The 114574-nt window shown below is 60.2% G+C and carries 102 protein-coding genes and 6 pseudogenes (2 of these 108 running past the window's edge); 63 read left to right on the top strand and 45 right to left on the bottom strand.

Features of this window, described 5'->3' with window-relative positions; all coding sequences use genetic code 11:
- The 3 genes from TZ03_RS08615 to TZ03_RS08605 all read left to right on the top strand — a co-directional run.
- Positions 1 to 520, top strand: the 3' end of a protein-coding gene (locus tag TZ03_RS08615) for an AMP-binding protein (protein WP_051097035.1). Its footprint begins 1028 nt before the window's first position; only the last 520 of its 1548 coding nucleotides appear in the window; the start codon falls outside the window, past its left edge; its stop codon occupies positions 518 to 520.
- A gap of 20 nt (positions 521 to 540) precedes the next feature.
- Positions 541 to 1704 carry an acyl-CoA dehydrogenase family protein gene (locus TZ03_RS08610; RefSeq protein ID WP_051097034.1) on the top strand — a complete coding sequence of 388 codons (1164 nt, stop codon included), beginning with the start codon at positions 541 to 543 and terminating at the stop codon, positions 1702 to 1704.
- 66 nt (positions 1705 to 1770) lie between these two features.
- A complete protein-coding gene (locus tag TZ03_RS08605; RefSeq protein ID WP_051097033.1) occupies positions 1771 to 3075 on the top strand; it encodes an MFS transporter in 1305 nt (434 codons plus the stop codon).
- Here the strand turns inward: TZ03_RS08605 and TZ03_RS08600 are convergent.
- Entirely contained in the window at positions 3063 to 4004 is a 942-nt protein-coding gene (locus TZ03_RS08600; protein ID WP_051097031.1) for a LysR family transcriptional regulator, read from the bottom strand. The two genes, TZ03_RS08605 and TZ03_RS08600, sit on opposite strands and share 13 nt — an antisense overlap.
- Positions 4005 to 4183: 179 nt before the next feature.
- Here TZ03_RS08600 and TZ03_RS08595 point away from each other — a divergent pair, with 179 nt between their 5' ends.
- From TZ03_RS08595 to TZ03_RS08585, 3 genes are read left to right on the top strand one after another with little or no spacing between them, the layout of a single operon-like run.
- Positions 4184 to 4564, top strand: coding sequence for a YidH family protein (locus tag TZ03_RS08595; RefSeq protein ID WP_051097028.1), 381 nt, complete (start codon positions 4184 to 4186; stop codon positions 4562 to 4564).
- The gene (locus TZ03_RS08590) at positions 4561 to 4872 is read left to right on the top strand and encodes a DUF202 domain-containing protein (protein WP_236692793.1); all 312 of its coding nucleotides are present in this window, start codon (positions 4561 to 4563) and stop codon (positions 4870 to 4872) included. The genes TZ03_RS08595 and TZ03_RS08590 overlap by 4 nt, the downstream gene beginning before the upstream one ends.
- 36 nt (positions 4873 to 4908) lie before the next feature.
- A complete protein-coding gene (locus TZ03_RS08585) occupies positions 4909 to 6045 on the top strand; it encodes a CaiB/BaiF CoA transferase family protein (protein ID WP_051097025.1) in 1137 nt (378 codons plus the stop codon).
- A 247-nt stretch (positions 6046 to 6292) separates the two neighbouring features.
- Here TZ03_RS08585 and TZ03_RS08580 read toward each other — a convergent pair whose 3' ends face one another.
- The 4 genes from TZ03_RS08580 to TZ03_RS08565 form a co-directional block, all read right to left on the bottom strand.
- Positions 6293 to 6754, bottom strand: a complete 462-nt coding sequence (locus TZ03_RS08580) for a type II toxin-antitoxin system YhaV family toxin (RefSeq protein ID WP_051097024.1) — start codon at positions 6752 to 6754, stop codon at positions 6293 to 6295.
- Complete coding sequence (locus tag TZ03_RS08575; RefSeq protein ID WP_051097023.1) at positions 6754 to 7071, bottom strand: type II toxin-antitoxin system PrlF family antitoxin; 318 nt, start codon at positions 7069 to 7071, stop codon at positions 6754 to 6756. Before TZ03_RS08575 ends, TZ03_RS08580 begins: the two co-directional genes overlap by 1 nt.
- Positions 7072 to 7322: 251 nt before the next feature.
- Positions 7323 to 8657 carry an MFS transporter gene (locus tag TZ03_RS08570; protein WP_051097022.1) on the bottom strand — a complete coding sequence of 445 codons (1335 nt, stop codon included), beginning with the start codon at positions 8655 to 8657 and terminating at the stop codon, positions 7323 to 7325.
- 91 nt (positions 8658 to 8748) lie between these two features.
- Positions 8749 to 9570, bottom strand: coding sequence for a FadR/GntR family transcriptional regulator (locus tag TZ03_RS08565; RefSeq protein ID WP_053388416.1), 822 nt, complete (start codon positions 9568 to 9570; stop codon positions 8749 to 8751).
- A gap of 108 nt (positions 9571 to 9678) precedes the next feature.
- Here TZ03_RS08565 and TZ03_RS08560 point away from each other — a divergent pair, with 108 nt between their 5' ends.
- The 10 genes from TZ03_RS08560 to TZ03_RS08515 all read left to right on the top strand — a co-directional run bounded on the left by TZ03_RS08560 (position 9679) and on the right by TZ03_RS08515 (position 20244).
- The gene (locus TZ03_RS08560; RefSeq protein WP_051097021.1) at positions 9679 to 10557 is read left to right on the top strand and encodes a DMT family transporter; all 879 of its coding nucleotides are present in this window, start codon (positions 9679 to 9681) and stop codon (positions 10555 to 10557) included.
- Positions 10558 to 10667: 110 nt separating this feature from the next.
- Positions 10668 to 11900: an ABC transporter substrate-binding protein gene (locus tag TZ03_RS08555; protein ID WP_051097020.1), complete on the top strand. Its 1233-nt coding sequence runs from the start codon at positions 10668 to 10670 to the stop codon at positions 11898 to 11900.
- 53 nt (positions 11901 to 11953) lie between these two features.
- Positions 11954 to 12835, top strand: a complete 882-nt coding sequence (locus tag TZ03_RS08550) for a branched-chain amino acid ABC transporter permease (RefSeq protein WP_051097019.1) — start codon at positions 11954 to 11956, stop codon at positions 12833 to 12835.
- Between the two features lie 2 nt (positions 12836 to 12837).
- Positions 12838 to 13836: a branched-chain amino acid ABC transporter permease gene (locus TZ03_RS08545; RefSeq protein WP_051097018.1), complete on the top strand. Its 999-nt coding sequence runs from the start codon at positions 12838 to 12840 to the stop codon at positions 13834 to 13836.
- Positions 13833 to 14639, top strand: a complete 807-nt coding sequence (locus TZ03_RS08540) for an ABC transporter ATP-binding protein (RefSeq protein WP_051097017.1) — start codon at positions 13833 to 13835, stop codon at positions 14637 to 14639. Before TZ03_RS08545 ends, TZ03_RS08540 begins: the two co-directional genes overlap by 4 nt.
- The gene (locus TZ03_RS08535; RefSeq protein WP_051097016.1) at positions 14632 to 15378 is read left to right on the top strand and encodes an ABC transporter ATP-binding protein; all 747 of its coding nucleotides are present in this window, start codon (positions 14632 to 14634) and stop codon (positions 15376 to 15378) included. The genes TZ03_RS08540 and TZ03_RS08535 overlap by 8 nt, the downstream gene beginning before the upstream one ends.
- 192 nt (positions 15379 to 15570) lie before the next feature.
- Positions 15571 to 16557, top strand: coding sequence for an enoyl-CoA hydratase/isomerase family protein (locus tag TZ03_RS08530; protein ID WP_236692791.1), 987 nt, complete (start codon positions 15571 to 15573; stop codon positions 16555 to 16557).
- A 9-nt stretch (positions 16558 to 16566) separates the two neighbouring features.
- The gene (locus TZ03_RS08525) at positions 16567 to 17361 is read left to right on the top strand and encodes an SDR family NAD(P)-dependent oxidoreductase (RefSeq protein WP_051097013.1); all 795 of its coding nucleotides are present in this window, start codon (positions 16567 to 16569) and stop codon (positions 17359 to 17361) included.
- 37 nt (positions 17362 to 17398) lie between these two features.
- Positions 17399 to 18538, top strand: coding sequence for an acyl-CoA dehydrogenase family protein (locus TZ03_RS08520; RefSeq protein ID WP_051097011.1), 1140 nt, complete (start codon positions 17399 to 17401; stop codon positions 18536 to 18538).
- Between the two features lie 83 nt (positions 18539 to 18621).
- Positions 18622 to 20244, top strand: a complete 1623-nt coding sequence (locus tag TZ03_RS08515) for an FAD-dependent oxidoreductase (protein ID WP_051097009.1) — start codon at positions 18622 to 18624, stop codon at positions 20242 to 20244.
- Positions 20245 to 20306: 62 nt separating this feature from the next.
- On the opposite strand, the gene TZ03_RS08510 is transcribed toward TZ03_RS08515, so the two are convergent.
- The gene (locus TZ03_RS08510) at positions 20307 to 21080 is read right to left on the bottom strand and encodes a FadR/GntR family transcriptional regulator (protein ID WP_051097008.1); all 774 of its coding nucleotides are present in this window, start codon (positions 21078 to 21080) and stop codon (positions 20307 to 20309) included.
- Positions 21081 to 21344: 264 nt separating this feature from the next.
- Here TZ03_RS08510 and TZ03_RS08505 point away from each other — a divergent pair, with 264 nt between their 5' ends.
- From TZ03_RS08505 to TZ03_RS08445, 13 genes are all read left to right on the top strand, one after another.
- A complete protein-coding gene (locus tag TZ03_RS08505; RefSeq protein WP_051097006.1) occupies positions 21345 to 22526 on the top strand; it encodes a CaiB/BaiF CoA transferase family protein in 1182 nt (393 codons plus the stop codon).
- Positions 22523 to 23629 carry a zinc-binding dehydrogenase gene (locus tag TZ03_RS08500; protein ID WP_051097005.1) on the top strand — a complete coding sequence of 369 codons (1107 nt, stop codon included), beginning with the start codon at positions 22523 to 22525 and terminating at the stop codon, positions 23627 to 23629. The genes TZ03_RS08505 and TZ03_RS08500 overlap by 4 nt, the downstream gene beginning before the upstream one ends.
- A complete protein-coding gene (locus TZ03_RS08495) occupies positions 23556 to 25109 on the top strand; it encodes a cytochrome P450 (RefSeq protein WP_152645400.1) in 1554 nt (517 codons plus the stop codon). Before TZ03_RS08500 ends, TZ03_RS08495 begins: the two co-directional genes overlap by 74 nt.
- Positions 25110 to 25138: 29 nt before the next feature.
- Entirely contained in the window at positions 25139 to 26392 is a 1254-nt protein-coding gene (locus tag TZ03_RS08490) for an NAD(P)/FAD-dependent oxidoreductase (protein WP_051097003.1), read from the top strand.
- Positions 26393 to 26431: 39 nt separating this feature from the next.
- The gene (locus TZ03_RS08485) at positions 26432 to 27931 is read left to right on the top strand and encodes an aldehyde dehydrogenase family protein (RefSeq protein WP_051097001.1); all 1500 of its coding nucleotides are present in this window, start codon (positions 26432 to 26434) and stop codon (positions 27929 to 27931) included.
- Positions 27932 to 27933: 2 nt separating this feature from the next.
- The gene (locus TZ03_RS08480) at positions 27934 to 29730 is read left to right on the top strand and encodes a GMC family oxidoreductase (RefSeq protein WP_201775713.1); all 1797 of its coding nucleotides are present in this window, start codon (positions 27934 to 27936) and stop codon (positions 29728 to 29730) included.
- 121 nt (positions 29731 to 29851) lie between these two features.
- Positions 29852 to 31024 carry a CaiB/BaiF CoA transferase family protein gene (locus tag TZ03_RS08475; RefSeq protein ID WP_051096999.1) on the top strand — a complete coding sequence of 391 codons (1173 nt, stop codon included), beginning with the start codon at positions 29852 to 29854 and terminating at the stop codon, positions 31022 to 31024.
- Positions 31025 to 31034: 10 nt separating this feature from the next.
- Positions 31035 to 32660: a class I adenylate-forming enzyme family protein gene (locus TZ03_RS08470; protein WP_051096997.1), complete on the top strand. Its 1626-nt coding sequence runs from the start codon at positions 31035 to 31037 to the stop codon at positions 32658 to 32660.
- Between the two features lie 187 nt (positions 32661 to 32847).
- The gene (locus TZ03_RS08465; RefSeq protein ID WP_051096996.1) at positions 32848 to 33954 is read left to right on the top strand and encodes a cupin domain-containing protein; all 1107 of its coding nucleotides are present in this window, start codon (positions 32848 to 32850) and stop codon (positions 33952 to 33954) included.
- Positions 33951 to 34835 carry a fumarylacetoacetate hydrolase family protein gene (locus TZ03_RS08460; protein ID WP_051096994.1) on the top strand — a complete coding sequence of 295 codons (885 nt, stop codon included), beginning with the start codon at positions 33951 to 33953 and terminating at the stop codon, positions 34833 to 34835. Before TZ03_RS08465 ends, TZ03_RS08460 begins: the two co-directional genes overlap by 4 nt.
- Before the next feature lie 48 nt (positions 34836 to 34883).
- The gene (locus tag TZ03_RS08455; RefSeq protein WP_051096992.1) at positions 34884 to 35486 is read left to right on the top strand and encodes a TetR/AcrR family transcriptional regulator; all 603 of its coding nucleotides are present in this window, start codon (positions 34884 to 34886) and stop codon (positions 35484 to 35486) included.
- A gap of 69 nt (positions 35487 to 35555) precedes the next feature.
- On the top strand, positions 35556 to 36953 hold the full coding sequence (locus TZ03_RS08450; protein ID WP_053388414.1) for an OprD family porin: 1398 nt from the start codon (positions 35556 to 35558) through the stop codon (positions 36951 to 36953).
- Positions 36954 to 37023: 70 nt separating this feature from the next.
- Complete coding sequence (locus TZ03_RS08445; protein WP_051096990.1) at positions 37024 to 38238, top strand: multidrug effflux MFS transporter; 1215 nt, start codon at positions 37024 to 37026, stop codon at positions 38236 to 38238.
- Positions 38239 to 38603: 365 nt separating this feature from the next.
- On the opposite strand, the gene TZ03_RS08440 is transcribed toward TZ03_RS08445, so the two are convergent.
- Complete coding sequence (locus TZ03_RS08440; protein ID WP_051096988.1) at positions 38604 to 41156, bottom strand: EAL domain-containing protein; 2553 nt, start codon at positions 41154 to 41156, stop codon at positions 38604 to 38606.
- Between the two features lie 441 nt (positions 41157 to 41597).
- Between TZ03_RS08440 and TZ03_RS08435 the strand changes: the two genes are divergently transcribed.
- The gene (locus TZ03_RS08435) at positions 41598 to 41864 is read left to right on the top strand and encodes a hypothetical protein (protein WP_051096986.1); all 267 of its coding nucleotides are present in this window, start codon (positions 41598 to 41600) and stop codon (positions 41862 to 41864) included.
- Between the two features lie 144 nt (positions 41865 to 42008).
- Positions 42009 to 42726 (top strand): annotated as a pseudogene (locus TZ03_RS08430) (alcohol dehydrogenase catalytic domain-containing protein); the annotation flags it as partial.
- A 65-nt stretch (positions 42727 to 42791) separates the two neighbouring features.
- Here the strand turns inward: TZ03_RS08430 and TZ03_RS08425 are convergent.
- A pseudogene (locus tag TZ03_RS08425) lies at positions 42792 to 43641 on the bottom strand (SDR family oxidoreductase).
- A gap of 197 nt (positions 43642 to 43838) precedes the next feature.
- Here TZ03_RS08425 and TZ03_RS08420 point away from each other — a divergent pair.
- Positions 43839 to 44363 carry a hypothetical protein gene (locus TZ03_RS08420; protein ID WP_051097111.1) on the top strand — a complete coding sequence of 175 codons (525 nt, stop codon included), beginning with the start codon at positions 43839 to 43841 and terminating at the stop codon, positions 44361 to 44363.
- A gap of 61 nt (positions 44364 to 44424) precedes the next feature.
- On the opposite strand, the gene TZ03_RS08415 is transcribed toward TZ03_RS08420, so the two are convergent.
- Positions 44425 to 44964: a type 1 glutamine amidotransferase domain-containing protein gene (locus tag TZ03_RS08415; RefSeq protein ID WP_051096984.1), complete on the bottom strand. Its 540-nt coding sequence runs from the start codon at positions 44962 to 44964 to the stop codon at positions 44425 to 44427.
- A 175-nt stretch (positions 44965 to 45139) separates the two neighbouring features.
- Between TZ03_RS08415 and TZ03_RS08410 the strand changes: the two genes are divergently transcribed.
- The 5 genes from TZ03_RS08410 to TZ03_RS08395 all read left to right on the top strand — a co-directional run bounded on the left by TZ03_RS08410 (position 45140) and on the right by TZ03_RS08395 (position 46824).
- Positions 45140 to 45433, top strand: coding sequence for a DUF6555 family protein (locus TZ03_RS08410; protein ID WP_051096983.1), 294 nt, complete (start codon positions 45140 to 45142; stop codon positions 45431 to 45433).
- Between the two features lie 37 nt (positions 45434 to 45470).
- On the top strand, positions 45471 to 45629 hold the full coding sequence (locus tag TZ03_RS31225; RefSeq protein WP_177328449.1) for a hypothetical protein: 159 nt from the start codon (positions 45471 to 45473) through the stop codon (positions 45627 to 45629).
- 16 nt (positions 45630 to 45645) lie between these two features.
- A complete protein-coding gene (locus TZ03_RS08405) occupies positions 45646 to 45870 on the top strand; it encodes a DUF2188 domain-containing protein (RefSeq protein ID WP_051096980.1) in 225 nt (74 codons plus the stop codon).
- Positions 45867 to 46307 (top strand): DNA methylase, encoded by a 441-nt coding sequence (locus tag TZ03_RS08400; protein ID WP_051096978.1) that lies wholly within the window; start codon positions 45867 to 45869, stop codon positions 46305 to 46307. Before TZ03_RS08405 ends, TZ03_RS08400 begins: the two co-directional genes overlap by 4 nt.
- A gap of 82 nt (positions 46308 to 46389) precedes the next feature.
- Positions 46390 to 46824: a response regulator gene (locus TZ03_RS08395; protein ID WP_051096976.1), complete on the top strand. Its 435-nt coding sequence runs from the start codon at positions 46390 to 46392 to the stop codon at positions 46822 to 46824.
- Here TZ03_RS08395 and TZ03_RS08390 read toward each other — a convergent pair.
- A complete protein-coding gene (locus TZ03_RS08390) occupies positions 46821 to 47237 on the bottom strand; it encodes a low affinity iron permease family protein (RefSeq protein ID WP_051096974.1) in 417 nt (138 codons plus the stop codon). The genes TZ03_RS08395 and TZ03_RS08390 overlap by 4 nt on opposite strands.
- A 167-nt stretch (positions 47238 to 47404) precedes the next feature.
- On the opposite strand from TZ03_RS08390, the gene TZ03_RS08385 reads away from it, so the two are divergent.
- A complete protein-coding gene (locus TZ03_RS08385) occupies positions 47405 to 48751 on the top strand; it encodes a cation:proton antiporter (protein ID WP_051096972.1) in 1347 nt (448 codons plus the stop codon).
- A 64-nt stretch (positions 48752 to 48815) separates the two neighbouring features.
- Here the strand turns inward: TZ03_RS08385 and TZ03_RS08380 are convergent, their stop codons facing one another.
- Positions 48816 to 49025 (bottom strand): general stress protein, encoded by a 210-nt coding sequence (locus tag TZ03_RS08380; protein ID WP_051096970.1) that lies wholly within the window; start codon positions 49023 to 49025, stop codon positions 48816 to 48818.
- A 308-nt stretch (positions 49026 to 49333) separates the two neighbouring features.
- Between TZ03_RS08380 and TZ03_RS08375 the strand changes: the two genes are divergently transcribed.
- Both TZ03_RS08375 and TZ03_RS08370 read left to right on the top strand, forming a co-directional pair.
- On the top strand, positions 49334 to 50416 hold the full coding sequence (locus TZ03_RS08375; protein ID WP_082056580.1) for a M28 family peptidase: 1083 nt from the start codon (positions 49334 to 49336) through the stop codon (positions 50414 to 50416).
- A gap of 12 nt (positions 50417 to 50428) precedes the next feature.
- Positions 50429 to 50950 (top strand): annotated as a pseudogene (locus TZ03_RS08370) (PAS domain-containing protein); the annotation flags it as partial.
- Between the two features lie 12 nt (positions 50951 to 50962).
- Here TZ03_RS08370 and TZ03_RS28545 read toward each other — a convergent pair.
- On the bottom strand, positions 50963 to 51343 hold the full coding sequence (locus tag TZ03_RS28545; protein ID WP_082056579.1) for an NUDIX domain-containing protein: 381 nt from the start codon (positions 51341 to 51343) through the stop codon (positions 50963 to 50965).
- Positions 51344 to 52026: 683 nt separating this feature from the next.
- On the opposite strand from TZ03_RS28545, the gene TZ03_RS08365 reads away from it, so the two are divergent.
- Together TZ03_RS08365 and xth are read left to right on the top strand one after the other, a co-directional pair.
- Entirely contained in the window at positions 52027 to 52269 is a 243-nt protein-coding gene (locus tag TZ03_RS08365; protein ID WP_051096966.1) for a hypothetical protein, read from the top strand.
- Entirely contained in the window at positions 52266 to 53063 is a 798-nt protein-coding gene (gene xth / locus TZ03_RS08360; RefSeq protein ID WP_051096964.1) for an exodeoxyribonuclease III, read from the top strand. Before TZ03_RS08365 ends, xth begins: the two co-directional genes overlap by 4 nt.
- A gap of 176 nt (positions 53064 to 53239) precedes the next feature.
- Here xth and TZ03_RS08355 read toward each other — a convergent pair whose 3' ends face one another.
- From TZ03_RS08355 to TZ03_RS31220, 7 genes are all read right to left on the bottom strand, one after another.
- Entirely contained in the window at positions 53240 to 54568 is a 1329-nt protein-coding gene (locus tag TZ03_RS08355; protein ID WP_051096962.1) for an SDR family oxidoreductase, read from the bottom strand.
- Positions 54569 to 54588: 20 nt separating this feature from the next.
- Positions 54589 to 55791 carry a zinc-dependent alcohol dehydrogenase gene (locus tag TZ03_RS08350; protein WP_051096960.1) on the bottom strand — a complete coding sequence of 401 codons (1203 nt, stop codon included), beginning with the start codon at positions 55789 to 55791 and terminating at the stop codon, positions 54589 to 54591.
- Positions 55792 to 56037: 246 nt separating this feature from the next.
- Positions 56038 to 57051, bottom strand: coding sequence for a cytochrome d ubiquinol oxidase subunit II (locus tag TZ03_RS08345; RefSeq protein ID WP_051096958.1), 1014 nt, complete (start codon positions 57049 to 57051; stop codon positions 56038 to 56040).
- Between the two features lie 10 nt (positions 57052 to 57061).
- Complete coding sequence (locus TZ03_RS08340) at positions 57062 to 58438, bottom strand: cytochrome ubiquinol oxidase subunit I (protein WP_051096956.1); 1377 nt, start codon at positions 58436 to 58438, stop codon at positions 57062 to 57064.
- A 230-nt stretch (positions 58439 to 58668) separates the two neighbouring features.
- Positions 58669 to 59793, bottom strand: coding sequence for a mechanosensitive ion channel family protein (locus TZ03_RS08335; RefSeq protein WP_051096954.1), 1125 nt, complete (start codon positions 59791 to 59793; stop codon positions 58669 to 58671).
- 84 nt (positions 59794 to 59877) lie between these two features.
- Entirely contained in the window at positions 59878 to 60021 is a 144-nt protein-coding gene (locus TZ03_RS31470; RefSeq protein WP_236692788.1) for a hypothetical protein, read from the bottom strand.
- 184 nt (positions 60022 to 60205) lie between these two features.
- Positions 60206 to 60349, bottom strand: coding sequence for a hypothetical protein (locus TZ03_RS31220; protein ID WP_177328446.1), 144 nt, complete (start codon positions 60347 to 60349; stop codon positions 60206 to 60208).
- A 72-nt stretch (positions 60350 to 60421) separates the two neighbouring features.
- Here TZ03_RS31220 and TZ03_RS08325 point away from each other — a divergent pair, with 72 nt between their 5' ends.
- The gene (locus TZ03_RS08325) at positions 60422 to 60853 is read left to right on the top strand and encodes a DUF72 domain-containing protein (RefSeq protein WP_082056578.1); all 432 of its coding nucleotides are present in this window, start codon (positions 60422 to 60424) and stop codon (positions 60851 to 60853) included.
- A 70-nt stretch (positions 60854 to 60923) separates the two neighbouring features.
- Positions 60924 to 61148, top strand: a complete 225-nt coding sequence (locus tag TZ03_RS08320; RefSeq protein WP_051096952.1) for a hypothetical protein — start codon at positions 60924 to 60926, stop codon at positions 61146 to 61148.
- A 56-nt stretch (positions 61149 to 61204) separates the two neighbouring features.
- Here TZ03_RS08320 and TZ03_RS28535 read toward each other — a convergent pair.
- The 9 genes and pseudogenes from TZ03_RS28535 to TZ03_RS08280 all read right to left on the bottom strand — a co-directional run.
- Positions 61205 to 61381, bottom strand: a pseudogene (locus TZ03_RS28535) (IS5/IS1182 family transposase); the annotation flags it as partial.
- Between the two features lie 221 nt (positions 61382 to 61602).
- Positions 61603 to 63147, bottom strand: a complete 1545-nt coding sequence (locus TZ03_RS08315; RefSeq protein WP_051096950.1) for a Fic family protein — start codon at positions 63145 to 63147, stop codon at positions 61603 to 61605.
- Between the two features lie 1161 nt (positions 63148 to 64308).
- The gene (locus TZ03_RS08310; RefSeq protein WP_152645399.1) at positions 64309 to 64626 is read right to left on the bottom strand and encodes a hypothetical protein; all 318 of its coding nucleotides are present in this window, start codon (positions 64624 to 64626) and stop codon (positions 64309 to 64311) included.
- A gap of 38 nt (positions 64627 to 64664) precedes the next feature.
- Positions 64665 to 65483 (bottom strand): glycine zipper 2TM domain-containing protein, encoded by an 819-nt coding sequence (locus TZ03_RS08305; RefSeq protein ID WP_051096946.1) that lies wholly within the window; start codon positions 65481 to 65483, stop codon positions 64665 to 64667.
- Positions 65484 to 65514: 31 nt separating this feature from the next.
- Entirely contained in the window at positions 65515 to 66798 is a 1284-nt protein-coding gene (locus TZ03_RS08300; protein ID WP_051096944.1) for a trypsin-like peptidase domain-containing protein, read from the bottom strand.
- Positions 66795 to 68315: a trypsin-like peptidase domain-containing protein gene (locus tag TZ03_RS27955; RefSeq protein WP_053388412.1), complete on the bottom strand. Its 1521-nt coding sequence runs from the start codon at positions 68313 to 68315 to the stop codon at positions 66795 to 66797. Before TZ03_RS27955 ends, TZ03_RS08300 begins: the two co-directional genes overlap by 4 nt.
- Entirely contained in the window at positions 68312 to 69175 is an 864-nt protein-coding gene (locus TZ03_RS08290) for a PP2C family protein-serine/threonine phosphatase (RefSeq protein ID WP_053388411.1), read from the bottom strand. The genes TZ03_RS27955 and TZ03_RS08290 overlap by 4 nt, the downstream gene beginning before the upstream one ends.
- A gap of 4 nt (positions 69176 to 69179) precedes the next feature.
- On the bottom strand, positions 69180 to 69743 hold the full coding sequence (locus tag TZ03_RS08285; protein WP_152645397.1) for an FHA domain-containing protein: 564 nt from the start codon (positions 69741 to 69743) through the stop codon (positions 69180 to 69182).
- A 32-nt stretch (positions 69744 to 69775) separates the two neighbouring features.
- A complete protein-coding gene (locus TZ03_RS08280; protein ID WP_053388409.1) occupies positions 69776 to 71140 on the bottom strand; it encodes a serine/threonine protein kinase in 1365 nt (454 codons plus the stop codon).
- A gap of 423 nt (positions 71141 to 71563) precedes the next feature.
- On the opposite strand from TZ03_RS08280, the pseudogene TZ03_RS08275 reads away from it, so the two are divergent.
- Positions 71564 to 72215, top strand: a pseudogene (locus TZ03_RS08275) (KUP/HAK/KT family potassium transporter); the annotation flags it as partial.
- A gap of 210 nt (positions 72216 to 72425) precedes the next feature.
- Here the strand turns inward: TZ03_RS08275 and TZ03_RS28530 are convergent.
- The 3 genes from TZ03_RS28530 to TZ03_RS08260 all read right to left on the bottom strand — a co-directional run bounded on the left by TZ03_RS28530 (position 72426) and on the right by TZ03_RS08260 (position 77708).
- A complete protein-coding gene (locus TZ03_RS28530) occupies positions 72426 to 72887 on the bottom strand; it encodes a type II toxin-antitoxin system YhaV family toxin (protein ID WP_082056576.1) in 462 nt (153 codons plus the stop codon).
- On the bottom strand, positions 72887 to 73204 hold the full coding sequence (locus TZ03_RS08265) for a type II toxin-antitoxin system PrlF family antitoxin (protein ID WP_051097102.1): 318 nt from the start codon (positions 73202 to 73204) through the stop codon (positions 72887 to 72889). The genes TZ03_RS28530 and TZ03_RS08265 overlap by 1 nt, the downstream gene beginning before the upstream one ends.
- A gap of 310 nt (positions 73205 to 73514) precedes the next feature.
- The gene (locus TZ03_RS08260; protein ID WP_160297740.1) at positions 73515 to 77708 is read right to left on the bottom strand and encodes an AAA domain-containing protein; all 4194 of its coding nucleotides are present in this window, start codon (positions 77706 to 77708) and stop codon (positions 73515 to 73517) included.
- Positions 77709 to 78118: 410 nt separating this feature from the next.
- Between TZ03_RS08260 and tnpA the strand changes: the two genes are divergently transcribed.
- The 4 genes and pseudogenes from tnpA (at position 78119) to ltrA (ending at position 82240) form a co-directional block, all read left to right on the top strand.
- Entirely contained in the window at positions 78119 to 78442 is a 324-nt protein-coding gene (gene tnpA / locus TZ03_RS08255; RefSeq protein WP_051096938.1) for an IS66-like element accessory protein TnpA, read from the top strand.
- A complete protein-coding gene (gene tnpB / locus TZ03_RS31465) occupies positions 78439 to 78774 on the top strand; it encodes an IS66 family insertion sequence element accessory protein TnpB (protein ID WP_003253613.1) in 336 nt (111 codons plus the stop codon). Before tnpA ends, tnpB begins: the two co-directional genes overlap by 4 nt.
- Positions 78775 to 78835: 61 nt before the next feature.
- Positions 78836 to 80357: pseudogene (gene tnpC, locus TZ03_RS08245) on the top strand (IS66 family transposase).
- Positions 80358 to 80953: 596 nt separating this feature from the next.
- On the top strand, positions 80954 to 82240 hold the full coding sequence (gene ltrA, locus TZ03_RS08240; protein ID WP_177328448.1) for a group II intron reverse transcriptase/maturase: 1287 nt from the start codon (positions 80954 to 80956) through the stop codon (positions 82238 to 82240).
- A 337-nt stretch (positions 82241 to 82577) separates the two neighbouring features.
- Here the strand turns inward: ltrA and TZ03_RS08235 are convergent, their stop codons facing one another.
- Together TZ03_RS08235 and TZ03_RS08230 are read right to left on the bottom strand one after the other, a co-directional pair.
- The gene (locus TZ03_RS08235) at positions 82578 to 84293 is read right to left on the bottom strand and encodes a DUF6119 family protein (protein WP_051096934.1); all 1716 of its coding nucleotides are present in this window, start codon (positions 84291 to 84293) and stop codon (positions 82578 to 82580) included.
- Between the two features lie 499 nt (positions 84294 to 84792).
- A complete protein-coding gene (locus TZ03_RS08230) occupies positions 84793 to 85707 on the bottom strand; it encodes a LysR family transcriptional regulator (protein WP_051096932.1) in 915 nt (304 codons plus the stop codon).
- Positions 85708 to 85913: 206 nt separating this feature from the next.
- Here TZ03_RS08230 and TZ03_RS08225 point away from each other — a divergent pair, with 206 nt between their 5' ends.
- The 5 genes from TZ03_RS08225 to TZ03_RS08205 all read left to right on the top strand — a co-directional run bounded on the left by TZ03_RS08225 (position 85914) and on the right by TZ03_RS08205 (position 94492).
- On the top strand, positions 85914 to 86936 hold the full coding sequence (locus TZ03_RS08225) for a zinc-dependent alcohol dehydrogenase family protein (protein WP_051096930.1): 1023 nt from the start codon (positions 85914 to 85916) through the stop codon (positions 86934 to 86936).
- Positions 86937 to 87743: 807 nt separating this feature from the next.
- Positions 87744 to 89117 carry a hypothetical protein gene (locus tag TZ03_RS08220; protein WP_051096928.1) on the top strand — a complete coding sequence of 458 codons (1374 nt, stop codon included), beginning with the start codon at positions 87744 to 87746 and terminating at the stop codon, positions 89115 to 89117.
- Entirely contained in the window at positions 89117 to 90472 is a 1356-nt protein-coding gene (locus TZ03_RS08215) for an aminotransferase class I/II-fold pyridoxal phosphate-dependent enzyme (RefSeq protein WP_051096926.1), read from the top strand. The genes TZ03_RS08220 and TZ03_RS08215 overlap by 1 nt, the downstream gene beginning before the upstream one ends.
- 106 nt (positions 90473 to 90578) lie before the next feature.
- A complete protein-coding gene (locus TZ03_RS08210) occupies positions 90579 to 92228 on the top strand; it encodes a VRR-NUC domain-containing protein (RefSeq protein WP_051096924.1) in 1650 nt (549 codons plus the stop codon).
- On the top strand, positions 92225 to 94492 hold the full coding sequence (locus tag TZ03_RS08205; RefSeq protein WP_051096922.1) for an ATP-dependent DNA helicase: 2268 nt from the start codon (positions 92225 to 92227) through the stop codon (positions 94490 to 94492). The genes TZ03_RS08210 and TZ03_RS08205 overlap by 4 nt, the downstream gene beginning before the upstream one ends.
- Positions 94493 to 94684: 192 nt before the next feature.
- On the opposite strand, the gene TZ03_RS08200 is transcribed toward TZ03_RS08205, so the two are convergent.
- Positions 94685 to 95866 carry an NnrS family protein gene (locus TZ03_RS08200; protein WP_082056575.1) on the bottom strand — a complete coding sequence of 394 codons (1182 nt, stop codon included), beginning with the start codon at positions 95864 to 95866 and terminating at the stop codon, positions 94685 to 94687.
- 214 nt (positions 95867 to 96080) lie between these two features.
- On the opposite strand from TZ03_RS08200, the gene xerC reads away from it, so the two are divergent.
- The 9 genes from xerC to ureG all read left to right on the top strand — a co-directional run bounded on the left by xerC (position 96081) and on the right by ureG (position 103819).
- Positions 96081 to 96995 carry a tyrosine recombinase XerC gene (xerC, locus tag TZ03_RS08195; protein WP_051096915.1) on the top strand — a complete coding sequence of 305 codons (915 nt, stop codon included), beginning with the start codon at positions 96081 to 96083 and terminating at the stop codon, positions 96993 to 96995.
- A 1257-nt stretch (positions 96996 to 98252) separates the two neighbouring features.
- Positions 98253 to 99086 (top strand): urease accessory protein UreD, encoded by an 834-nt coding sequence (locus TZ03_RS08185; RefSeq protein WP_051096911.1) that lies wholly within the window; start codon positions 98253 to 98255, stop codon positions 99084 to 99086.
- Positions 99087 to 99095: 9 nt separating this feature from the next.
- Positions 99096 to 99398 carry an urease subunit gamma gene (locus TZ03_RS08180; RefSeq protein ID WP_003253929.1) on the top strand — a complete coding sequence of 101 codons (303 nt, stop codon included), beginning with the start codon at positions 99096 to 99098 and terminating at the stop codon, positions 99396 to 99398.
- A 19-nt stretch (positions 99399 to 99417) separates the two neighbouring features.
- Positions 99418 to 99735, top strand: coding sequence for an urease subunit beta (locus TZ03_RS08175; RefSeq protein ID WP_051096909.1), 318 nt, complete (start codon positions 99418 to 99420; stop codon positions 99733 to 99735).
- Positions 99732 to 101435, top strand: coding sequence for an urease subunit alpha (gene ureC, locus TZ03_RS08170; RefSeq protein ID WP_051096907.1), 1704 nt, complete (start codon positions 99732 to 99734; stop codon positions 101433 to 101435). Before TZ03_RS08175 ends, ureC begins: the two co-directional genes overlap by 4 nt.
- 10 nt (positions 101436 to 101445) lie before the next feature.
- Entirely contained in the window at positions 101446 to 101943 is a 498-nt protein-coding gene (gene ureE / locus TZ03_RS08165; RefSeq protein ID WP_051096905.1) for an urease accessory protein UreE, read from the top strand.
- An 18-nt stretch (positions 101944 to 101961) separates the two neighbouring features.
- A complete protein-coding gene (locus tag TZ03_RS08160; RefSeq protein ID WP_051096904.1) occupies positions 101962 to 102507 on the top strand; it encodes a HupE/UreJ family protein in 546 nt (181 codons plus the stop codon).
- A complete protein-coding gene (locus TZ03_RS08155) occupies positions 102507 to 103181 on the top strand; it encodes an urease accessory protein UreF (protein WP_051096902.1) in 675 nt (224 codons plus the stop codon). Before TZ03_RS08160 ends, TZ03_RS08155 begins: the two co-directional genes overlap by 1 nt.
- A gap of 11 nt (positions 103182 to 103192) precedes the next feature.
- Positions 103193 to 103819 (top strand): urease accessory protein UreG, encoded by a 627-nt coding sequence (gene ureG, locus TZ03_RS08150; protein ID WP_051096900.1) that lies wholly within the window; start codon positions 103193 to 103195, stop codon positions 103817 to 103819.
- A gap of 244 nt (positions 103820 to 104063) precedes the next feature.
- On the opposite strand, the gene TZ03_RS08145 is transcribed toward ureG, so the two are convergent.
- From TZ03_RS08145 to mcpP, 11 genes are all read right to left on the bottom strand, one after another.
- A complete protein-coding gene (locus tag TZ03_RS08145) occupies positions 104064 to 104792 on the bottom strand; it encodes a DUF899 domain-containing protein (protein WP_051096898.1) in 729 nt (242 codons plus the stop codon).
- Positions 104793 to 104887: 95 nt separating this feature from the next.
- On the bottom strand, positions 104888 to 107089 hold the full coding sequence (locus TZ03_RS08140; RefSeq protein ID WP_051096896.1) for an LTA synthase family protein: 2202 nt from the start codon (positions 107087 to 107089) through the stop codon (positions 104888 to 104890).
- Positions 107090 to 107225: 136 nt separating this feature from the next.
- The gene (locus TZ03_RS08135; protein ID WP_051096894.1) at positions 107226 to 108506 is read right to left on the bottom strand and encodes a transporter; all 1281 of its coding nucleotides are present in this window, start codon (positions 108504 to 108506) and stop codon (positions 107226 to 107228) included.
- Positions 108507 to 108552: 46 nt separating this feature from the next.
- On the bottom strand, positions 108553 to 109317 hold the full coding sequence (locus TZ03_RS08130; protein ID WP_051096892.1) for a hypothetical protein: 765 nt from the start codon (positions 109315 to 109317) through the stop codon (positions 108553 to 108555).
- Positions 109318 to 109361: 44 nt separating this feature from the next.
- On the bottom strand, positions 109362 to 110042 hold the full coding sequence (locus TZ03_RS08125; RefSeq protein WP_051096890.1) for a C39 family peptidase: 681 nt from the start codon (positions 110040 to 110042) through the stop codon (positions 109362 to 109364).
- A 63-nt stretch (positions 110043 to 110105) separates the two neighbouring features.
- Positions 110106 to 111737: a hypothetical protein gene (locus tag TZ03_RS08120; protein ID WP_051096888.1), complete on the bottom strand. Its 1632-nt coding sequence runs from the start codon at positions 111735 to 111737 to the stop codon at positions 110106 to 110108.
- A gap of 49 nt (positions 111738 to 111786) precedes the next feature.
- Complete coding sequence (locus tag TZ03_RS08115) at positions 111787 to 112365, bottom strand: hypothetical protein (protein WP_051096886.1); 579 nt, start codon at positions 112363 to 112365, stop codon at positions 111787 to 111789.
- Position 112366: 1 nt separating this feature from the next.
- Complete coding sequence (locus TZ03_RS08110; RefSeq protein WP_051096885.1) at positions 112367 to 112801, bottom strand: hypothetical protein; 435 nt, start codon at positions 112799 to 112801, stop codon at positions 112367 to 112369.
- 297 nt (positions 112802 to 113098) lie between these two features.
- Positions 113099 to 113668: an AAA family ATPase gene (locus TZ03_RS08105; protein ID WP_051096884.1), complete on the bottom strand. Its 570-nt coding sequence runs from the start codon at positions 113666 to 113668 to the stop codon at positions 113099 to 113101.
- Positions 113665 to 114231: a nicotinamide riboside transporter PnuC gene (gene pnuC / locus TZ03_RS08100; RefSeq protein WP_051096883.1), complete on the bottom strand. Its 567-nt coding sequence runs from the start codon at positions 114229 to 114231 to the stop codon at positions 113665 to 113667. The genes TZ03_RS08105 and pnuC overlap by 4 nt, the downstream gene beginning before the upstream one ends.
- Before the next feature lie 258 nt (positions 114232 to 114489).
- A protein-coding gene (gene mcpP, locus TZ03_RS08095) for a methyl-accepting chemotaxis protein McpP (protein ID WP_051096882.1) crosses the window boundary here: on the bottom strand, positions 114490 to 114574 show its end. Its footprint extends 1550 nt past the window's final position; the window shows 85 of its 1635 coding nt (coding positions 1551–1635); its start codon lies beyond the right edge, outside the window — the gene reads right to left on this strand; the stop codon is at positions 114490 to 114492.

Here is a 114574-nt window from a genome sequence, read left to right as displayed (position 1 = left end):
AGTGGTCAACGAGGCGTTCGAGGACATCCAGCCCGGCGAAATCGGCGAGATCGTGGTCAAGGGCGACGACATCATGCAGGGCTACTGGCAGGCCCCGGAGCTGACCGCCGAAGTGATGAGGGACGGCTATTACCTTACCGGCGACCTGGCCACGGTCGATGAGCTGGGCTACGTGTTCATCGTCGATCGCAAGAAGGAAATGATCATTTCCGGCGGCTTCAACATCTACCCCACCGAAGTCGAACAAGTGCTCTACCAACTGCCGGAGGTATTCGAAGCTGCGGTGGTCGGCGTGCCGGACGAGCAGTGGGGGGAGGCGGTGAAAGCGGTGGTAGTGCTCAAGCCCGGTGCCCGTCTCGACGAGGCCCAGATCATGGTCTTCTGTGCCGAGCATTTGGCCGGCTTCAAGAAGCCGCGCAGTGTCGACTTCATCGATGAACTGCCGAAAAACCCCAACGGTAAAGTCGTGCGCCGGGTGGTTCGCGATGGTTACTGGAAAAACAGTCAGCGCAAGATCTGACGCGCAGGAGCAGAACCGAAATGATCGAACCAAGCGAAAAAGCCAAACGCGTCATCGCTGACATGCAAGCCTTTATCCGCGATGAAATCATCCCGCTGGAAAAGAAAGAACAGCTGCAATGGGGGGAGGCGCACCCCAAGGCAATGCTTGCCGATGTCTGGAAGCGTTCCTGCGAACTGGGTTTCTACAATGTCATGCTGCCGGAGAACCTCGGCGGTGCCGGCTTGAGCGTGGTCGACCTGTGTGCGGTCAAAGAGGCGGCGATCCTTACTGGCTCGATGCTGGCGCCGCATGTGCTGGGCGAGCTGAGCGGCCCGCCACGCATCGGCCACCTGTTCAAGGTGGCGAGCCCGGTGCAGGTGGAGAAGTTCCTGCAGCCGGTGTGCCGGGCAGAGAAGGCGGTGTGCTTTGCCCTGACCGAAGCCGAAGCAGGCTCCGATGCCAGCGCGATCAAAACCAGTGCACGGCTTGATGGTGATCACTATGTGTTCAACGGCGCCAAGCGTTACATCTCTGGTGCGCCTTATGCTGACTTTGCCGTGTTGCTGGCAGTGACCGGGCCAGGGCAGGGCGCTGCGGGTATCTCGGCGTTCTTCGTCGACCTCAAGGGCCAGGGTGTGCAGGTCGACTCGGACTATCAGGTAATGTCCGGCGCTGGCAGCCACGGCAATATCGCGCTCACGGATGTGCGGGTGCCGGTGGAAAACCGCATTGGCGACGAAGGCGCCGGTTTCAAACTGGCCATGGGGCGCATCACCCTCAACCGCCTGCTGCATTGCCCGACCATGCTCGGCATGGCTGGTCTGGCGCTGAACCTGTCGATCGACTACGCCCGCACCCGTAGCCAGTTTGGCAAACCGATCGCGATGTTCCAGGCGGTCAACCACATGATCGCCGACATGGCCACCGAGCTGCTCGCGGCGCGCAGTATGATGTACGCCACTGCAGCGCTCAACGACGCTGGCGGCGACATCCGCACCCAGGCGCCGATGTGCAAGCTGTACGCCTCGGAGGCAGCCTTCAGGATTGTTGACCGCGCCGTGCAGGTGCACGGTGGCGCCGGTCTGATCCGTGGCAACCCGGTGGAATGGATGTTCCGCGCCACGCGCATGATGCGTATCCTTACCGGCACCAGCGAGATCCAGCGCAACACTATCGCCAAGGGCATCCTCATGCCTGGCTGAGCCCCAGCACCGCGCCCGCCGTCATGGCGGGCGACTTTTTTCTATAACAAGAATCAGAGGTACTCCATGCTCGGCATCGAAACTGGCTACCGCCCGAAAGCCGCCTGGACCATTGCGGTGTTGTTGGCGGTGATGATGTTGGTGAACTTCCTCGACAAGGTGGTTATTGGCCTGGTCGCTGTGCCGATGATGGCGGAACTGCAGCTCAGCCCTGCAGAGTTCGGCTTGATCGGCGGCGCCCTGCACTGGTTGTTCTCGCTCTCGGCGGTGCTTGGCGGCTTTCTCGCCAACCACAAGCCGACCCGCACCCTGTTGCTCGGTATGGGGCTGTTCTGGGCCCTGGTGCAATTGCCGATGCTGTTTGCCACGTCACTGTGGACCATCGTCGCCTGCCGGGTGCTGCTGGGGGTCGGCGAAGGCCCGGCCTCACCGGTGGCCACCCACGCCCTGTACAAGTGGTTCCCCGACAACAAGCGCAGCCTGCCGGTCGCGTTGCTGCATTCGGGCAGCGCCATGGGCTTGCTGGTGGCCGGCCTGCTGATCCCATGGATGAGTGTGCATTACGGCTGGCGCAGCAACTTTGCCGTGCTCGCGGCCATCGGCCTGGTCTGGTGCGTGGCCTGGTACCGGCTGGGCAAGGAAGGGCAGCTGGACAATGTCGCCGCGGCCAATCCCGAGGCCGCGGTGGCGCAGGCGCGCATCCCGTATCGGCGTCTGCTCTGCGATCCGACCGTGATCGGCAACTACCTCGGCCACTTCGCCGCAAACTGGTCGCTGGCGTTGACCCTGACTTGGGTTCCGGCCTATCTGGAGAAGGGCCTGGGCATGGCGTCGCTGAACGCCGGGCGGATGTTCGTGGTGTTCGTACTCGTGACCACACCGCTGAGCCTGATCATGGCTTGGTGGTCGCAACGCTTGCTGCGCCGTGGCCTGCCGTCACGGCTGGCGCGTGGGGTATTCGTCTCGGTGTGCCTGGTACTCAGCGGCATCCTCGCCGCGGCCTTGGTACTGCCGGGGTTGTCGCTGGCTGAACGCATTGCTTGCCTGACCTTGAGCGGCGGCCTGGCGCTGGTGATGTACTCGATTGGCCCGGCGATGCTTGCCGAAGTGGTGCCCAGCGGCCAGCGTGGCAGCATGCTCGCCATCGGCAATGCCTGTGGTTCATTGGCAGGGCTGGCGGCGCCGGTGATCACCGGCTTTCTGGTGCAGAACGCCGACGGTATCAACGCTGACGGCTATGCCCATGGCTTCATGGTCTGTGGCGCGGTGCTGGTCAGCGCCGGGCTGGTCGGCCTGCTGACCATGAACCCGCAGCGCTCGCGCAATCAGCTGCAAAGCACGACTTCAGCGCAGCGCCTTCAAACCTCTTGAGGTTCCTGCCGACGTTCGATCAGTTCACCTTTCCAGCGCCCTGACTGCACCACTTCGATCAGCAGGGCGCGCACCAGGTCGCGGATGCATGAGGCGGCGAAGGTCAGTGGCTTGTGGGTCGAGTAGGCGATCGACAGGGTGCGCCGCACACTCGGCTCGACAATGCGCCGGGCCAGCTGTTGCGGGTTGTCTTCCACCGCCGGCCAATTCCCGATGGTGGCCGCCAGGCCGCTGCGCACCAGGCTGCTGACGCCCTGGGCGGTCTGCTGCTCGTACTGCACTTTCAGCTCCAGCCCGGCTTCAAGCGCCGCCTGTTCTACCCGCCGGCGCAGGTGCGAGCTGGCCCGTGGCGCCATCACCAGGGGCTGGCTCAAGGCTTTGGCCAGGGTAATGCACTCGTCGCTACAGGCCGAGGCCTGCACACTCAACCAATACAGTTCTTCGGTGAAAATCGGCTCGACATGCACATGCTCGAGCTCTTCGGCATTCGGCACCAGGCCGAAATCCACCTTACCCAATTCGATGGCCTCACCGCCTTCTTGGCTCAGGCCGTCGCGCACGGTCAGCTCGATACCAGGGAATTTCTCGTTGGCGCGGGTAATGATCAGCGGCAACAGCAGGGCTGAAGCAGTGACCGGAATGGCAATCGCCACCCGTCCCTTGGGGTTGCCCTTGGTCGACTCCAGCTCATCCTTGACCGTGTCGATGGTCTGCACCACCGAGCGGGCAATCTCGTACAGGCGTCGGCCGGCATCGGTGAGGTTGACGCCATCATGCACGCGTTCGAGCAACTGCATCTCCAGCTCGCTTTCCAGCAGGTTGATCTGGCGGCTGAGCGCCGGCTGGGCAATGTAGGCGCGGCGTGCGGCCGACGAGAAACTCCCGGCTTCGGCGATGGCAATCAGATAACGCAGTTGTTTGAGTGTCATGTGAAGTTCCGTGGCCATGCCGGCGTGGTATGGCCCGTATTGAAAGACAATATTGGTGCATTACCGAGTGGCTCAATAGGATGATGCCATAGTTGTTATATGACCTGTTTATTGTCCTTGTTGCAACGCTAGCGTATTGATTTACAACGCCTTACGCTGAAATTTAGGGAGTTCGCGGTATGTTGCCAAGTGCGTTTTCGTCTGCCCTTAGCCAGTTGTTGCTGGGGCAAGGGCAGGAGCCCGATCCACGTTTTACCCTGGCCAACGAACGCACCTTTCTGGCATGGATTCGCACAGCACTGGCGTTGCTGGCCAGTGGCATCGCCGTAGAGGCGTTCACCTTGGGGCTGTTCAACCCGAACGAGAAGCGTGCCCTGGTGGTTGGCCTAGTGGGGCTCAGCCTGATTGTCAGTGTTGGCGCATTCTGGCGCTGGCTGAGCATTGAGCGCGCGCTCAGGCAGCAAGCGCCGCTTCCTGTTTCGCCGCTCATGCCGTTGCTCTCGGGTGGCTGCGCTTTGCTCGTTGGCGGGGTGATCGCTGCGCTGTGGGGGCTGTGGTGACTGACGGCGGACTTCAGCCGGAGCGCACTACGCTGGCATGGAAACGTACGCACATACTGCTGGTGCTGGTGGCCTGTCTGGCGCTGCGCTGCCTGCAACATCATCCGCTACTGACCTTCGGTGTCATCACCCTAGCCGGGAGGCAGGCGCTGTGGATTCTGCTTGAACAAGGGCGTTGCTACCGGTGTTCGCGCCTGGGCATCGCCCGGCAAGCGCCGACCTGCAACCCACGACCACTGCTGGCTCTCTGTCTGTGCACCGCACTGCTGGCGGCGTTCACATTGTTTGCCGTTCTGGCACAAGCCTGAACGTCCTTGACCTGTCATTTCCTCAGGAGCGACACCATGAAACCAGGCTGGTCCTGCCTCAACGATGTCAAAATCATCGATGTCAGCCAACTCTTGCCCGGCCCCCATGCCACCTCCCTGTTGTTGCAGTTGGGGGCGGACGTGATCAAGGTCGAACAACCGGGCAGCGGTGACAGTTCGCGCCTCCTCGGCAACGCGGTGTTTGCCCAGTTCAACCGCGGCAAGCGCTCGATTGCTCTGAACCTCAAGGAGCCCGTCGATAAAGCCACATTCCTCGAGTTGGTAGGCGATTGCGATGCCGTGGTCGAGGGCTTTCGCCCCGGCGTGATGCAGCGCCTGGGGCTGGGATACGAGGAATTGGCCAAGGTCAACCCGGCGATTGTCCTCTGTTCGATTTCCGGCTTTGGCCAGACCGGCCCCTATGCGGCGCATGCCGGCCACGATCTCAACTACCTGGCTATGGCCGGCTACTGGTCGATCCCGGTGCAAGTCGACGACAAGGTCGCCCGCCCCAAAGTGCGGCTGTCCGACTATGCTGCCTCGGCCTACGCCGCCTTGTCGCTGTCGGTGGCGATCATGAGTGCCCGCCAGCAAGGTATTGGCCAGCATCTGGACGTCTCGGTGCATGACGCGATTTTGTCCTGGACCGCGCACATGGCCTGGCTGTCCCGTGGCTTTGAAGACAATCCGGTCGCCTCACCGACGGTGATGCCTGAAAACGATATCTTCCAGACGCGTGACGGTCGTTATCTGGCAATGGGCATTCTCGAGAACAAATTCTGGGAGACCCTGTGCGAGGTGCTGGGTGACGAGTTTGCGCAACTCAGGGACAAGCGCTTTGCCAACCGCATGAGTCGCTTTGGCCACAAGCAGGAAGTCAATGCGCTGCTCAAAGGCATATTCCTAAGCCGCACACTGGAACAATGGACCCACGCCCTCGCCGAGTATGACCTACCGTTCTCGCCGCTGCTTAGCGCCACTGAGCTGTTCGACGACCCGCATGTTCAGGCACGGGGCACGGTATGCCCGTTGCCGAAGGAGCGGGCGATCAGTGTCGGGTTTCCGGTGAAGTTCTCCCGAGGGCTGCCTGAAAGCGATAGCACCGTTCCGGCGTTGGGTGAGTATGACGTATCTGCTTTCAAAGCGAGCCTCAAGGCCCAGACGGAGTTCTGAATTTTCCCCGGTGCGGGCGAGGGAGGAAACGTCTAGAGGAGGGGGAGCCCCGGCAGCTCGCGAGCGAGTCAGATAGTCGAACTGCTCCCTTTCTCGTCGATATGCTCAAGCGAGCGGAATAGGTAATGGGGAATTGGCTTTGTACCCCCAGATTTACCCCTTTCTATAGCAGCTACGAGTGGATTACAGTGGACGCACCGGAGCGGGGCTGGCGCCGAACGTGCAATCCATCACCCATTTGCGCAGCTTATGCTTTAGGCTCGTCCCAGTCGCTACGGGTTGCAGTAATTAGCGCATCCCAGTCATCAGGAGGGTTGCCGCGGCCCAGCATCTTCTCGAATACGGCGTAGGGATCGGATTTGCTGCCTGCGAACCGTAGGGTATTTTCGTCGTTGACCCTTGCACAGACGATGACCTTGGATCTTGCGTCGTAGCGAAAGAACAGCCGAAAGCGCCTGCCGATTTTTGCCCGCCGCCAATGTCGGTAGGCGGTGCCCAGCGTGTTGCCTTGGCGGAACTCATCACGGCCCGGGTCGGCAGGCACAGCCTCCATGATCAGATGGCTCAATGCCCGAAACAGCTTGACGTTGGCGTTGCTTTCAAAACCATGCGGGTCGTTCTGCTCGGCCCGGGCGGCGGCTTCTTGCAATTTGCGTAGCTGTAAAGTCACACCCTCATGGAACAACAGTGTCCAGCCATGTCGCAGCATCAGAGCGCGACCTCACCGTCGATATCTTCGTCCAGATTTACATCGTGGCCCGCATTGGCGAGCATGGTTTGCGCCAGATCCTCCGGCAGCGTGGTGATGTTGCGTCCGCTTCGGATATCAGCCTCCAGCAAACCCAGGAACGCACCGATGGCAGGGTCTTCATGGATGGCGTCTACGCGGCTGACCACGACTTCCCCGGCGCGTACGTCGAATGCGATCTTGCCACCAGTGTCGAGGCCCAAAAGCTGGCGAACGGACTTGGGCACTGTGACCTGCCCCTTCGAGGTCAATGTGGCGATTTCGTGGATGGCAGGCATGAGCGTTCTCCCGGATGTACTGATTGAGTGGTAAGGAATAATCCTTACATGATCAATCTTGGTTTTCTGCTGATCAAGCATAGGCGGGCGCACGCTCAGTAGCGCCGCAGGATGAGTTACACCACTTCCCGGGACACGATCCGAGTCGATCCGGGAGTTTTCACACAGCCTGGACCGATAGCTGCCATTCAGCAGCTCGCCGCTCATCTGAGCAGCCAGCCGTTTTTGTCGCAATAACAAAGCTTGAAATATCAAACCGGTTCGCTGGCCGATTCATGCACCGAAAATGTTGTCCGTGAGGGGCAGGTTCTGCTGAACAGTGCCAAACCCGCTGCCAGCAGAGACGTTGCCGCAAGGATGCAGACTCCGCCATGAATAGAACCGGTTTTCTGTTCAAGAATGCCGAACATCGCGGGGCTGACAAAGCCGCCGAGGGTTCCGACGGCATTGATCAGCGCCAGTACGGCAGCGGACACTCGTGCGTCGAGATAAGCCTGGGGAATGGGCCAGAACATGGCGGTAGCAGATTTGAAGCCGATTGCCGCGGAACATACGCAAATGAAGCTAAACAGCGGTCCGCCCAGGGTTGAGGCGAACAGCCCGGCGGCGGCGATGAGCAGACTGATGCACAGCCATATTGGCTGGGTCAGCCATTTCCCGGCCATCACGGCAAAGCTGTACATCGCCACGATCGCGATCAACCAGGGGATCGAATTCAGCAAGCCGACCTGAATGTCGCTCAGATCCCCCAGGCGGCGAATCATGGAAGGCAGCCAGAAGGTCACTCCATATACGTTTTGCGCGGTGGTAAAGAACAGGAAGCAGAACAGCAGGATTTGTCTGTCAGCCAAAAGCTTCAGCGCAGGCAGGTGGGTGCCGCGCGATTGCTCCCGTTCCTGCTGCTCTCTTGCGATTACCTGGCCCAGTGCAAGCTTCTGATCGGGGCTCAGCCAATGGGCATCCCGAGGGTAGGAGTCCAGCACTTTCCAGACCAGCAGGCAGAGTATCACTGAAGCAAAACCTTCGATCAGGAACATCCACTGCCAGCCTTGCAGACCCAGGCCGCGAATCTGCAGAAGCAACCCGCTGACGGGGCCTGCAATCACCGAGGCGAATGCCGAACCGCCAATGAAAATCGCCATTGCCTTGGCCCGTTCACGCGATGGCAGCCATTGGGTGAAGTAGTAGGTGACACCTGGAAAGAATCCTGCCTCTGCCACGCCAAGGATGAATCTGCAGGCGTAAAACTCGTTTTCATTACGCACGAACGCCATGGCCATTGCCGCCAGGCCCCATGTCAGCATTATGCGCGTCAACCAGACACGTGCCCCCAGGCGCTGCATCAGCATCGAGGAGGGGACTTCGAAGAACGCATATCCGAGAAAGAACACACCGGCCCCGATACCGTAGGCGGCTGCACCGATTCCCAGGTCGACTTCCAGATGCTGGCGCACGAAGCCGATGTTCACCCGGTCGATGTAGTTGACGATGAACATCACCACGAACAGCGGCAGCACCCGGGCCTTGACCCGGCGCACGGCGGCATTCAGGACGGTATCTTGCGGCGTTGCGACAGGCGTTGGCATGACGTTGTCTTCTTCTTATTGAGTGGTCATTCGAGGCGCGGTACAGTTCCCGCTGCCTAGTCCGGTTGCCGCGGATGTGCCGAGCCAGGTGTCAGCGATCCGCTTGGGGGGCAGGCGGAGCCGCCTCTGGCGCAGGCTCGCTGCTTGGTGACTCTTGTGCCTTGTAGTGCGCCCGAAGAGTAACCAAGTGCGCGCGTAACTCGTTGACCGCGGCGCTTTCGTTTCCATCGCGAAGATGGCGAACGATACGGCGTCGGGCGGCGACGATTTCCGTGTTATGTGCCGGAATCATCACGCGCAACAGGCGCTGATGCACATCGTTGAGTGCGTCTGTAAGAATGATCAGCACCGGGTTGCGCGCTGCTTTTGCCAGCAGGGCATGGAAGTTCAGGTTCACTTCCAGACGACCGCTGTCATCGCCGCAGATGGAGGCCAGGTCGCTGGCATCCAGATTGGCCTCCAGCGCATCCAGTTCCTGCGTCGTTGCTCGCTGACACGCCAGCCTCGCGATTTCGGTGCCGACGATCAACCGCGCTTCTGCCAGGTCATCCGGCAGTATGTAGCCCAGCCGAAACAGGTCGGTAAAGCCGCTGATGACCGCATCGCTCTGGCCTTCGCGCACGAAGGCGCCTCCTGTCGCGCCCTTGCGCAACTCTAGCAGTCCCGACATCTCCAGCGCCCGCAGCGCCTCGCGGACCGTGTTGCGAGACAACCCGAACCGCTCTGCCAGCTCCCGCTCGGAAGGCAATCGGTCCCCAGGCTTCAACAGGCCCTGTGAAAGTTGTTCGCGAATCTGCTCCGCCACCTCTTCAAAGGCGCGCTTGGTCTGCACCGGCAAGTAAACCGGGTGTGCGCGTGATGGATCGCTGCTCAAGTCCGAATCCTCGTTGGAAAAGCCGATGTCGACTTGCAAATGTCATTGGTTCATCCATTGTATTCTGGCCGTCAGATTCACGATAGTGCATTAGCGGCCCTGAATCCTGGTTCTTTTGAGCCATTGCAGCGTGATAGGAGACAACCCATGTCTGAGTCTCGTCCTTTCAAGGGCATTTTTTTGTGCTGTGTGGCGGTATTGCTGTTTGCCTCGCTGGACAGCCTTTCCAAGTACTTGACCCCATTTCACAGTGCGATCGTGGTGATCTGGGCGCGATTCACCGTGACCACGGTATTGCTTGCCGGCTGGCTGGTCCCGCGAGCCGGCTGGCGCGTATTTCATTGCAACTGCCCGGGTTTGCAGGTGCTGCGCGCGCTCGGCCTGCTGGGTGCCGGACTGCTATTCATCAGTGCTACTCGCTATTTGCCGCTGGGGGAGGCGACGGCGGTGCTGTTCATTGCGCCGCTGCTGGTGACATTGTTGTCCAGTCACATTCTTGGCGAGCGGGCAAAGCCAGGTCAGTGGCTGGCGGTCGCGGCTGGCTTTCTAGGGGTGCTGATCATCGTACGCCCGGGTGGAGGGTTGCTTACGCCAGGCATGCTGCTGCCATTGGGTGCTGCGTTGTGCTTCACGCTCTATCAATTGATCACACGGCTGATCGGTACGCGGGACGCTGTTACAACCAGCAACATGATTTCCGGCGCGGTTGGCGTGGTCAGCATGAGCGTGCTGGTGCCGTTCTTCTGGACGGACATTCCGACACCGCTACACCTTGCAGCGATGTTAACCCAGGGCACGATCGCCACAGTCGGGCATCTGCTCCTGACCCAGGCGTATCGCTTCACTTCGCCGATGATTCTCGCGCCTTTCAGCTACTTGCAGATTCTTTTCGCCGGGCTGTTCAGTGCGCTTTTCTTTGACCACATCCCCGACACAGGCGCCTTGATCGGCATGAGCGTGATTGCCTTCAGCGGTCTTGGAAGCTGGCTCAGTCTTCGGCAAGCCCGCAAAACGATGCCGATCTGACGAGCCGCCGGTTGACAACCTCAATACGCTGACGCATTCTTTTTTCAAAGGTTCATCCAATGAGCCTTTGAGCATTTGTGAAGCATCCAATAACAATAAGCGGAGTCACAATGAACAACACAAAATCCGGGGGCCGGGTCCTGGCCCGCAATCCTTCGACTTCCTGGCGTGCCATTCTGCTGTGTGTGCTGGCGTCTATTGGTTCTGCGGCCTGGGCCGGGCAGCCTTTGAAAATCTGTTATGTGGACGATCGCAGTGGTGTTGCGGCCGACACCGGTATTCAGAGTTTCAATGGCTTTCAGATCGCCGTGAACGAGGCGAACGAGGCAGGTGGCATCAACGGGCAGAAAGTCCAGGTGGTGGCCTACGATGGCAAGACCGATCCTCAACTCACCGCAACCTTCGCCAGCCGCTGTGCCGAAGACGACGAAGCGCTAGCCATCGTTGGTGGCAATCCTTCGGCACCGGCTGCTTCGATGATTCCGATCTCGGCAGAGTATGAAATTCCCTACCTGATGCTTTCGGCGGGTACCGACAACCTGACCGACATGCCGGCTCCTTTCCACTTTCGTGTCGGCCCGCGCAACTCTCAGGACGCTGCGGCGATCGCCGAGCTGATCGCCCGGCAGGGCTTCAAGCGGGTCGCGCTGATCAACAATTCGCTGCCATTCGGCACTGACAGCGCCCACGCCACCGAGGCCGCGCTGGAGGCCAGCGGCGTGCCGGTGGTGATACAACAGACGTACGACATCAACGCCACCGATCTGTCGCCGCAGATCAGCCGCTTGCGCAGTGCCAACCCTGACGTGGTGGTGATTTTCCCCTATGCAGCCGATGGTGCCCGCGTGCTGCGCACCTTGCAGCAGCAAGGCGTGGGTCTGCCTCGCATCGTTGCGCGCAGCGCGTTGCTCAATACATTGCGCGAGCTTGCGGGCGATGCCAGTGACGGCGTGCTGGTGCCAAACACCGTCGATATGCAGCGCGTAGACGTCAAGAAGTTCTTTGACAGCTACAAGGCAGGTTTTGGCGAGGCGCAGCCCACGATGTACCCGGTGCTGGGATACGACGCAGCGAAAATGGTGCTCAAGGCCATTGCCGACCCCGACGTGCAGAAGGCGCTCGCCGCCAATGAGTTGGGTCAGGCCCGCGTGGCAGTGCGTAACGCACTGGTCCGCAATGGTAAATATCAAGGTCTGCAGGGACATGCCGGTGCCACCTATCAGTTCGGGCCGGACCGCCATCATGGCCCGCCCGATCAGGACTGGTTTGTCTTCGTCCAGGTAGCCGACAAGGGCAAGCATCTGGTGGCGGCTGATCTGTCTGCCTTCAAGCCAGGCTCCTGAACCTGCCCCGACGGCTGCGCCCGCGTGGCCGTCTTTCTGAAAGGAACATTCCCATGGAACAGATAGGCGTCATTCTATTGGCCGGGCTGACCAATGGCAGCGTGTACGGGCTGGTAGGGCTGTCGATTTCACTGATCTACGGCACCAACCGGGTGATCAACTTCGCCCAGGGTGAGTTTGTCATGCTGGGTGTCATGTCAGCGATCCTTTTCATGGTCACGCTGCAGCTTCCGGTGTGGGCGGCGATTGGCGCCATTCTCGTGGTGGTTCTGCTGGCGGCCTTCATCCTCGAGCTTGGGGTCTACCGGCCATTGAAGCGGCGCGGCGCGGCGCCGCTGACCATCATGATCGGGACGCTGGCGGCAGCCATTATCGCAACGGGTATTGCATTGCTGATCTGGGGGCCTTTGCAATTGGCGGTGCCAAACGTGTTCTCGCTCGAGGCGCTCAATCTGGGGCCGCTGATCACCAACACTCAGCAACTGGTCATCATCGCGGTGTTTGCAGGGTTGCTGCTGCTGACCTGGTACCTCCTGTATCGCACCTCTTTCGGTTTGTGCATTCGTGCCACTGGCGTCAACGCCCGCGTGGCATCACTGATGGGGATTCGCGCTGATCGTGTGGTTCGTTTCGGATTCGTGTTCAGTGCATTGATCAGCGGGACGGTCGGCATTTTGATCGGACCATTGCTCGGTGGCCAGGTTGGCATGGGGGTGACGCTGACCGTCAAAGGTTTCATGGCAGCCATCCTCGGCGGTCTGGGCAGTCCGTTCGCCGCTGCGGCTGGAGGCGTGATGATCGCGGTGGTGGAGGCGTTGGTGGCCGGGTACGGCTCGAGCCTCTATGCCGAGCCCATCATTTTTTCACTCATTCTCGCCATGCTGTTCTTCAGGCCGTATGGCCTGCTGGGCGATTTCGAAGCGGGGAGACGCTGAGCATGAATAGTCTGGACAAGGTTCGTTCAATATTAGGCGGGCCGATTCTGATTCTGTTGGTCGGTGCGCTGGTGCCATTGTTGCTCACCAGCGGATTTCACCTGAGACTGGTCAGCATCATCTGCATCTATACGATTCTGTGCACCGGCTTCAACTTGCTCTACGGCTACGCCGGGCAGATTTCCATGGGGCAGCAGGGGTTCTTTGCGCTGGGCGCCTATGCGTTCACCTTGCTGATGTCGGCCGGTGGCTGGTCGTTCTGGTCTGCCTTGCCCGGAGCGCTGCTGATTTGCGCCGTGGTTGCGCTGGTGATAGGCATCCCGTTGTTACGTTTGCGCAGTCATTACTTGGCGATGGCTACGTTGTGCTTTGGCCTGGTGTTCGCCGGAGTGGCCAGTCGCTGGATTGAGTTCACCGGCGGCACCGCCGGGATGATGGTACCGGGCCTGAAGCTCGGCGGTCACATTGTCAGTCGTACGGAGCTGTATTACGCGGTTCTGACGATTACCTCACTGGTCCTGATGCTGCAGAATTTCATCGTGTCCACGCACATGGGGCGTGCCCTTATGTCGCTGCGTGGCGATGAAACTGCGGCGCAGTCACTGGGTGTCAATGTGACGGCCTGGAAATTGCGCATTTTCATACTCTCGTCGGTGCTCGCGGGGCTGGCAGGCATCGCCTCGGCACTGGTCAACCGCCAGGTCAATCCCAGCTTCAGTGAGTTTCCAATTCTGGTCAGCATCCTCACGGTGGCTGTGGTCGGTGGCCTTGGCACGCGCTACGGCGCCTTGCTGGGCGCCTGTGTGGTTGTCATCGCGCCGCAAGGTTTGGCGGCATTCGGCGAATCGGAAACCCTGATCTACGGGATCTGCCTGTTGCTGTTCCTGATGTTCTTGCCTCATGGCCTTTCGGGGCTGATTCCTCGAATGGTCTCCGGTGTATGGGGCAAGACGAAAGTTGCGACCGGCGAAGTCGTCAAGCATGGAGATGCCAAGTCATGAATGCATTCAAGGAACCCGCTGCTAATACGGGTCAGCTCATGTTGGGCATCAGTGGTGCGACCATGCGTTTCGGTGGCCTGGTCGCGGTCAACGGCGTGTCGCTGCAAGTCTGCAAAGGTCAGGTGTATGGCCTGCTCGGTCCAAACGGCGCAGGCAAGTCCACGCTGTTCAATCTGGTCACCGGTGTTCTGGTGCCGACGGCAGGGCGCATCGAGTTCGCTCAGCGGGATGTATCGAAGCTGCCCTTGCATCGACGCAGCGCGCTGGGCATGGCGCGCACGTTTCAGATTGTGCGCGTGTTTCACGGTATGAGTGTGTTGGACAACGTGTTGATGGGGTTTCATCACACCTTGATCGACGGGTTGTTGCCCTCCATGCTCATGGCTGCGCGAGTGCTCAGGCGCGAGAGCCAGATCCGCGAGCAGGGGATGGCATTGTTGGCGTTCGTCGGACTGGCAGAGCGGGCTGAGGAGAAAGTCGAGCACTTGCCACATGGCCAGTTGCGTCTGCTGGAAATTGCCAGAGCGCTGGCCAGCGAGCCTGACCTTCTATTGCTGGACGAGCCGGCGGCAGGCTTGAACGATCAGGAAACGCGAAATCTGGGCGAGTTGTTGCGAAAACTCAATGGCAAAGGGCTGACCATCGTGCTGGTGGAGCACAACATCGATTTCATGATGGGGCTGTGTCATCGCTTGGCCGTTCTGGACCACGGCAGCCTGATTGCCGAGGGGACGCCACAGCAGATCCAGATGGATGAAAACGTCATCGAGGCCTATCTGGGCCGGAGAGCCAGCCATGCTTGAAATCGTTGATCTACGGGCCGGCTACAACGGCTCGGACGCCATTCGTTCGGTTTCTGTTTCGGTCAAGCGTGGACAAGTGGTCACCGTGCTGGGCCCCAATGGCGCAGGCAAATCCACGCTCATCAACAGCGTCTGCGGGCTAACTGAGGTTCATGCCGGAACGATACGTTTCGACGGCGTCGACATCACCCGTTTGTCCGCGCCGCAAATCGTCGATCTGGGCATCGTTCAGGTTCCCGAAGGCCGGCAGTTGTTCGGGCCTCTGACGGTCGAGGAAAACCTGAGGCTGGGATTCCATCGACTGCGGGGCAACAGCAGCCATAAGAGGTTGTTCAAGGACCGTCTGGACTACGTTTACGAGCTGTTCCCCCGGTTGCACGAGCGCGCCGCTCAGCGTGCAATCACCCTGAGCGGAGGTGAGCAGTCAATGGTGGCGATGGGGCGGGCATTGATGGCTGATCCCAAGGTCCTGTTGCTGGACGAACCTTCCATCGGCCTGGCGCCTCTGGTTGTCGAGCTTCTGTTCAACGTATTGGGCAAGTTGCGCGATAGCGGTCTGACCATGCTGCTGGTGGAGCAGCATGCCGAAGAGTCGCTGCGTCTTGCCCAATACGGTTATGTCATGAACACCGGCTCAATTACCGCGCAGGGGGCTGCACCGGATCTGCTCGCCAGCCCTTCATTGCATCAGAGCTATCTGGGAGAGGCGCCGGCATTGAGCGTGGTAGGAAGCGCCTGATAGCGCAGGTTCATTGACGCTTTCACCAGCCACGCTGCCTGCACCTTGAGCATTCAAGGTGCAGGCGCGGTTTCCTTTATCTGGCCTTTATTCGAATCGCTCCGTGCTGAATACCGCGTGGGGCGTTCCTGCGCCCGTATGCAAGGGTGGCTGGGCTCGCTCCAGGTGACACGACCACTTGAAGGAGGGCGCTTGACAAAGAAAAAATGCCAACTCATTATTTCAATGGTTCATCCAATGATCCAAAAAGCGGAGTCAGTCATGGAATCACAACAAGACCAACAGGATCTTCGTGACCTGGTGCGTTACGAGGCGCGCGGTGGTCGCGCGTACATCACGTTCTGCCGTGACGAAAAACGTAACGCGCTGACCTATGAAATGTTCGATCGCCTCATTGAGCACATCGAGCGCGCTGAACGGGACGATGACGTGCGCGTCATCATTTTCAAAAGCGAAGGACGGGATTTCTCCACCGGCCACGATCTGGCGCAGGTGGGTGGTGCCGAATACGGGTTCTCCAAGGATCCTGGTGCACGCCGCCCCAGCCAGCGAGCGCGTCTGCATTTCGATAAGCGTCATGTCGAGCAATTCCGGCAGATCTTCTACTGCGTCAAACCCACGATCTCTCTGGTGCAGGGCTGGTGTGTAGGGGCCGGGCTCTACATCGTCGAGGCCAGTGATCTGGCGATTGCCGCCAGCGACGCCAGGATCGGTCATCCGGAGCAGAAGATGGGGCTGGCCGGAGCGGCGTATCTGACCAGTTGGAACATCCTTGCCATGGGGCCGCGCAAGGCGCGGGAAATGTTGCTGCTGGGCGAGGTCATCGATGGCAATGAGGCCGCGCGCATCGGCCTGATCAACAAGGCCGTGCCGCCTGAGGAACTGCTCGATGCAGGTGAAGAGTGGGCCGAGCGCATCGTACGCCTGCCGCGTGACGCCATCGCGATCGGCAAGGCCGCCACACACCTGGCCATGGACTCCCTGGGTATGACGTCTCAGTTCGTGCATGGCTACATCGGACATGCCCTGGGGACCAACATTCGTTACGAGTCCGATGAAGTCAACTTCATGAAAGAGCGCAAGAACAAAGGCACGACCCAGGCCGCTCACGCCCGTGAGAACCATTACGAGGCAGGTGCGGGGCAGAAGGGCCCGGGCGCCTCAGCCGAATCGAAGTGAGGACAGTCCATGATCACTGATATGACGGGAATGGTTGCCGTGGTGCTGGGTGGTACCAAGGGCATCGGTCGCGAAAGTGTGCGCAAAATGGCGCAAAGCGGAGCCAGTGTAATCATCCAGGGGCGTGACGCGCAGGCGGCGCAGCGTCTGATCGATGAGTGTGTCGCTTATCCCGGAGAGCGTCTTTTCGTTCAGAGTGACTTGCTGACGTACGACGGGGTTGATCAGGCAGTGGGGTTCGCCAAGGAACGCTTTGGCAAAGTCGATGTGGTGGTGGGCAGCGGTGGCCCGAGCGAACCACGGCCCAAACTGTTCGTCGACATGACGCCGGAGGAGGGTATTGCCACGTTGCAAAGCCGCCTGATGCCACGGCTCAACGCCCTGCATGCGGCAGTCAAGTACATGAAGGATCAGGGCTACGGGAAGGTGGTGCTGATCACCACCGATGCCGCGCGGATTCCGACACCCAGCGAATCGATGATCGGAGCTGCCGGCGCTTCGATCATGTTTCTGACCCGCTCTCTGGCAGCGGAACTGGCCAATCTGGGGATTCGTGTCAATGCTGTCGCGACCACCCTGACCACCGGCACCCCAGCCCATGACCGGTTCCTGTCCGCCAGAGATCAAGGTTCACAGGAAGTCATCGTCAAGGCGTTCACCAAGGCCGAGCAGCGCGTGAAGTTTCGCCTCAATACCGCCGAAGATCTGGCGCAATACATCCTGTTCCTCGCAAGCCCGGACTCGGATCAGGTCTCCGGTTCTACCTTGAGCATCAACGGCGGACTGTCTTTCCCCAGCTATTGACCCTGTGCACCCGATAACAATAAGAGGAGGGCGCATCATGCCCGTCAATGAAGAACACCAGATGCTCCGGGAATCGATACGGCGCATGGTTGAAAGGGACGTCGCACCCCTGGTGCCGTCCATGGAGGGCACCGATCGCTTTCCTGATGAGCTGGTCACGATCTTTGGTGACATGGGGTTGCTGCAGTTGTGGCTGCCCGAGGAATACGGCGGTCCGGGAGGCGATCTGACCACGGTCTGCATTGCCAAGGAAGAAATTGCCAAGGTATCCCTGGCAGCCGCCACGTTGTGCGGCAATAACTCGATCTCCTTCGTGCTGCCGATCCTGCATTATGGCACCGAAGAACAGAAACAGCGCTGGTTGCCGTTGGCTGCCGAGGGGCGCTTGGTCTCGGCGATCGGCATTACCGAGCCGCAGACCGGCTCCGACGTCTCGTCACTGCGCACCCGTGCCGTACGTGACGGCGACAGCTATGTCATCAATGGTCAGAAAAGCTGGATCACATGGGGCGGCAACGCTCACTTTCTATTGCTGTTCGCCCGCACCAGCGACGCGCCGGGCTCGGACGGCATCAGCGCGTTCATGGTCGACACCAGAACGCCCGGATTCGTCGTCGGGCGCCAGGAACACAAGATGGGCCGACATGGCTCCCCGAGCCATGAGTTGTTCTTCGAAAACATGCGAGTGCCAGCAGACTGCCTGCTAGGGCAGGAAGGGGAGGGTTTCAAGGCCTGCATGAAGGTGCTGGACCTCAACCGCCCGACCATTGCTGCCACCTCTCTGGGGCTGGCGCAGGGCGCGCTGGATGTCGCCATTGCGTACTGCAAGGAGCGTCAGCAGTTCGGCAAGCCAGTGGGGCACTTCCAGGGCATGCAATTCAAACTCGCCGACATGGCGATTCAGATCGAGGCGGCGCGCTCGTTGCTGCGCACGTGCACTGAGGAAATCGACTCGGGCGATCACAGTCGCATGACCATCCTGTCATCGATGACCAAGTGTTTCGTGACCGACATGGCGATGTCGGTGACCACCGAGGCCGTACAGGTGCTGGGGGCCTACGGTTATTCGAAGGAGTTCCCGGTGGAACGCATGATGCGCGATGCCAAGGTCAACCAGATCATTGAAGGCACCAACGAGATTCATCGAATGATCATAGGCCGGCGTCTGCTGGCTTGAACCTGCGCCATGGTGCGTGCCACGCCGGCGAATGGGTGGCCGCTCGACGGCAAATGTGAAATCACAAGGCGCTCGGTCCGCGCATGATGGAGAACAATAAAATGAAAACGCCTGTATTGATTGTTGGCGCCGGTCCCGTTGGTCTGGCATTGGCGGGAGACTTGGGCTTCAGAGGCGCGCAATGCACGCTGATCGAACGTACCGACGGCCAGGTTCAGCAACCGCGGATGGACATGGTAGGCGTGCGCACGATGGAGTTCTGTCGCCGCTGGGGCATTGTGCCCTGGGTCGAAAGCGCCGGGTACAATCGTGATTACCCGCAGGATTGCGCGTGGGTGACGACATTGACCGGCCACGAGTTCGGCCGTGAGGTGTTCGCGCCACCCAGCCAGGAAAAATATCCGCCGCAGAGTCCGCAAAAACGCGAACGCTGCCCGCAGAATTTCTTTGACCCGGTGCTGCGCCGGTTTGCCAGTCAGTACCCTGGTGTCACGATGGCCTATAACACGGAGCTTGTGTCTTTCGTCGAGCACGAGGATGGCGTCACCGCGACGGTGCGTGATGTCCTAAGCGGAGCAACACGCGAAATAGAGGCGCAATTCCTGGTTGGAACGGATGGCGGTGCAAGCTCGGTGCGTCAGGGATTGGGCATACAGATGGCGGGCGAACCGACCCTCACCTACACCACCAACGTGGTGTTTCGCACTGACAATCTCGAAGCGCTGCACGACAAGCCCAAGGCCTACCGATACATTTTTATCGGGCCTGAAGGCACCTGGGCGACGCTGGTCGCCATCAACGGCCGTGACCAGTGGCGCTTCTCGCTGGTGGGCGACGACACCAAAGCAACGCATGACGAAGCGTATATGCGCGCGGCAATCCAGCGCGCGGTCGGGCGCGAATTCGATTTCGAGATCCTCTCGATGCTGCCCTGGATCAGGCGCCAACTGGTCGCCAACAGCTACGCCACCCAACGCGTGTTTCTTGCCGGTGACGCGGCGCATCTGACTTCGCCAACCGGTGGCTTCGGCATGAACACCGGCATTCAGGATGCAGTGAACTTGTCCTGGAAGCTGGCCGGCTACCTGCAGGGTTGGGCCGGGCGCAAGCTGCTCGATTCCTACGAAGCGGAAATGCGTCCTGTGGCGCTGCGCAATGTGGCGGAAGCGACAGGCAACCTCAAGCGCATGCTTTCGCCCAGGGTCAGTTCACCGTCCGCTGCGGTCTTCGAGGACGGTCCTGCCGGCGACGAGGCTCGCAAGGCGTTCGGTGACGCCTATACCGAGCAGATGAAGCGCGAGTGGTTCTCCATCGGGATTCATTTGGGGTATGTGTTCGAAGGCTCGCCCGTGCTGGTGCCTGATGGCACACCCCGTCCGGAAGATACGGTTTCGACCTACGTCCAGACCGCACGGCCTGGGTCACGCGCCCCTCACGTGTGGCTCAAACCGGGCGAGTCGACGCTGGATCTGTTTGGCCAGACGTTCGTACTGCTGCGATTCCAGGGCGGTTCGAGCACCGAACTCCAAGCCGCTGCCGCCGAGCGCAAGGTTCCCTTCAAGGTGGTAGACATAGATGATCCGCAGGCAGCCCAGCTGTATGAGCGCAAGTTCGTACTGGTGCGCCCGGACGGGCAGGTGGCCTGGCGCGCCGATCAGATGCCCGCCGATCCGCTGGCGGTGATCGACACGGTACGCGGTGCCTGACAGAAGCTGACGCGTCATCGCCAAGCCTGGCGATGACGCCTTGGGATAGAGGCCTGATCGAATCAGGCCTCTGTTTCGCTGTTGGTGCGGGTATTGGCCGCTTCGGGCTGCTCCTGAGCCTTGTAATGCTTGCGCAGCGCCGTCAGGTGCTTGTGCATTTCCGCGACCGCCTTTTCTTCATCCCGTGCCCGCATGAACTTGAGGATACGCCGGCGCGAGGCGACGATTTTGGTGTTCTCCGCGTGCACTGGGGCCTTGAGCAGGCTTCTGAAGATCAGATCGTTCAAGGCTTCCATGAGGATGATCAACACCGGGTTTTTCGCCGCTCTGGCAAGAATCATGTGGTATTCCAGATTCAGCGTCAGACGCTTTTTACCGTCGCCGTCTTCCATAGCCTTTTCACTGGCTTCCAGATTGGCCTCCATCTCCGCGTGTTCTGCCTCTGTCGCTCGCTGGCACGCCAGGCGGGTGACTTCCACGCCGATCAGCAGACGAGCCTCGGCCAGGTGTTCAGGGAGAATGAACCCAAGTCGGTAAAGATCCGAAAACCCGGAGACCACCGCGTCGCTCTGACCTTCCCGGACAAAGGCACCACCGGTTGCGCCTTTGCGAAACTCCAGTACACCGGACATCTCCAGCGATCTGAGCGCTTCGCGCACGGTATTGCGCGACAGATTGAACTGCTCGGCCAGATCACGCTCCGGAGGCAGCCGGTCACCTGGCTTGAGGAGGCCTTGAGACAGCTGCTCGCGGATCTGCTCGGCGACCTCTTCGAATGCGCGTTTGGTCTGGATCGGCAGATAAGCCGGGCGGGCGCGTTGCGTGTCTTTGTCCAAAGCTGACTTCCTCGCGTGACGGGGGCTTGGGTCCCCGGTCGTTTTTATATTGGTTAATCCATTGCGATATTAGCCCCATTTTTTCCTGCTGTCTTGACCGGATCTCGGCACCCCGGTCGGGAGTGAGAGGTGCGTGATTATGAAAAGGCGCTTGACAACGCCGTCCTTGTGGCACTAATTTTATTTCAAAGGTTCAACCAATGATTTTTTGGGTTCGTAACCGTTGTACGTTATCGGCCTCAGCACAATAAAAAGAGGGATGCCATGAGTACGTTTGCGACGCCGACCTGTAGCGGCGATTCTCCAAACCTGATCAGCAGGCCGCTTGAAGGGCTGCTGATCGTCGAGACCTCCAGCTTCCTCACCGGGCCATTCGCCTCGATGATGCTGGCCGATCTGGGGGCTGACGTGATCAAAGTCGAGCCGCCAGGAGGTGACGGATTTCGCCGCTTCGGTCATTCCCGCGCAGGCTTCGGCGCGTCCTGGACCAACGCCAACCGGGGCAAGCGCAGTGTGGTGATCGACCTGAAATCCTCCGAGGGGCTCGCACAGTTCAAGCGCCTGCTGAAAAAAGCCGACGTGTTGATCGAAAACTGGCGTCCACGCGTGGCATCGACGCTGGGTCTGGGGCAGGAAGTGCTCACAGCGCTCAATCCACGTCTGATTCGTCTATCGATCACCGGGTTCGGTGACACCGGCCCACTGGCCGAGGCTCCTGCTTTCGACTCGCTGATCCAAGGACGTACCGGAATCGCGCTGGCGGAAGGACGCAACGCCGGAGCGCCTGCCGTAACGCCCTACAACATGGTCGACAAGGTCACCGGTGTTTTCGGCAGCCAGGCGGTCATGGCTGCGCTGTACGAACGGGAAAAGACCGGCATGGGAGGGCACGTGAAGCTGCCGATGCTGGACGTAATGGGCTATTTCAACTTCCCCGACATGTTCCAGCACCGCACGTTCGATGGCGATACCAGCGGCTGGAAGCCCCCTCAATCGCAGGTGCTGGAGACGGCCGATGGCCATTTGGTGATTTCTCCGGCTAACGGCGCGCAAATGTCCAAGACCCTGAGTGCGATTGAGCGCCCGCAGTGGAAGGACGAATTCAAGCAAATGACTGACCCGGTCTTGATGGCCGAGGAGTTCTTCCGGCGAGTTGGAGCGGTGGTCAAGTTACAGAAAACCGGCTTCTGGCTGCAGCGTTTTGCCGAGATGGACGTGCCCGCCGCGCCTGTGTTCGACTTGGATCAGTTTCTTGCCGATGAACAGGTCATCAACAACCAGGTGCACAGCCTGATCGATTCACCGGTGGGTCCCATTCGTGCTGCCCGTTATCCCGCCAGCTTTGACGGACGGCTGATGACCCCACGCTCCGGACCTCCATCCGTGGGCGAGCACGACGCCGAGGTTCAGGCGCTCGCAGACGCAACGACGAAGGTCGCGTCATGAACGCCTTCGTGCGAGCCGCCGTTGCTCACGGGCAACGTGGCGAGGTAATCGTGGAAGCAGTGCGCCTCAAGCCTCTGGGCCCGAACGACGTACTGGTTCAGATGAAAGCCGCCGGTATCTGTCATTCCGACATGAGTTTCATCAACGGCGAACGATCCGGTGCGACTTACCCGCTGGTTCTCGGGCATGAAGGCGCCGGCGTGGTGCTTGAATGCGGCCCCCAGGTCACCAGCGTAGTGCCGGGCGATCACGTCATACCGCTGGGAATCCCCGAGTGTGGCGTGTGCCAGGCCTGCATCGGCGGAAAGACCAATCTGTGTGACGAGTACTTTCGCGACAGCGGCAGTCGGCCTTTTCTGCTGGGTGATCAGGCGATACGAGGGTTCTGCGATCTGGGGACTTTCGCTGAGGCAATCGTGGTCAGGGACATTCAGGTTGCGCGTATCGACAGTGCTGCGCCACTTGACGTGATCTGCTGCCTGGGTTGCGCAGGCGCTACCGGTCTCGGGGCGGCACTGTTCACTGCCAAGGTCGAGGCAGGTGCGAGTGTGGTCGTGTTCGGGCTTGGTGGTATCGGCATGAACGCCGTGCAGGGTGCCCGGCTTGCAGGTGCCTCGGTGATCATCGGTGTCGATACCAACCCTTCCCGCGAGACGGCCGCTCGAGCTGCCGGGGCTACTCATTTCGTCGACCCGGCGGGTGTCGAGAACCTGCTTGATCACCTGCGTGAACTTACCGGCGGCGGGGCCGATTATAGCTTCGAATGCGTAGGGAATCAGCGTGTGCTTTCAGACGCCGTCGAGTGCACGCGCCGGGGCTGGGGCGTGACGGTAATGGTGGGCGTGTTGCCGGGCAGTCAGCAGATCGAACTGCGTCCCCGGGCCATTCTGGAAGGACGCCGACTGATGGGCTCCTATCTGGGCAATATCAAGACCCGTACCCAACTGCCGCGGCTGGTCGACCGCTTTCTGGAAGGGGATCTTGGCTTCGATTCGCTGATTTCCCATCGCATCGCGCTGCAAGACATCAATGAAGGATTCGCTCGGCTGGCCGATGGCTCGGCGCTGCGCACGGTCGTTCATTTCGATTCTGTCATGCCTTGATTACAACACGGTACGCACCGTGACCAAGGCCTGCCTCATAACAATAAGGAGTCATTCGATGAGCCACGATCACAGCAACGCGCCAGCCTTTCCCATGAAACGCTGCCCGTTTTCTCCGCCGCCGGAGTATGCGCAGATTCGCGCCGAAGCACCGGTGTCGAAAGTGACCATGCCAGATGGTACGCAAGCCTGGTTGCTGACCCGTTACGACGACGTCAAGGCGGTACTGGGTGACAACCGTTTTTCCACCGACCCCGCGCGCGACGGCTATCCGTTCATCTCGCCGGCCCGGGCTTCGCTGCTCAAGTATGAAAAGCCTGCGACGCTGATTCGCCTCGACCCACCGGAACACACACGCCAGCGGCGCATGCTGACCAAAGAGTTCATGATCACTCAGGTCGAAGCGATGCGTCCCTTCATTCAGGAAACCGTCGACACCCTGCTTGACGAGATGATCGCCAAGGGAAACAGCTGTGATTTTGCCGAGGAATTCGCGCTGGCCTTGCCCACCGCAGTGATCGCCAATCTTCTTGGTGTGCCCTACGAGGACCGCGAGTTCTTCCAGGAGCGGGCCCAGGCCAAGCTGGATCTGACTGCCGATCCGTCGGTACCGCTCAAGGCCGGCGAGGAAATGCGCGCTTACCTGGACAAGCTGATCACCCGCAAGATGCAGAACCCGGGGAACCGCAGCGATCTGATCAGCCGCCTGATCGGCAATCAACTGGTACCCGGGCATCTGTCTCGTGAAGAGACGCTGGCCACCATCGAGCTGTTGCTGATGGGCGGGCACGAGACCACGGCCAACATGATTGCCCTGGGAACGCTCTCGTTGTTGATGAATCCGGACCAGAAACAAGCGCTGATCAACGATCCGTCACTGGTCAAGAACGCCATTGAAGAGATGCTGCGCTTCCACACCATCGTCCATTACAACGGCCCTCGCGTGGCGATGGAGGATGTGGAAATTGCCGGACACCTGATCCGCAAGGGCGAGGGCGTGATGGCGATGATCAGCGCGGCGAACCGCGACCCTGAGAAATTCCCCGACCCGGACACCTTCAACATTCATCGCGAGGCATTGCATCACGTTGCGTTCAGCTACGGCGTCCACCAATGCCTGGGCCAGCAATTGGCGCGGCTCGAACTGAGCATTGTCTTCACCACGCTGTTCAAGCGTCTGCCTGGCCTTGCACTGGCCGTACCGGTGAGCGAGCTGAAATTCAACAGTGATGCCTTCGTCTACGGCATCAAATCCCTTCCGTTGAAGTGGGAGCCAGAAATGCAGAAGTTCTTCAGTGTCGACTATTCCCGGTGCGTGGGCGGCGGTCTGTGTGTCATGGCGGCGCCCAAGGTGTTCGCGCAAAACGAAGATGACGGCCTGGTCATCATTCTTGATGAAAACCCTCCCGCCGAAGAGCACGACAACATTCGCGAGGCAGCCCGGCTGTGTCCCGCCCTGTGCATTCATGTCGACAAATAAAAGATGTACGAGGCGTGGGAGGCAGTGACATGACAGACGACGCAATTGTGGTGGTCGGCACCGGACAGGCCGCGTTTCAACTGGCCGGTTTTCTGCGCGACGAAGGTTACACCGGGCGCATTCGGCTGCTGGGCGACGAGCCCCATCTGCCGTATCAGCGGCCGCCTTTGTCCAAGGCGTTCATGAATGGCGATTGCGAAATCGACAGCCTGTTTTTTCAGACGCAACAGCACTTTCTCAAACGTGATATCGAACTTCACCTTGGCGCGAAAGTGACCCGTATCGATCGCAAAGCCAGGCAGGTAGAGACGGCGACCGGTATGCAAGTGCCCTACGCGCATCTGGTCCTGGCCACTGGCGCGCGCAACAGGACCTTGCCGGGGTTGGCGGCTGCCTATCCGTGGCTGGTCAACCTGCGCGGTCTGGACGATGCGGCACAGATGCGCGAGGGTTTGAGCCGGGCCCGAGAGGTCATCGTGATCGGCGCGGGCTTTCTGGGGCTGGAGTTCGCGGCGGTCGCAGCAAAGAAAGGTTTGGCCGTGACAGTGATCGAGGCCGGACAGACGTTGATGGGCAGGGCAGTCAGTGCGCCGGTGGCAGATGCATTTCGGCGCCACCACGAGGCTCTGGGTGTTCAGTTCAGGCTGGGAGTGACGGTGGCCGAACTGGGCGAGTCCACGCCCGGACGCTGTCGGATGGTGACCAGCACCGGCGAAGTGATCGATGCCGATCTGCTGGTCAGCAGTATCGGCGTCGTACCCAACGTCGAACTGGCCGATCAGGCGGGACTGCGCTGTGAAAACGGAGTGGTGGTCGATGCGTACCTGAGAACCGAAGATCCGGCGATCTGGGCGATTGGCGACTGCGCTGCGTTCGAGTCGCGATTCTCATCAGGCCTGTGCCGGATCGAGTCGGTGCAGAACGCCATGGATCAGGCGCGCTGCCTGGCGCGCACCTTGACCGGCAATCGTGTGCCATACGACGCGGCGCCGTGGTTCTGGAGTGACCAAGGTGGCCTGAAACTGCAGATCGTCGGCCTGTCCCAAGGCGCTGATCAGTGCGTGATTCGCGGTGATGCACACACCCAGAGTTTCTCTGCCTGCCTGTTTCGAGACGGGAAACTACTGGCCATCGAGTCGGTCGCCCGTCCGGTCGACCATATGGCCGGACGCCGGTTGATCACGGCGGGAGTTCTGGTTCAACCCGGCCAGGTTCAGGACCTGGACATCGAACTCAAGAGCTTGCTTCCAGTCACTGAGCCCCGCCCGGCACCGGCGCTATAAAGCACGCATAACCTGCCAACAACAATAAGGAATGTAGCCATGTCCACCCTGCATCCGCGATTGGGCCAGACGGCGGCTCGATTCATTCAGCGTGAACACCTCTTACTGATCGACGGTCAGTGGGTCGCCCCCCGTGCAGGCGGACGATTCGAGGTAGAAGATCCCGCGACAGGACTTTTGATTGCTCAAGTGGCTGAAGGTCAGGCTGTCGATATCGATTTGGCTGTTGCTGCCGCGCGGCGCGCATTCGAAAGCGGTGAATGGTCTCGCTGCAAGCCAGCAGACCGCACACGGCTGTTATTGCGTCTGGCCGATCTGATCGAGGCCAATGGCGATGAGCTGGCCCAGCTTGAAGTGATGGATAACGGCAAGCCGCTGGCATTTGCCCGGCGTGGCATTGCCGGCACCGCCGAGATGGTCCGCTACATGGCGGGCTGGGCCACCAAGTTGACGGGGGAAGCTGTACCGCTTTCGATACCGGGTCAGTGGCATGCGTACACCGTACGCGAGGCAGTCGGTGTTGTCGGGCAGATCATTCCGTGGAATTTCCCGTTGTCGATGGCCATCTGGAAGCTGGCACCGGCGCTGGCTGCCGGTTGCACAGTGGTACTCAAGCCGGCCGAGCAGACCCCACTCAACGCACTGCGGCTCGGAGAGTTGATACTCGAAGCCGGTTTTCCGCCGGGCGTCGTCAATATCATTACCGGCTACGGCGCGGATGCGGGGGCGGCACTCGCCGCGCATCCTGGTGTAGACAAGGTCGCGTTCACCGGGTCGACCACAACCGGCAAACGCATTGTTCAGTCGGCGCTCGGCAATCTGAAGAAGGTCACCCTGGAGCTTGGCGGTAAATCGCCAGTCTTCATCTTTCCCGATGCCGATCTGAGCGCCGCGATACCGGGGGCTGCCAACGCGATTTTCTTCAATAGCGGTCAGGTCTGTTCAGCCGGCTCGAGGCTGTATGTGCACCGGAAAATCTACGAGCGAGTGGTCGCGGATATCGCCGCCTACGGCGACCGTCTGCAGCTCGGGCATGGCATGGAGGCAGGCAACGACCTGGGGCCGTTGATCTCGAAGGTACAGATGGAGCGCGTACAGCGGTACATAGACAGCGGGCGCGAAAGCGGCGCTACGCTGGCTTCGGCACCCCGTCAGCTGAGCGAACAGGGCTATTTCGTGCCTCCCACGGTGCTGGCCGATACCGACGCGCGAATGAATGTGGTCCAGGAGGAAATCTTCGGGCCGGTGCTGTGTGCGATGCCATTCGACGATGATGACCTGTCGGCCATTGCCGGCCTGGCCAATGACACCGAATACGGCCTGTTTGCCGGCATCTGGACGCAGGATATCGGTAAGGCGCACAGGCTGGCAGCGCGCATCCGCGCAGGCTCGGTTTCGGTGAATGCACACATGGTCAACGATCCTGCGCTGCCCTTCGGTGGCTTCAAGCAGTCGGGCTGGGGGCGTGAGCGCGGCCGCGAGGCGCTGGAGCTCTACACGGAGCTCAAGAGCGTCGCCATCAACCTTGGGCAGGCGTGACGATGAACAGTGAACGAGGAAGCGCGACGGTGTACGACTACATCATTGTCGGCGGTGGCTCGGCGGGCTCTGTCCTGGCTCATCGTCTTTCCACTAATCCGCACATTCGGGTACTGCTGTGCGAAGCGGGTATCGACACCCCTGAAGGGCAGGTGCCTGCTGCCATTCTGGACAGCTACCCGGGAACGGCGTACCTCAATCCCGGCTTCCTGTGGAATAGGCTGCGGGTGACCACACAGCGCGTTCGCGACGGCGTTTCAAGCGCGCTGCGCAAGTACGAACAAGCGCGGATCATGGGCGGCGGCTCTTCGATCAATGGCCAGTTCTTCAACCGCGGTGCCCCCGCCGATTACGACGAGTGGCAGGCCCGGGGTGCGGAGGGTTGGGGTTGGGACCAGGTGTTGCCCTATTTCAGAAAAGTCGAACGTGATCTGGATTTCGACGGCCCCTTGCATGGCAAGGAAGGGCGGATACCGGTTCGTCGCATCTTTCCAGAACACTGGCCGGGGCATCCGCTCGCGCTGGCGGATGCGCTGAAGCAGGCCGGCTACAAGTATTTGCCCGACCAGAATGGCGTGTTCGAGGATGGCTATTTCCCCATCGCCATTTCCAATGAAAACGAGCAGCGGGTGTCGGCCGCCATGGGCTATCTGGACGCCGAGACGCGACAGCGACCGAATCTTTCGATTCGCGCCAATACCCAGGTGAGCCGATTGCTGTTCGATGGTACACGCTGTTGCGGTGTCGAAATCCGCCACGATGGCCATTGCACCCGGCTGTTGGGGCGCGAGATGATCGTCAGTGCCGGTGCCATTCATTCTCCCGCCCTGCTGATGCGCTCAGGAGTCGGACCGGCCGAGCACCTTCGGACCCATGGCATACCCCTGGTGGCCAATGTGCCGGGGGTTGGGCAGCACCTGATGGAGCACCCGGCGATCGCGCTGGCGTCCTTCATCGCCAAACCGGCGCGGATCAATCAGTACACCCGGCGCCACATCATGCTGGGCTGGCGATATTCGTCGGGGATGCATGACGCCCCGGCAGGCGACATGTTCGTGGCCGGGGTCAGCAAGACGTCCTGGCACGCGGTGGGCGAGCGGGTCGGTACGATGCTGATGTACGTCAACAAGCCGTATTCAGCGGCAGGACAGGTAACCCTGGAGTCCGCCGACTGGCAGGCATCCCCGAAAGTCGAATTGAATCTGCTGGCCGATGAGCGCGATATGGACCGGCTGGTCGATGGCTTCCAGCGCATGGCTTCGATACAGGCCAGCGAGGCGATGGCCAGGGCAACCTCTGAACCGTTTCCCGCCAGTTATAGCGAAAAGGTTCGCCAGGTCGGCATGCTCAGCACCCGCAACCGAATCATTACCCGAGTCCTGGCCGGCTTGCTGGACGGGCCGACGACACTGCGCAAATACCTGATGAGTAAGGTCGTTGCCGGAGGCCCGCCGCTATCTGCGGTGCTGGCGGACGAGCAATTGCTGCGCCAGTTCATCGACAAGGCCTGCGTGGGTGTCTGGCATCCCGGATGTACGTGTCGAATGGGCCGGGCCGACGACGCGCTGGCGGTCACCGATCCGGCAGGGCGCGTTCGCGGAGTCGAGCGATTGCGGGTAGTGGATGCATCGATCTTTCCGACGTTACCCAGCGGCAATATAAATTTTCCGACCATGATGGTCGCCGAACGCATCGCGGATCTGATCCTTGCCAGCCACGTGTCATCGGCCAGCGATAGCGCAAATCGCAGCACCCTAGATGATGCGGACGTTTCGACCGATCTCTTCCCGATTCTGTAAAAAATCCCTCAGCCTCATGAATTGTCGCTTGACAAGCACTGTGGCATGTTTGAGTCTGTTTTCAATGGTTCATCCAATGAGCCAATTATAAAAATATCGAGCGCCCAGGAGAGACAACGTTATGGCAGGTGCATTGGAAGGGCTGAAAGTTCTGGATTTCACGCAAATGATGAATGGTCCGTTCGGGACCATGCTGCTGGCAGATTTCGGTGCTGATGTGATCAAGGTAGAACCTCCGGAAGGCGACACCATGCGCAAGACCGGGGAAACCTTCCTTGGCGAAGATGCGGTGTATTTTCTTACCCTCAATCGCAACAAGCGCAGCGTCGTCATCGATCTGACCACCGCCGAGGGGCAGTCGGTGGCGCACCAGTTGGCTGCGAAGGTCGATATTGTCGTTGAGAACTTCCGCCCCGGCGTGGCGAAGAAACTGGGCATCGACTACGAAACACTCAAACCGCTGAACCCGCGCATGATCTATTGCTCCACCTCGGCCTTTGGCAGAGAAGGTCCTGATGCCAAACGCCCCGGCATGGACCCGGTGGTACAGGCCATGAGCGGCATCATGCAGCTGACTGGCGACGATCAGACCGGGCCGCTGAAAACGGGCATGCCTTACAGCGACCTGATTACGCCGTTGCTGTCGACCATCGGTGTGATGGCGGCGCTTGAGTCCCGCCACAAGACCGGTAAAGGGCAACTGGTTGATCTGTCGATGCTGGACGCGACGATTTTCAGCATGATTCCCCGGGACGCGTATTACTTCAGCACCGGTGAAACACCGGGACGGATCGGCAACGCTCATTGGCAGATCGTGCCCTATAACACCTACAAGACCTCCGATGATCGCTTCATCATGATCATCGCCCATACCGACAAGTTCTGGCGCACGCTGGCTGTAGCCCTGGAAGCGCCGGAGCTGGTAGCCGATCAGCGCCTGGCCACCAAGGAGGGCAGGCTGGCGCACCGCGAGATCGTCGACCAGGGCGTGGCTCGGGCATTCGCCAGACGGCCTATGGCCTATTGGGATGCAAAGCTGCTCGAGGCTGGCGTGATGTATTCGCCGGTACTCACGTTCCCTGAAGTGTTTGAAAGCCCGCGGGTACAGCGTGACCTGGTGGTCGAAGTCGATCACCCGCTCTCGGGCAAATTCAAGCTCATCACCAATCCGATCAAGCTCTCCGATACGCCGCCCGGCACCCGGACCCCACCGCCGGTGCTGGGCCAGCACACCGAGGAAGTATTCGTCGAATTCGAAATCGTACGGCCCACCGCCCCCAGTGTGGCAGGCTGAGGTTCGCGACATGAATCAGGCAGAACAGTTGTCATTGCAAACTGGCGCCAGCCTGCAGAACGAGCGCCTGCTGGAGTATTACCGTCAAGGCTATTGGCGGACAGGTGACTTGTGGACGTGCGTGAGCGAGGTGGCCGATCGTCACGGGAACAAGGTTGCGCTTATCGAACAGGAGCGCACACTGACCTTTGTCCAGATGCGGGACCAGGCTGCGCGACTGGCCGCAGGCATACGCGGGCAGGGCGTGCGGGCGGGGGATCTGGTGCTGATCCATGGGCGCAACAGTATCGAGGCCACGTTGAGCATGCTGGCCTGTGCCTGCCTCGGCGCGGTCATGGTGCCCGTGCCACCGATGTTTTCTGCCACACAGATCGCGGCGATCTGTGGCAATGCGAATGCCCGAATGATGATCGCCCTGGGCGAACCCAGAGAAATCGCCCAGTGTGTAGAAGGCGTTCGCTCGGCATCGACCCGTACCGCTATCGTTGTGCCGCACGACAGCGTGCAGGGCAGTGAAGCCGTCAGTTGGTCGCAGCTTGCCGGGAGCGACGCTGTCTGGCGGCATTCGCCCGTCGATTCCGCGGCGCTGGCACTTCTGGTGTACTCGTCCGGAACCACCGGTACGCCCAAGGGCGTCATGCACTCGGCCAACACCTTGCGCTTTGCCATTGAACAGCGCGCCAGGGCGCAGCAGGTTAGCAACGATGATGTGTGTCTGGTGGCTGCGCAGTTCGGATTCGTCGGTAGCGCCGTATTCGGTATGCTGGCGTGCGGGGTGCTGGGTGTGACCACTGTGCTGATGCGTAGCTGGAACGGTGACGAGGCCCTGCAGTTGATCGCGCGGCATCGCATCTCTTACGGGCTGTTGATGCCGACTCACGTTCATGATCTGTTGCATTCGCCGTTGCTGGATCATCTCGATCTGACGTCATTCAAACATTGTGCGATGAGCGGCCTGTCGCCAGATCAGCGCATGGCCGTTCGTGACCGGCTTTGCCCCATGCCGTTTGCAGCCTATGGCATGTCCGAATGCCTTGGCCTGGCCAGTTCACGACCGTCAGACGACCTGGCAAGCCAGCTTGAGTCCGATGGCGCGCCGCTGCCGGGTAACGAGGTGCGAATCGTCGACGCCCAGGGGGCTGACGTGATGGCAGGGCAGGTGGGTGAAATTCTGGTCCGAGGTCCCTGCTGCTTTCTGGGCTATTACGGCAACCCTTCGCTGACCGCCAGGTGCCTGGATCGGGACGGCTGGCTGCGCACAGGCGATTTGGGCCGGCTCACCGCTCTGGGGCAAGTGGTTTACGTCGCTCGGGAAAAGGACGTGATTCGCCGCGGTGGCGTCAATATCTACCCTGGCGACACCGAGGCAGTGCTGGCCACCCATCCGCGCATCGAACATGTAGTACTGGTCGGCTATCCCGATGAGCGCCTCGGTGAACGGGCCTGTGCCTGTGTGATCACTCGCGACGGCGCAACGATCAGTCTTGAGGAACTGTGCCACTGGCTCGAGCGTCGAGGCGTCGCGCGTTATGCGTGGCCGGAGCGCGCAGCGGTCTTCGAGCAGTTTCCGCGCAGCGCCTCGCTCAAGGTGCAGAAGAACGTGTTGGTGCAATGGCTTGAGGAGCAGTCGCGATGAGCACTGAACCTTTTGCATGTGCCGCTCCATCGCGTGATCGGTCCAACGGTCGCGCTCAGTACCTAGCGGCGCCGACTGGTCTGAGCCCAGAAAAAAACAACGAATAGTGCCGCTCGGGGCCTTGAATCATTCGTGGGTCTTTTTATAATGGTTCAACCTTTTACAAATTAATAAAAGGACAACAATAATGAGTGCACCTGCAACCGGATCCACCGCGCAACCATCGATGGTGGATGGCCAGGCTCGTCAGGCCTTGAAAGAAGATCTGGCACGTTTCGACTGCCGAGTTCACCAGCCGGACGACCCGCCTCTGTTTACCCGTGAACCCTGTTCGACGATGCAGACCGTGCATTGGCGCTGGAAAGATCTGGAACCCCTGCTCGAACGGGTCGGGCAGGCCATTGCCATCGGCTCCGGCGGACAGCGCCGAACCCTGCGCCTGGCCAATCCCGGACTGCCGTTCGGCACAACCCACACCTTCTGGGCGTCGATCCAGTACATCCTGCCGGGCGAAGTGGCCGAGGCCCACCGACACACCGCCAGTGCCTTTCGCTTCATTTTGAAGGGATCAGGCTGCACGACTACCGTCGGCGGCGAAATGTATTCGATGCATGAAGGTGACCTGGTGTTGACGCCGGCCATGGCCTGGCACGATCACGTGCACCATGGTGATGAGCCGATGATCTGGCTCGACGTTCTGGACATCAGCCTTGCCCGCTCGCTGCATGCCACCTTTTTCGAGCCGTACGACCAGCAGATGCAGCCGGTGGACGCTGTGCCTGAGCACTCGTGGCGCGCCTTCGGCAGCGGCATCATGCGCAGCCCGCGTGCGCAGCATCCGACCTCGGTCAATCCATTGCTGGTGTACCCAAGGCAGCAGGCTGAGCGCGCCCTGAGCATGGCCGAAGGTCTACAGCCTGATCCCTATGAGGATGTCGTGCTCGAGTACCAGGATCCGGTAAACGGCGGATCAGCGATGAAAACCCTGGGGATGAGCTTGCTCAAGCTTCGTCCTGGTTTTCAGGGCAGTCGGCGGCGGCATACCGGCAGCAAGCTGTACTGCGTGCTTCATGGTGAGGGCTCGACCATTGTCAACGGCCAGCAGTACGACTGGGCAGCCGGAGACTTTCTGGCAATCGCGCCGTGGTCCTGGCATCAACACATCAATCAGGGAGCCGAGGAAGCGTTGCTGTTCGAGGTCGACGACACGCCGACGATGAAGGCGCTCGGGTTTTATCGAGAGGAAGGGCTGGTGCAGGGCGACGGCCATCAAATCATGGGAGCGGAACAATGAAACTGGCAGTGTTCGATGAGTATCGAGTGGGTGTCGTGGTCGAAGATCAGATATTCGACATCACGACAGTGGTGCCTGACGCGCTCAGCGCCATGCCGCAGCAGCGCATGAACTGGTTGATCGGTCACTGGCAAGACGTGCAGCAGCAGGTTAGGGCAATGCTGCCGGATATTGCGCCAAAACTGCTGTCTGCGGTTAGTTTGCTGCCTCCCAGCCCCTGTCCCTCTCACGTGTTCGCGGCTCCCGCCAACTACCGCAAGCATGTGGGGGAGCTTGGAATGCGTTCAGTCAGTAAAGGGCGTACCGCGCGTGAACAAGGCTTCTTTCTCAAGGCGCCCGGTTCGCTGGTCGGAGCAGGGAACAGCATCATTCTGCCTTACGGCTCCGAGCGCCGCTTCGATCATGAATCCGAGCTGGCGGTGATTATCGGCAGGCAGGCACGCAACGTACCCCGGGCAGAAGCCATGGACTACGTGTTCGGCTACAGCTGCCTGATCGACGCGACCATGCGCATCGAGCCTGGCGTTGCGGAAGAAGAGCGCTCCATGCGCAAGTCGTTCGCCACGTTCACGCCACTGGGGCCCTATCTGGTAACCGCCGACGAGGTGCCCGCCCCGCAGAATCTGAGCAACCGGCTTTGGGTCAATGACGTTCTCAAACAGGACGCCAATACGCGGGACATGATTGTCGACATCGCGGAACTGATCGAGCTGATTTCTTCGGTGCTGACACTCAATCCCGGGGACGTGATTGCCACCGGTACCCCTGAAGGGGTAGGTCCGTTCGCTCCAGGAGATCGGGTCAGGATTGCTATCGAAATGATCGGTGAAATGGCGCTGGATGTGACTCAGGCACAGAGCCGTTCTCCACGCGCCTATTAACGGCGGACAGGTTCGGCGGCGTTGGTCGTCGGTGCATCAGGAGTCGTCATGTCCCGAATCGAGACCATAAAGGCTCACGCGGTACGCATGATTGCCAGCGACGGATTCGAGGGCATGTCCCTCAGGGCGCTGGCCAATGCCTGCGGCCTGCAGCCCGGGTCGATCTATGCCCACTATCGCAGCAAGCAACAACTGTTGGTCGAGGTGCTGGTGGAATATCTGGAAGACTTGCTGCACGACTGGCGCCTGCAGATCTCGTCACGACGGTCGCCTGTCAGGCAAATGCAGGCGTTCATCGAGGTGTATGTCAGCTTTCAGTCTGCGCGTCGTGATGAGCAGCGGATTCTGCAGTGGGATCGGCGCTCCCTTGAACCGGATGCCCGCCGGCAAGTGGATTCGCTGATGGATGACTACAGGGATGAACTGGTGCTCATTCTGCGTGCAGGGCATGAGAGGGGGTTGTTGTTTGTCGAGGATGTGGTCACCAGTGCCCGATTGTTCATCGGGTTGATGGTGGGTATGAGCGTACAGGCAGAACTGGACGGGGTGAGTTCCGGGCATCTGACAGTTTTGCTGTGGCGTTGCGTTCAGGGCATGACCGGCGTTGCCTCTGTAGGGCATCCCGAGTCCGTCCGCAGCGTCACTGTCTAGGGCAATACCGCGAATGTTGTTGTATCGCGTGCAAGGCTTTTCCTAACAACAATAAGAGTGAATAAGCACATGCAAAAGATCAACGTTCCCCAGGCCCTGCGCGCGTGCCGTGCGACGGGTTGGCAAGTGTGTGGCCTGCTGCTCGGCGTCTGCGCCAGTGGTGTGAGCATGGCGAGTCAAGCCGACTCGGCAGGGTTTATCGAAGACAGCCATCTGGATCTGCTCAACCGCAACTTCTATTTCTATCGCGACATGCGTAACGGCGCCCGCAACAATCTGGGCGCCAACTCGCGTAAGCCGGTGTCCGAGCGTAACGGATATCGATCCGAGTGGGCGCAAGGCTTGATGTCTTACTACCGCTCAGGGTTCACTCAGGGCACTGTCGGATTCGGCCTGGACGCGTTCGCCATGGTGGGGGTCAAACTCGACGGTGGCGGGGGCACGACCGGCACCAGCCTCGTGCCCTGGGGAGCTGACGGTCATCCGGAGCGGGAGTTTTCCAAGCTGGGCGGGGCGCTCAAGATGCAAATCTCAAAAACTGTTCTCAAATATGGTGAGCAAGTGCCCAATGTGCCGGTCTTTTCATCGAACCAGTTCCGCTTGCTGCCCAGTACTGCTACAGGTTTCAGCCTGGTCAGTAACGAATTCGACAAACTCACCCTGCAAGCCGGACATTTCACCGCAGCCAGCAGTACCGACTCCAGCCACAACGACGGCGAAATCACTACGGACTACACCGTACTGCCGCCGGCTCGTGCGGTCGATTATGTGGGGGGCAGCTACAAGGTCAATGAACAGCTCAGCTTCATGCTGTATGGCGACCAGCTCAAGGACATCTGGCGACAGTACTACGCCAACGCCACCTATGTGATGCCGTTGACCTCCAATACGGCGTTGTCATTTGCCTTCAATGTGTTCGATACCCACGACTACGGCAAGGCCAGGGGGGGTGAAATCGATAACACGTCCTGGTCGTTCCTGACCGGCTACAGCTTCGGCGCGCACAAGATTTCTGTGGGCTATCAGAAGATTGACGGCGACGAACCGTTCGACTGGGTGGCCTATGAAGGTACGCAAAGCGGTGCGGTTTACCTCACCAACGCCGGTGCGGTGGTGCCTTTCAGCGAGCCCAACGAGCAGTCGTGGCAGCTGCGCTATGACTTGAACATGGCCGCCTATGGCGTGCCGGGCCTGACGTTCATGGCCCGTTATATCCGGGGTGACGGAATGGACAACTCCAACAGCAACAACCCCTTTTACCGGCGAATTGGCAATTATGATCCCGATGCCAAGGACAACAAGGAATGGGAACGCAATATCGACGTCGGCTACGTCGTGCAATCGGGCAAGGCGAAAGACCTGAGCATTCGGGTCAGGCAGTCGACCCATCGTGCGAGCACAGGTACCCGCTGGCCTGATCATGACGAAGTCCGGGTGATCATCGAATATCCGATGAGTATCTTCTGACCACATAACCGGCAGCCTGTCTGCCGCAAACCCGAGGCATGAGCTGGTTCACCGGTGACAGGACGATTCGATGACAACTGCGCTACGACCCAAGCCTTTGCCGCCGATGTGGCTGTTGGTAATGGTCACCATGAGCGGCACCCTGGCCATGCACATGTTCGTGCCGGCACTGCCGTATTCGGCGGCAGAGCTTCATGTAACGGCCGGGCAGGTGCAGATGACCATCAGCATGTACATCATCGGCCTGGCTGTCGGGCAGTTGGTCTACGGCCCGCTCTCGGATGCAATCGGTCGCCGGCCCGCCCTGATGGCCGGGCTGGCGCTGTATTTGGCCGGAAGCGTGACCGCGGCACTGACCAGCGATCTGCATGTACTGGTGGTGGCCCGGCTGGTGCAGGCGCTCGGCGGATGTGCCGGGCTGGCCTTGGGGCGTGCGATCGTACGCGATACCTCGGACTCGCAGAACGTAGTTCCTCGCCTGGCGTTGTTGAGTTTGATGATGATGATCGGCCCAGGGCTTGCGCCTGTTCTGGGCAGTTTGATCGCTGCCACGCTAGGGTGGCGGACCATTTTTGTCGTACTGGCCGGGCTCGGTTCATTTGCGTTGCTTTGCTGTTGGTATCTATTGCCCGAAACAACCCGGCCAAGTGGGCAGCTCAATGTCCGGAGCGTACTGGCCGACTACAGACGCTTGTTAGGTTCTGCGCGGTTTTTGGGGTTCGCTTTGGGCGGAGGAATGGCCACCACTTCCATCTACGCGTTCATTGCCGCAGCCCCTTTCATTTTCGTCACCGAACTGCATCGGCCGTTGCATGAGGTCGGGATCTACCTTGGGCTGATGATCGCGGGCATGTCATTGGGCAATGCGCTGACGGGCCGATTGAGCCGTCGACTGTCGATCGACCAGTTGCTGCAAGGTGGCAATGTCCTGAGCATCACCAGCAGCTCTGTGTTGGTGATCCTGACTCTGTTGGGCTACCTGAGCCTTCCTGCCGTGCTGGCACTGATTTTCCTGTTCAGCTGTGGCATTGGTTTGAGCGGGCCTTGCGCGTTGACCAAGTCACTGAGCGTCAACCCTCACATCACCGGATCGGCAGCCGGGTTGTACGGGTTCATACAGATGACTGCGGGCGCAATCAGTACTTCACTCGTCTCACTGGGCGCCGATCCCTCGCTGTCCGCAGCCTTGGTATTGTTGGCGGCTGTGGTGATGGCGCACATTGGATTCCGCGTTGCGCTACGGCAGGAGAAAGTCCAGAGCTCTCCCTTTGCTCCCAATGTATGAGGCAGTAGAGAGGCTTGCGTTTCGGCTGTCCGTTGCTTTTCCAACGGCCACTATGGTTGGCGTTCCTAGACCCGACGGTGACTAAAGACTGCCTGGATCGCCGAAGAACATTTGGACAGCGCTCTAGCCGGGTTTTATGCAGCCAAAAAATAGAAATGTACCCCAAAAATACCCTCGATACCCCCAGCGGCATGCGCGATCGAGAATGGCGATTTCTGACTGCTGTCGAGGTGGGGCACATTGGACTTCAGTGTAGCGTAGTGGCTCTGTAGCTAGGAGCAAGGAGGACCTGCATAGCATTTGGGTTAACCGTCAATAGCGGCTGCTGGGACCAAGGCGGACTTCGCTGACACCCCTGCGAGAAATTAATGCGCTGACGCTATTCGCTCTCTCATCATCCCCATCAGCTCTTCGTTTTCCAGCGGTTTGCTGAGCAGGAAACCTTGCACTTCATGGCATTGGTCATCGCTAAGGAGGGCTAGTTTCTCGGCGGTCTCGACACCTTCGGCAGTCACCGTCATGCCCATTGCGTTGCCAAGATTGATGATGGCCTGGACCACGCTACGGTCGCTGCCGCTCTTGCCCAGATGCTGGACGAAGCGCTTGTCAATCTTGATGCTGTCAAATGGGTAGGTACGTAGGTAGCCCAGCGAGGAGTAACCAGTCCCGAAGTCGTCCATGTTCAGGCGCACGCCTAGCTCCTTCAGTGCATGCATGGTGTGCAGAGCGCCTTCACCGTCGTTGAGCATGACGTTCTCGGTAATTTCCAGTTCCAGGCGGTGGGCCGGCAAGCCAGTGGCGCGCAATGCGTCGCCCACGTCGCAAACTACATCGCTGCGGCTGAACTGGGCCGGCGACATGTTTACCGACACCATTACCGCCTGTGGCCAGCCGCGGGCCTTCATGCAGGCTTCCTGCAACACCCAGTTCCCAAGCAGCACAATCAGGTCAGACTCTTCGGCCAGCGGGATGAAACGATCTGGGCGTAGCAGACCCAGGCGCGGGTGTTGCCAACGCACGAGGGCCTCAGCCGAAGCGAGCGAGACCCCGTCGACCTTGAAGCGCGGCTGGAAATGCAGCACTAGCTCGCCACGCGGTATGCCCTCGCGCAGTTCGCTTTCCAGCACCCGCTTGTCCATCAATGCTGCATTCAGTTGGGGCGAAAAAAAGCGCCAAGTGTTCTTGCCCGCCTGCTTGGCGCTGTAAAGGGCTACGTCAGCGTAGCGGATCAAATCGCTTGGCGTACCGGGATATTCGGCCGACATCACTACCCCAAGACTCACGCTCACTTGAACGGTATGGCCCTCGACTCGCATGGGTCGTTTGATCGCCTCGATCAAGCGGATGCAGAATCGGTCCATGTCCCTGTGATCGCCTGGCCGGGTCACTACGACAATGAATTCATCGCCCCCCAGGCGGGCGACCAGGTCACTATCGCGCGTAGCCTGACCAAGGCGGCCGGCTACCTCGAGCAACACCGCATCGCCGGCCGGATGCCCAAGGCTGTCGTTGATCGGTTTGAAGTTATCAAGATCCAGTATCAGCAGCGCTACCTGGAGCGGCCCAGCACCAGTCATGGTTTGTTCGAGGAACCGGAACAGCTTGTTACGATTCGGCAGACCGGTAAGGGCGTCGTGCAACGAGAGATGCTGAATCTGGGCGTGTGCGGCTACTTCGTCGGTGATGTCGCTACAAGTGCCACGAAACCCAGTGCAGACGCTCTGGTCCACGATCGCGCGGGAAGCGATCCTGCAAATGCGCTGTTGGCCGAGATGATCCTGGTACTGGCAGCGTAGGGTGCCGGAAGAGCCTGTTGTAGCCAGACTGTGTAGCCAGGTCTGGAGATGGCTGGTATCACACGACATCATCTCGGTAATCGGGCGCTGTCGCCATACATCGACGGGGTGCCCGGTGAGTTCGCTAAACCGGTCCGACAGGTAGGTTAACCGCAGCAGCACATCGGTTTCCCAGATCCAGTCCGACGCGGCTTCGGCCACGGCCTTGAAGCGCTCCTCACTCGATTGCAGGGCGGCCCTGGAGATCATCAGGGCACGGTGGCTACGATCGATCCTGGTGCTGGCCCGCATCGCATAGCGTGCGAACTGTGCAATGGTCAGCGCAATCAGGAGCACGGCAATAGCGAGGGGCGTAATTACTGTCTGGATCAGTTGGGTACCAGGCTGCGGTAAATCCCAGGTGAGGGCGCGACCGCTGGCTTCGAGGGCAAGAGCACCGCGCCCTCGACGCAGATCGGTCGAATCGCTTACAGCCAGACCGGACAACCCTGCCGACTCGCCCAGCGCCAACAGCACCTTCGGCGAGAGCACGCGAATGAACACCATCACCGCGGTCGGTTCCGGCAGATGGTGGGGTTGGGCCTGAGGGCGAATTAGCGCAGCGCTGTACACCGCCGGCAGGCCACGAAATACGATAAATCCTGAAGTCGCCTGGTCATGCTGCGCAGCTTGGCGAGCAAGATGCAAGATCTTGCCAGCACTAGCGGTAAGCAGCTCCAGCCCCTGCTCGCTGAGCTGGCCTTCCAGCATGGCATACCGGGTACCGTCATCATCGAGCACGTATACCCCATCGTACCCATCGGAGGTGAAGAGCGTGGTTCCTACGTTGTCCTCGATGTATGCCCAATGCGTGTCGACCTGTCTTCCCAAGTGGTCATAGGCGGCCTGCCAATCGGCATGGGTCAGCAGGAACGTCCTGTCGTTCTTCTGCAACTGGTTGATGGCCGAATTAGCATGGAAGCGGCTTTGCTCCATTTGCCGAACGTCTAGCGCCTCGGCGAGGCGGTAGAGGGAGAACAGTCCCAGCAACAGGGCCAACAGTAGAATCAAGGAGAACACCATGATGAGTTGTCCAACCACATGACTACGGGTCGACATTTCATTGTCAGCAAACACATCCATTGTTTCACCATCGCGGTCAAGGTCTCCCAAAGTTGACCGGGGCGTAGGCTTGGAGGTCGATGGAGCTGACGATCGGTGGTGGCGCAAGTCCCCTAGTCGCCGTTGAGCGACGGACACTGAAAAGCACTGCTGGGCACAGCCTCTGGTTACATGCATGCAATAGGTAAACTGCCAGCCCGGCCGGTGCGCAGGCGAACAGCACCTTAATCACACCTCGCTTGAAGTGGAACAAAGCAATCGCAGCTGCAACTGCAATCACTGCGCAGGGCCAGTCAAGCGCAAGGGTTCAATGCAGATGATGTGTGTTCTGCCGGGACAAGGCGGATGCTCCGAAGATGAGGTGGGCGTTGAGGCTGCGCGGCTGTCCTACCGCTGACCTGTCCCAGGTGAACCTTGCCACGGCAGCAGGCTCGACAGTCAAAGCGGGGGAGGACTGGCGAGATGAACGCGATCACCCAGCAGATCACCCAAGAGCAGCGTCGTCTGGCTGCTGTGAACCGTTGGTTTGCGCTGTATGACGATGTCGAGCGCAGGCGCGATTGCCCAAGTAGCCACCACGAAGAGTTGCTTCGCCAGGCCGACGAGATGGACCGCCTGGGGCTCATTGACTGGCGCGAATGGCGAGACCTGCGGCGGCTCGCCGACCGCGGCTTACTCAAAGCCGTAGCCGGCGCGGACTACCATCCTTGTTCAAGGCTTTTGCGTTGATTTGGACGCTCGCAATGCCCGTAGCAATGATGATTAGCGCCACTGATCCGGCTCATGACCCAGCACATTGAACACTCTATGCTCACTGAACACCTGAACAGGGTAGGGCACTTTTCTGTCGCCCCTGACATTAGGGAGTTCAGCATGAAAGCCATTGTGTATAACGGCCCACGTGTCGTCGCGGTCAAGGATGTACCGGACGCAAGCATCGAGAAACCCACAGATGTGCTGGTGCGGATCACCGCGACCAACATCTGCGGCTCCGACCTGCACATGTATGAAGGCCGCACCACTTTCGAAGCCGGGCGCGTATTCGGGCACGAAAACCTGGGTGAAGTGATCGAGGTGGGCGTCGGGGGTCGACCGGGTCAAGATCGGTGACCGGGTCTGTCTGCCATTCAATATCGGCTGTGGGTTCTGCGAGAACTGCGAAAAAGGGCTCACAGGTTTCTGCCTCACGGCCAACCCAGGCGCTGCCGGTGCCGCATACGGCTTTGCCGAGATGGGGCCTTATCAAGGTGGCCAGGCGGAGTTGCTGCGTGTTCCCTATGCGGATTTCAATTGTCTGGTACTGCCGGAGGACGCACAGGAGCGAGAAGATGACTACGTGATGCTTTCACACATTTTCCCTACCGGTTGGCATGCAACCGAGCTGGCGGGTCTGCAGCCGGGCGAGAGCATTGCCATCTATGGCGCAGGCCCGGTCGGGCTGATGGCGGCGCACTCGGCAATCATCAAAGGGGCGTCCCAGGTGTTCGTGATCGACAACCAGCCGGATCGCCTGCAGTTGGCCGCGCAGTTGGGGGCAACGCCAATCAATGTTGTCGAGCAGAAGGCTGTGGAAGAGATCATAAACCTTACCCAGACCGTGATTTCGTCTCGAGAATCAGGGCTGAGACTCGCCTATTGGGCGAGCCTCCTTTTTCGTCAAAGAATCGGTTTACCGCCGGTGACAGCGTACCGTGAACCACTGATGTAGCTGGCCTCATCGGAGCCCGGCAGCACATAGATCGGAGCGACCTCAACCGGCTGCCCTAGTCGCCCCATGGGGTAACTGGAGCCGAAGTTTTTCACCGCCTCGTCGGGCATGGTGGCCGGGATCAGAGGCGTCCAGATGGGGCCAGGCGCAACGCTATTGACCCTGATTCCCTTCTTCCCTAGCAGCTGAGCCAAACCCGCCGTGAAGTTGGCAATGGCACCTTTGGTCGCGGCATAGGCCAGTAAGCTTGGCGATGGATCATCGGAGTTGACCGAACTCGTGTTGATGATCGAGCTGCCCTTTGGCATGGAAGGCAGGGCTGCCTTGCAGATCCGGAAGATGGCGGTGATGTTGGTATCGAAGGTTTTCACCCATTCATCATCGTCGATTTCTTCCAGGGCCTCATGGGCCATCTGGAAGGCGGCGTTGTTGACCAGGATGTCGATGCGCCCGAACTGTTCGACGGTCTTTTCCACGATGTCGTGGCAGTGTTGTTTCTGCGCCAGATCGCCGGGCAGCAGGAGGCATTGTCGGCCTGCAGCTTCGACCCAGCGCGCGGTTTCCTGCGCGTCTTCATGCTCATTGAGGTAGGCGATGGCAACGTCAGCACCCTCGCGGGCATAGGCGATGGCGACCGCCCGTCCAATGCCGCTGTCAGCCCCGGTGATCAGCGCAATCTTGCCTTCCAGGCGGTTGTGGCCGGTATACACCGCAATCTGGATAGGGATCCATCTTGCGTTGTGAACCGGGAACGCTTTGCGGCTGGGTCGGAAATGGCGGAGTAGGGAAATCGCGCATGGTAGAAGCTCCTGCAGTTGAGAACTGCTCTTACCGTTTCGAAGCATCGGATGCCTGTGCGTTGGGTTGAATGTGCACTTGGCACGACGAGCGGTGCCCTACTCGAATGCGAATTGAATTTCTGGTTGCATCGTTTGTTCTACCGAACTGACCTCCTCGCGCTCTTCTCGCCGGGAGGCGCATTGCAGGAGGAACAAGTGCCTCGAATCATTACCCCCGCGACCCCGGAGCATGAAATCAGCGAACATAACGCCAGGATGTTCGGGTCCCCCAAAGAGCGTCTGGACTTCTACCGGCGTGAGATCCAGTACGAAACCAGTATTCTGGCCAATCGTACCGACGCCTACCTGGCTGCACAGTCCTTTCTGGTCATCGCGTTCGTTTCCTCCATGGGCAACCTCAACCAAGGATGGGGAGAAATGTTTACCCTGATCGTGCCCGCGTTCCTCGCCTTGCTGGGGGTGTTGAGCTCGCTCAATGCCTGGCCTGGGATACGGGCAGCGTACAACATCATCGATCATTGGCAACTGAAGCAACGTCACTTGCTACAGAGCGAGCCCATCATGGGGTTGGCATACGATGAGTCGCCTCTGTTCTGCGAAGCCGAGACATCCCGAGCAGGACATCGAAAGTCGCTGCTGTTTTCGCTACGTACACCGTGGATCTTTCTGGTGTTCTGGCTGCTGCTGGGTAGCTATTCGGTGTACATCCAATTGGCGTGATAACGCATCACCCGTCGATAGTACGGCCCCTGGAAAGGGGGCCGATGTGTAGAGAAAAGGGTCAGGCAGCCAGCGCCTTGATCAACTGCCCATTGAAGGCCGGAATATCGTCCGGTTTGCGGCTGGTGATCAGGTTGCCGTCCACCACCACCTCTTCATCAACCCAGTTACCGCCTGCGTTGCGAATATCGTCCTGCAACGTCTTGAAGCTGGTCATCCGCTTGCCCTGGGCCAGCCCGGTCGACACCAGCAGCCAGGCGCCGTGGCAGATGACCGCCAATGGCTTGCTTGCCGAGTTGTGGCTTTTCACCAGCTTCTGAGCGCCGGGTATCAGCCGGATGGTGTCGGAATTCTGCACGCCGCCCGGCAGCACAATGGCGTCATAGAGATCCAGGTGGGCACTGTCGAACGTCGCATCCACGGCAAATTCGTCGGCGGGCTTGTCATGGTTCCAGCCGCGTACACTCCCTTCCTTGCCACTCAGGATGTCGACCACGGCGCCGTTTTTTTCCAAGGCTTCACGCGGACCGGTCAGTTCGATCTGTTCAAAACCATCGGTGACCAGGAAGGCCACGCGCTTGCCGCTCAGTTGTGCATTCATTGTTGAATCTCAGTTTTCCGATGGGCCTGAAAGAGGAGGCCACCTATCAAGCTCGAAGTTCAAAGACGATGTTTTGAGTTGCCGTTCCACGTCCTATGTCGCCGCCTGGCTTTCCAATTGAATTTTTCTCGTCCATCTCCCCTCACAGACGCATGAGTGAAAGGGAGAGACTCACGTGGCTGGACAGCAACTGTACGTTATCGACTACACGCTCCATGGCGAACGCCGAACATTCATCATCCGTTTGGAAAAAATGGACAACGCCGTTGCCTGGCATTGGGCTAGCTGCGACGCAGGGGTTAGCATCATTCCCAGATTTTGTCAGCAGAACATCAAGATGGTCAGCCGGCCCATGGCCGAGCGCTACGGGATCGCGAATGTGAAGTGGCGATTGGCAGGCGATGGTCCGGAGTTCATTGCGCCGCCTATCGCTGTCGAAAAATTTTCGGAGAAGGGTGTGGGCGGTTAGCGGCTTACAGCTGACCCAATTCACTGGAGGCTTCGCGATGCAACCAAAAACTGAAGGTCATGAGGAGCACGGGCCGAGTGGTGTGCCTTTCATCAACGATCCGGAAAAACCTACCTCACCACCTTTGAATGACGCTGATGCCACGGATGCCGCAGAAGCTGAGGAAGACATCGAAGACGATGGCCAATCTCTCTGACTAGAAGGAGCATGTGATGGACAACTATCACCTCAGCCCGACTTCTGAAGGGTGGGAGCTGAAGAAAGCAGGCGCTGAGCGGGCCTCGAAGCGAGCTGCAACCAAGCAGGAACTGCTGAGCTCGTTGCGGGAGTTTTTTGACGGCAAAACCGCATCGGTAAAGATTCACAAGGCCGACGGTACCCTTGAGGAGGAGCGTACCTATCCACGCTCTGCTGACCCGCGCCGTACAAAGGGTTGAACACGATTAGCGCCCGTGACCTCGGCATCAACGTCGCGGGCACTAACGGCTTGTATCTTTGGTTGCTAGCCAGCTTCCTCATGGGCAAGCGGATTCGCTCAACCGTGGCGGTAGCCGCCTACCAGGTGCTGATAGATCAGCAAGGCTTAGACACTCCAAGAAAGCTAGGCCGTGCATCCCATTCACTGCTCGTTCGTCTACTGGGCCAGGCGGGTTATACCCGCTATGACGAGTCTACGGCTCGACGACTACATATGCTGGGCGACAAGCTGGAAGCTGAACTCGACCATCAATTGGGCGTGCTGCAAAACGGCGAACAGAACATTGATGGATTTCAACAGTGGCTGCTGTCATTTGAAGGGATTGGGCCCAAGACGGTTGAGATTTTCATGCGCGAGGCGTCAGCGCTGTTATCGGCACAAGGCGAGGAAGGGTAGCTGGGACGTGGCCTAGTGCTGCCATCGACGTTTCCACCCATGAGTGAAACACTCGGAAATCCACTATGGACTGGAGAAGCTCATGAAGCTCGATGTCGAGGGCGTGTCACTGTCAGGGATGGCAGTCGTGGTTGTCGAAGATGATGAGACACTACGGATGCTTCTGGTGGATATTCTCACCGAAATGGGCGCCGACTGCGATGGCTTCAGCAATTCGGAAGATGCGCTGATTTCCATGATGGGCAGCCACGATGGCTGCTCCCTGGTCGTTGTCGATCACGGTGTACCGGGAAGCATCAAGGGCATGGAGTTCATTTCCATGGTTCATGCAAGGTGGCCTGGATTACCGGCAATTCTCACTTCGGGATATCACCTGGACGCTTCAGAGGTTACCCCTCCCGTAACATTCCTTTTCAAGCCGTGGTCTATCGAAGAGCTCGCAGAGGCTATCGGTAAGGCCCTTCAGGCGACGCCCTTGAGAGCTTCGCTAAATCCATCTGGCCATAAGCTGATCTAACGCTGCTGATTGTCACGGGCCGCATCCTCTCCCAACTGCTCGACGGGCTTTTCGGGATGGGCTTCGCACTGGCTGCCCATGGCCCGGTACTCCTTGCGTAGCTTATGAATTTGCTGATTGTCGAGCGCTTCGAGATCGAGCACCGACTGGTGTGCTGATTTGGTTGCCCTGATCAGCTCGTCCAACTTCACATGGATGATGTCGTTATCACGATTTTGGGTGTTCTGGATGAGGAACACCATGAGGAACGTGATGATGGTGGTGGATGTGTTGACGATGAGCTGCCAAGTATCGTTGTAGTGGAACCAGGGCCCGGAGGCTGCCCATATGGCGATCAACACCACGGCGATCAGAAAAGTGCTTGGCTTGCCCGCGTGATTGGATAGCCATTGGCAAAATCGTGCGAATTTCATTTTTTGCATCTCCACAGGTGTCTAGAAACTCTGACCACAGCGAAGCGTTGAAATCTTTTTTTACATTTCGTCAGTGTGGCCGGCGAACGGGATAAGCGCAGCGGAACGACGTGAAGCGACTAAACGTCGAATTTCAGTCGATACCTATTTTGCAGGCCCCTGCGCACATGACCTTTATCGTCTGGTTCGCCATGCTCGGCGCAGTCTTGTTGCTACTCGCGCTCTCATCCTCGTATTTGCGTTGGATACCTGTTACGTCCTCGGTGGTGTGCCTGGGTCTAGGCATTGCTCTGGGCTCGCCCGGGCTGAGCTTCCTGCAGCTTGATGTCGCCCAGTCGAGTGGCTGGATGGAGCATCTGACCGAAGTCGCCGTGTTGTTTTCGCTGTTCTTCAGCGGCCTGAAGCTGCGCCTGCCCTTGGGTAACCACAGATGGTGGGGGGCCTTCTACCTGGCTGGGCCGGTCATGGTGACCTGCATCGCTGGCGTAGCACTGGTGGCGCATTACGGCCTGAATCTGGGGTGGGGTATCTCGGTGATGATCGGTGCCATTCTCGCGCCTACCGACCCAGTCCTGGCGACACTTGTTCAGGTGGTCGATGCTCAGGATGACGATCCTGTCCGTTTCAGCTTGTCTGGCGAGGCCGGTCTCAACGACGGGGTGGCTTTTCCTTTCGTCATGCTTGGTTTGTTCCTTCAGCAGAACACAGGGGAGGCGTGGCTGGGCGATTGGCTAGTCAAGGACATGTTGTGGGCCGTGGCTGCTGGACTGCTTTGCGGCTACTGGATGGGAGGCGGTCTGGGCAAGCTCACGCTGTTCCTGCGCCTGCGTAACGACGACAGCACTGTGTCACCCAACGACTACCTGGCCCTGGCATTGATCGCGCTCGCTTACGTGATTGCCGAATCGATCCAGGCCTATGGGTTCCTGGCGGTATTCGCCGCGGGGTTGGGCCTGCGCCAGGCCGAAGTGCAGACCTCTACCAATCCGGATGCTCCAGCTGCGGAGCATTTGGTGCAGCCAGTGGTGGGACACCAGCACGTGGCGCCAGAGTTGGCGGTAAAAGGGGATGTGGAAGGGCTTGAGGATTCACAGGTGGCTGCCGGGATCATGCTGGGAGACATGCTCGCATTTGGCGGCCTGGTTGAACGAGCGCTGGAGGTCTTTCTGGTGACCTTGCTCGGCGTTGTGCTGGTCGCCCATTGGGATTGGCGGGCCCTGATCATTGCGGGGGCGCTGTTCCTGGTGATTCGGCCTCTGAGCGTCATGCTGATGCCGTTCCGGAAAATGCTGGATGCGAGGCAGCGTGTGCTGCTGGGGTGGTTCGGCATTCGGGGCATTGGTAGCTTCTACTACCTGTTCTATGCCATCAATCACGGCTTGTTACCAGGCTCTGCAATGGAAGTCGGCAATCTGGTGCTGTCAGTTGTGGCGTTGAGCATTATGCTGCACGGGCTCAGCGTGCAGCCGCTGCTTGCGCGTTACGAGGCGTGGAAACGGAGTGCTTGTGAATAACGCACGTTCATAAAAATGCCAGGGCGATCCTTCGCCCTGGCACATTCAACGTAGGCCAGCCGCCTTAGCTGTTGCGACCGCCGCCATGGCTGTTCTGTCCGCCTTTGCGGCCAGCCTCCGAGGCGCGTTCACGGTCATTGGCAAAGTTGCCGCCTGAGGATTGGCCACCCTTGCGCCCCGCCTCGGATGCTTTCTCCCGGTCGTTGGCAAAATTGCCTGGGTTGTTCTGTGCAGTGCCGCCTTGATGCCCGCGATTGGTTTGGTTGTTAGCCATGATCTTTCACCTCATGTCAGTCACACAGGAAAGTCTGTGTTCAAGTCCGACTGCTACCCCTGGGGCAAACACTCCCACAAAATCGCCTTCACCGGACGAAACGCATGAAGTATTTGACGCTTTATTTCATGCGTCCTAGAGCCTGCGCCGCAAGTAGCTTGGGTTGGCACCCATCAGTTCTCTGGCATTGTTTCCACCAAAGGTGGCCGCTCAAACAAATCCCCGCATGCCGTTCGATCAGCGAACCGGCTGAACTCAGGTTGCCAGAGTCGGGTCGATAGCTGACGCAGGAGCGAAAGGGGCGAACTGTGCAAATTGACGCGTTATTGATGGAGCTACTCAATGCTCGCGGCCCTGGCGGCCAGGAAGATGAGGTGCAGGCCATTTGTCTGCGGGAGTTGGCCTCCCTCTGTGACGATGCGCATATTGACCGGGCAGGCAATGTCGTTGGAGTCGTCCGCGCTGGGCCCTCCAGTGATCCAGAAGCTGCCATCAGGGTCATGGCGCACCTTGATGAGATCGCAATGATCGTCAAGAACGTCCGCAAGAATGGAACGTTGGAAGTTCTGGCCTTGGGTGGTGCTCAGCCGATCAGCTTCGGTGTCTGCCCAGTCGAGATTCTCGGCGATGAACAAACCCTGCCCGGTGTTCTGTCCTATGGGTCGATGCACAACAGCGGTCGGACTTCCAATGGGCGAGATGTGCTCGCAGGCGATGTTCAGTGGAAGGATGTATATGTGGTCACACGCATGTCGAAGCTTGAGCTGGAAAGCGCTGGCGTGCGCCCCGGCACCCGTGTGGTGCTCAGTCAGCATTGGCGTAAACCTTTCAGTGTCCAAGACTGTGTGGCTGCCCATTTTCTTGATGACCGTGCACCACTCGCTGCGGTAATCGAGTGCGCCCGCTTGCTGCGAGCAAGGCGTGAGGAATTGCACCAGGATGTGTGGTTCGTCTTGACCACGCTGGAAGAGGAATCCAATGCCGGTGCGCTATACGCTGCTGCCAGGTTACCGGGAGAGACCACCATTGCAGTCGAGGTCGGGCCGGTGCTTGAAGAATATGGAACGGAGCTTACGGCCAACCCGATCATCAATACCGGCGACCAGAAGGGATACTACAGTCGCACCGTGGTGCAGGCGCTGATGGCCGCCACTCGGCGGGCAGGGTATATCCCCCAAGCGGCGTTGCTGGTGGATTTTGCTTCCGATGCCAGCGTGGTGTTGAGCACAGGTATTGATGCCAAGGCTGGATGCATTGCGATCCCGACCGAAAATACCCATGGTTTCGAGATGGCCCTTATGGAGGGGATCTCGGCCTGTGCCGTTACGCTCGTCGAATATCTGATGGATCCGGAGCCAGGCCATCCGTCCGACGCTTCGTTACCGAGATGAAGGCTGCTCTGAAATATCGCCACGGTGTTCGTAGACCGCAACATGCATATCCGTTGGTTCACGCCCCGGGCCAAGGAGATTTTCAGCATGCTCCCGGTGGATACCGGGCGCTCGCTGCTGGATATCACCCATCGTCTCAATTATCCAGAGTTGGCCGAAGACGCTTCGTCCGTGTACGAGTCGCTGACCATGCTGGAGAGGGAAGTCAGCAGGGCCGATGGCCGCTGGTACATTGCCCGGCTATTGCCGTACCGTTCCAGCGAAGACCATATCGATGGGACGGTGCTGACGTTCATCGACATCACCAAGCGTCGCGAGGCTGAAGAAGATCTGCGCCTGGGCCAGGAACGCATGCGCCTGGTCGCCGAGAGCACCCACGATTTTGCCATCATCATTCTCGATGAACACGGCAAAATCACCGACTGGAACACCGGCGCTGAGCTGATCTTCGGCTACACCGCTGAAGAGGTCGTCGGCGCCTCCTACGAGCTGATTTTCTCCGCAGAAGATCGCAGCGCGGGTGTCTCTCAGACCGTGAGGCTGCACTTATTTGAGCTCCAAGAAGCCTTCTCGTCTGAGTAGTTCCACATTCGATGGTTTCACCACTACTTGACTGAGTTCCGCGGCAGAGAACCATCGGCATTCTACGATTTCGTGTGATGCTCGAGGCTGGATGGACGCTGGGACGGTCATGCGATAGAGCCAGTGCTCCTCTCCTGGAAGCACGCTGTGTCCCAGAAACTGAGCGTCGGTAAGTTGCAGGCTGGTTTCTTCATGCAACTCTCGACAGGCCGCCTCGAACTGGGTCTCACCAGGATCAATTTTTCCGCCTGGTAGTGACCACTCAGGAGCTTCTTTGCGCACCATTAGAATTTTACCGGCTTGCAGGCAAATGGCAGTGGAATGCAACTCTCTCAATTGGCTCATGGCGGTTCCTCCGGTATGTACGGAAGGCCCAAACCGCACGCCAAAGTTCATGTCGTAAGGTGAACGGTTTAACCAGCCCAAGCGCCTAATGCCAGTCAGTTAAGCCTTAGTGGCAGCTATTGGGGCTGCTTTGCAGCCCATCGCCGGCAAGCCAGCTCCCACAGGTACCGCGCAGATCTCAAGCTTTGCGCAGTCCCTGTGGGAGCTGGCTTGTCGTGGCGACGAACCGCTGCGATGGGCCGCACAGCGGCCCCAAATGGCTTAACTGACCGACATTAGCCCAAGCGCCTGCCTCAAATCCGCGATGTAGCTATGGTGAGCTCTCGTAACCATAAGACTAAAGTCGCAGGAGGCCGGCATGCGTATTCGCGGTGATGTTTTTTGGGATTGGACAAACCCAGCGCTTCATCATCGGTCTCACGGCGAGAACTGGATGAATCTCGAGATCGTTACTCACTTAAGCGTCACCGAGATTTTTCTAAGAGCCAAGCCCACACAGCATCGCTGGGGTCATTGGACGGCAGAGAATCATCCAGAACGGCCGACTAGCAACAGGTGAGGCGCCGATCGTTGCCGCTGCCCGTGAGACTATTTAGCGGAGGCCAGCATTGAGTCGCCCATTGTAGTTGAACATCACGCTATGCCAAGGCTCTGACCAGTAATGGTAAAGCGAGGACGTTCCAATGAGCATCGAACGCAGCATCCCCGAGCTTGAAGCTTGGTACGCACAGTACGAGGACATCAGCTACCGGCGCGAGTCGCCGTATGCCTATCACCATGAGCTGGTCCAAACGGCTGAGGCCCTGCGTGACGACGGCGCCATCGACTGGGACGTCTGGCTAGCGCGCAAGGCGCTGGCCGACCAGGCGCCGGTACGGGCGCTGGAGGATGCAGTGAAGGCCCATGTCAGTGACCCGGACGCATGAAAGCCCTCAGGATCGCCACCTTCAACATCAACGGTATCCGCAGCCGCCTGCCGGCCTTGCTGGCCTGGTTGGAGCGTGAACGGCCCGACATCGCCTGCCTGCAGGAACTCAAGGCGGCGGATCGGCAGTTTCCGCGCCAGGAGATCGAAGCGGCGGGTTATGGCTGCCTGTATCTGGGGCAGCCGGCGTGGAACGGCGTGGCCATCCTGACGCGTGACAGCGAGCCGCTCGAAGTCCGTCGCGGCCTGCCCGGCATGCAGGACGATGACCAGAGCCGCTATCTGGAAGCCGCGGCGCACGGAGTACTGGTGGGCTGCCTGTACCTGCCGAACGGCAACCCGCAACCCGGCCCGAAATTCGACTACAAGCTGCGCTGGTTCGAGTGCCTGCTCAAGCATGCGCAAGCGCTTTACGGCAGTGGTCATCCAACGATACTGGCCGGTGATTTCAACGTGGTGCCGACGGATATGGATATCTACAACCCTCGCTCATGGGTCAAGGATGCGCTGCTTCAGCCCGCGTCGCGGGCGTGTTTTGAACAGCTGCTGGCGCAGGGCTGGGTCGATGCCATTCGCCATTTGTATCCTGACGAGCGCATCTACACGTTCTGGGATTATTTTCGCAATCACTGGGCCCGCAATGCCGGGTTGCGCATCGATCACCTGTTGCTCAACCGCGACCTTGCCCCGTACCTGAAACAGGCGGGCGTCGATGCGTGGGTGCGAAACGAAGCCAAGGCCAGCGATCATGCGCCCGTCTGGATCGAGTTGAGCGAGCGCCGCCGGCGCCACTAGTGCACGGCAACCAACCTTCACGCAAAGGTGCAGTCACTACCGATAGGCGCCCAGCGTTTTCGGGCCGTGGAGGTGATAGATGCACTTTGTCTGCCTGCTGCGCGCCTGGATTTCTGTTGGACAGAAACCCAGGCGGTATCAGGTGGCCAACCGAACCTAACCCTCCTCGTGATCGCTCACCGGCGTCGGCGTTGGGCATGGGTGATGACGAACCCAGCAAGGAGCCCGATAACTGCCGCACTCAGCAACATAGGGGTTCTATCTTTCGGGGTTCTCCACCCACCCTCGATACTTCGCCGACCGCTTGGCGGCTCGAAGAGATTGCCTGAGGACTGCTGTGCACCAGGACTGCGGTCCAATCCCCACCGAGTAAGCCATCCAGAAAGTCCCGGCAGCCCTGGCACCAGATAGCTGGCCAAATGCGCGAGGCGGGCGCTTGCACCGACGGTGGTGCTTGCGCGAGGTGAGATCGCACAGGCCACCATGGCCTTGGCTACGAGCTCTGGATCGTAGATGGGCCCTGGTGGTTTGAGCGCATGGCCGGTGTAGTTACCGCCATCACGAAAGCCAGGGGTATCCATCACGGCTGGATAGATGTCACAGACGTGAATGTTGGGGAATTCTGTGAGCTCGCCCCTGAGTGCCTCAGTGAGCCCGCGCAAGCCGAACTTGCTGGCCGAATAGGCTGCGGCATAGGGTTGGGCCACCCAGCTGCCCAGAGACAAGGTGTTTATCAGCGTGCCGCTGCCCTGTTTCTTGAAGTACGGCAGCGCCACATGGGCCCCTCGAAGGTAACCCACCAAGTCAGTCTGGATGACCTGCTCATGGGCTTCGAGCGGTGTCTCCTCGAAACTGCCCACCGCACCTACACCTGCGTTGTTTACCCAGATGTCTATTCGGCCTTGGCCAAACTCGGCAGCACGGGCTGCCAAGGCTTGTACCTGATCGCTCTGGGTCATGTCGGTGGTCACGGTCACCGCATCGGTGCCGCAATCGGTGCATTCGTCGAGCGTTTCAAACAGTGCTTGCTCATCTCGTGCCGCCAGTACCAGACGCGCGCCTTTGCAGGCAAAAGCATGAGCTGCGGCGCGGCCTATGCCGCTGGACGCTCCGGTGATGACCACCACCTTGCCGCGCAGCGGGCCCCTGATCGGCGAGCGAGTCAGCGGTGGCGGCTCATCGGCGGGTGTAACAGGATGGTTTTCCGGCGCCGTGAAAGTCTCAGTGACTTCAACGGGTGACAGCTGGAGGGATGTGCCGTCCACAAGTCTCAGGGTCAAGTTGCTGATCGTGCCGGCCACGCGATCAGGAAACACCGGCTCTCCTTCAGCATCCAGACTGTCGTAGATGAACCGGTTGCCTTCCAGCCATCCCACAGCTGTCAGAAGCTCGGGGCCAAGGTAATATTTGCCATCCTGAAAGAAGCCTGGGAACTGGTGGGCGCGTTCAAGATTTTCAACGCAGTACCGTTCTCCCGGCTTCATACCTGTCGCTTGATCAATCATGGTGCAAGCTCCTGTGAGGTTTATACGTAGTCAGGGCCCAGCGTCCCTGATGCCGCCCCTGGAACAAGGATCACCTTGCGGCAGTTGTCCTCTTTCTGATCGAACATCTTGTAACCCATTGCGGCCTCCTCCAACGCAAGGCGGTGGGTGACGATCAGCTCGGGCTGGAGGCGTCCGGCTTCGATGTGTTCGAGCAGCTCGGGAAGGTATTTCTGGACATGGGTTTGCCCCATCTTGAAGGTCAGCCCTTTGTCGAAAGCATCGCCGAACATGAAGCCGTGAATGAACCCCGCATAGACCCCTGGCACGCTGACTACGCCGCCACGTCGCACAGCCGCGATGCTCTGGCGCAGGGCCTTGCCGCTGCTGCCTTCCAGTTTCAAGGCCGTCATCACGGTTTCCGTAGTGCTGCCTTTGGCTTCAAACCCGACCGCATCGATGACCGCGTCTACACCACGCATACCCGGTGTCTGGCGAATGATGCTGTCGGCAGGATCATCATCTTGTTCAAAGTTGATCGGGATGACGCCGTAGGCCTCCTGGGCGTAGGCCAGCCGGTAGTCATTGTCATCCACCATGAAGACGGTGTGGGCGCCCAGCATCCGTGCGCAGGCGGCACTGAGCAGGCCCACTGGTCCCGCACCGTAGATTGCTACCGATGAACCTTGGCTTATCTCGGCATTGATGACCGCTTGCCAAGCGGTAGGGAGGATGTCAGAGAGGAACAGCACTTTGTCATCGGCGAGGGTCGTCGGCACTTTGAATGGCCCGACATTGCCTTTGGGTACCCTGACGTAATCAGCTTGGCCTCCAGGGATGCCGCCATACAGATGGCTGTAGCCAAACAAAGCAGCGCCGGGTGGAATGCCCTTTTTGTTGATGATCGATCCGCGACCGGTATTGGTCGTTTCGCAGGCAGCGAACAGATCGTGCTGGCAGAAGAAGCAACTTCCACAAGCAATCACAAATGGAATCACGACGCGGTCGCCAACCCGCAAGTTCGTCACGTCTCTACCGACGTCCTCGACGATGCCCATGAACTCGTGGCCGAAGATGTCGCCGTGTTCTGTTTCCGGGATCTTGCCGCGATAGAGGTGGAGGTCGGAACCGCAGATTGCGGTGGCGGTCACCCTCAGAATGATGTCGTCTGCGTCTTGGAGAATGGGGTCAGGGACAGTGTCTACCCTGACATCGTTAGCGCCGTGGTAGGTGAGTGCTCTCATGGTCTTGCTCCTGCATCACAAAAACGTGGGGGTATGCAGGGGAAGGCTTTTGGGCTGGCAAAGTTCAGACCAACTGGTTCAGTGGTGGTGGGATGCAGGCTTGGTCGGGACAACATCCTCATTCAGAATGGAGCAGTAGTGATGCGCTTCCATGTCGAAAAACGTCATTCAAGGGCGTGATTCGGGACGTGCGATTGCAAATGCCGCTAGCCATCGTTCAGTTCGCCCTAGTTTACTGATACCCATTCATTCCGCTTGGCGAACCTTTGGCGGATGAACTTTCCCGCTGAATATACGAAAGCCAAAGGTGTTGTAGAACCAGGTCACCGGCATCAGCAGTGCAAAACCAGCCAGCATGAACGTTTGGCTTGTCCTGCTTGATGCGGCGTCGAATAGCGTGAGGTCGGGAGGAACGATCAGTGGGAAAATCGTAATGACCATCAGCGTGAACGCCAAGACGAACAGGATAAGCGCGCACATTAGCGGCAATACGTCGTGCCGACTTCGAAAACTCGCCCAAAAAGCGATAAAGGAAACAAGAGCAGTCCCGCCAGCAGGGCCGAGCACGGAAGGGCTGGAAAGTCGCTGCGCATAGACTGTCGCCATGCTGAGTGTCCAGAACAGCAGAATAATCACCAGCACAAAAGTGGCCACGCAAAGAAGTTGAGCTTGCCTGCGCGACGTTTGCTGTAACTCAGATTCGCTTCGCCAATACAGCCAACAGGCTCCGAGCCACGCATAGCCCACAACCAGCACGCCCGCGCAGTAGAGTGCGAAAGGGCTTGTCCATTCCCAGCCTGTTCCAGTGAATTGCCCGTTTCGGTGGGAAATGCCTTGTACCAAGGTACCCAGCGCCGCGCCTTGGCATCCCGCGGCTATCAACGACCCGCACATATGTAGTGCGTCTATGCCTCGCTTGATAGTCGGGTTTTCTGTGTAATCACGAAACTCCAAGGCCATGGCGCGGACGATCAACGCCAGGAACATGGCAATGAACGGCACGTACAACGCAGGCAATAGAATCGCATATGCCAGAGGAAACAGCGCTAAAAGCCCCCCGCCTCCCAGAACCAGCCAGGTCTCGTTGGCATCCCAGATCGGCAAGATGGACACCGCCATGGCGCGTCGTCGCCTGGCGCTTCGGGTGAACCCCATGATGATACCCACTCCCAGGTCAGTACCGTCGAGCAGGACATAGCTGAGCACAGAGAAGGCGAGAGCCGCCGCTGAAAGTAATACGATCAGGTCACCTTCCAGCATAGGTTGCACCTCAGGGCTTGCCGATTTCGTCTGGGAGGGTCGGCTGTGGTTGTTGTTCTCCGGGTTTGGCCGGATGACGCAGAATACGCAGCAATACCCACAATCCGATGCCGAACACCACCAGATAGAACATCAGAATGACGCCGGTAGAGACGAGGACCTGCTCGCTGGAGATTGGCGATGCACTGTCCGCCGTTTGCAGTAATCCATAAACCGTGAAGGGCTGGCGGCCAACCTCGGTAACCACCCAACCGCTGATCATGGCCATGAAACCGGCAGGGGCCATCAGCACGGCGCAACGGTGCATCCAGCGCGCAGTGTAGAAGCGTTGTCGATGGCGCAATACCAGGCTGGTGACCCCGAGCACCACCATAAGCACGCCCAGGCCCACCATCAGGCGAAAGGCCCAGAACACAATCGCCACGGGGGGCGTGTCCTCAGGCGCAAATTCAGTGAGCGGTCTGATCGTGCTGCTCAGGTCATGGCGCAGATATAGGGAGGCTATGCGTGGTATAGCCAGCTCGAAATGATTGCGCTGCTCGGCCGTGTCGGGCAACGCAAACAAACGCAGGGGTTCACCTGCACCAGGGGGAGGGCGCTCCCACGCGCCCTCCATCGCAGCCACCTTCTGGGGTTGAAACCTCAGCGTGTTTTCGCCATGCAGATCGCCTGCGACAACCTGGAGCGGTGCGAGGACCGCAATGGTCCACATCGCCATGGAGAACTGCACTCTGGCGTGGTGGTCAGATGACGCGTGCAATAATTGCCATGCACTCGCTCCGGCGATTAGCAGAGCTGTGGCCAGGAAGGTCGCCAGCATCATATGGACGAAGCGGTAGGGAAAAGAAGGATTGAAGATAATTGCCCACCAGTCCTGCGCGACAAACCGTCCGTCTGTACCAATGCCGAAGCCACTGGGCGTGTGCATCCAGGAGTTCGCAGACAGGATCCAGAATGCGCTGATGACTGTGCCGACAGCCACAGCCCAAGTGGCGAAGAAATGCAGCCTGGGGCCAACTTTATTCATGCCGAACAGCATGATCCCGAGGAAACCTGCCTCCAGAAAAAACGCAGCCATCACCTCATAAACCATCAGGGGCCCGAGGATCTCCCCGGCCTGGGTGGCGAGCCGTCCCCAGTTGAGGCCAAACTGATATTCGAGTATCAGGCCTGATGCGGTACCGATGGCGACGTTGAGCGCGAATATTTTCAGCCAGTACCGATAGAGATCCAGATAAACCTGCTCCCGACGCCGAAGCCACAGGGCTTCCAGCACCAACAAAAAATTCGCCAGACCAATGCTGAACGCCGCAAGCACAATATGAAAGCTGATGGTTACGGCAAACTGTATACGCGCTGCGAGCAGCCCCCACTCAACACTTTCCATAGGGTTTCCTCTGTTCGGCGCGCTCCCTACATGATTTGATCTGTTTCGGGCACGGCGTGAGCGATATCGTCAGCATCCGGCTGCGCATGAAGCAGGATGACAGGCACCGATTCCTCCCACCCCGTTGCCACATTATCTTCATGAGGAATCTCCTTTTTGCGGTATTTGCCTAGTGTTGGCCCAGGGGGGAGGGTGGGCCGTGCGAGGCGGGCGACGGGCGGGCCGACCGTTCAGGCGCCCCTGATGCCCAGGCCCTCTCGACCTGGTGCCGAGAGGTTGGCTTCTTGTGGCAACGCGGTGACCTTGATCGCCCGCACCGGTACGGCGAACTTGGCGCCCACCTTGGAAAAGCGCTCGAGCAGGTGGAAGTTGATGGCCTGCTGGATGTCCATGTATAGGTTGTAGCCAGGGTCCTTGACGATGTACACGCACTCGAACTCCAGCGCTTCCTTGCCAAAGCCGCGCAAGTGAGCACGGTCGAAGCGCACCTGCTGCTGCGCCTTGATAGCCTCTTCAACGATGGCAGGCGCTTTTTTCACTGCCTCGGTTGGCGTGTCGTAGGACAGGCCGAACTCGAACACGATGCGTCGTTCCTGCAGGCGTTTGTAATTCTGGATGGTGCTGTTGATCATGCTGGCGTTGGCCATGACGATCTGCTCGCCACCCAGGCTGCGAATGCGCGTGGTTTTCAACCCCACATGTTCGACGCTGCCTGCCAGCGGGCCGATGACGATGAAATCGCCCACCTCGAACGGTTTATCCACGGCGATCGACAGCGAGGCGAACAAGTCGCCGAGGATGTTCTGCACGGCCAGCGCCACGGCGATACCGCCGACACCCAGGCTGGCGACGAAAGCGGTGATGTTGACGCCCAGGTTGGACAGCATCGCCAGTACCACCACCGACCACAGCAGCACCCGCGCGCCCCACGCCGACAGGGTGGCCAGCGCGCTGCCCTGGTTCAGGCCGTCGCTGCGGTGGCGGGCAAAGTAGCGGTTCAGGCCCAGGTCGATGGCGCGGTTGGCCCACAGCCCGATTTGCAGGGCAGCGACCACGAACCAGAGGCTGCTCACTCGTGTCAGCCAGCGTTCCGGCAGGTCGAGCACGCTCAGGCCTACCAGCAAGGAGGCGAGCAACAGCAGGAAATTGCTGGTGCCGGCCAGCACCTTGGCCAGCACGTGGCTGAGCACACCGTCATGTTCAGACCAGCGACGGATGCGGTGCAGCAGGAAGCTGATTGCGGCGCGGGAGACCAGGAAGGTCCCGATGGCCACAGCCAGGGCCAGCAGCAGATTGAGGATGGAAATGCCGAACAGGGTGGTATCGGTGAACAGGGCTATGATGCGGTCATTCATGAGCAGCGCGCCTCCCGGGTGCCTGGATTGTTATGAAGGTCCTTTTCATGGGATGCCCCATGGGCGCCATAGGTCGATCCGATTTCACAAACCGAGCATGTTGTAGTGGACGTAGTACATGATCCATAGCGACAACCCCACCAGCAGCACGATGATCACGACGGTGAACATCAGCGCCACCAGGCTCCAGCGCTGCTCGCGCGCCGTGGTCAGGTGCAGAAAGAACACCATGTGCACCAGAATCTGGATCGCCGCGCAGGCCAGCTGATGGGACGGTGCTATATGAGCGGGCCTACGCCCAGCGCGCCGGCGAGAGCATGAGCCGGGCGCTGGAGTGGGGCGTAGGGTATGCCAGGCGAGTGGCGGTTGAAGGTACAGCGAGCCACGCCGAGCCGGCGAGCCATTGACGGGGTCAACCGTCGGACTGTTCCTCAGGTGGAACCTGGCCGTCGGGCCAGTCCGGCGCCTCTTGCTCCGGTTCAGGTCTGGGTACCGGCTCGCCCGGGTTATGCGGCACTTCGTCGACGTAAGGGGCGGGGTGGTCAGGGTCAATCATGGCGGGATCCTCCACAGCGGTTACTCCGCTTAGGCCGCCCTGTTGTGGTGGCTGTTCAATCCGATTGAGCCAATGGAACGACGACCGCCCCTGGCGACTCAATTGCAGCAACGCCTGGAAGGCTGTGAGTTTGCGCTCGATGCGTTTCTTGGCCAATGCCAGCAATTGGGTGACCACCTCGGCTGCCTGCTCGTACAGCTTGCCAGCCGCGACCGGCGTTTCTTTGAACTCCTGCGCCAACGCCATGCCGGGCCGGTGGCGGCGAGCCCTTCACGCTTCGCTGCCGATGCGCACCCCGCTGGCTGGCCTGGATTGGTCTACTGGCGCCTGCACGGCGAGCCACGGATCTACCACAGCGAGTATTCGCAACAGTACCTGCAACAGCTGGCTGAGCGGCTGCAGCGCAGCCACGCTGCAGGCGAAGCTACCTGGTGCATTTTCGACAACACGGCCTCCGGTGCTGCACTGGGTAACGCGCTGGCGCTCGAGCGGTATCTGCGCTGATGCAAGCGGATCAAACTTTTTGCTCCTGGCGGGCTCTTCTGAGAACAGTTCGTAGTGCGAGGAGCAGCCCATGAAGCATGACGATGGCAAGACCGGCGACAAAGTCCCACGGCCGCTTTCTTCCGAAGAGGCGCAGCAAGGCGAGCGGGCCCCAGACCCGGTGCTCGAGAGCCCAGACCGGGATACCGAGGCAGTGGACAAGGTCATTACGCCTACCTCCATCAAGGAACAGGAAGAACAGACGCGCCAGATTAAACAGCATCTGGACGAGGCCAACACGAAAACCCGCCGCTGAATACATGTCCAGGTGGCCGGCACTCAGCCCCGTTTGCGTGCCCGTGGTCTTTTTTACACAGTTTCCAGAGGATAGGGTTTTCTACCGCCTCCGGTTTTGGGGTAGACCGGCTCGATCAGCCCCAGCAGGCCCGCCCAGGGCACGACCTGATCCATTTCAGCAAGGAAGCGTTCGCAGCGGGTTTGCTTACGCTTGCTTGCGTACTCGAAGTCGGAAAAGCTCATCTGGCTCATAGGCGGCTCGGATCAGATGGCGCGGCGATTTTCGCATAACCGGGGGTTTATTCGGAGATTCCTTAAAGGTTTTGTGGTGCTCAGTGGAACTTGATCACACGCTATCGGGATCCCCGAAGAGCATTTGGACATCGATATAAATCAAAAAGTTACCTGGGGCCAAAACAGTGCGTGTCCGGAGTTGGGGCCAGAAATTCAACGCATCGCTGAAACTGCCAAGGTCACTCATCATCGTCTTGCATTTCTCGGTCCTCAAACGCCGACCGCACGGCCTCCACGATTCGCGCCGCCAGGCACTCATCTTCGAGCTGCGGATATTGCTTCTTGAGCTTGCCGGAAACATTCCAGTCATTCTCCTTGATCGCGCGAATGATGCGGTTCGCATCCTGGTCTGGCATCTCCACGACGTCTTTGAGTCGCTCTTTGGCGAGCTGGAAGATGACAAGGATCCTGGCTTCGTCGGCCATCTCAGTTCGAATCGTGTGCTCGACGACGCGCGCAGTATAGAGAACATGTGCGGTCAGATCCGGATAGCGCCAGGCGAAGCGCGCATCTTCGTAGTCGTCGAACTCGAAGTTGCTCGGTGTACCGTCTTCGTAGGTCACAAGCCTGCCAAAGCGATAGGAGGCCGCATAGCGCCGCATGAAGGGGCGAGAGAACACCTCTAGTGTCGCATCATAGCCGGCACGGAACTCGGCCGAGCTGGTAATCGTCGCTGAAACAGGCAATATCACGCCATTCGGAACCGCCTGGTCCCGAACCAGCGTGTCGTTGATCAGGAAACGGTGAATTCGCCCATTTCCGTCTCTCATCGGATGGATGTAGACGAAGCCGAACGCCAATGCCGCGGCGCGCGCAAGCGACTCGGCGCCCCGGGTGGCCATCTCGAATTCGTTGAGGCCAGCAAGCATCGGGGCAAGGTCGTCAAAATGTGGGGCGACGTAGTGCACGATGTTCTCGCGCATTGTGGATTGCCCTACAAAAACGGGGGAGCGCCGTAACCCCAGGCCAAACGCATCGCGTCCTAGGATACCGGCCTGCAAGAGATGCAGACTGCGGTCACTCAATGGGTCTTCGATATGGCCGCAGTGTTGCGCGATGACGTGTGCAAAACGCTGGATTCGATCGACTTGGCCTTCCTCTTTTTCAATCAGGAAGCTTGCGCGCGACTCCTTCAGCGTCAACCAACTCGCCGTCCGCATCAGGATGTTGGGGCCGAAGGTCTGATCGAGCTCTTCCAACGCGGACCTCAGGTCAAACTGTAAGGCTTGCTGCACGGCATCGGTTCGCCGGATAAGCGGGCAAAACTCATGCGTGCCTGGCAGATTGTTGTTGACGCGCCAGCGGCGAGATCGAATCGGCGTCGTGCGGGTGAGGTAGTGGGTCGGCGACACGGCATCGGTGTAGGCGCCATTGTTCACATCAGGCACGTCCAAATGTTGTCCCGTCAGCCACTCGTACAGAAATCCGGTGCGCCGAGCGTACTGGCCAAAAGGAGAACGGCGGCACCAGGCCTCGACTGGCTCGGGTCCTACGACGGCAAACAGGCGGGCGAAGAATTCAAGGTGGATCTCCTCGTATTTGAGCCCGAATTCGAAGTGGCCTGCAAAATCGTCGTCGGGCCGATAGTTAGGCGGATATTTGTTTTCTACCTGACTACCGGTATCGCGGCTTGCCCGCACTGTGCTGATGGCCGAATCGACGCGCAGAGGTTGTGCCGGATTAACCCCGTACCGGGTAGCTAGTGCCTTGAAACCGACCTGCATGGAAAAAACCTCTACCGAAAGCCCAAAAACGCTACTGTTCTTGGGGTATTACCCTAAAACACTACCGTCAGCCGTGAGGAGCAAAAATACTAAGGAATACATAAATTCGCTACTCATTCCACGGGTTTGCTCAAAAACGCTAATAAAAGCGCCATTTCAGCGACCCTGGCACACCCCTCGGCCGTTCGGCCTCCCCGGGCGCGGTCACGCTTGCCTGCCGAAGTGGGCAGACATTGCCCAACATCCACCTCTTGGCATTGGACCATCTCCATCACGTCAGCCGGGATGGAACACATTGCAATAGGGGGGGAGGACGCCCGCATTGATGCTGGCGCATGGTCTCGCGTCAACCTATACAAAGGAAACCGAAAGTTTATCTGGGGATAACATGTGGGGGCATCACTTTTGTCACGACCAACAGTTGCCCCCAAGGCGCTTGGAAGTCAGCGGAATTGGACGGACGATCATGGATTTATGATTCGCTTAGAGCCCAGATTTTAAAGGCTTTCCAAGGGGTTCTAGAGAGGGTCTTAAAGACTTTCCGGATCCCGAAGAACATCAGGACTTGGCTCTAGAACGGGTGTTTCTGTGAGGAATATTGAAGTGATGCCCCCAATTTTGCCCCCACTCGCAGCGGGTGCGCGGGCGATCGAGATTGGCGATTTCTGACGCGGAACAGGGTGGTTGTCCACGGCTTTCAGTGTACGTCAAGCTCGCCGCGCAGGGGGGATGCCTGGATGATTGGTCGCCATGGGCGCCGCGCTCGATGCTGACTTGGGGCGGGCGCCTGGCAGCGCTTCGCTGAACCATGCTGAAGGCTGGTGACAGACGCCGTCTGGCTGGGCAGTTACCCCGCAGGTCCTGCGCCATGGCGACGGGGCTTATGTCACAGTGGCTTCCCGGGCTGCCCCCACGACTCGCAATCCGCTCGCAAGACATCGATGAACTCCCGCAGCCCCGGGGGCATTTGCCGTCGACCTGGGTAGTAGATATGAAACGGGGGGCCAGTCGGTGCCCAGTCCTCCAGCACCAAGGCGTGGCCGCGGTTCTCGATGCGGCCGAACAGGTGTGCGCCACAGTCACGGCAGGCGTGGCGCTGGATCTATGGAATTGTCTGGATTCTATTATTCCCCAGCCATTGACTTGTGTATGGTTTGCTGTTCAGGGCGGGGCATAGAGCCCCACGGGTGGACGGCCTGAGGCAGGTACCAAAGTGCCTGCGTACCAGGGAACTCCGCCGACTCTGCCGATGATCACGATGCGTTCGGGCACGTTGCCGCCACAGTAAGGTTTGAACAACTCCGCATAGGCGAACGAAGCCAGCAGCTTGCCAAAATCGCCATCATAGTTGCGAAACTTCGTTCCGTCCTTGCTATGGACCTCGATCCGGGCAACCTGGCGACAACTTTGCAGGTCCGCAATCAATCCTCCCGCCTTGACGAACCCACGGCGCAGGGGCGCGTCGGCGGCAATGGACATGTGCGTCAACATTAGGGCCAGCGCTGCGCCGAGCACTGTCAAGTGATCAGCCAGGTGCCATCGGGTTGCTGACATAGCGTTGCCTCCTGATCACCAGTCTTGCCATCAGAAAAGGTCACCGACTGCTTGACCTTCTTGCAGGGGGCGGTCACCGCCACTTCAGCCGTTCCGGTATTGGTGCTGGGTGCCTTGGTTTTCTCCACCACCTCCGTGCGGGCACTTCCAACCCGGCTCAACAAACCGGAGTAGGCGTAGCCGGAAATAGCGCCATTCTGCCCCAGCACCATCCAGTCGGGCTTGTCGATGACCTTGCCCAGTACCAGCACCTCGGTTCCGCGCTTGAGTGCTGGCGGCGCGGCGCGATAATCGACGCCAGGGCCGGTACGTACGTTGAGCGCATCGGAGGTGACCCGGTAGGACTCGTTGATCACCTCGAATGGCGGTACGGTTTCCACGCGCTCCTTGATAGTGGGTACCGCGACAGTCGACGTTGCTTTTTTCTGCTCGACGACTTCTACCTTGACCTGGGTGCCTGTGCTGGGGTTGGTCACCACCTTGGGTGGTGAGGCGGGAGTGGAGCTTTGCAGCACCTGTACGGTCTGCTCCTGAAGTTGACGCTGGGTCCACTCGTCCAGCTTGCGGCCAGCCAGGCAGCCCAAGCCCGCGCCCAGCGCTGCGCCGCCGGCCGTTGCAAGCACGCGCGTTTGCGAACTCTTGTTCCGGGTCGCCTGGTTACCCAGAACACCGCCCAGTACGCCGCCCACGCCACAACCGATGGCTTCGTATTGGGAGGACAGGCTCTCGCAACCCGCGATGGGAATGGCCATGGCGAGAATGATGAACAGGTTCTTTTTCACGGTTCCACTCCCTTTCTCTGGTAGGCATGGGTCAATAGAAGGTGAGCCGTAGCTCCGTCCCGCCGAGTTGGAGGCGGTCACCATCACCGAGTACTTCGTCCCGATGGGGCTGCAGCACACGACCGTTCAACAGCGTGCCATTGGTCGACCCTTCGTCGCGCACACGCAGTGCGCCATGACTGAACTGCAGAGTAGCGTGGCGCATCGATGCCCGGTCATCAGCGATCACCCAGCGCGGATCATGGGGCTTGCGTCCCAGCAGAACGCCAGCGCTCAATTCCTGTGCCGGCAGGTCGAGATGCACGGCTTGTCCGGACGCCGTCCGCCCCTCCAGCCGTACACCATGAAATATGGGTACTTGCACTTCTCTGGCAGTCGGCGGCCGGATAGAACGCGACAGGGACTCGACGGCACGCAATACCCGTTCCCGTGGGCGGCGCGCCACCAACAGGACAATTGCAGCTAGCGCCAGTAGGGCGGCTGCACCACCTCCCACTGAATACGTCAGCAGCCGCTCCATCCGGTCCTGTTCCTTCTGATAGCGTTCTTTGGTGGACATGCAGGGTGTGGAGTCCAGCGTGTAGGCGATGGACTGGGTGTTCAGGTTGCGGATCAGCTCGTTGATGCTAGAGGACGCGAAGATGCCTTGGACCCCTGTATGCCCCATCGTATTCACGCCGATGACGCGATCACACTCGTCGAACAGTGGGCCACCACTGTTGCCGCCACTGATCTGTGCTGAATGCTGTAGTAGCGACAGGGGGCCGCCGCTCAGTCTCCCCGCAGGGTTGACACGTCCCAGCAGCCCGGTGGTGATGGTTGCCACCGAATGGATGTCTCGCGAGGCACTGGTGAACGCTTCCGCTGCCTGGGGGTAACCGATCGCAATGACCGGGCTGCCTTGCGCTGGAATTTGGTCGGTCAATGTGACAGGCTCCAGGTGGGACTGCCCCCTATAGCGGATTATCGCCAGGTCAAGGTCCTTTGAGGTCCATACCACATCCGCATTGGGTCTATTGACAACGTCCTCCGAATTGAACGTCGACTCGTTCGGGTTGACGTAAAGCAGAGTCTTGGATTTGTATTCAATGGCCGCACCGGCAACATGCTGGTTGGTAGCGATATACCCTTCGTTATTTAGGACGAAGCCGGATCCGACAAACATGCCTACTTTGCCATCCTCTTTTTGTGCATAGAACAGGATGTGCACAAGGCCCCGGGTGATCCCCTTGTCGGCCGGCTCACCATGAGTCGGAGGCAGTATCGATAGGGCGGCAAGGCCCAGGCAGGTGACCAGCTTGTGCGAAATCCTCATGGCTGCTTCCTCAGTTGAAACACCAGACGCACGCTCGCCAGTTCGAGTACGTCGCCGTCATGGATCGCCACCTCGCTGCCCAGGACCAGTTCTTGGCCATTGAGCCGGGTGCCTCCTGTTGATTCGAGGTCACTGAGCATCAGTTCCCCCCCGCTCAGCCGCAGCCGGACATGACTGCGACTCACCGTTTCGTCGGCGACGATAACGCCCGGAGAAGGAGGGTTGCGGCCGATGACAAGGCCCTCTGGCAGGCGTGCCAGATCCCGACCGGAGATACTCAGCCCCAGCGGTTGGCCTTTGGAATCGCTACCCTGCAGCAGGCAGTCCGAGAAACTGGCGGTGGCGGCGGCAAGCGCACGGTCGGACCTGCCAGCTTCCACCCGGCGCCAGATCAGCAGCACCAGCACGACCAGCATCAATCCAGCGCCACCCAGCAGTGCATACAGACGCCAGCGCTCGAAGCCCTGGTTGGTGTCGAGCAGGCGCTGGTTCTGCTCTTCAAGTTGGCGCCCCAGGCCGTCAACGCTTTGCGCGGCCTCGCGGCGAGTGTCTTCGCTCCGGCGTTCTGCTTGCTGTGCCTTGCCTTCTGCGTCCCGCGCCCTTTGTTCCGCGTCGTCAGCACGTTTTTTTGCTTCGCCCGCTTTATCGTGCGCGCGTTTTTCCGCAGCCTCAGCGCGTTTTCTGGCGCTCTCGGCCTCTTCGGCGCGCTTCTTGGCCTTTTCGGTCTCGGCGATGCGTTTTTCCGTTTCCTGGCTCGGCAGCCCTGGGCCACCAGACTTGTCGATGCTCTCGCAGGCAGCCGCTGCAACACGGGTTTGCACACCGAGCCCTGCCAGCTTTTGAGCCAGTGCCGGGGCTGGGGATAGCCATAACGGTGGTGCCGGGACATGCGCTGCCCAGAGCGCGTCAAGCGTTGCCCCTGGTGCCGTGCGAATGATGCCAAGCACCTGGCCGCAGCGGTTGAGCACCGCCGCACCATAGGCGCCCCGCCCAACTCCGGCGGCAATGCGTGGCGACGTCGTACTTACCTCGGCCACCACCCCTGCCACACTGCTCGGTAACGCTGCCGGGGCAACCTGGAAGCCGGGGCGGCGCGGGCCGAACAGACGGCTCTTGCGCGCTGGCTCCAGTTGCGGGCTCCAGTAGCCGACGACACGAAGCGTTGCATGCTCGCCCGGTACTCCATTGGCCAAGTCGCGGGCGGGCGGAAGATTACCACCACCAAGCGTCAGCGCCATCAGGTCGTCACCAGCCCAGGCTTGCCGGACCCGAGCCTCGAAACGTCGTCCGGTTTCATCGGCCACGACTAGGCGAACAGCCTTCTCGCGAACATGAGCGGCGGTGAGTACCGTACCGTCGGTGCCCAGCACGACACCAGACACTTGGTTGATCAGATCGTCACCGTCGTAGGCCAGCACCTGGACAATACCGCTGGCCGGTGTCGCGGCCTCGCTTGCCAGGACACAGAGCGGGTTGCCCAGCAGCGCAATGGAAAGAATCGCAAGATGCTTCCTCATACGATTTCCTTGCCCGGCTGTGCGGGGCGCGGCCACAAACGTTTCAACCCGCCGCCAACGCGCTGCAGCAGGCCAGGCGATGGGGAGGAGGGTGCCACGCAGTAACAGAGCACGGTGAGGTTGTCCTGGTTAGGGCGACGTTTGTCCAGGACGCCTTCGACCAGCCGCCGGCACAAATCGGCCGCATCGGCGTAGGGGGCGTTCAGCAGCCTCTGCAGCTCTGCGTCTGTGAGGCTTTGCACACCATCGCTGGCCAGGAGTAGGGTCAGCGGCTGACCTTCGCTCAGCTTTAGCTCTCCACTGTCGACCAATGCTGGTGGCTCCGTGCCCAGTGCGCTGCGTAGCGCATTACGATTGCTATCTGTCTCGGCCTCGGCAGAAGAAAGGCGGCCAATGGCAACCAGTTCGTCGAGGACCGGTGCCATCGAGTGATCGGCATTCAGTCGCTCCAAGCCTTGGGGTGTAACGCGAATCAGCAGGGAATCGCCGACGCTGATCCAGTTCAGCCCGCCCGGGTGGATCCAGACTGCAACCAGGGTCGTGCCCATCGCCCAGTACTCATTCTGCAGACGAGCCTGTTCGCCAATGGCGGCCTGAGCGGCTTGAAGCGCCAGTGCCAGGCGCTGTTCCGTGTTCCCGTCGGTCTGGTCCCGGAAAAATCTCTGGCAAAATGCCTGGGTCGCGGTGCGACTAGCCAGCGCGCCGCCAGCATGACCGCCCATGCCGTCACAGACCACTAGCAACAGGCCATCGCCCAAGTTGTCGCCGAGGATCGCCGCCCAGCAATCCTCCTGGTAATCGCGAGCGCCCTGGTGCTGGATGCCGTGCCAGGACACTTGCGCTTTCTCGGCCGAGGACATGGGCTCAAGGCGCCGAGGTTGGAGTGGAACCATCGCTCCAATCGAAGTCCCGACCGCAGAACGGCACGAAACGTAGCGTGGTGCTGCCAAGTGTCAGGTCTACCGGCCCAGTCAGCTCCATTGGCGTCAGCAAGGGCTGCTCGCCAACATAGCTGAGGCTGCGGCCCGAACCCGGCTGTGCATAGAACGTGTGGTTGCGCGCATCGTAGACGATGCCCAGGTGATGGTTGCGCGAGATGCCATCGTCGCCGAAATCCAGAATAACGGCCTGGTCTGCACCGCGCCCGACGGTATTGATGCCGTAGGTCAGGCTGCGCGAGGCACCTCTGCCAGGCCCCGAGATCACCACCAGCCAACCGACCACCGGCTCTTCCATCACATGGCCAGCCGCGGTGTTGTCGGAGGGAGGTATCCAGCGTCGGGTCTGCGCCTCAAGCGGGCGCGGAGTGGCCGAGGCCTTGGGTGATCCCACGGTGGGGCCATCCAGGGCGGTTTCCGTTGTGGTCGCTGGCGTCGTGCTGGGGACACGTCGGGTGGGCTGGTTGAAGAAATCGTCGGAGTCGCTCATGGTCTGGAACCTCACAGCGAAGGGCAATGACGCTACGGCTCACGACTCAGGCGTATCGCTTCATCGCGAAAACGGCCATCGGCATGCAGTCGCAGATAGAGCACATAGGCTTCGGCCACGCCGACCTGCTGTGCGATGCGGTAATGCTGTTCGTCTAATGCAGCAGTGTTTGCATTCGGCTGCGGAGTGGGTGTGGCAGCGGGGGACGTCGATGGTGCAGGCTCTGGCCTGGATGCCACCTCGACTACTGAAGTCGGCACCGGCTTTGCGGGCGGGGGCGCGACGATGCTGGCACCAGGGGTGTCTGGCGTCGAAAACGCGTTGTAGAAAAAAATCGCGACAGCCACGATCAACACCGCAGCCAGGCCACCGACGATGAGCTGGATGTTGATACCTTGATCGCCGTGATTTGTATCTTGATCTTCGCCCCGCTGCTCTTTTCGCCCCGGCGCAGACGGCGGTTTCTTGGCCTTCGGCACCCTGTTGACACCCGCGCTCAGGGCTTCGCGCCACTCGGCGATGCATTGCGGTCGGTCTCGTTCTTCTGGTGACAGGGCCCAATCGATTGCTGTCAGCAAGGCGGTATCGCTTCGATCCTTGGCGGCCTTGAGCGCTGGCTCGGTGTCATCGTGGCGCACACGCAATGTCGCTTCATGCGGTGGTTGTCCCACCAACGCGACGTAGGCGACGGCAGCCAAGGCATAGAGGTCGGTCCAAGGCCCTTGGTCGCCATGGCTGGAATATTGTTCGATCGGCGCATAACCAGGGGTCAGAACGGTGGAAATCGAGGCGCTACGGGCACCGATGGCTTGGCGAGCTGCGCCAAAGTCAATGAGCACCGGCGAACCGTCCTGGCGCAGGATGATGTTTCCGGGCTTGATGTCTCGATGCAGCATGCCGGACTGGTGAACCAGTTCCAGGCCGTCCAGCAAAGGCAGCAGCAAGCCACGGACCCGGACGGCGTCCAGTGTTCCTGTGGCCCGAATGAGCTCCGACAGGGGGCGGCCATCGGCGAATTCCATGATGATGTAGGCGGTACCGTTGGCTTCCAGGTAGCGCAGCACTCGCACGATATTGCGGTGCTCGAAGCGGCCGAGCGCGCGCGCCTCGTCGATGAAGCCGCGCATCCCCCATTCATACTCGTCCAGGTCGGCCCGCAGCGATGTCCTGGGGGCTACGGTGCGTTGTTCTATACGCACGGCATTGGCGAAGGGGAAGTACTCCTTGATGGCGACGGGTTTATCCAGGTGGGCATCGAGCCCAAGGTATGTAACGCCGAAGCCTCCCGCGCCGAGCATCCGGGTGATGACGTATTCCTGCAACCGGTATCCGGGAGGCAGGGTGTTGCCATTCTCCGTGGCATTGTCGTTGTCCTGGCTCGATGGCAAGTCCGTCATTGGCACGCTCCGGGTTCACATGCTCATGATCGCCTGTACATCGGGCCAGCAACGCCACACAAGGCAGCTCTTCCAGTACGACGCTGTACTGTCAGGAGTTACGACATATATCTTTAGGAATAACCCATAAGGGATATCACTTTGATGTGACTTACAAGAGAAGCACTAACCGCCAAGGTGTGCCAATCATGTCGTTGGGCAGCCGACAGATTGCATGGTAATGCCGTGATGGCGAAGCCGCGGCCAGTGAGATGCTCAAAGTCAGGACCACCACGCCCGGCAGCACGACTTGGAGCGGCCGTCCGGGGGCAGCGAAAAGCATTTTTTACGCACTTTTTACGCTATAGCGTAATGCCATGGATACTGATCGCGCGATGTCAGGGATGGCATACGCCTCTATTCGTCAGTTCAGAGACATACTTCGTGAGCCAGTCCGCTATCGCAGCAAACCACCCCCCATTCCAGCAAGTCCACCGGCATCGGTATGCTCGTCGCCGCAGTCGGTGTGGTCTATGGCGATATCGGAACCAGCCCGCTGTGTACCCTCAAGGAAGTGTTCGCAGGCCATTACGGCGTACAGGCCAACACCGCCGGTGTGCTGGGTGTGCTTTCGCTGGTGTTCTGGTCGCTGCTCTGGGTGGTCTCGCTCAAGTACGTACTGTTCATCCTGCGCGCCGATAACCAGGGTGAGGGTGGCATCATGGCCCTGACCGCACTGGCACACCGGGCAGCAGCACCCTACAAGCGGCTTGGCAAGCTACTGGTGCTGCTCGGCCTGTTCGGCGCCGCGCTGTTCTATGGCGACAGCATGATCACCCCGGCAATCTCCGTATTGTCGGCGGTGGAGGGGTTGCAGCTTGCTTTTGACGGCATCGAGCACTGGGTCGTGCCGCTGTCGGTTGTGGTGCTGGTAGCGCTGTTCCTGATCCGGAAGCACGGCGCGGCGCGGATAGGTATCCTGTTCGGGCCGATCATGGTGCTTTGGTTTGTCGTCCTCGGAGCGTTGGGTATTTATGGCATCGTGCAGCGGCCCGAGGTGCTGCAAGCGCTCAACCCGATCTGGGCGGTGAAGTTCATCCTGCTGGTTTTTCTGGAGCTCGGTGGAGCTCGCTTACAGGCTGTCGGGATCCGAAGAACATTTGGGCATCCATGTAAATCAGAAGGTTATGAATGGGGGGGTTGTACCCCCAGATGTACCCCTTTTTACAGCGGCTACGGGTGGATTACAGTGGACGCGCCGAGGGGGCTGGCGTCGAACGTGCAATCCCTCACCCAGTCGCGCAACTTATGCGTTGGGCCCGTCCCAGTCGCTACGCGTCGCAGCAATCAGCGCATCCCAGTCATCAGGAGGGTTGCCGCGGCCCAGCATCTTCTCGAATACGGCGTAGGGATCGGATTTGCTGCCTGCGGACCGTAGGGTATTTTCGTCGTTGACCCATGCATAGACGATGACCTTGGATTTTGAGTCGTAGCGAAAGAACAGTCGAAAGCGCCTGCCGATTTTTGCCCGCCGCCAATGTCGGTAGGCGGTGCCCAGCGTGTTGCCTTGCCGGAACTCATCACGGTCCGGGTCGACCGGTACAGCCTCCATGATCAGATGGCTCAATGCCCGAAACAGCTTGACGTTGGCATTGCTTTCAAAGCCTTGTGGGTCGTTCTGCTCGGCTCGGGCGGCGGCTTCTTGCAATTTGCGTAGCTGTAAAGTCACACCTTCATGAAACAACAGTGTCCAGCCATGTCGCAGCATCAGATCGCGACCTCACCATCGATATCTTCGTCCAGGTTCACGGAGTGCTTTGCGTTGGCGAGCATGGTTTGCGCCAAGTCTTCCGGCAGAGTGGTGAGGTTGCGGCCGCCTCGGATATCAGCCTCCAGCAAACCCAGGAACGCACCGATGGCAGGGTCTTCATGGATGGCTTCTACGCGGCTGACAACGACTTCTCCGCCGCGCACGTCGAATGCGATCTTGCCTCCAGTGTCTATGCCCAAAAGCTGGCGAACGGATTTGGGCAGTGTGACCTGTCCCTTCGAGGTTAGCGTTGCGATTTCGTGGATGGCAGGCATGGGCGTTCTCCCAGATGTATTGATTGAATGGTAAGGAAAAATCCTTACGTGGTCAATCTTGGTTTTCTGCTGATCAAGCATAGGCGGGGAGGACGCTCAATAGCGCCGCAGGATGAGTTACCCCACTTCCTGGGACACTATCGAATTGCCCTACCTGCTGGGGCAAGACTGCCCCAACATGGATAGGTAGATACCCAGCACAGACGGCCGTAGCCTTGAAGGCTGCTTGGGTCAGCGTTTTTTCGGCAGATGGGGAATTCTTCATCAGCGCCTACAGACAGGGCTACCGTTTATGGTCACCCTGAAGACTTCACCCCCAGCGGCGTCTCTTGCGAAAACGACGTTGCGTTGTTTTCCCACCCTGGGAACTAGTCTTGCTACCTTTGCAGATCATGCAAACTCGGCCGAAAGCGCCAGCTCCACCGCCCAGTGTCGGATCGTAGTAATCCGCCTTTTCCCTGATCTCGCCGCATTTCGAGCACGGCTTGAGCTCTTTGTTAGCCAGGCCTTGAGCCTGAGACTGAATATGGTTGACCGCCTCCGAGATTTGTTCACCCACAGCGATTTCCACTATCTGGTAAAGGCGCTCTGACATGGTAGCGACAGGGTCGTCACCTAGGTTGAAGCGATTAATGCGCAGGAACCGATAGCCGTAACTTTCCAGCGTGAGTTGGCGCTCTACATCGGCCTCGTTCAAATACCGCTCGTGATTACCCACATGAACGTGCTTGCCTTTGGCAAAGTGATAATCGAAGCCGTCGTACTCGATCACGATCTGGATGGGTCCCTTGTTCGACTGGTACGTAACCAGGAAGTCCACGCGCCATTTGGGGTGTTCGTAGGTCGGGTCAAGTTGCTTGAGATACGTCCCTATTTCGAATTGAGCAAAGACATCGATGGCATCCATGTTGGACTGATAAAACCTGGTCTGACGGAACCATTCCAGTACCTTTGCTTCCATGGGGCTGGACTGATCGGTGTCCTCGGCAGCGGGTATTCTGTTGGCGTTCTCCAGAATGTTCGCATAGTGGTTAAGCGCTTGTCCGATGGCTCCACGAAACTCATTGAGCGGTTTGGAGTGTACGAACCAAATCATTTCCTGAGCGCGGCTAAAGCCGACGTTAAGTCGCTGAACCTTTAGTTTCTGCTCGACCGCCTGCTCGGCATCGTTTAGCTCGACAGGGAAGATATAGTTGAGTGCGTCTTCTTCAGCGGTAGCTACCATCGAATAAAAAATTATATGGCGCTCCTCACCTTGGCAACTGTCGAAGGTCATTACCTTCAACCGCAACAGGCGTTCGAAGTCTGCACCACGGGGGTGATTGAACAGCTTTTTGGACAGTAGAGTCTGCTGCTCACGGAAGGGCGAGATGATGCCTACGGTCGGTGGAATTTCCTCCTCGATCAACTCAAGAAGGCGTTCAAGAATGAACTCTGCCTCCGCTTCGTTGGTGCCTCGAGTCACTCTCTTGTCAGATGTATCCACTATGTCGAAACGGATGACTTCATCAACTGGAATGCCACGGATTTTGATGGCTTGCAGCTGGTGCCCATAAAACGTCCCTGAGGAGTATCCAATCAGTTCCTGGTAAGAGCGGAAGTGCTTGCGCAGCATGACTGAGTAGGAAGCCGCGTGATTGCAGAACTCAAGAATGGAGCGTTTAACGTCGAACATGGACAGCCGCTGTAGAGCATCGGCTGCACCGCTGACGTGGGTCGTGAAATAATTTTTTAGTTCATTTCGGTATTTATCATTCTGCTCAATACTGGCGTTCGCCGATTTCACGTTTGAAAATTGTTTGTCATCACCCAGCACAACGACCTTCTTCGCGCGCAACAAAGCAGGTAATGCTTGGGCGACCGAGACCTGCGAGGCCTCGTCGATGACGACTACATCGAACATGTCCGGGGCCAACGGCATGTACTCACCAAACTCGCGAATACTGGCGATGATGACCGGGAAGCTTTCGCGTATGTGCGTGAACTTGTCTTCTGGAAATTTTTGTCGGTTGGCGATTACGCCAGCTAGCGCCCGTGCGTCTGAGCGGTAGTTCTCCATGAAACTCAGTAGGCGCGTGTCCACGTGTGCGTTCATGACTGAGGTATTGAGACGCTCGAGCTGGGTCTTGGTGCCAGCATAATCATACTGGGGCGCCGATGCGAAGGCCTCTCGAGTACGCAGCCAGCCGTGCAGGAAGCGCACGGACAGGGGCCAGAGACGGGCATCATCCTTTGCTTGCTCAAGCAATACATCCACTATTTTGGTATCGACACGACGCAGAATGGCCATGGCTTTTGCCGCATTGCCTGCGTCGAGTTTTGGCGTTTTTCCTCGGGTAAGCAGCCTATAGCAGCCCTCGAATTCGTCTTCTAGATCTTCGCTTTGAAGCTTCAGGCGCAGTTTATTTGCCGCCTCAACGAGGTTGGACAACATCGCTTGCCGTTGCTTGAGCAGCAAGGGGCTACTGACGGGTAGAGCATTAAGTTGACGTTCAACTTCGCGCACTTGTCCGCCACGGAACAGGTAACCGAACAGCGGCATCTTCAGTTGACCATAGCTGACTAGAAGTGCGCCAAGCGTGCGCAGTTGGGAGGGTGACATCGACTCGAACAGATCCCATGGGGCGTCAGAATGTTCCTGTGTGAACGCTACCAGCAATGCGTCCCTTCGCGTTCTGTTCCAAAGGCTTTGTGGGTTAAAGTCACCCTCCGAGAAGACCTCAAGAAGATACTGTTCCACCCCCGATAAGTGCTCGCTGATGCTATCGAGCTCTGAAATCAGGCTGGCTCCACTTGCGCGTTTCAATACTTCCATTACTGACGGGGCAAGTTCAGCGAGCTCGGTTTCGTCTTTGAGCATTGCTTGTACGCTGGACATTTCAATGGCGCCTAATGTAGCCACAGTCAGCTTGATCTGTTCCTTCAGGTTTTCCGAGCGACTTTTTCGCTCGTCTTCGAGCCTGGGCTGATTCGCCTTCATTGCCTTGGCGTAGGCCCCGATCTGGGTGACCGCCTGATTCGAGGTCAGTTTGCGGAAGTTATGGGCTTGCTGGCCGAGTCGGAGTATCGGATTCGGGAAATCGCTATCGTGGCGTACGCGGGACATCGCTTCCGACAGTTTGTCGTAGACCACATCCAGCGCTTCGGTCTTATCCGATAACACCAGGCAGGAGCGCTGATTGAAGGCACAGTCGGCGGCGATGGCTGTGATCGTATGGCTCTTGCCGGTACCCGGAGGGCCGGAGACTACAACAATCTTGCCTTCAGGCTGTCGCACGGCAATCAATACTTTGCGTTGCTCTTCGTTTAGCGGGATGGGGGAGTCGAAGACCATTCGATCCACCATCGGAAGCGCGTCCCAGGTGGTCTCCACAGCCGTAGCGATGGACTTAGGGTTCTCGCGCAGGACACCGCCAACGATGCCCTCGAAAAGTTCAACCACGGCCGATCCACCATGTTTGAGTGCTTCGAGGATCTCTTCATAGTCGTTGAGCAGTGCCTCATCCGAACGTTCATATGCAGCGAGGGACAGTGAGCTGGACAGCCCAACCGCAATTGTCGAGGTGTCCGTCGCAGAGGAGGAGAGGCTGATCTTGCCGCCGAGGTCCATGGCATTTGCAACGCGCTGGAACAGAACGCGGGCCTCTTCGTATATGGACTGCTCGGGTTTGATGTAATGGATTCGTTCGGGTATCGGAGAAACCCACGCACGTTCAAGTCCAGCAGCCAGTTCCTGCAGAACAAAGTCGATAGCCTTACGGTTGGTATATAGCTGGTTGAGCAGCTTCAACTTATAACCGGCCCCTTTTTCCTCCCTATGTACCTCAATGGGAAGAAAGAAGAGTGGATATTGGTTTCCACCGTACTTCACTGCACCGATGTAGAGGTAGAGCTGCATCCCGTCGCTGGTGGCAACATAGGTCTCTAGATCGCGGAATTCATGATAGGCGTCAGCCGCCACAAACCCTTCAAAGAATGCCATCAGTGCCTGGCGAGTCCCCTCAAGAGTTAAGAACTTTGGGATTGTCTCCTTGAGCGGGGCTGAGTCCTGGGTGGCGAGCAGCTTGGCCAGCAGCTCAGGGAGGACTCGGGATAGGTCGCCGCAGACACGATCAACAAGGTCCTTCTCTGCAGCAAATAAAGAGTCCATCACCCAGTACGCTTGATTGCGCAGCGGGCCATCCAAGTGAGCGATCAGAGGTTTGATAATGTGTTCGGCAACTTTGCTGCCCAAGTGGTTTTGGACTGACTCAACCCATAGTTCCGGGTCATCTATCGCTTTTGCGTAGGACTTTACGGTTAACTCTTCCACCGCAGAATGTACAATTGCCAGGGATGATGCGGGAATGGCGTTTACTTGCTCGTGGATCACTTTGCGAAGGACGTCACTGATCGGGCGCGTATAGCGCCGTGGGTCGATCGTCAGTGATAGGTCCTCGCTAGATGGACGCCCCAATAGATTCCATAAGTCGCGGTCCAAGGAGGGGTATGGCGAGGTACGCATGCCCGACCTGAACCCGGTGTCGGTTGTCAGCATGATTCGGCGGCGTGGAGCCTGTTGACGCTTGAAATCTGAGTCTAAAAAGTCGCGAAAATACTGACTGATCCGAGTGGCGACCGGCCGAAGTTGGTGCCCTAGAGTTTCCATGAGGTTCCCCTAAAAAGAGTACTGGACTCTTTGACTCGAAGCCCCGGGCTAGCGGTTCTACGAGCGATCAAAAATTTACGGTGAGATTTGGGGCACAATACTGGCTCTGACACGATCGCGCCATTGCGCGGAGGAATCAGATAACTGACCCAACCTCCGAGGTTTCGTAAGCGGCCAGCAAACACACCTTCAGAATCCCAGCATTAAGGGCGATGGTGTCCACCTAAAAATACGTGGACACCACCGCCCTTATCGCAAGGAACACCATGCGCCAGCGCACCTCTTATCCCAAACCCTTCAAAGCCCAAGTCGTCCAGGAGTGTCTTCAACCTGACGTGTCGATAGCCAGCATCGCGCTGCGCCATGGCATCAACGCCAACCTGGTGCGCAAATGGATTCCGCTCTATCGGGGCCGCCAACCTGACGCGTTACCGGCATTCGTGCCGCTGACTATGAAGCCCGAATCTGAGCCTGCACAACCAACGTTGGCGCGCATCGAAATTCCTTTCAAACAACAAACAGTCACGGTGATCTGGCCCGCTGTCGATCCCGATGGCTGTGCGCGCTTCATTCGCGGTCTCGTCAAATGATTCGCATCGATACAATCTGGCTCGCCACCGAGCCCATGGACATGCGCGCCGGCACCGAAACGGCGTTGGCCCGCGTCGTCGCGGTCTTCGGTGCGGCGAAGCCGCACTGCGCTTATCTCTTTGCCAACCGCCGCGCCAACCGGATGAAGGTGCTGGTGCATGACGGCATTGGCGTGTGGTTGGCAGCACGCCGACTGAACCAAGGTAAATTCCACTGGCCGGGCGTTCGTCACGGCGCTCAAGTGGAACTGGACAGCGAGCAAGTTCAGGCACTCATCGTTGGATTACCTTGGCAACGCATGGGTGCCAACAGCACCATCACACGGCTTTAGTACTGACTATTGGCATAAGCGCCAATCGCCGCCAGTGTGTTGCTCTGGCATGATTGGCGGCATGACTTCTTTACCCGACCTCGACCAACTGACCCCAGCAGAGCTGCGCGCGCTGCTCGAGCAGACGCTGACATTGCAGTCTCAAGTCGAGGCGATGAGTCGCAAGATCCAGAACGACAAGATCGTCATCGAGCAGCTCACTCATGAGATCGCTGTCCTCAAACGTCATAAGTACGCCAAGCGCAGTGAACAGATCAGTCCAGAGCAAGGCCGCTTGCTCGATGATTTGCTCAGCACTGACCTTGAGGCCATCGAAGCTGAGCTGAACGCACTTCATCCCGACCCGGCCCTAAAAGAGCCAGGCCAGAAGCCCAAGCGCGCACCACTGCCTGCACAGCTTCCGCGCACCGTGATTCATCATGAACCCGACAACACTCAATGTGCGTGTGGCTGCGAGCTTCAGCGCATCGGTGAAGATGTCAGCGAAAAGCTCGATTACACGCCGGGCGTGTTCACGGTTGAGCAGCATGTACGTGGAAAGTGGGCCTGCCGAGCTTGCGAAACCCTGATCCAGGCACCGGTTCCGGCGCAAGTCATCGACAAAGGCATCCCCACCGCAGGCCTGCTGGCCCATGTCATGGTGGCCAAGTTCGCCGACCATCTGCCGTTGTACCGGCAGGAAAAGATCTTTGGCCGCGCCGGCCTGGCGATTCCACGCTCGACGCTGGCACGTTGGGTTGGGCAAACCGGCGTGCAGCTTTAACCGCTTGTCGATGCCCTGCGTGAAGCGGTACTGGCTCAACCAGTCATCCACGCCGATGAGACGCCGGTACAGATGTTGGCACCGGGTGAAAAGAAAACACATCGAAGTTATGTGTGGGCTTATAGCACCACTGCTTATGCAGGCTTGAAATCCGTGGTCTACGACTTCAGCCCGAGTCGTGCAGGCGAGCATGCGCGTAACTTCCTCGGCGACTGGACTGGCAAGCTGGTGTGCGATGACTTCGGTGGTTATAAGGCCAGTTTCGAGCAAGGCATCGTTGAGGTTGGCTGCATGGCCCATGCACGCCGCAAATTCTTTGAGTTACATGTAGCGAACAAGAGCCAGCTGGCCGAGCAGGCCCTGCTTTCGATTGGCGCTCTCTACGAGGTCGAACGACAGACCAGGGATATGAGCGAAGAAGACCGCCGGCGAATACGTCAGCGGGATGCGGTTCCCATCGCTGAAAAACTGCATGACTGGATGCTGATCCAGCGCGAGCTGGTACCCGAAGGCTCAGCCATCGCCAAGGCCCTCGATTACAGCTTGAAACGCTGGGTAGCGCTGACGCGCTACCTGGAAGACGGGGCGTTACCCATCGACAACAACCAGATCGAGAACTTGATCAGGCCGTGGGCACTTGGACGCTCCAATTGGTTGTTTGCCGGGTCGCTGCGCAGCGGCCATCATGAGCCTGATTCAGTCGGCTCGCATGAATGGGCATGATCCGTATGCCTATCTCAAGGACGTGTTGACGCGACTGCCAACACAGCGGGCTAGCGAGATTGAGGCTTTGCTGCCGCATCAGTGGACGCCAGCTTAACGAGCGCAAGGTGTGTTCGCTGGCCGCTTAGTGCGCCAGTTAAAGCTGGCGGAGGATAGTCGATGAAAGTTCGATACTGGTAAGAAATGGCGAATCAACCAGGCCCCGAGTCATGCATGTTGCACCGTGAGGTGCAGGGTGAAGCGTTGACAGGGGAAACCGATGGGCCAGCCATTGAGCCGCGTAATCAGGAATTCGGGATGCCGATGCTGTTAAGCGAAGCAGAAGGCAATACGGAGCATGGCGTTATACGCCAGTCATGCTCTGATCCCGCGCGGTCGGAGACCCTGTGCACGTCGGGAAGTCCTGCGCACAGGAACTGGGAGATCTCAGCGGCGCCCGCTGCGCAAGCACCGGGCGGAGCAGGAAAGGCTAAAAGCCGAAACCCTGCTGTCTACGCCGCTGAGAAGTCGGATACGTCCGTAGTACCTGAGAAGCCATCGAACAAAGGGCCTGGCCCTGCGGAGATAGTGGAGGAAAGGGACGTAGCCAAGGGAAACACCAACAAGCCTCCCGCGCCCCGAACACTGAGTCGGATCAGTTGCGCGTCGATGGGACTTGAAGGTGTACGTGAAGCAGCCCGAAGGAACAAGGGCATGCAGTTCACGGCTTTGATGCACCACATCACCCCGCAGTTATTGGCGCAGAGTTTCTATGCCTTGCGCCGCGATGCAGCGGTAGGCGTGGACGGCATGTCGTGGCGGGAATACGAGGAAGGTCTTCTCCTGCGGGTAACTGATTTGCACGCAAGGCTCCACGGTGGAGCCTATCGAACAACGCCATCGCGGCGGGTCTACATTCCCAAAGCCGATGGCAGGCAACGCCCGTTGGGCATTGCCTCTCTGGAGGACAAGATCGTACAGCAGGCGGTCGTTACCGTTCTGAATGCGATCTATGAAGAGGACTTTCTGGGATTCTCATATGGGTTTCGGCCGGGATGTAGCCAGCACGATGCACTGGATGCGTTGACGGTCGCGCTGAAGGGCCAGAAGGTGAACTGGATATTGGACGCGGATATCACGTCGTTCTTTGATGAGATCGACCATGAATGGATGCTGATGTTTCTGGGACACCGGATTCTAGACCGGCGCGTGCTCGGGCTTATCTGCAAATGGCTTCAGGCGGGTGTTATGGAAGATGGCCGTAGGGTGGCTGCGACCAAGGGGACGCCCCAAGGCGCAGTGATATCGCCAGTGCTGGCGAATATCTATCTTCACTACGTGTTGGATCTGTGGGCAAGGCAGTGGCGCCAGCGGCATGCCCGTGGCGATGTAATTATTGTGCGTTACGCGGACGACAGCGTGGTGGGTTTCAGGACGAAAGTGCAGGCTCAGCAGTTTCTGGTGCAGTTGCAGGAACGGTTGGCCAAGTTCGGTTTATCGCTCAACGCCTCGAAAACACGACTGATTGAGTTCGGTCGTTTTGCCGCGAGAAATCGTAGGAAGCGGGGTTTAGGTAAACCGCAGGCTTTTGACTTCCTGGGCTTCACACACTGTTGTAGTACCAACAGAAACGGTGGCTTTCAAATACTGCGACTGACGGTCAAGAAGCGAATGCGTGCAACGCTGTTGGCCATTCGGCATGAGCTGAAACGTCGACGTCATGAATCCATCCGGGTTCAAGGGCAACGGCTCACTCGGGTGGTGAGCGGTTACTTCAATTACCATGCGGTGCCGGGAAACCTGATACGTCTGGGAGGTTTTCGTTCGGCGGTCTGCCGTCTATGGAGGCAAGCCCTCAAACGTCGTAGCCAGCGTAATCGGCTTCAATGGTCACGCTATGGACGCCTTGCTGACTTCTACATACCTAGACCCAGAAATGCACATCCTTACCCTGAGGATCGCTTCGCGTCACATACCCGAGGCAGGAGCCGTATGCGGTAGTTCCGCACGTACGGATCTGTGCGGGGGGCGGCAGGTAACTGCCGTCCCTACCGCGACCGAATGGAGAGCGACTTTGCCCTGGTAGTTGAAACCGCTCCAGGAGGGTGAAGCATCGAAAGCCATCAGACAATCTCCAGCGCCATCACAAAAATTTTCGACGGTAGGGAGGTCAATTGGCGAACGCTAGCGTCTCCCTACGCAGCCCCAGATCATAAGGGAAATTTGTGGCTATCTGCCATCTTTCCGAAGAGCGGTGACGTGCAGTAACCCCTGAGTTAGCCCGCTCTGATATGGGGCTCATCGCAAGCTGTACCCACTGGCGAGCTCATTGAGGGTTTCAGGGCGCCTTGGAGGGCTTCGCGGCCGTTGCCTTAGTCGCGGCCTTTGCTTTTTTCGTCTTGGTTGACGCACCTGATGTAGGTGGAATCTTCTCGATCAGCTCTTTGCCGATCTTCATACCCGTGCGTCGCAATCGATCACAGGCTGCCATGAAGCTAACTTTGCTGAAGAAGGGGATTCCCAAAGAACCACCTTTATAGGGTGGCCGCATGATTCCGTACACTACGGTGTAGTCACTACGATTGAAGTCAGATTTTCGCCCGTCCGGGAGTGACTTCAAAAATGCGCTTCCACCCTTGGTCTTCGAGACGGTGTCCTTCAGCTTCGTGCGGAATTTGCTATCTGCCACGAAGGCCTCAGCGCTGACCACACCTTGCATCCACAGGTGGCTGATGGGCCCTGATGAACCGCCATCCTTCAAATGGATGAATATCTTGTCGTTTGAGTAGAAGTCACAAGGCTCAAGGTTGCCCGCAGTGACGCCCTCGGGGTTGATTTTGGTACGGTCTAGCTTGATCAAGTCGGGACGCTTAGCAGTGATGTCCGCAATCAGCTCTTCCTCGTTCAGACATGAGGTTCGACCGATGATGCTGAAGTCCGGAATTCTATCGAAATGTTTTTCGACCAGATCTTTGAAGGTTGCGGAAATTTCGTACCATTTTCCTGCAAATAGCACGTAGTGCGTCCGCGTCGGCTTGGTTAGCGTGCACTCCCAGTTCAGGCAGTCATAAACCTTCCAGCCAATCGGTTCGCCAGACTTTTGGCTCACGGAGCGGACCCGGTGCGAGGACTTCATGACCTCCATCGTTTGAGTGCAGGTCAGCCGATTTAGCTCGTCCACGTAATCGGTGATGGATAGCTTGGTGAACTCGCACTTGCGGCTACCAAAACCGGTGTACCCCAGTTCTGCGCCCTCTTGGTAATCAAGGATCTCTGGAGGGGACATGTGCAATAGGCTGTTGGCGCCTCCGCGGATCGCACGAATCTCGCTATAGAGCTGCCGATCCAAGATCTTCAACCGCTCAGAACTGGTCTCCTCCCTGACGTTGTCAAACCAGGCGTAATCGCGTTTGTAGGCGATTGACTTATAAGCCTTTAGAATTTCCGCGCACTTGTCGTGAAACTCGGACGGAGCCAGCGGGGCGTCTAGGCTTAGCGCGTCTTTGCCGGCAACAAACTTGGCAAATCCATCGTCACTGGGCTGACCGCCCGCCACTCTGGCCAGGTCTCGTAGTGTGTCCATACCAAACTGGCTGAAATCCGAGAGTTTGCTGGCTTGTATCCGCTTCTGAAATGTCACCGCGTCTGGAGTTGCGAGATCAAGGCTAAGCAAGCTACCTCGCGGCACAGTGTTGAGCGCCACCTTCAGTCCAAATTGATGAACGAAGGCATCTTCCTCCAGCGCGAGGTGGGCATAGCCAAAACAAAGGGCCATCCAGCGGTTTTGTACGTACAAAAAGAGGATGGCTGCAGAACCGCTGGAGTGCAGGCTTCCGAGAGGATCTGAGATGTGGGGCTCGAGCAGGGCCAGCCATTCAGGAGTTCGGTCATACACCTGGCCGTAGTAGAGGATGCCTTCTCCGCCACCCTCCCAGTCCTGCCCCTTCAACTCCTTAGCGCCGCTTGGCCCATATTTCGGGCTGAGGCCATCCTCTGGATCTAGGTTCGGCTTCAGTAGCCGCACCGTGATTGAGTTGACGCCAATCCTGCTCATTACCACCCCTTAGCGAATGACCAATTCAGACATATTTGGATCCGATTCTTGCTTACAGTGATGTCAAATTGCAATGAGTGCCGATATTCTGGTGGCTAGGCGGCAGTGACTAGGACCTGGATGCAGTAGTCAGGTACAGGACAGGATTGTGGCCTGGTGCGGGCAGCGATTACTTGAGCGGGATAGCGAGGGCGCTGGTGAAGGATGTGGCGCATTCGATTTCTGTCTGTAAGCGTTCGGCAAAGTCACCTTCCGAACTACAGCATTAAGGGCGATGTTGCCCGCGTATTAAGTGAACACCATGGCCTTCGGCGGTGGAGTCGGGAAGGTGTGGTCGCCGGCCCTTACAGATGGGCCTTAGACTGGGGGTATCATTTTCAAACCATCCAAAGCATAGCCTCAGATTTGCCCCCAATGTAGCCACCCACTGGAAGTGAATGGACCTCCATGGTCTGTGGAAAGGCAGAAGTAATCAGATAAACAGCCTATCCGACGACACCTAAAGACTATCAGGGTCGCCAAAAAACATCTGTATCCGCGACCTCAACCACCGCTCCGCCGGGTCATTGTCCTGCGCCCCGCGCCAGGCCATGTGCAGTTCGAAACTGCGCACCTCGATCGGCAGGTCCTCGGCGCGCAAGCCGCCCGCCGCAGTCAGCGCATCCGCCGTGTAGTCCGGCACCGTGGCGACGATATCGGTGCCTGCCAGCAAACTCCCCAGCCCGTTGAACTGCGGCACCGCCAGCACCACATGGCGCTTGCGGCCAATCTCGTCCAGCGCTTCGTCGATGAACCCGGACAGGTCACCGGCAAACGATACCAGCGCATGGGGCCGCGCGCAGAAGTCGTCCAGGCTGATGCTGCCGGGCACGCTGTCGGCGCGCAGCAGTTTCGGCATGCTGCGGCGCAGTACTTTGCGCTTGGCATTGGCCGGCAATTCGTTGGTGTAGCTGACTCCCACCGAGATCTCGCCCGAAGCCAACAGCGTCGGCATCAGCAGGTAATTGACCCGGCGCACCACCAGCACGATACCCGGTGCTTCGGCGCGGATGCGCTTGAGCAACTGCGGCAGCAGGGCGAATTCGGCGTCGTCCGACAGGCCGATGCGAAACACCGCGTTGCTGGTGGCTGGGTCGAATTCGGCTGCACGGCTGACGGCGGTGGAAATCGAGTCCAGCGCGGGGGACAGCAGGGCAAAGATCTCCTGGGCTCGCGCCGAGGGTTCCATACTGCGGCCGGTGCGCACGAACAGCGGGTCGTCGAACAGGTTGCGCAGGCGCGACAGGGCCGCGCTGATGGCGGGCTGGCCGAGGAACAGTTTTTCCGCGGCACGGGTCACGCTGCGTTCATGCATCAGTGTTTCGAACACGATCAGCAGGTTGAGGTCTACGCGACGCAAGTCGTTTCGATTCATCGGTGCGCTTCGCCTAAAGTGGGGCAGGGGTGAATCTTAAGGCCAAAGGCTGTTACCCTGCACGGGTTTAGGGGGACCAATCGCAGGGAAAGTCAGGTGCCCAATCGATGACAAGCATGTCGACTATCAATGACCACTGATGGTCTAACCGCCAAAGCCCGGATAAAGTCAGTGGTAATTAGAGGTTCACAAAGGCGAGGTATGCGATGTCCCGCATGATCCGTTTCCACAAGTTCGGCGCTGCCGATGTGCTCCATTGCGAGGAGCAGGCCGAACCGTCACCCGCTGCCAACGAGGTGCAGGTCCGCGTCGAGGCGGTTGGCGTCAGCTGGTATGACGTGCTCTGGCGCCAGAACCTGGCACCGTCCCAGGCACGCTTGCCGGCAGGGATCGGCCATGAGATGGCCGGGGTGGTCACAGCGGTCGGCGAAGGGGTCGAGGACATTGCGGTGGGCGACCGGGTCGCCAGCTTCCCTGCCACCAGTGCCAATGACCACCCGGTGTATGGCGATGTGATTGTGCTGCCGCGTACAGCCATTACCCGTTACCCGGATGTGCTCACCCCGATCGAGGCCAGCGTGCACTACACGCCGCTGCTGATCGCCTATTTCGCCTACGTCGACCTGGCCCGGGCCAAGGCCGGGCAGACCGCGTTGGTTACCGATGCCAGCCACTGTGCGGGCCCTGCCTTCGTGCAACTGGGCAAGGCCCTGGGGCTGAAGGTGTTCGCTGCCACCAAGGAAGCGGAACAGCGGGAGTACCTGCTGGGCCTGGGTGCCGACAAGGTGATCGTGACCGAAGAGCAGGACCTGCTGCTGCAGATTGGCAAGTACACCGAGGGCCGGGGTGTGGATATGGTGCTCGATGGCATGGGCGGGCCGCAGATGTCGCTGTTGGGCGATGTGCTGGCGCCCCGTGGCAGCCTGGTGCTGTATGGCCTGCAGGGCGGCAACCAGACGCCGTTCCCGGCCTGCGCGGCATTCCAGAAGAACATTCAGTTCTATGTGCATTGCATCGGCAATTTCACCGGTAAGCCAGAGCTGGGCATCAGCCAGGACCAGGTGGCGCTGCAACGGGCCCTGCGCGATATCAACCAGTTCACCGCCGACCAGTTGCTGACACCGCAAATCATCAAGGTGTATCCGTTCGAGCAGGTGGTGGAGGCGCATCGCTACATGGACCAATGCCCGTGCGGCGGTCGCGTGGTGCTGGACATGGCGCAACACTGAGGTCTATTGGCACTGTTGAGGAACCTGGGCAGAGCCGGTCAGTTAAAGAATTGGGGCTGGTAGGTGTCCGCCTTGACTGTTTCAGTGCCTGAGAGATCGAGCGCCGCCCGCGCGGCGCATCGCGAGCTGGCGCTCGCTCCTACGTTTGTTTCGGGCCAGTAACGCCTGTGATAGGCGCGCGCGACCGCCTTGTTCGTACGACGCGATATCTAGCCATGCGCCAAAGCGTTCGCGCGCAAATCCCACCGGAATAATTGGCCCGAAACAAACGTAGGAGCGAGCGCCAGCTCGCGATGCGCCGCGCGGGCGGCGCTCGATTTACGCCCCCCTCAGAATCCAAGACAAACACCTCACATCCCCCTCATATTTAAAATAAGAAAATTCCTACAGAAAGTTGCGACGCAGACTGCATCTATCGATGACTTCAGCAGGCTGATGAAATATCCCGATAATTTTTCCGTCTTGAACTATTTGGGCTTGGCGGTCAATGTGATTTCCCACTTTTACTGAATGGTTTTTTTACCCCAATCTGTATCTTCTATTCCCTCTGTATCCCTCGATAATGGCCCAGTGATAGTTTGCGCAAGGAGCGTGGAATGAGCATGGCTATGCCCGATTCAAGGCGGTGTATGGCTGCGGTAGGCCGTCATAGTGGTGCGTTTTTTTCGATGGCCTGGCGACAGTGACTTGGTTCCGTCATCTTCCGTTTTGTTGTAGGAAATTTCTTCTGGATAAGTTCGATGAGCGCTGATCTTCAGGCTCTCTCTTTAGCGTGCATCGACTGCATGAAGTTGACGAGGTAATTTCGTGACGGCTATTCACGACCAAGCAATGCACTATATTTACCAGCAAGTGCTCGAGCGCCTGCTGAACCACATGTCCCGGGCGCAGCGTGCTTCCTTGCAGTTACTGATTCAACGGCTGTTGGTTGCGGCAGGCGGGCCCGAATACATGGGCACATTCCGCTTGCTGGTGCTACAAGGCAGTGATCGTCGCAGTACCCGGCTGCTGGCCATGCTGCGTGCCGCGCAGCTGAGTATCGCCCTGCGTGCGCCGGTAACATTCCAGTTGCGGGTGCTGGTGGTCAGCCTGCCCTATGCCGGCAGTGCCACGCTGCAAAGCCACGAGCGCGGCTTCAATGCCCTGTTCATGCAGGATGACCCACGGGTGCAACTGCAGATGATCGATGGGCGTGAAGTGGTGCCATTCAGCAGCCGGCTCTGGGCAGCCCCCGAGCGCCGGCTGCGGGCGCGGGACGCTATGCTGATGTTCGGCCACCTGGTGGATGCCAGGCCCGAGGCGTTGCTGGGCAGTCGCTTGCACTTGGAACTGGCGGATGCCCTGGGCTTTGCACTGCAGGCACCTACGGACGTGTTGATTACCGCCATACCTGCGCGCCAGCGGTGCCGTTACCTGGCCTGGGCCCGGCGTAGCCTGCGCCTGGTAGGGGAGCGTGGCCCGCATGTCGATCAATGCCTTGCAGCGCTGGCCCATGGGTTGGGCCGGCTGCACGGTATGGTTGGGGGGCCGCTGGACACTCGTCCGCAACAATCGGGCGGCACTGCGCCAGAGGGTACGCCGGTGCGGGTAATTGCCATTGACGACTTGCTGCCACACTGGCTCGAAGAGCAGCAGCTCGACGTCATGCTTGGATGCGGCTTCGAGGCCGCTCGGGATGCCTGGCCATTGGCGGCCTTCGTCGACCCATTGGCCCCGGCGCAGTTACATGAACTGCGTGCGTACAGTCTTGAGCCGCAGGCCGGCCGCCCGGCGTTACGCCTGGCTGGCCTGCCAGGCGGCAACAAGCGAGATCTGCAGCAGATGCAGCTTGGCAAAGCCTACGGTCTCAACCAGGCCCAACTGGTATGCCTGCTGTTCAGGCCGTTTGCCAGGCGGGGGAAAAACCTCGAGCGCTATCTGAAGTATCGGCATGCCGAAATGTTGGTGGCGTTGCCTTATCTGCATCGGGCCTTGCAAGGCAAACCCTGCCCAGATGCGGTGAAAGTCTGGCTGGTGAACACCAGTGGCCTGCCATTGAGGCAACTGCGGCTGATTTACGAAGGGCGCTTGCCGGTGACGGTATGGCGCCTGATGAACAACCTGGCCCGACGGGATGTACACCTGAGGTTGCTGCCGCGGCGGTCGATGAGGCAGCGGCGTGGTTCTGCGGGGCTGCCCTGATGGGGCGGCCGGTGTCTGACGAGTTCGCCTATCGGAAGGTATATCGCTACCTGGAGGCCTTGATCGATGAAGCACCACGCAGTGGAGCAAGCCGTTTACCGTCGCTGCGCGCGCTATCCCGTCGGTTGCGGGTGTCATTGGCCACTGTACAGAGTGCCTACAACCTGCTGGAAGAAGAAGGCCGTGTGCAGTGCCTGCCGAGGTCGGGCTACTACGTCCAGGGTGATGCAAAAGTGGAGGCCGCGGCCATGGGTCGCCAGCTACCCATGCTGGCACAGCCGTTGCTGGAACGTGCCCTGTTTACCCACGAACGCCGCTTGGCTCGTCAGCGCATGCATAACGTCGTCGCATGGGAAGAGGGCGGCAGCGCCCGCCTGCGCAATGCCGTAGCTGAGCGTTATACCCGCTCCTCCACTCAGTACTGGCGTGCCGAGAACGTTCAACTGGCGCCTGATGTGCAGGCATTGCTGGAAACCTTGCTTGCGGCGCTGGCCTTGCAAGGGGGGACCGTGCTGGTGCAATCGCCCTGTTGCTGGCAAGTGTTGCGCGCCTTGGTGCGCGCTGACGTGCGTGTGCTGGAGGTGCCACTGGATGCGCGCGGCAACCCGGACTTGCGGGCCTTGGCCCGGCTGCTGGGGAGCGAACCGGTAGGCATGCTGATCATGCCATCGTGCCTTGGCATGCCGCAGGGGCGGCTGGTTTCACCGCACTACCAGCAGCAACTTGGCCAGTTGCTTGAGCACCATCCTGTATGGTTGCTGGAAAACGACCTGGACAGTGAACACTGTTACAGCGGGCCGCCGAAGTCGCGCCTACGCGATTGGGTAGACCCCCACTGGCTGCTGGTAATGGGGGCGTTCGAGGCCGCGGTGGGGGCCGAGGCACCCTACGCCTATGTACTGAGCCATGCTGCCGTGCTGGCCGAGGCCTTCGCCCGCCGTGCGTTTCGGCTCGCGCCACTGCGCCTGCTGGCGCTGGCGCAGATGCTGGGTAAAGGTGAGATCGAGGCGCATCTGATACAGCTGCGCACGGACCTGCAAAGGCGTATGGATTACCTGGCGCGTACGCTGGCGCTGCGATTCGGCCAGCGGGTTATATTGGAAATGCCAGATGGCGGGCTGATGCTGTGGGTCCGTTTTCGCCAGCCGTTGCCGTGGGAAGGCATTGTTGCCGCGTTGGCAGGTTCAGCGTTGCATGCGTTGCCCGGGGGGCAGTTCAGCGTGCAGGGGCGATATCAGCAGTACCTGGCGCTGGTATGGGTAGGTGATCAACCGGAAGCCCTGCAACAGTCGGTGGAGCGCTTGGCTCAGGCGCTGGAACTACGTTGCGGGCGGCCTGCCGGTCTTTCAGGGTGAACTTGGCGTCGCTCCAGGACGTGTCACCGGGCTGACCCACGGCACTTGCAGGCCGGGTTGTCTGTATGTATAACCAGTACCTGTTTCCGCTAACCGACTGTGCATTGTGATCGCCCATTCCGTCGACGACCCGTTCTACTACCTGCACAATTTCCGCCAGGTGCTGCTGTGGGTCGAACAGCGCTATGAAGACCTGCTCGACGACCAGGAACTGGCCTTCATCCGTACCTTCAGCCAACTGGCCGCACCTGCCCAGGCCCTGATGGTGCGTATGGTAATGCGCAAAGGGGAGCTGTTCCGCAGTGACCGGCTGGACTATGGCGAAATCGGCGACACTGAACAGGCTTTGCAGCCGTTGCAGGCCCTTGGTTGGGTGCGTGAGCCCGAGCAACTGGGGCTGGAGCAACTGTTCGCCATGCTGCGCAAAGACGAACTGGCCCGCTGTTTTGCCCAACAACTGAACCGGCCTCGGGCCGCCAAGCATGACCTGCTGGCGCAGCTGCAACCCCTGGGGCTGGCGGCCCGGTCGTTGGCCGAATGGTTCCCGGACAGTGAGGTGCGCATTCTCCAATGGTGCCTGCAGCCACTGTGCGACCGCATGCGTTTGCTGTTCTTTGGCAACCTGTACCAGGACTGGTCTGATTTCGTCCTCGCCGACCTTGGCTTGCTGCGCTACGAGCAGGTGCCATTCAGCGCCGATTCGCGTGCCCTGCAGCAACGCGTCGAGGTCGATCTGGCCATGGCCTTGCACCAGTGTGCTGAGCGCCTGGAACAGGGTGACGACCCTGTATCGATCCTTGCAGCCATGCACGGCCTGAACAGCGACAACCCGTGGCTGGCCCGGCGCCATGCGCGCTTGTTGTTCGCCCTGGGCCAACAATGCGAACGCCTGGGCGACTGGGAACAGGCCATGGCCGTGTACGCGCAGTGCAGCCATGCTCAGGCGCGCATCCGCCAGGTGCGGGTACTCGAACGCAGCGAGCAGTGGCCTCAGGCCCATGCATTGGCGCTGCAACTGGCCGCAGCACCGGCCAATGCGCTGGAAGTGCAGGCGCTGGAGCGCATGCTGCCACGCCTGGCGCGCAAGCTCGGTGGCCCGCCACAGCGGCACCAGCGTGTCGCGCCGCTGGAGTCGATCGAGCTCGAACTGCCGCGGGAGCACGCCGCGCTGGGTGTGGAGGAAGCGGTGCGCCAATACCTGGGCAAAGAGGGTGGCCAGGTGCATTACGTGGAGAACACGCTGCTCAACAGCCTGTTTGGCCTGCTGTGCTGGGAGGCCATCTTCGCCCCGGTCCCGGGCGCGTTCTTCAACCCGTTCCAATCCGGCCCACAGGACCTGCACGACAGCGATTTCCAGCAACGGCGCAGTGCTCTGTTCGAGCGCTGCCTGGGGCGGCTCGACGATGGCAGCCATCGCCAGGCGATTCTCGACTGCTATGCCGCCAAGCAAGGTCTGCAGTCACCGTTCGTGTTCTGGTCCGTGCTCAGCGAGGAACTGCTGGAGCAGGCCTTGGCTTGCCTGCCGGCGGCCCAGCTGAAGCAGTGCTTCCTGCGCCTGTTGCAGGACATTCGCAGCAACCGTGCCGGCATGCCCGACCTGATCCAGTTCTGGCCCGAGCAGGGCCGTTACCGCATGGTCGAGGTCAAGGGCCCAGGTGATCGCTTGCAGGACAACCAGCTGCGCTGGCTGGAGTTCTGCCGTGCCCACGGCCTGCCAGTAGCGGTATGCCATGTGCGCTGGAGCGACACGCCGTGAGCTACAGCGTGGCTGTGCGGGCCTTGTGCGAGTTCAGCGCCAAGGTTGGCGACCTGGACCTGCGCTTCACGCCATCACCCACCGCCCAGGAAGGTATCCAGGGGCACCGCCGTGTGGTGGCGCGGCGTGCTGCAGGCTACGAGTCGGAAATCGCCCTGGAAGGCCAGTTCGAAACCCTGAGGGTGCGTGGCCGGGCTGATGGTTATGACCCCGTCGGCAACCGCCTGGAAGAGATCAAGACGCACCGTGGCGACCTGGCGCGCCAGCCGCCCAACCACCGACAGTTGCACTGGGCACAAGCCAAGGTCTATGGCTGGCTGATGTGCCAGGCTCGACAACTGCCGGCCATCGAGGTGGCGCTGGTGTACCTGGACGTGGACAGCGACGGCCAGACGTTGATCAGCGAACACTGCACGGCAGCCGAACTGCAGGCCTTTTTCGCAACCCAGTGCCAGCGCTTTCTGGCCTGGGCGCAAGGTCAGGAGCAGCGCCTGGCCGAGCGTAACCGGGGCTTGCAGGCACTGGGCTTCCCCCATGCACAGTTCCGCCAGGGCCAGCGGCAACTGGCCGAAACCCTGTACAAGGCCGTGAGTAGCGGCCGTTGCCTGATGGCTCAGGCCAGCACAGGCATCGGCAAGACCCTCGGCACCTTGTTCCCGCTGCTCAAGGCCGTGGTGCCGCAGCAGTTGGACAAGCTGTTCTTCCTCACGGCCAAGACACCGGGACGGGCACTGGCCCTGGATGCCATGCGCCAGATCACCGATGCCACCCCGCAACCGGCATTGCGCACCCTGGAACTGATTGCCCGCGACAAAGCCTGCGAGTACCCAGACAAGGCTTGCCATGGCGAGTCCTGCCCACTGGCCGCGGGTTTCTACGACCGCCTGCCCGCAGCACGCGAGGCAGCGGCAGCGCTACCTTTGCTCGATCGCGCCCACCTGCGCGAGGTGGCCCTGGCGCACCAGGTGTGTCCGTATTACCTGGGGCAGGAGATGGCACGCTGGGTGGACGTGTTGGTCGCCGACTACAACTACTACTTCGATGCCCACGCCTTGTTGTTCGGCCTGACCCAGGCCAACCAGTGGCGGGTTGCGGTACTGGTGGACGAGGCGCATAACCTGATCGAGCGCGGGCGTGGCATGTACAGCGCCAGCCTCGACCAGGGCCAGCTGCTTGCCCTGCGCCAGAGCAAACCGCATGGGCTGGTCAGTGCGCTGGACCGGCTGAATCGGCAGTGGAATGCGCTGTATAAAGAACAGCGCGCGCCTTACCAGGCCAGTGAGTCACTGCCAGAAGGCTTGCTGCGTGCCCTGCAGCAGTGCATCGGGCTGATCCAGGAGCAGATGAACCAGGCGCCCGCGCACATCGACCCGCAGGTGTTGCAGTTCTTCTACCAGGCGTTGCAGTTCAGCCGGGTTGCCGAGCTGTTCGACGAGCATTTCATGTTCGATATCAGCCAGCGCCAGGGCCCGCGCAAGCGGCGGCTGGCCACCCTGTGCCTGCGCAATGTCACCCCGGCGCGCCTGCTGGCCCCGCGCATGCAGGCGGCGCGCAGCGTGACGCTGTTCTCCGCTACGCTGAGCCCGCGCCATTTCTACAGCGACCTGCTGGGCATGCCGGCCGATACCGCCTGGCTGGAAGTGTCGGCGCCGTTCCGTGCCGAACAGCTGGAGGTGCGGATTGCCAGCCAGGTATCCACCCGCTACCAGCAACGCCAGGCCTCGCTGGTGCCGATCGTCGAACTGATCGCCCGGCAATACCAGCGCATGCCAGGCAATTACCTGGCGTTCTTCAGCAGTTTCGAGTACCTGCAGCAGGTGGCCGGGCTGCTGGCCGAGCGGCATGCGCAGATTCCCCTGTGGGCGCAGGAACCAGGTATGGACGAGACGGCTCGCCAAGGGTTTCTAGATCGTTTTGTCGCCGATGGCCAAGGTGTCGGCTTCGCAGTGTTGGGTGGCGCTTTCGGTGAAGGGGTTGACTTGCCCGGCACGCGGTTGATCGGCGCGTTCGTCGCTACCCTCGGGCTGCCGCAGGTCAACCCGGTCAACGAGCAGTTCAAGCAGCGCCTGGGGCGGCAGTTTGGTGCGGGTTTCGACTACGCCTATCTCTACCCGGGCGTGCGCAAGGTCATCCAGGCGGCGGGCCGGGTCATTCGCGGCGACCAGGACCGTGGCGTGCTGGTGTTGATCGACGAACGCTTCGCCGAACCCCGGGTACAGCAGATGTTTCCGGGGTGGTGGCCGGTACCCGGAAATTATCTCTGATACTTGGCAGTCAGCATTATCGGGGCTGCTGCGCAGCCCATCGACGCGGTTCGTCGCCACGACAAGCCAGCTCCCACACCGACCGCGTCGAACTCTAGGCATGCTACCAGGTGCTCGCGGTCGGTGTGGGAGCTGGCTTGCCTGCGATGGGCCGCAAGGCGGCCCCAAATTGCTTGACCGACGCTATCAAGGTTAGCCCGGCATGCCGTCTGCCCGTGGCCGCAGCAGGATGGGCAGGTAGTGTTGCAGGAACAGCAGCAGTGCCAGGCTCCAGCACAGTGCCGAAAGGCTCACACCCAGCGGCGTGAACTGCGCCAGCACCACCCGCGCCAGCGCCGCCAGTTGCATCAGGGCAAAGGCCCAGGCGATGCTGCCTGGTACCTGCAATGGCCTGCCGGTGTGGCCCAGGCTGACCCGCGCCATCATCGCCAGGATCAACCCGCTCATGGCGCCCACGGTCAGGGCGTGGGTCACCAGGCTCGGGTTCAGTGCCACCCCGGCGTGCCACAACGCCATTCCCAGGCAAGCGACGGCGAGCCAGGCATAGGCCAGGTGCAGCGACCACAGCAGCGGCACGCGCCACAGGCCGCGGTCATGCCACAGCGCCAGGCGGGTAGCGTGCAGGGCGAACAGGGCGCCGAACAGGGCGGCCAGGCCAGTGCGGGGCGTATCGGCCAGGCCCGTGGCAAAGGTCAGTGGTACCGCCACGCCAAGCAGCAGGCAGGCACGGTCCAGCCAGGGGCGGGCAGGGGCCGGGGCCATGTTGCCCAGGCCACGTCGGGTGAAGAATGGAATGACCCGGCCGCCGAGCACGGTCATCATCGCCGCCACTAGCCATAGCCCGGCAAATACCCCGCGTCGCTGCCAAAGCTCGTCCTGGCGCAGCCAACCGGCCAAGGTCAGCCACTGGCAGGCGGCAATCAGCAGCACCAGGCCGATGATCGGGTAGTTGTTGCGCAAGCGCCGTTGCACGATCGGGCGCGCCAGGGCCAGGGCGACCAGCGGCAGGAAGCTACCTTCGACCAGCACCAGCAAGCCGTCCGGCAGGGCCAGGAACCAGCTCGCCCGGCCCAGCAGCCAGAGCAGGAACAAGCCCTGTAGCGCGCGCCCGCTCAGGCCGGGGATGCCGCTCCAGTTTTGCACGGCGGTCAGCAGGAAACCGGCGATGATGGCGGCGGCAAAGCCGTACAGCATCTCGAAGCGGTGCCAGGCGAGCATGCCGCCGCGGGGCGTGGGCTCTAGCACCCCGGCCAGTACGCCGGCCCACAACAGCAAGGCGACCAGCGCAAACAAACTGCCGCCCAAGAAGAATGGGCGAAAACCCAGGCCCCAGACGGCCTGGCGTGGGCGTGAATCGATCGGTTGCACGAGCATGGGCGGACCTTGGTTCGTTCGTAGGCTTCAATTGGGGTAAGATCACGATCCGTGCCAATTGCAAAGCCTTTGAATATCAAGGTGATGGCACCTCTCCGGGTCCGAATGACATGCGCGCCATGCAGTCATTGGGACTTGCTTGTATGTCGTTTTGACTTGCTTCAAGGTTTGGCCGGCTTGCTGCCGGCCAACGCTTCGCTACAGGATTCACGTTTTGTCCGAGCTCTCGAAAAATCCACTGCTGCAGTACATGGCCCGCCTGGCCCCATCCAGCCAGCAAACCATGCGCTACATCCTTCAGGACGCCGCCGACCGGCTGGGCTTTGTCGACTGCAACATGGTCGACGTGCCCTGGCATCGGCTCGAGCCCGGCCACGTGATCGCCCTGGTGGCGGCCCTGCGTGCCGACGGCTATGCGCCCAACAGTTCGTCGCTGTACGTCAACGCCATTCGCGGGGTGATGAACGAGGCCTGGCGCCAGGGACTGATCGAGCACGAACAGTTGTTGCGCATCCGCGAAGTCAAGCCAGCCACTGGCAGCCGCCTGCCGCCTGGGCGCAACCTGCGGCGCAGCCTGATTCGCGAGTTGATGGATGTGTGCGCGGCGGATCCGCGACCGCAGGGGGTACGTGACGCGGCGATCATTGCCTTGCTGTACGGGACAGGCATGCGCAAGTCGGAATCGGTGGACATTGACCTGGACCAGGTCGATTTCGAGGCGCGCAGCCTGCAGGTGCTGGGCAAGGGCAACCGGCAACTGATCAAGTACGCCCCGCCGTGGGCGTTCGAGAAGCTGCAGGCGTGGCTGGACCTGCGCCGCCAGGACCTGCCAGCCGGGGCCGAAGACGACCCGTTCCTGTTCAACCGCATCCGCCGCGGCAGCCATATCACCCGGGCGCGTATTACCAAGCATGCGATCTACTACATTGCCCGCCAGCGCGGTGCCCAGGTGGGGGTGAAGATCATGCCGCATGACTTCCGCCGGGCGTTCATTACCCGGGTGATCGAAGAGCATGACCTGTCGATCGCGCAGAAGCTTGCGCACCATGCCAACATCCAGACCACGGCCATTTATGACCGGCGTGACGACAACGAACGCCGGCGTGCGGTGGAGCGTTTCGACTACTGAAGCCTTGCCGCTACATTAACGGCTTGCTCAATCCCTGTGGGAGCGGGCTTGCCCGCGAAGAATCCAGCGCGGTGGATGGCACCGGCTTTGCCGGTGTTCGCGGCTAAAGCCGCTCCCACAGGTATAGCGTGCGCCCGAAACCTGCACAGTACCTGTGTAGGAGCGGGCTTGCCCGCGAAGAATCCAGCGCGGTGGATGGCACCGGCTTTGCCGGTGTTCGCGGCTAAAGCCGCTCCTACACGGGTAGCGTGAGCCCGAAGCCTGCACAGCACCTGTGTAGGAGCGGGCTTGCCCGCGAAGAATCCAGCGCGGTGGATGGCACCGGCTTTGCCGGTGTTCGCGGCTAAAGCCGCTCCTACACGGGTAGCGTGCGCCCAAAGCCTGCGCAGTACCTGTGTAGGAGCGGGCTTGCCCGCGAAGAATCCAACCCGGTGGATGGCACCGGCTTTGCCGGTGTTCGCGGCTAAAGCCGCTCCTACACGGGTAGCGTGAGCCCGAAGCCTGCACAGCACCTGTGTAGGAGCGGGCTTGCCCGCGAAGAATCCAGCGCGGTGGATGGCACCGGCTTTGCCGGTGTTCGCGGCTAAAGCCGCTCCCACGGGTATAGCGTGCGCCCGAAACCTGCACAGCATCTGTGTAGGAGCGGGCTTGCCCGCGAAGAATCCAGCGCGGTGGATGGCACCGGCTTTGCCGGTGTTCGCGGCTAAAGCCGCTCCTACACGGGTAGCGTTAGCCCGAAGCCTGCACAGTACCTGTGTAGGAGCGGGCTTGCCCGCGAAGAATCCAGCGCGGTGGATGGCACCGGCTTTGCCGGTGTTCGCGGCTAAAACCGCTCCTACACGGGTAGCGTTAGCCCGAAGCCTGCGCAGTACCTGTGTAGGAGCGGGCTTGCCCGCGAAGAATCCAACGCGGTGGATGGCACCGGCTTTGCCGGTGTTCGCGGGCACACCCGCTCCCACAGGGATAGCGCGCGCCCGAAACCTGCACAGTACCTGTGGGGGGCTTGTCGTGGCGACGAACCGCGTCGATGGGCTGCGTAGCAGCCCCAACATTCTTTTGTTCCGGCACTGAAACAGGGCCAAAACACGCCCCTGCTTTGTGCGCCAGCCCCCATCTTCCTTCACCTGCGGAGTTGGCCCGCAACCTGCTATATCCAGCCTGAGAATTTGATCGAGTGGTCAGGCCGATATGCGCTAGCAATCGCCCGGGCCGGACTCTCTAAACGGCCAGCAGGCCACGGATTTCAGGGGCCGCAGGATGTCGCTCGCGGAGCAGATCGAACAACAAAAAGACGATGCAGGCTGGAGCGCCCACCTGCAGTTGCGCTTCGTCAAGGGCGACGATGTGACCCGCCTTGGTGCGCGACGGCATTTCGGACCTCTTTTGGTGCAGCGGCCTTTCTACCCGGAAGGCGCACCGTGCCATGTCTACGTGCTGCACCCGCCAGGAGGCATCGTCGCCGGCGATCGGCTGGAGCTGGACATCCACCTGGAACCGGGCACCCATGCGCTGCTGACCATGCCCGGCGCCAGCAAGTTCTACCGCAGCATCGGCCCGACCGCGCGGCTGGCCCAGCGTTTTCACCTGGCCGCCGGCAGCACCCTGGAGTGGCTACCCCAGGACAGCATCTTCTTTTGCGGCGCCCGCGCCAGCCTCGACAGCCGTTTCACCCTTGCGCAGGGCGCGCGCCTGCTGGCCTGGGAAACCCTGTGCCTGGGGCGCCCGGTGATGAACGAACGCTTCGACCAGGGTGCCCTCGACAGCCGTTTGCACATCGCACTGCCCGACGAAATCGGCCTGCATGAACGCCTGCGTCTCGAAGGCGGGCGCCTGGACAAGCTTGGTGGGCACCCGCTGCTCGCCACCTTCTGCGCCGTACCTGCCGACCAAGCCGTGTTGGAACAGGTGCGGCCGCTGCTCGACGAACTGGGCAACCCGGCCGGCGCGACCCTGCTTGGGTCGCTGCTGGTGATCCGCCTGCTCGACCACGACAACCAACACCTGCAACGCACCCTGCAACGCCTGTGGCATGTGCTGCGCCCGGCCGTCCTTGGCCTGCCGGCCTGCCCGCCGCGTATCTGGGCCACCTGAGAGAACGCCATGGAGCTGACCCCGAGAGAAAAAGACAAACTGCTGTTGTTCACCGCCGCGTTACTGGCGGAACGGCGCCTGGCTCGCGGCTTGAAACTCAACTACCCGGAAGCCGTGGCACTGATCAGTGCCGCGGTGCTCGAAGGCGCCCGCGATGGCCGCACCGTCGCCGAGCTGATGAGCCTGGGGCGTGAAGTGTTGACCCGCGAGCAGGTGATGCCCGGCATTGCCGAAATGCTCCACGACGTGCAGGTCGAAGCGACCTTCCCGGATGGTACCAAGCTGGTGACCGTGCATGACCCCATCGTCTGAAACCGCCCAGGAGCCCCGCATGATCCCAGGTGAAATCCAGGTCGCCGACGGCGACATCGAACTGAACAGCGGCCGGGCCACGGTCAGCGTCAGCGTGGCCAACCATGGCGACCGGCCGGTGCAGGTCGGTTCGCACTACCACTTCTACGAAGTCAACGAGGCGCTGGTGTTCGAGCGCGCGCCCACCCTGGGCTTTCGCCTGGATATCCCTGCCGGTACCGCTGTGCGCTTCGAGCCAGGCCAGGCACGCACCGTGCAACTGGTGGCCTATGCCGGCAAGCGCGAAGTGCATGGCTTCCAGGGCAAGGTGATGGGCGCGCTGGAGGGCAGGGCATGAGCCGCATTTCCCGTCGGGCCTACGCCGACATGTTCGGCCCCACCGTGGGCGACCGAGTGCGCCTGGCCGACACGGCGCTGTGGGTAGAAGTGGAGAAGGACTTCACGATCTATGGCGAAGAGGTCAAGTTCGGTGGCGGCAAGGTCATCCGCGATGGCATGGGGCAGGGCCAGATGCTGGCCGCCGAGGCCATGGACCTGGTGCTGACCAATGCCTTGATCATCGATCACTGGGGCATCGTCAAGGCCGATATCGGCATCAAGCACGGGCGCATCGCCGTCATTGGCAAGGCCGGCAACCCGGACGTGCAGCCGGGCGTCAATGTACCGGTGGGCCCCGGCACCGAAGTGATCGCCGCCGAGGGCAAGATCGTCACCGCCGGCGGCGTCGACTCGCATATCCACTTCATCTGCCCGCAGCAGGTGGACGAGGCGCTCAACAGCGGTGTTACCACCTTCATTGGTGGCGGCACCGGGCCGGCCACCGGTACCAATGCCACCACCTGCACACCCGGCCCCTGGTACCTGGCACGCATGCTCCAGGCCGCCGACAGCCTGCCGATCAACATCGGCTTGCTGGGCAAGGGCAATGCCTCGCGGCCTGAAGCGCTGCGCGAGCAGATCGCGGCCGGTGCGGTGGGCCTCAAGCTGCATGAAGACTGGGGCTCGACACCGGCGGCCATCGACTGCTGCCTGGGCGTGGCCGAGGAAATGGACATCCAGGTAGCGATCCATACCGATACCCTCAACGAGTCCGGCTGCATCGAGGACACCCTGGCGGCCATCGGCGAGCGCACCATCCACACCTTCCACACCGAGGGGGCCGGTGGTGGCCATGCGCCGGACATCATCCGCGCGGCAGGGCAGGCCAACGTGCTGCCATCCTCGACCAACCCGACCCTGCCATACACGGTCAACACCGTCGACGAGCACCTGGACATGCTCATGGTCTGCCACCACCTGGACCCGAGCATTGCCGAGGACGTGGCTTTCGCCGAGTCGCGTATCCGCCGCGAAACCATCGCTGCCGAGGACATCCTCCACGACATGGGCGCCTTTGCCATGACCTCGTCCGATTCCCAGGCCATGGGCCGGGTCGGCGAAGTGGTCCTGCGCACCTGGCAGGTGGCCCACCAGATGAAACTGCGCCGCGGGCCGCTGGCGCCAGACAATGCCTACAGCGACAACTTCCGGGTCAAGCGCTATATCGCCAAGTACACCATCAACCCAGCGCTGACCCACGGCATCGGCCACGAAGTGGGCTCGCTGGAGGTCGGCAAACTGGCCGACCTGGTGCTGTGGGCGCCGGCGTTCTTCGCGGTCAAGCCGGCTCTGGTGATCAAGGGCGGAATGATCGTCACCGCGCCCATGGGCGACATCAACGGTTCGATCCCCACGCCGCAACCGGTGCACTACCGGCCAATGTTCGGCGCCCTGGGCGCGGCGCGGCACGCCACGCGCATGACCTTCCTGCCCCAGGCGGCAATGGACCGTGGCCTGGCCGAAGAGCTGAACCTGCGCAGCCTGATCGGTGTGGCCCACGGCTGCCGCCGGGTGCGCAAGCCCGACATGGTCCACAACACCCTGCAGCCGCTGATCGAAGTCGATGCGCAGACCTACCAGGTGCGTGCCGATGGCGAGTTGCTGGTCTGCGAGCCGGCCAGCGAACTGCCGCTGGCCCAGCGTTACTTCCTGTTCTGAAGGAGCACCGATGATTGTCCTGACCCGCCGTATCACCGACCCCGGCGCGCTTGCCGAAACCGGCACCGTCACCCTGGACGTGGACAGCCGCATCAAGAGCCGCTTGCGGGTGACCCTCGACGATGGCCGCGAGGCCGGGCTGATGCTCGAACGCGGCCACCTGCTGCGGGGAGGGGAGCTGCTGGCCGATGCCGACGGCACCCAGCTCATCCGCGTGCTGGCAGCGCCCGAAGCGGTGTCCACGGTGCGCTGCGCCGACCCGCACCTGCTGGCCCGCGCCGCCTATCACCTGGGTAACCGCCATGTGCCGCTGCAGATCGAGCCAGGCCTGTTGCGCTTTCAGCACGACCATGTGCTGGACGACATGCTGCGCGGCCTGGGCCTGACAGTAGAAGCCGAGCAAGCAGCGTTCGAGCCCGAAGCCGGCGCCTACCAGAGCGCGCCACATAGCCACAGCCATGCCCACGGCCACGATCACCCGTTCGTGCGCCTGCCGGCACATTCCTGACCTGCCCTGGAGCAACCGATGAAAAAGACTTTCGCCCTGTTTCTGCTGATGCTGGCCCTGCCAGCCTTCGCCCACCCTGGCCACGACAACAACCCGCTGCAGGACGGCCTGCTGCACCCGCTGACCGGCCTTGACCACTTGCTGATGCTGCTGGGCACCGGCGTCCTTGCCGCGTTGACCCGGCGCAGCCTGGCGCTGCCGCTGGCAACCTTGGCCGCGATGTTTGGCGGTGCGCTCTGTGGCCACCTGTTCGGTGACGTGCTGGGCATGGAAACCCTGATTGCGCTGTCGCTGCTGGTGGCCGCCGGTGCGGTGCTGCTGCCTAGCCGGCAATTGCTGTTGGCCATGGCCATGCCGGTATTTGCCCTGTTCCATGGCTGGGCCCATGGCGTGGAAGCCACCCCCAGCGCGTTCTGGCAGTTCAGCGCCGGCTTTGTAACGGTCAGTGGCCTGTTGCTGGCGGCCGGTTTCGCGGTCGGTTGCCTGCTGCGCCGCCACAGCGGCCTGCAGAAGGCCTTTGGCGGTGGCCTGCTGGCTGGCGCTGCGCTGGTGCTGGCCGGTTGATGAACAGCGACCTGGCGTTGTTGCGCCTGCTGCAGCTGGCCAGCCCTGGCTTGCCGGTCGGCGGGTTCACTTACTCGCAAGGCCTGGAATGGGCGGTCGAGGCGGGCTGGGTAAGGGGCGTGGACGGTTTCGCTGCCTGGCAGCGTGAGCAGCTCGACGACACCCTGGCCTGCCTCGACTGGCCGGTGCTGGCACGCCTGTACCATGCCTGCCAGGCCGAGGATGCCGAGGCCTTCGGCCACTGGAGCCGCTTTCTGTTGGCCAACCGCGAAACCGCCGAGCTGCGCCTTGAGGAACGGCAGCGTGGCGCTGCGCTAGCGCGGCTGCTCGACGGTTGGCAACTGGGCCAGGCCCCTGCCTGGCGCGCCAGCCTTGAACTCACCCAACTGGGCGGCATGGCCTGGTTAGCCGCGCACTGGGCAATCCCGCTGCGCCAGCTGGCCCTGGGCCATGGCTTTGCCTGGCTGGAGGGCGCGGTGATGGCTGGGGTCAAGCTGGTGCCGTTTGGCCAGCAGGCCGCCCAGACCTTGCTGCGCGACCTGGGTGCAGGCTTGCCCGCGGCTCTCGACCGGGCGCTGGCCCTGAGCGATGACCAGCTCGGCGGCGGCCTGCCGTTGCTGGCCATTGCCTCATCGCGTCACGAAACCCAATACACCCGTTTGTTCCGTTCCTGAGGACTGCCTGCATGCAAAGCTATCAACAACCCCTGCGCGTCGGTGTCGGCGGCCCGGTCGGCTCCGGCAAGACGGCGCTGCTGGAAGCGCTGTGCAAGGCCATGCGCGACCACTACCAGATCGCCGTGGTGACCAATGACATCTACACCAAGGAAGACCAGCGCATCCTCACCGAGGCTGGTGCCCTGGAGCCAGAGCGTATCGTTGGCGTGGAAACCGGCGGCTGCCCGCACACGGCGATTCGTGAAGACGCCTCGATGAACCTGGCGGCGGTCGAAGCGCTGGCGCGCAAGTTTGGCAACCTCGAGGTGATTTTCGTGGAAAGTGGCGGTGACAACCTCAGCGCCACGTTCAGCCCGGAGCTGGCCGACCTGACCATCTACGTGATCGACGTGGCCGAAGGCGAGAAAATTCCGCGCAAGGGCGGCCCGGGCATTACCAAGTCGGACTTCCTGGTGATCAACAAGACCGACCTGGCGCCTTATGTGGGGGCCTCGCTGGAGGTGATGGAACGCGACACCCAGCGCATGCGCCCACAGCGGCCGTGGACCTTCAGCAACCTGAAGAAGGGCGAGGGGTTGCAGGCGGTGATCGATTTCATCGTCGAGCGCGGGATGCTGGGCGCGCGGCTGAGATGACTGGTTGCACGCTGGCTAAGCCTGTGCCAGGCACTTAGTGGCAGCCATTGGGGCTGCCTTGCAGCCCATCGCCGGCAAGCCAGCTCCCACAGGGACCGCGCAAGCTGTTTTGGATTTTGAGAAAGACAGTTGCTCCCACAGGTACTGCACAGGGCTTGAGGCCCATGCGGTCGAGGTGGGAGCTGGCTTGCCGGCGATGGGCCGCAAAGCGGCCCCAATGGTTTAAGTGACGTGTACTACCTGCTCACTTGTGGCAGCAATGAGCTTTGTCCGGCTGCCCTTCATAGCGGTCATGGTGCCGCACCCAGTCCATGGCCCCGCTTTCGTTGCGCCCAAGTGGCGCAATGTCGAGGAAGTTGTAGGTGTTGACCAGGATATCCAGCCCGCGGGCATAGGTTGAGTAGGTGTGGTACACGCTGCCGTCCGGTTCAAGGTAGAACGCACTCAAGCCAGGCAGTTCGCTTTCAGTGCCGTCATACGGCTCATAGTTGTATTGCCGCTGTCCCTCGCTACCGACACTGACGCCAAAGTCCTCGTTGAAACCGCTGCCATGGGACGAGTACCAGGGAAATTGCCAGCCCATGCGCTGGCGGAATGCCTGGAACTCGGCATATGGCGCCCGTGACACCGCCACCAGCGACACATCGTGATGCGCCAAGTGCAGGTTGGCACCGTCAAAATGATCAGCCAGGAACGAGCAACCGGGGCAAGCTTCGCTCCAGCCATCGGCGAACATGAAGTGGTAAACCAACAACTGGCTGTGGCCCGCGAACAGGCCGGCCAGGGGCAGCTCGCCGTCCGGTCCCTGGAAACGGTAGTCGTGTTCGACCTTGACCCAGGGCAAGGCGCGACGGGCTGCGGCCAGCTCGTCGCGGTGGTGGGTGAAGGCTTTTTCGTGCAGCCACAGTTGCCGGCGGGCCGCCAGCCACTGGCTGCGGGAAACCACCGGGTGCCTGCTTTCGCTCGTGCTCATGGTGTTGTCTCCACACTAGGGGGTTCAGACACTAGTCGAGCATGGCCGGGTTGAATCGACAGGCAGCGGTGGTCGGGCGATGAGTGGTGCTCTGCTCAGCCCGAATGGGCGATATGCCCCTCGGTCCGCTCATCCGCCGCGTCATCCTCCCCGGGCAGCGCGGTGATCACACTGAAGTCACTGACTTCCACCTTGCCGCCGCCATAACCCAGCAAATGGAAGGAAAATGCCTTGCGCTCGGTGGGGTTGTCGAAGCTGAACTCCATCTCCAGCGGCTGGTCCGCCGTGACCTTCACTTCTTCAGGCAAGCCCAGTGGCACATCCTGTTCCAACTGCTTGGCCTTGAGCTGGATATAGGCCGCGCGCTCAGGGTCCAGCGAGCGCACCTTGACCCGCACGCGGGTATGCGAGCCCTCGGGCATTTCCAGGTACTGGGCGCCAATCAGGTTGTCTGCCCAGTCATCGCGGATGCGCTTGCGCAGTTTGATCGGCGAAGGGCCGCCGAACTGGTAGCGCAGGTTGAGCGGTGTTTGCAGCAGGGACTGGTCGAGCACCCCCGCCAGGGCTCCGATCTGCTGGCCAAGCAGGCTGTCACCCGGGCCAAGGTAGCGGGCCTGGTCGGCGATGAAGCCTTCGCTGGCGTAACGCCGGCAGCGCTGCTGGAAGTCGCATTCGGTGAACACGCCCTGGCCGTTGTGGTAGCGCAACATGCCGTTGGTGTAGGAAATCATCTCGCGACCACTGTCGTAGTCGCGGTATAGCGAGCGACCGCCGAGCGCCACCGGAATGGGCAGGGCAAAGTAGTCGAGCAAAGAGGTGGCCAGGTCGATATGGCCGTAGGTGCCGTGCTTGATGTGCGGCAACTGCGCCTGCTCCGGCGCCAGGGTGAGGTTGAAGCCCCAGGCCGAAGCCAGGCGCACGCCGTCGATGCCATGGGATTCATCGGAGGTCACCACCACCAGGGTGTTCTTGAGCACGCCCTGGCGTTCCAGGCTGTCGAGGAATGCCCCGAGCGCGTCGTCCAGGTAGGCGACCGCTGCCTGTTTCGGCGTGTCGTAGCGTTCGAGATATTCGGCCGGCGCCGAGTACGGCTGGTGGGTACCCACGGTGAGCAGGGTCAGCATCCAGGGTTTGTCCTGTTTCTGCAGCTGGCTGACGTAGCCCAGGGCACCTTCGAAGAAGGCTCGGTCATCCTTGCCCCAAGGGAAGTTCAGGTAGTTCTTGTTCTTGAACCACTCCAGGCCATGCACGGCGTCGAAACCGATGTGCGGCATGATGCGGTCCTTGGCCATGAAGCGCAGGCCGGCGCCCTGCAGGTAGTGGGTGGTGAAGCCGGCCTGGCGCAACTGCGCCGGCAGGCAGGCCTGGTTGCGCTCGTTCTGGGTCAGCAGCTCCACGCCCTTGGGCGTGCCATTGGCCAGTTTGTCGTAATCACCACAGAGCATCGCGTACAGGCCGCGGATGGTCTGGTGGGTATGCAGCACATAGTCTGGCGTGTTCATGCCGCGCTCGGCCCATTGGCTGAGCTTGGGCATCAGGTCTTCGTCGAAGCTGCTGTGCACGGCCTGGCGGTTGGGCCGCAGGTAGGCCCCGGGAATGCCTTCGACGGTAATGACCAGCAGGTTGCGGGCGCTGCCTGGCCCGGCGAGCAGCCGCTGGCCATGCAGGTCGGACTGGGTCAGGCCATTGCTGGAAAGCGGCGTGAAGGGCTGCGTCTGGCCCATCCAGCCTTCAACCTGGCGCTGCAGGTTGCCAACCCCGGCAGACATCAGCTGGTGGGTGAGGTTGTATTGCCGCCATTGGTCGGCGTCGGAAGGTGCCAGTTGCTGGCTGCCCCAATGGGCAGCAAACAGCAGCAGTGGAATGGCCCAGGCCCTGCGTGGCAGCGGCTGGCCGCGCTGGGTGCGGCTGCGCCAGGCACTGGCCAGCCAGGCCAGCAGGCCGGCACCCAGGGCCCAGGGAAGCCAGGCATGGGCCAGGCCACCACCGGTCGAATTCTCCATGAATTGCGGGTCGACCAGATACGTCAGATCGGCGCTGGTGGGCAGGCGGCCCACCGCGCTCACCAGTTCGGCCGAGGCCACCCAAAGGGCCGCCCAGGCCAGCAGCACGGGAAGGGCCAGCCACCACGGCCGGCGGTGCAGCAGCAAGATCAGCAGGCTGCCGAGGGCGAGGTCGGAGAGGTAACCGAGTGGACTGGACCAACCCAGCATGGCGCGCGTACCCAGTGGGATCACCAGCACCAGGACCGCCAAGGCGACAAGCCGGGTACGTGAGTGGTCTGACAGGTTCTTCACAAAAACTTCCCTTTTGCCATTAAATCGTCATGCATCTGTGCTGGATGATAACAGGCCAGGGCAGGGAAAGCGGTCGGTTATAAGGCTGGTAAGCAAAAGCCGGGCACGCTGGTGCGGGCCCGGCCGATGGCAAGTGTCAGAAGTAGTAGGGGAATTTCAGGCTGAAGGAGAAGTCCGGCGCGTCATCGGTCAGACCAATGGACAGGTTGGGTACGATAGTCAGGTTGTTGGTGGCGGCGAAGGTCATGCCGATGTTGAAGTTGGCGGCGTTGTAGTCACTGTTGGAGATCGATTGCCAGTCGCCGCCATCCGGCTTGATCTTGCTCTTGCCGGCGAACTGGTCGGAAACCGAGAACGACATGCTCATCTTCTCGTTCAGGGCAAAGGCGATACCACCGCCGATCTGCCATGAGTCGCCGAGCTTCACGTCACCTGGCACCTTGCTGTTGACCTGCGGGCTGATGTCGCTGAACGAGTCCTCCATGTTGTAGGTGTAGGACAGGCTGGCGAACAGTACGGCCGGGTCGAAGGTCTTGACCAACGAGATGCCCGGGGTGATCGACCATACGCCGTTGCCGGTCGGCAGGCTCTCGGGTACCGACAGGTTGTCGTTGCCGGGTACTTCGCGCAGCTTGATGCCGTACGGGTCCTTGCCGGTGGGGGCCTTGATGCGCAGGGTGGCCACGGCATCGGGCCAGGTCTCCGACTCGTCGAGGAACTTGTAGGCGACGCCGACGTTGATATCGCCGATTTCCGGGTCGCGGGTGACGGTTTCGTCGGAGGTGGTCGGCCCGGCGCCGCCCGCCCCACCGGACGAGTAGGTGGATTCGCGGTATACCACCGGCACGTTGATGTCGAACTGCCAGCGCTGTGCCAGGTTGTAGCGCGCGGTCAGGTCCAGGGTCCAGTTATCCGCCTTGATGCGGTCCAGGTTGATATTGCCCAGGAAAATGGAGTCCAGCGCCAGGAAGCCGTTGAGCGTCAGCGCACGAGTGTCGTAATGGGTATAGGTCAGGCCGGTTTCGAAGCTGAATTTGCCGCCACCAAAGAAGCCGCTGGCCTCGTCGTACAGGTTGGACACGCTCTGCGCCGGCTCGGAATCGGCGGTCAGTGCCTGGCCGTAGGAGCTGCCGGTGGTACCTGGCGCGCCGGAGGCGACAGTCTGCGCGCCCTTGACCCCTTCGGCGGGGGATTTGACCAGGCGTTTGGGTGGCGGCGCTGCCGGGGCTTCCTCGACTTGGCGTACGCGCTGCTCCAGCACCATCAACGCTTGCTGCTGGGCTTCGTAGCGGCGTTTCAGTTCGATCAGTTCCTGCTTGAGGGCCTCGACCTGAGGGTCGGTGGCTGCGTAGAGCAAAGTGGCCGGAGCCAAGGTAGTCAAACACACAAAAGCTTTGAGCGTTAAAGACCGTTGCATGGGTTTGCCGTCCCTTCCAACTACTTTCGATGAGACTGAGCGTAGATCAGTATCCGAATGTGCGAAGGCCTTTGAGTTGATCCAGGCTTCCGTTCAGCGATGCGGCTGTTGGCACGTTCTCGCGCATGACCACATTGAGGGAGGTGAGGTTGTTGACTCGGTTACCATTGCCCAGCAGGGTCGAATTCTGCATCAGCCCACCCTGGGCCAGGCGTTGCACGCTGCTGCCCTGGTTGTTGTTGGCATTGATGTTCAGTTGCACACCCACGCCGGTGGAGGACACGCTGAGCGAACCTGCGCCATTTTCGCCGACCAATCTCTGGCCCGCTGCCAGTACCTGGCCCTGGGGTTGCGTGGTGGGTGCCTGGTTGGCCTTGGTGACGTTGATGTCGACATTGTTGTAAGCGGTGTTGTTGTCACCTGCTGCGCGCACTACCTGGGTAACACCTTGGGTGGTGTTGAGCCCGCTGCCGCCCGTGACGGTACCGGTCCCCGGCCCCGTTGCCGAGCCGGCGTTAGAGGTTTGCGACTGGCCAGTGCTTTTTTTATCGATCATCGACACATAGAACTGGGGCTTGATGGTGGACTGCTGGATCTGCAGGGTGGAGGTGGCACCGATCATTTCACCGTTGGCATTCTGCCAGGTGCTGGTCATGACGATGCCGAAACTGACAATCCGGCCCGGCAGTACATAGCGACCACGCAAGTTCGCCAACTCCTGGTCCTTCAGTTCGATGGGTTTGAACGTTTCAGCGTGGGTCGGCAGGCTGGCGGCCAGGCAAGCCATTACGAGCCAGAATGGATTCTTCATGGGATGCTCCCGGAGCGTCGTGCTCCTTATCGTTAGAAGTGTCGTTAGAAGAAGTCGCTTCGGATGAAACCGAAATCCAGCAGCTCTGCATCCTGCACCGGGGTGAAATTGTTCACCCGGCCTTTGGCGGTCAGGGGCAGGGGCGGGTCAAGCAAGATGTTGTTCTTGTCGTAGCCTTGGCCGATCACGGCGAAGATGATGCCGTTCCAGCCCTTGAGAAAATCGTCGACCTTGTAGCGTCTGTGGCCCAGTACCGGGTCACCGACGTACACCCAACCCTTGTCGACCTTCTGCATGACCACGAAATGCTTGTAGCCGCGCACGTCCATCAGCACCACGACCGGGATGCGCACGCTGTGCAGGGTCTCGGGCGCCACCCGGTAACCGCGGGCACGCATGCCCAAGCTTTCCACGTAGCGTTTCATGTCGAGCATCGAGAAGCCTTGCGTGCGCACCAGGTCCTGATCGGCGTGGGCCAGCATGCCTTCGATGATCTGTTGTTCGTCCACATCCAGCCAGTAGGCCTGGCGCAGGATGGTCGCCAGCGCGGCGGCGCCGCAGCTGAAGTCGGTTTTCTGTTGCACCAGGTCGGCGAACTTGCGTTCCCGCACACTCTGGATGGGTTTGAACACCACGGCGCCGCCCGGTAGAACGGACAGCGGCATTTGTGCAGCTTCGCTCACGCTGGCCAGGCACAGCAAAAACGCCAAGGCAATAATGCGCATGATCGGATGCCTTCCGGTGTGTGTTGAAGAAAGGCCCCCCGAAGGGGGCCTCAAGCACAGCGTTTAGAACGAGGTGTTGGAGATGGCCAGCGAGTTGCTCTGCTGGTTGCCCACACCGGCCGCCACGTTCACGCCCAGGTTGCCGCTGCCACCGTTCACCGAACCGCTCAGGGTTGCAGTGTTGGTCACAGGGTTGGCCCAGCCGGTCGGGGTCAGCACTTGGAACGACACGGTGTTGCTCAGGTCATAAGCGCTGCTTTCGCTGAAGCTCTTCGAAATGTCGTTCGAAGATTGCGATGCTTTTTCGCCAGATTTGTCGTACGCAGACTCAGAGGCGTTTGCATAGGAAGACTCGTGACCCTTCTCATATGCAGATTCCGAGGCGTTCGCGTAGGACGAATCCTTGGCGTTCTCATACGAACCGCTGCGCGACTTGTCGTACGAAGAATCGCGAGACTTGTCGTACGCAGAGTCGCGAGACTTGTCGTACGACGAGTCGCGAGCTTTGTCGTAGGACGAGCCGAACGCTTTTTCGAACGAAGAGTCGTAGGCACTTGCATGCGACTTGTCGATCGATGCATCCAGCGATGCATTGAGCGAGCCATCGACGCTTTCGGTGCGAGAACGGTTGCCGAAGGTCACGGTCCGCGATGCATCGGCGTCAACCCCCAGCGTAGCGTTCACGCTCGCATTGCTGGACGAGTTTGCACTGGCGTTGGCGGAGCCGTTCGCATTCCAGTTGTTGGACCCGCTGGCACTCGAGCTGTTGGACCCGCTGGCGCTGGAGCTGTTGGACCCGCTGGCATTCGAGCTATTGGACCCGTTGGCATTGGATGCGTAGGAACCGCTGGCGTTGGAGCTGTTGGACCCACTGGAGCTGGCGCTGTTGGACCCACTGGAGTTCCAGCCGCTGGAACCGCTTGCGCTCGCACTCTGCGAGCCGCCCACACTGAAGCTGGACGACGAGCTTCTGTCATCGGTCGAGTTGAACGTACCTTCACGCGAGCTCGAGCCGCTTTTGGTGGTGGTGAAGGTCAGCGTATCCACACGGTAGGTGCGGTCTGCAGCGTTGTTCACGACCAGGCCCGGGCCGTTCTGGTCAGCAGAGGCGGTGGCGGTGGCGTTACCCAGTGGCGCATTGGTGTTGGCGATGGCCATGGTGTTTTTCTGCTGGTTCAGATCGCCGCCAGCAATGTTGATACCCACGTTGCCTGAGGCACCACTGGCCGACCCACTCATCACGGCAGACGATTGGGTCGAGTAGTTGTCTACCCGGTTGTTGTTGCTGTACTGACGTACGTCAGCTGTTGCATGGGCAGTGCCGAACACGAAGCTGTTGTCCAGGCTCGATTCGGACGATGCGTTGGCAATGGCCGCCGCGTTGTCCTGCTGGTTACCGTTACCGGCCGCCACGTTGACACCCACGTTACCGCTGGCGCCGCTGGCCGAGTTGTTCATCTCGGCTTCGTTGATGGTGCCTTGGTTGGTGATGCGGTTATAGGTGCTGGTTTGCTTGTCCCAGGCATTGGCCGTTGCATACACAGGGATCTTGGTTGGAGGAGGCGTGTGATGACCATTGTTGTGGTGGCCGTTATGGTTGTCATTGCGCCGATCGTTTTGCCCAGCTTGTACAGCAACAGCCATGACCGCAGCAATTGCGAAAACCAGAGGCTTGATTGCCATCGAGGGTTTCATGGTGATTCTCCGTACTTTATAGGTTAAGTGTTGTTCTTAACTGATTGGGTCAATCCGCGACCCGTATGCTCAGGGTGTTGGCCATTCGGTTTCCCACCCCGGCACTCTGATTCAACTGGACCACTCCGCGGCTACCGGTGAATGCCTGGTCACTGGTAGTGACCTGGCGATGGCCGTGTGGAGCGCCAGTTGGATCGGAGTTGTTGAGCAGCGCCACGTTCTGTTGCATGAGGACGCTGTCGTCGATGCTTTGCGGCTGGGCACTGAGGCTGATGCGCAGTGCGTTGGCTTGCTGGGTGTTGGCGCCGGCACTCTGGTTCACCCCGAGGGCGCCGCTGCCGTTGCTGAAGGCGTTGCCTTGGATGCTCGAACGGGCATCCATCAGTGGGTCGGCGGGGGTGTCCAGGCGTTGGCGGATCTGCGTGGTGGCGCTGGCCGAGGGCCCCACGGCGATGGCCCGGGCGTTGACTTGTTGCTGTTGGTCACCGGCCGCCTGGTTGACCGACAGGTTGCCCTGGTAACGGCTGCCCGAGCTGTCGATGTCGGCGTTGTTGATCACGGGTACCGGGGATTGGGCGAAGGCCGATGCACTGCACAGCGTGGCCAGGATCAGCAGCGTACGCTTCATCTCACTTGCCTCCGGTCAGGATCTGCAGCGGCGCCAGGCCACGCTGCACACTCGAATTGACCATGTTCGAGATGCCATTGCCGGAGCCCGATCCACGCCCGCCCGCCAAATTGGGCAACTGTGTCTGGTTGTTGAGGTTGCCGCCCAGGTTGCTGGTCTGCTGCGTGACCAGGGCGCTGATGCCCGCGCCGCTGCTGATATTGGCGAAGTCGCCATCGCTCAACTCGTTGGTCTGTTTGAGAATGTGGGCGGAAGGGTTGGCGTTGACGGTGGTTGGATTCGGGTCGGGAATCAGCGGGGGCACCGTCGCGTTGCGTGTCTGCACGTCGCGGGTGATGGTGATGATCCCGTTTTCGGCCTGGGCAGTCAGGCTCAATGTACCCAGTACGTAGCCTGCCAGCAGCAAGCCGCAAAGGCGATTGTCAGTTTTCCTCACGACAGTAATTCCTTCTTTGAGCGCTGGCCCTGTTCAGCGATGCGAACAACAGAGCAGAAGGTGTGCCGCTTTTGAGAAGCGTTTGCAGATCAAGACGTTAACGTGAGGGGATGAGAAATTGCGGCGTATTCTGTCTCAGTGTTGAAACAGGCAGCCGTGGGCATTACCGACAAAGCCAGCGATGGCTTTGACTGGAAGGCTTTTTGCAAGGGTGTTTCATTGGCTTGACAGTGCCCCCGAAGCGGGGGGAAACCCCGCATTTCCGGGGGCTTTGACCCACCGGTGTGTGTCAGGGGCTTAACACTCGGTGGGGCAGGCTGGCGTATCGCTATCAAGGAGCTTGGCAACGGCTTGCAGCGCCAGCAACTGGCGCTGCGGCCAACTGCCCTCGATGGTTTGCAGGGCCTGATCATGCCGTTTCAGCCAGCGCAGGCTGTCGTCGAAGAAGCGCTGGCGGTCGTTCAGGTCGGGTTGACTGCGTTGGCCATCGGCAACCCAATCCACGCCTTGCGGGCTGAGCAGCAGGTGCAGGTCGTAGTGCCGTTCCAGCAATGCCTGTTCCAGCCAGGCTGGGCAGTCATCGAACAAGGCGTGGCTCCAGAGCATGTTGCTGAGCAGGTGGGTATCGAGGATCAGCAGCGGCGGAGCCTGCTCGCGGGCCTGGTCCTCCCAGGCCAGCTGGCCGCGGGCGATGGTGGGGATATCGGCGTAGCAGGTGTCGCGGCATTCCTGGTCGATGAAATGGCGCACGTATTCGGCCACTACCATGCCGCCGAAATGCGCCTGGATCACGCCACTGAGCCAGCTTTTGCCGCTGGATTCGGGGCCGCAGAGCACCAGTACCTTCATCGCCGGTTCTGCATTCATGGCAGCACCAACGCCGGGTCGCGGCGCCATTCCAGCCAGCCGCGCACGGCGATCACGGTGAGTACGGCGAAGAACCCTGCGGTGAAGTACAGCTGCTGGTGCAGGTACTGGCCCACGTAGAAGATGTCCACCACTACCCACAGCAGCCAGCATTGCAGGCGCTTCTGTGCCATCCACAGTTGTGCCACCAGGCTGAAGCCGGTCAGGCTGGCGTCCAGCCAGGGCAGGGCAGCGTCGGTCCAATTGGCCATGGTCGAGCCCAGGGCCACGCTCAGCAGCACTCCAGCAGCCAGGCCGGTGAACAGCGCCGGGCGCTGCAGGCGGGAGACCTGGCGGGCTTCTTCGACGTGGTCCGGGCGTTTCCACTGCCACCAGCCGTACAGTTGCAGGATGGCGTAGGCCAACTGCAGCAGCATGCCGGAGTACAGCTTGACTGCGTAGAACAGCCAGCCATAGATCAGCACCATGACCAGGCCGATCGGCCAGCACCAGGCGTTCTGCTTGACCGTAAGCCAGACAGCGGTGACGCCGAGGACGGCGGCGATGAGTTCAAGGCCGGACATCGGCGATCCTTGGAGAAACAACGGGGAGGGGCGCGATTGTAGCTGGTCGGTCGGAGAAGGTGTAGGCGTGGTACTGACTGTCTTGGGGCGCAGGCCTGTTGTGGGAGCGGCCTTGTGTCGCGAAAGGGCTGCAGAGCAGCCCCAGCAAGTTGTGCGTTGCGACTGAAATCCTGGGGCCGCCTTGCGGCCCTTTCGCGACACAAGGCCGCTCCCACAGGGACCGCGCAAGCATTAGTTACTCCCACAACCTACAGGTCCTTATACCCGGAACTGCCGCAGCAACTGTTCCAGCTCCTCGCTCAATTGCCCCAACGCCACCCCGGCATCGCTGGACTGTCGCGCC

The organism is Pseudomonas sp. 10-1B (genome assembly GCF_000935045.1).
Taxonomy (GTDB): Bacteria; Pseudomonadota; Gammaproteobacteria; order Pseudomonadales; family Pseudomonadaceae; genus Aquipseudomonas.
Note: the sequence above shows the minus strand (reverse complement) of the source record. Positions and strands in the feature narration are given on the sequence as shown.

What these genes read in the sequence shown, in the direction of transcription:
- TZ03_RS08450 (WP_053388414.1), top strand. Translation starts at nt 35,556, where the DNA reads ATGCAAAAGATCAACGTTCCCCAGGCCCTGCGCGCGTGCCGTGCGACG.
- TZ03_RS08310 (WP_152645399.1), bottom strand. Translation starts at nt 64,626, where the DNA reads ATGTCCATTGCCGCCGACGCGCCCCTGCGCCGTGGGTTCGTCAAGGCG.
- TZ03_RS08315 (WP_051096950.1), bottom strand. Translation starts at nt 63,147, where the DNA reads ATGCAGGTCGGTTTCAAGGCACTAGCTACCCGGTACGGGGTTAATCCG.
- ureG (WP_051096900.1), top strand. Translation starts at nt 103,193, where the DNA reads ATGCAAAGCTATCAACAACCCCTGCGCGTCGGTGTCGGCGGCCCGGTC.
- TZ03_RS31225 (WP_177328449.1), top strand. Translation starts at nt 45,471, where the DNA reads ATGCAACCAAAAACTGAAGGTCATGAGGAGCACGGGCCGAGTGGTGTG.
- TZ03_RS08115 (WP_051096886.1), bottom strand. Translation starts at nt 112,365, where the DNA reads ATGAAGCGTACGCTGCTGATCCTGGCCACGCTGTGCAGTGCATCGGCC.
- TZ03_RS08390 (WP_051096974.1), bottom strand. Translation starts at nt 47,237, where the DNA reads ATGAAATTCGCACGATTTTGCCAATGGCTATCCAATCACGCGGGCAAG.
- TZ03_RS08465 (WP_051096996.1), top strand. Translation starts at nt 32,848, where the DNA reads ATGAGTGCACCTGCAACCGGATCCACCGCGCAACCATCGATGGTGGAT.
- TZ03_RS08515 (WP_051097009.1), top strand. Translation starts at nt 18,622, where the DNA reads ATGATGGAGAACAATAAAATGAAAACGCCTGTATTGATTGTTGGCGCC.
- TZ03_RS08550 (WP_051097019.1), top strand. Translation starts at nt 11,954, where the DNA reads ATGGAACAGATAGGCGTCATTCTATTGGCCGGGCTGACCAATGGCAGC.
- TZ03_RS08185 (WP_051096911.1), top strand. Translation starts at nt 98,253, where the DNA reads ATGTCGCTCGCGGAGCAGATCGAACAACAAAAAGACGATGCAGGCTGG.
- TZ03_RS08135 (WP_051096894.1), bottom strand. Translation starts at nt 108,506, where the DNA reads ATGCAACGGTCTTTAACGCTCAAAGCTTTTGTGTGTTTGACTACCTTG.
- TZ03_RS31220 (WP_177328446.1), bottom strand. Translation starts at nt 60,349, where the DNA reads ATGATTGACCCTGACCACCCCGCCCCTTACGTCGACGAAGTGCCGCAT.
- TZ03_RS08300 (WP_051096944.1), bottom strand. Translation starts at nt 66,798, where the DNA reads ATGAGGATTTCGCACAAGCTGGTCACCTGCCTGGGCCTTGCCGCCCTA.
- TZ03_RS08230 (WP_051096932.1), bottom strand. Translation starts at nt 85,707, where the DNA reads ATGAATCGAAACGACTTGCGTCGCGTAGACCTCAACCTGCTGATCGTG.
- TZ03_RS08610 (WP_051097034.1), top strand. Translation starts at nt 541, where the DNA reads ATGATCGAACCAAGCGAAAAAGCCAAACGCGTCATCGCTGACATGCAA.
- TZ03_RS08555 (WP_051097020.1), top strand. Translation starts at nt 10,668, where the DNA reads ATGAACAACACAAAATCCGGGGGCCGGGTCCTGGCCCGCAATCCTTCG.
- TZ03_RS08395 (WP_051096976.1), top strand. Translation starts at nt 46,390, where the DNA reads ATGAAGCTCGATGTCGAGGGCGTGTCACTGTCAGGGATGGCAGTCGTG.
- TZ03_RS08445 (WP_051096990.1), top strand. Translation starts at nt 37,024, where the DNA reads ATGACAACTGCGCTACGACCCAAGCCTTTGCCGCCGATGTGGCTGTTG.
- TZ03_RS08180 (WP_003253929.1), top strand. Translation starts at nt 99,096, where the DNA reads ATGGAGCTGACCCCGAGAGAAAAAGACAAACTGCTGTTGTTCACCGCC.
- TZ03_RS08470 (WP_051096997.1), top strand. Translation starts at nt 31,035, where the DNA reads ATGAATCAGGCAGAACAGTTGTCATTGCAAACTGGCGCCAGCCTGCAG.
- TZ03_RS08130 (WP_051096892.1), bottom strand. Translation starts at nt 109,317, where the DNA reads ATGAAGAATCCATTCTGGCTCGTAATGGCTTGCCTGGCCGCCAGCCTG.
- TZ03_RS08495 (WP_152645400.1), top strand. Translation starts at nt 23,556, where the DNA reads ATGAAGGATTCGCTCGGCTGGCCGATGGCTCGGCGCTGCGCACGGTCG.
- ltrA (WP_177328448.1), top strand. Translation starts at nt 80,954, where the DNA reads ATGCAGTTCACGGCTTTGATGCACCACATCACCCCGCAGTTATTGGCG.
- TZ03_RS08285 (WP_152645397.1), bottom strand. Translation starts at nt 69,743, where the DNA reads ATGAGCGACTCCGACGATTTCTTCAACCAGCCCACCCGACGTGTCCCC.
- TZ03_RS08345 (WP_051096958.1), bottom strand. Translation starts at nt 57,051, where the DNA reads ATGCTGGAAGGTGACCTGATCGTATTACTTTCAGCGGCGGCTCTCGCC.
- TZ03_RS08535 (WP_051097016.1), top strand. Translation starts at nt 14,632, where the DNA reads ATGCTTGAAATCGTTGATCTACGGGCCGGCTACAACGGCTCGGACGCC.
- TZ03_RS08540 (WP_051097017.1), top strand. Translation starts at nt 13,833, where the DNA reads ATGAATGCATTCAAGGAACCCGCTGCTAATACGGGTCAGCTCATGTTG.
- TZ03_RS08475 (WP_051096999.1), top strand. Translation starts at nt 29,852, where the DNA reads ATGGCAGGTGCATTGGAAGGGCTGAAAGTTCTGGATTTCACGCAAATG.
- TZ03_RS08500 (WP_051097005.1), top strand. Translation starts at nt 22,523, where the DNA reads ATGAACGCCTTCGTGCGAGCCGCCGTTGCTCACGGGCAACGTGGCGAG.
- TZ03_RS08380 (WP_051096970.1), bottom strand. Translation starts at nt 49,025, where the DNA reads ATGGCTAACAACCAAACCAATCGCGGGCATCAAGGCGGCACTGCACAG.
- ureE (WP_051096905.1), top strand. Translation starts at nt 101,446, where the DNA reads ATGATTGTCCTGACCCGCCGTATCACCGACCCCGGCGCGCTTGCCGAA.
- TZ03_RS08545 (WP_051097018.1), top strand. Translation starts at nt 12,838, where the DNA reads ATGAATAGTCTGGACAAGGTTCGTTCAATATTAGGCGGGCCGATTCTG.
- TZ03_RS08595 (WP_051097028.1), top strand. Translation starts at nt 4,184, where the DNA reads ATGTTGCCAAGTGCGTTTTCGTCTGCCCTTAGCCAGTTGTTGCTGGGG.
- TZ03_RS08440 (WP_051096988.1), bottom strand. Translation starts at nt 41,156, where the DNA reads ATGGATGTGTTTGCTGACAATGAAATGTCGACCCGTAGTCATGTGGTT.
- TZ03_RS28545 (WP_082056579.1), bottom strand. Translation starts at nt 51,343, where the DNA reads ATGAGCCAATTGAGAGAGTTGCATTCCACTGCCATTTGCCTGCAAGCC.
- TZ03_RS08525 (WP_051097013.1), top strand. Translation starts at nt 16,567, where the DNA reads ATGATCACTGATATGACGGGAATGGTTGCCGTGGTGCTGGGTGGTACC.
- TZ03_RS08145 (WP_051096898.1), bottom strand. Translation starts at nt 104,792, where the DNA reads ATGAGCACGAGCGAAAGCAGGCACCCGGTGGTTTCCCGCAGCCAGTGG.
- TZ03_RS08215 (WP_051096926.1), top strand. Translation starts at nt 89,117, where the DNA reads ATGGGGCGGCCGGTGTCTGACGAGTTCGCCTATCGGAAGGTATATCGC.
- tnpB (WP_003253613.1), top strand. Translation starts at nt 78,439, where the DNA reads ATGATTCGCATCGATACAATCTGGCTCGCCACCGAGCCCATGGACATG.
- TZ03_RS08355 (WP_051096962.1), bottom strand. Translation starts at nt 54,568, where the DNA reads ATGATTGATCAAGCGACAGGTATGAAGCCGGGAGAACGGTACTGCGTT.
- TZ03_RS08580 (WP_051097024.1), bottom strand. Translation starts at nt 6,754, where the DNA reads ATGCTGCGACATGGCTGGACACTGTTGTTCCATGAGGGTGTGACTTTA.
- TZ03_RS08120 (WP_051096888.1), bottom strand. Translation starts at nt 111,737, where the DNA reads ATGAAACCCTCGATGGCAATCAAGCCTCTGGTTTTCGCAATTGCTGCG.
- TZ03_RS08155 (WP_051096902.1), top strand. Translation starts at nt 102,507, where the DNA reads ATGAACAGCGACCTGGCGTTGTTGCGCCTGCTGCAGCTGGCCAGCCCT.
- TZ03_RS08365 (WP_051096966.1), top strand. Translation starts at nt 52,027, where the DNA reads ATGAGCATCGAACGCAGCATCCCCGAGCTTGAAGCTTGGTACGCACAG.
- pnuC (WP_051096883.1), bottom strand. Translation starts at nt 114,231, where the DNA reads ATGTCCGGCCTTGAACTCATCGCCGCCGTCCTCGGCGTCACCGCTGTC.
- TZ03_RS27955 (WP_053388412.1), bottom strand. Translation starts at nt 68,315, where the DNA reads ATGAGGAAGCATCTTGCGATTCTTTCCATTGCGCTGCTGGGCAACCCG.
- TZ03_RS08560 (WP_051097021.1), top strand. Translation starts at nt 9,679, where the DNA reads ATGTCTGAGTCTCGTCCTTTCAAGGGCATTTTTTTGTGCTGTGTGGCG.
- TZ03_RS08570 (WP_051097022.1), bottom strand. Translation starts at nt 8,657, where the DNA reads ATGCCAACGCCTGTCGCAACGCCGCAAGATACCGTCCTGAATGCCGCC.
- TZ03_RS28530 (WP_082056576.1), bottom strand. Translation starts at nt 72,887, where the DNA reads ATGCTGCGACATGGCTGGACACTGTTGTTTCATGAAGGTGTGACTTTA.
- TZ03_RS08335 (WP_051096954.1), bottom strand. Translation starts at nt 59,793, where the DNA reads ATGAATGACCGCATCATAGCCCTGTTCACCGATACCACCCTGTTCGGC.
- TZ03_RS08160 (WP_051096904.1), top strand. Translation starts at nt 101,962, where the DNA reads ATGAAAAAGACTTTCGCCCTGTTTCTGCTGATGCTGGCCCTGCCAGCC.
- TZ03_RS08225 (WP_051096930.1), top strand. Translation starts at nt 85,914, where the DNA reads ATGTCCCGCATGATCCGTTTCCACAAGTTCGGCGCTGCCGATGTGCTC.
- TZ03_RS08385 (WP_051096972.1), top strand. Translation starts at nt 47,405, where the DNA reads ATGACCTTTATCGTCTGGTTCGCCATGCTCGGCGCAGTCTTGTTGCTA.
- TZ03_RS08485 (WP_051097001.1), top strand. Translation starts at nt 26,432, where the DNA reads ATGTCCACCCTGCATCCGCGATTGGGCCAGACGGCGGCTCGATTCATT.
- xth (WP_051096964.1), top strand. Translation starts at nt 52,266, where the DNA reads ATGAAAGCCCTCAGGATCGCCACCTTCAACATCAACGGTATCCGCAGC.
- TZ03_RS08290 (WP_053388411.1), bottom strand. Translation starts at nt 69,175, where the DNA reads ATGTCCTCGGCCGAGAAAGCGCAAGTGTCCTGGCACGGCATCCAGCAC.
- TZ03_RS08455 (WP_051096992.1), top strand. Translation starts at nt 34,884, where the DNA reads ATGTCCCGAATCGAGACCATAAAGGCTCACGCGGTACGCATGATTGCC.
- TZ03_RS08320 (WP_051096952.1), top strand. Translation starts at nt 60,924, where the DNA reads ATGAAGCATGACGATGGCAAGACCGGCGACAAAGTCCCACGGCCGCTT.
- TZ03_RS08265 (WP_051097102.1), bottom strand. Translation starts at nt 73,204, where the DNA reads ATGCCTGCCATCCACGAAATCGCAACGCTAACCTCGAAGGGACAGGTC.
- TZ03_RS08505 (WP_051097006.1), top strand. Translation starts at nt 21,345, where the DNA reads ATGAGTACGTTTGCGACGCCGACCTGTAGCGGCGATTCTCCAAACCTG.
- TZ03_RS08235 (WP_051096934.1), bottom strand. Translation starts at nt 84,293, where the DNA reads ATGAGCAGGATTGGCGTCAACTCAATCACGGTGCGGCTACTGAAGCCG.
- TZ03_RS08350 (WP_051096960.1), bottom strand. Translation starts at nt 55,791, where the DNA reads ATGAGAGCACTCACCTACCACGGCGCTAACGATGTCAGGGTAGACACT.
- TZ03_RS08460 (WP_051096994.1), top strand. Translation starts at nt 33,951, where the DNA reads ATGAAACTGGCAGTGTTCGATGAGTATCGAGTGGGTGTCGTGGTCGAA.
- TZ03_RS08175 (WP_051096909.1), top strand. Translation starts at nt 99,418, where the DNA reads ATGATCCCAGGTGAAATCCAGGTCGCCGACGGCGACATCGAACTGAAC.
- TZ03_RS08405 (WP_051096980.1), top strand. Translation starts at nt 45,646, where the DNA reads ATGGACAACTATCACCTCAGCCCGACTTCTGAAGGGTGGGAGCTGAAG.
- TZ03_RS08105 (WP_051096884.1), bottom strand. Translation starts at nt 113,668, where the DNA reads ATGAATGCAGAACCGGCGATGAAGGTACTGGTGCTCTGCGGCCCCGAA.
- TZ03_RS08340 (WP_051096956.1), bottom strand. Translation starts at nt 58,438, where the DNA reads ATGGAAAGTGTTGAGTGGGGGCTGCTCGCAGCGCGTATACAGTTTGCC.
- TZ03_RS08480 (WP_201775713.1), top strand. Translation starts at nt 27,934, where the DNA reads ATGAACAGTGAACGAGGAAGCGCGACGGTGTACGACTACATCATTGTC.
- TZ03_RS08415 (WP_051096984.1), bottom strand. Translation starts at nt 44,964, where the DNA reads ATGAATGCACAACTGAGCGGCAAGCGCGTGGCCTTCCTGGTCACCGAT.
- TZ03_RS08200 (WP_082056575.1), bottom strand. Translation starts at nt 95,866, where the DNA reads ATGCTCGTGCAACCGATCGATTCACGCCCACGCCAGGCCGTCTGGGGC.
- TZ03_RS08325 (WP_082056578.1), top strand. Translation starts at nt 60,422, where the DNA reads ATGGAACGACGACCGCCCCTGGCGACTCAATTGCAGCAACGCCTGGAA.
- TZ03_RS08435 (WP_051096986.1), top strand. Translation starts at nt 41,598, where the DNA reads ATGAACGCGATCACCCAGCAGATCACCCAAGAGCAGCGTCGTCTGGCT.
- TZ03_RS08490 (WP_051097003.1), top strand. Translation starts at nt 25,139, where the DNA reads ATGACAGACGACGCAATTGTGGTGGTCGGCACCGGACAGGCCGCGTTT.
- TZ03_RS08520 (WP_051097011.1), top strand. Translation starts at nt 17,399, where the DNA reads ATGCCCGTCAATGAAGAACACCAGATGCTCCGGGAATCGATACGGCGC.
- tnpA (WP_051096938.1), top strand. Translation starts at nt 78,119, where the DNA reads ATGCGCCAGCGCACCTCTTATCCCAAACCCTTCAAAGCCCAAGTCGTC.
- TZ03_RS08600 (WP_051097031.1), bottom strand. Translation starts at nt 4,004, where the DNA reads ATGACACTCAAACAACTGCGTTATCTGATTGCCATCGCCGAAGCCGGG.
- TZ03_RS08585 (WP_051097025.1), top strand. Translation starts at nt 4,909, where the DNA reads ATGAAACCAGGCTGGTCCTGCCTCAACGATGTCAAAATCATCGATGTC.
- TZ03_RS08280 (WP_053388409.1), bottom strand. Translation starts at nt 71,140, where the DNA reads ATGACGGACTTGCCATCGAGCCAGGACAACGACAATGCCACGGAGAAT.
- TZ03_RS08575 (WP_051097023.1), bottom strand. Translation starts at nt 7,071, where the DNA reads ATGCCTGCCATCCACGAAATCGCCACATTGACCTCGAAGGGGCAGGTC.
- TZ03_RS08260 (WP_160297740.1), bottom strand. Translation starts at nt 77,708, where the DNA reads ATGCGTACCTCGCCATACCCCTCCTTGGACCGCGACTTATGGAATCTA.
- TZ03_RS08605 (WP_051097033.1), top strand. Translation starts at nt 1,771, where the DNA reads ATGCTCGGCATCGAAACTGGCTACCGCCCGAAAGCCGCCTGGACCATT.
- ureC (WP_051096907.1), top strand. Translation starts at nt 99,732, where the DNA reads ATGAGCCGCATTTCCCGTCGGGCCTACGCCGACATGTTCGGCCCCACC.
- TZ03_RS08125 (WP_051096890.1), bottom strand. Translation starts at nt 110,042, where the DNA reads ATGCGCATTATTGCCTTGGCGTTTTTGCTGTGCCTGGCCAGCGTGAGC.